The sequence below is a fragment of the Leucobacter sp. cx-42 genome, assembly GCF_014529985.1.
In the GTDB taxonomy this organism is placed as follows: domain Bacteria; phylum Actinomycetota; class Actinomycetes; order Actinomycetales; family Microbacteriaceae; genus Leucobacter.
Window position 1 is genome coordinate 1 of the sequence record NZ_JACVMU010000011.1, and the last position, 101,102, is coordinate 101,102.

Here is a 101,102-nt window from a genome sequence, read left to right on the forward strand (position 1 = left end):
CTGAATTATTCATCCAAAAAAGGAATCTCCAACACAAACCAAACAGTTCATGCCGGGGATAAAAAATTGGCATTTGACAATCAAGTGCACACTATTGAGTTCTCAAGGACCAGACACTCCCCGTACCAACCAAACCAATGGCCCTCCGAAAAGCAGTCCAACAACCAAAACCAAACGTTTCGGTTAACCGCAAGCGAATCAACCAGGCCAGCGATGCTGCCCGGCTGCGTTGCGGCGACAAGGGATTACATTACACCGATCCCCACCCAGACGCAAACCCAGACCAAAACACGGGCGTGTTTCGACACCACACGACCCGAAACCACACCCCGACCGCGAGCAACCCGCCACCGGGAACAGGGAAAACCCTTCACCCACCCCACAACACACCAGAAATCGAGCTGCGCACGCGTCATCCAACCCGTACAGAACACGCGGCCGCCATCACTTTCGAGGGACCGCCCGCACAGAGTCAAGGTCCACCAGGTCTACCTGCACCTCTTCACCCAGGTGATGCACAAGGACGTTGCCGGAATGGAGATCCACATATGTCAGCCGTGTCCGCTCGAGCGCGGCCCAGACGCCAAGCAGCTGGCGATCCACCGTCCGCTCAATCCCCTCCGAGCTGAGGTGCCCCTCGTCGAGGCACCGGCGCAACGGGTGCCCCGGCATCCCCTCGAGCAAGATCATCTGGTGCTCATCCATGCAGTGCGCTTCGCGATACACGAATGCACCATTCCATAGGTGATGTCCGCGAGCAGCCGCCTGATACTCACCCTGCGAGCCGTAGCACTTGAGAAACTTCGTCATCCCTGTCGGCGAGGTAGCTCTCACCGCACCGCGTGAAGCCCGCGGAGAATAGCGAATGAGCTCGAGCTGCTCGAAGCCGGCCATTCGCGGCATCTCCAGCTTGAAGATGGGACTGAGTGCTGGGATCCGCGAATCAAATGGAAACGGCCACACTGACCAATGCCGCCCCTCACCATCCGTGAAGTTGGTGCCAACGTTCAATGCAGGGTCGAATGACTCGACGGCAAGCTGCGTCACTCCGCGCGCGCTGCGGCACATGAACATCTGCAGGCCGTCGGCTTCCTGCGCGAGAGTGAAGCACGCACCAAAGTCAAGCCATAGAAACTTGATGGCAGCATGGCAGAGGTGAGAGAAACAAGAAAGCCCCAGTTCCGAAGAACTGGGGCTTCTATCCTGTGGCGGATGCGAGATTCGAACTCACGTAGCTTGCGCGGCTGATTTACAGTCAGCTCCCTTTGGCCGCTCGGGCAATCCGCCAGGGTGTGATCGCGCGAACGCGAACAAGCATTAACTTTAGCGGCTCTTTCCCGGAAATAGGAAATCGAGACACGGAATTCTTATCCTCGGCATGTCGCACGCTTCTGACGACCGCTGCATTTCTCACCCGCCGTGGCAGAATCGGCACATGACCAACTGCGATCACCAGCTTCCGCCTGGCCTTACGCTGCGCACCGCCCACGGCATCGGCGAACTCGCACCCGAAGAGCTCTACGGCATCCTGCAGCTGCGACAGCAGGTGTTTGTCCTCGAACAGGATTGCGTGTACCTCGACGCCGATGGCCGCGATCTCGAACCAGGCACCGTGCAAATCTGGGCGACCGCCGCTGACGGCACTGTCGCGGCTACCGTACGCGTACTCGACGACTCAGCGGACGAACCCGGACTCATCGCCATCGGCCGCGTCGCGACCGCACCGGCTTGGCGCGGCAAGGGCGTCGCTGCCGAGCTCATCACACACGCGCTCGAGCTCACGGCCGGTTCCCCCGCGATCCTGCACGCGCAGTCACACCTCACCCACTGGTACGGCCGGTTCGGGTTCGTCGCGTGCGGCGCCGAGTATCTCGAAGACGGGATTCCGCACACCCCGATGCGGCGCGAGCCAGCACCACTCGCGTAGCCGGGATGAGGCGGGGGCGGATCCGCGCCCTCGCACCCATCACACGACGAAGGCGACCCCGGGAGAAATCTCCCCGGGGCCGCCTTCGTTATGTCACTGCGACGTATCAGTCAGCTCCGCACGCAAGCTTGAGCTTGACGGTGGATCCGCCCTTCACGGCAGTACCACTCCCTGGATCTGCGCTTACGACCTTGTTCTTGTCTGGGTCTTCCTTTTTGCCAGTTTCACATTGGAAGTCGGCGTTCAGAGAGACCGCCGCGAGACGCTCTGCAGCAACCGAGCCGGTCACGCCGGTCAGCCCGTCCGGAACCTTGGTCATGTTGCCCGAGCTCTTGTACAGCGTGATGGTTGCGCCCATCCATGCTTCGCCGCCGGCACCAGGATCGGTGCGCGCAACGAGGCCGCGTGCGAGCTCAGAATCGGTATCGCCGCCGTCAGCAACGGTGAAGCCCTGCGCCTCGAGAATCTTGGTTGCCTCTTCGACCGACTTGCCGGTCACGTCGGGAACATTCACCGAGGTCTGGCGGATCGCGGATTCGCTCGGCTCGGGGAACGCTTCGCCGCCGTAGACACGGTCGGCAACCTCGAGAATGCGAGGCATGATCGAGTGACGCGAGTTGTTGTAGCCGTAAGGAATCAGGCTGACCTTGCCCTCAACGTTGCCGACCCACACTGCGGTCGAAACGCGGCTGCTTGCCGCGATGAGCCAGGTGTCAACGTAATCATCCGTCGAACCGGTCTTACCGAGGTGCGGGATGCCCATGTACGACTGTGCCGAACTTGCCAGACCGCCGTTGACGGTCGCTTCGAGCGCGTAGGCGACACCTGCAGCAACCTCTGGTGAGATCGCCTCGCGGCAGTTGCCACCGGTGAACTTCACCTCGTTGCCTTCGGGGTCAGTGATCTTCTCGATCGGGACCGCGTCACACACGGTGCCGTCACCGGCAAACGCAGCGTATGCGTTCGCCATCGTGACGGGCGCGACCTCATCGACACCAGCGAAGACGCCCGAGGGCACGCGGGTCAGGTTGGTCGTGCCGTAGTTTTCAAGGTCTTCGTTCGTCATCGGTGCCGCACGGTGCACGCCAAGCTTCTCAGCAAGGTCGAACGTGTCACAGAGGTCCATCTCCTGCTGCATCGAAATGAAGCCACCGTTGACAGACCACTGGGTCGCCGTCAGTACCTGCTGGCCACCGTTGTACCGGTTGTCATCATTCTGGAAGCTGAACGAGCCGTAGCCGTAGACACCGTCAGGCATACACTTCGCTCGGAACGAGCTGAACTCGACACTTCGAGCACTCACGTTCACACGGTCGCGCACCGAGTGACCGGTGCGGATCCACTCTGCGAGCGTAATCGGCTTGAAGGTAGAGCCCACCTGGAAGCCACCCGACCCGCCGTAGTCGTAGTCGGTGTTGTAGTTGATACTCGTGTAGCCGGGGTTCGAGTTCAGGACGTCTGGGTCCTCACTGAACGGACGGTTCTGCGTCATCGCGAGGACCTTGCCGGTCTTCACCTCAACGCTGACCGCGGTCGCACCGAGCGAGATGCCCTCTTCGGTCGAGGGCACGTTGTCGCGCACTGCCGAAGTCGCTGCAGCCTGCAGCTCAGGGTTCACCGTCGAGATGATCTGCCAGCCACCACGGTTGAAGTTGTAGTCGCGCTCCTGCTGGGTCGCACCGAAGCTCGGGTCGTTCTGGATGTAGCGCTGCACGTAGTTGCAGAAGCTGCCCATGCCCTTCGCTTCTGCCGCCGAGCAGCCAGCCACGCGAGGCGTGATGTGGGGCTCGACCGGAGTAGCGATTGCTTCCTCGTACTGCTTCTCGGAGATACGACCGTGCTTGTACATCGAGTGCAACATAAGGTCACGACGTTCCTTATTTGCCTCGATGTTGTCGGGGTCGTCGATCGCGAGAGCGTTCGGAGCGTTCACGATTGCCGCGAGGCTGGCTGCCTGGGGCAGCGTCAGGTCTTTGGCGGTCGTGTTGAAGTAGTAGTGCGCGGCCGACTCGATGCCGTACACGCGGTTACCGAACAGGGCAATGTTCAGGTAGCCGAGAAGGATCTGGTCCTTCGAGTTCTTCTTCTCAATGGAGATTGCGTAACGCATCTCCTTAAGCTTGCGCTCGACGGTCTGCTCCATCGCGTCTTCGTAGGCTGCCTCACGGTCTGCCTCGTCAGCGTGTGCCAGCGACTCCTGGATGAGCACGTTTCGCACGTACTGCATCGTCACGGTCGAAGCACCAGAGAAGCCTGAGCCAGCTGCGTTCTGCAGCACTGCACGGCTCGCAGCGAGTACGTCGACACCACCGTGGGTGTAGAAGCGCGGGTCCTCCTCAGAGACGACCGCGTCCTTCACGTACTGGCTGATCTGGTCCCACTCGACGACCTCGCGGTCTTGCGAGTAGAAGTCCGCGACCTTCTCGAGGCCACCCTCAACGTTCGGGTTCTTTGCGTAGATCGTCGACGGCTGTGGCAGCGTGCCGGGATCAATATGCTCGGGCAGGTTCTCGAACAGGCTGACTGCGGACGAGGCCGCAAAGCCGCTCACTGCCACAACTGGCGTCACTGCCGCTGCCACGAGTACACCAGCAACAACGCTCATTGCGATTGCGCCGAAAAGGCCGCTGATCTTGCGGCCGCCACTCGCGGATACGGTGCGCGCGCGAGAGCTCTTTGCGCGCGTCTTCGTAGGCCTTGGTTGAGTCATACCCTCCAGATTAGGCCACGGAGCTGACGATCACCTTCGGCAGACTGAGAATGTTCCCGAGCGTCGGAACCTTCTCAGGGTGCGCGAGGCGCCGATCCGCGCCCCGCACAGTGACAGCTAGTGCGCCGAAGGAGACGCGAGATCCGCGGGATCTGCCCCGCGATACAAGGCCTCGAAGGTATCGAGAGTGCGATCGATGTCGTGTGCCTTCACCGCTTCGAGGGATGCGAGCTGCATCTGTTCGTACTCCGCGGGTGATGCTGTGAATACCTGGGTGAGGTAGTCAGCAAGCTCACGATCGTTACCAGGTTGGAACAGGAATCCGTTCTTTCCCTCATCAACCAGGTGCGGAAGTGCCATCGCATCAGCCGCGAGAATCGGAAGGCCCGAAGCCATCGCTTCCATCGTCGCGATCGACTGCAGCTCAGCAATCGAGGCAATAGCGAAGACGCTCGCCTCGGTGAGATTACGGCGCAGCTCCTCATCAGAGACGCGGCCAGTGAAGTGGACGCGGTCCTGGAGGCCGAGATCCGCCACGAGCTTTTCAAGATTCTTGCGCTGATCGCCATCACCAACGACCGTGAAGGAGGCGTTCAGGCTCGCATCAAGGCGACCGAGCGCGCGAATGATGACGTCGATCTCCTTCTCCTGCGTCACGCGACCAACGAAGACGATCTTGTTCTCCGCGCGTGGAGCAACGACTGCCTCGTAGTCAGCGGCACGCAGGCCGCAGCTCACCGGCAGCACTCCGCGGCGCTCGGTGCTGCGCTCGAGGAAGTCAGCCGCGCGGCGGGTAGGCGTCGTGACCGCGCGCGCACGACGCAGCACCTTGTCAGCTGCGCGCCAGCCCCAACGCACGAATGAGCGCTTAGCGATGGGCGGCAGCAGCGTGAAGTCGAGGACGTTCTCCGGCATGACGTGGTTGGTCGCCACGATGGGGATGCCGCGCTTTTCAGCCTCGACCGACACTCCCTTGCCGATCACGATGTGCGACTGAATGTGGATGACATCGGGCTGCACCTCGTCGAGCACGACCTTTGCGTAGTGCCGCGCACGCCAGGGCAGCACGAACCACAGCCAGTCGTGCGGGTACCAGCGGTAGCTCGGGATGCGGTGCACCGTCATCGTCTCGCCCTCGATGACCTCGACGAACCGGCCCTTGCGCTTGTACGACGCCGACGGCGCCATCACGTGCAGCTCGTTGCCGCGACGGACAAGGCCAGCAGAAAGTCGCTCGGTGAACCGTGCCGCGCCGTTGACGTCGGGGGCGAACGTGTCGCAGGCCTGCAGGATTCGCAGCGGTCGCTGGTCCCCCGTTTCAGGCGCAATTCCGGCGTCGCTCGGTGTAATTCCCACGGTTCTCACTTTCAGTACATGAGCGGTTGCTCACGGTCTCACTACTTCAAGCTTACGAAGCTAGCAGGGATTTTCCCTACGCCGCTCGGCAACCTGCCTGCAAGATTGCTGCGATTCCTGCTGCGTGTGCTGTGCCCTGCCGGTCTCGCGCGTACGCTTCAGCCGCTTCGCCTGCGGCATCGAGCGTGCCGCGATCGATCGCAAGCCCGATGAGCACGTTGGCCAGCGCAGCTGCATCGCCGGACTCGGTGCCGTCGCCCGCTGCGCTGATTGCCGCGTCGCCGAACTCACGTGCGAGCACGGGGTCGCTCACGATGACGGGCCGCTTGCGCGCACACGCCTCGAGCGCGATCATCGGCTGGTTGTCGAAGCCGAGGGAGGTGAGCACGACCGCATCAGCGCGCGAAATGAGCTCACCGACTTCGTCGCTCGCGAGCCGGCCGTGATAGGTCACGCCCGCCTCGATCTCACCGTGGCCACCCGCGATATCGAGGTGGATCGCATTGCTTCCTGCGCCAGCGCTCTCGAGGCCGGCGCGGGCGAGGCGGATCGCCTCAAGCGCAACCTCAATACGCTTTTCAGGCGCGAAACGCCCAGCCCAGACGAGCCGCAGGTGCGGTTCGTCTGGCGCGTGTTCGTGGCCGGGGGCGCCTGCGGCAGGCTTCGGTTCATCGATGAGCGGCTGCACCACGTTTGAAAGCACGTGCACGTTTTCGACGCCAGCAATGCGGAGCGCGTCTGCCTGGTGACGAGACGGCGAGAGGACCGCGTCTGCCTCGGTCGCGAGGCGGTGGGTCATACTGCGCAGGGCATTGTTGATCGTCGTGCTCCCCCGGAACTTTTGCTTCCCGGGAAGACCGGTGAGCGTGCGGTGGAATGCCGTCACGACGGGTGCGACGGGCGCGAGCGCCTTTGGGGCATCCCAGAAGTAGGTGTGCACGGTGTGCAGGAGCGGCACCCCGAGCGCCTGCGCCGTCTCAAGCGCGGCAGCCGCAAGGGCAAACTCCGAGTGCACGATGATGCCGTCGACGTGCTGCTGCTTGCCGAGCTTGGTGAGGGCGCGCGTGAGGCGACCGCGGCTCGGGAGCATGGGCAGGTCGAGCCCGGGAAGCGTGAAGAGCACTTTCGGGTCGCGGGTCGCGAGATTCATCGGGCGATCTTCGCGGAATGTCTGCGTCGCGTCTGGCGCAACCACCGTCACCCGCCAACCGGCGTCTGCGAGCGCCCGAGCTTGCCGAACAAGCGCGATCTGCGCCCCACCGAGATAGCTCAGTGAGTAGTCGCACACGATCATGACGCTCGGCTGCGGGTGCTGTGAGATGCTCATGCCCTTCATCTTCCCACCGGTGTATGTGCGAAACGCCATACACTCTCACTAGGTTATTTTTCTCAAGGTGTAAAGACGTTGGTGTTATTTGTCCAATGAGGCCAATCTTAGGTACGTGCCCAAGATTCACTCCCAGGCTGCCGTCCAGATCGGCACCCGCATGCGCACCGCACGCCAAGCGTTCGGCATCTCACTGGAAGATCTTGGCGAGCTTGCGAACATCAACTGGACCACGATCGGCAAGATCGAACGCGGCGCCTCGAGCCCAACCGCGGAAACGCTTGTGCGTATCGCGTCAGCCCTCGAGGTTGACCCCGCGCTGTTCATCACCGGCGTGACGTCCGACATGTACGGCCCAACTTCACACCAGCTCACCGCACGCGACCTCATCGACGAGCGAGCTCGCAAGGCGAAGGAGAGCTAACCCACCGCGGCGCGACGCGTTCTCATCGTTCAGATCACGTCACGGCTTGCGCTGAACCGGGTCCTGCTACTGGGCGCGGATCGACGACAGCACCGTAAACGTCTTGTCTCGGTCGACCTGTCGCGTCGTTCCGATGTGGCGCTCCACGAGCGGCCGATACCGCATGTGCGAGTTGAACACGATGCGCAGCTCACCACCGGGCGCCAGCACGCGCGCGCACGACTTAATGAGGCGATGAGCCACTTCGGCGTGCACGATCGCCCCGGTGTGGAACGGCGGATTCAGCAGTACGAGATCCGCCCACCCGTCAGCGACCGCCTCCATGCCGTCAGCACGGTGCACGGTGATACGATCCGCCACCCCCGCGCGCTCGGCCGTGAGCCTGGTCGCGGCCACGGCAGCGTGCGACTGGTCGGTCGCGATGATCTCAGCCTCGGGGAACAACAACGCCGCAGACACCGCGAGCACGCCGTTGCCGCAGCCGAGGTCGACGATGCGACGGGGCGCGGATCGGTCACCCGCGCGGCCAGCATGCTCAGCGCGCAGGCCAGCGAGCATGAGCCGACTTCCGTGGTCGAAGGTTGGTCCGCCGAAGGTCGCGCCAAATGCCGCGAGCTCAAAGCTGAGTTCGCGGTCGCGTCCCCACTTCGGGAACGCGAGTGTGGCGCCGGCGGCCGACGCGAGCGGCTGCGTGGCGGTCAATACGCGCGCCTTGCGGACACCGCGGCCAGCCGAAACCTCGCCGAAATAGCGAGCAAGAATGTCATTCATCGACCGTGACATGTGCTTGTCACGGCCGCCAGCAAGGACGATCACGCCGGGATCGGCCGTCTTGGCGATCCACGCTGCGATTTCGTCGAGCGCATCGAGCGCGCGCGGAAGCTGCACCAACACCAGCCGCGCGCCTGTGAGCAACGCTGCGTCGAGGGGCAGTGAACGGTAGACGTCATCGGTGTCGAGACCGAGGCGCTCTGCGTTGCGCGCGAGCGCACGCTCGCCAAGTACCGGGTCTTGATGGGTGCGGATCCCCCGCTGCCCATACACCTGGGCCGCGCCGAGGGTGAGCGCACCGTGGCGGTCGCCGATCACGACGAGTTCGTCCGGGCTGAGCGCCGCGAAGTGCGGTGCCGCAGTTTCCAGCAGCAGCTGGTCTGCCGCGTCATACGCGAAGAGCTCGGGCGCGTCCACATCTGGATCGCGCCCGAGCATCGCAAAGCACTCGTCGAGCGTCATTCGCTCTTCCACACCACTCCTGGCTGCCAGACCATGACGTCGGCGTTGCGCTTCGTACGGGTACCACGCTTCAGCGTGACAGCTGCGCCGGCAGAGCCAGCGGCAAACACACGTCGCTCGGGACGCTGCAGGCGCTCTTGCGCGAGCGCACGCTCGAGTTCGCGCACCTGACCCTCGAGGTCACGCACACGGTCTTCCAAATGGAGGACGCGGCGAATACCCTCAAGGCTCAGTCCCTCAGCTGACAGACGAGCGATCGTCTGCAGCTGAGTGACATCGTGCAGCGAGTACCGCCGAGTGTTGCCCCGGGTGCGCTGCGGCACTACGAGCCCAATACGGTCGTACTGCCGCAGCGTCTGCGGGTGCATCTCGGCGAGTTCAGCCGCACCCGCGATGGGAAACATCGGGGTGAAACGATCAACCTGCGGATTTGCCATGGTTCGGCCCAACCTTAGCCGCGTGCCCGCGAGAAAAGATCTTCACGCGGATTATCATCTGGTTCAAGGTCACGGAAAGCGGCAAGCGCTTCCTTTGCTTCGTCACTCATGTGCGAAGGAACCACCACCTGGACCTCAGCGAGCAAGTCGCCAGTGCCCTTCGAGCTGCTCACGCCGCGGCCCTTCACGCGCAGCACTCGGCCACTCGGGGTGCCGGGCTGCACCTTCAGCTTCACGGACGAACCGCCAAGCGTCGGAACCTCGACGGTCGCGCCAAGCGCGGCCTCGGTAAAGGTGACGGGCAACTTGAGCTTCAGGTTCAGGCCATCACGCTCGAACACCGGGTGCGGGCGAACGCTTACCTTCAGGAGGAGGTCACCTGCGGGGCCACCGTTCGGGCTCTTCTGTCCTTTGCCAGCAGCTCGGATCTTCTGGCCGTCGCTCACACCAGCCGGGATTCGCATTTTCACGGGTCCGTTGGGTGTATCAAGCGTGACCGTCTTGCCCTGCGCTGCGGTTTCGAAATCGAGCGTCGTTGACGCGGTGATGTCAGAACCACGCTGCGGACCGCGCTGCGCGCCGCCGCCAAACATCCCGAAGATGTCCTCGAAGTTCTGGCCGCCGCCGAAGCCTGCGCTCCGACCGCCACCGCCACCAAACATGCCGCCGAAAACGTCTTCGAAGCCCTGACCGCCGTGGCCGCCCGACGTGAATCGTGCGCCGCCAGCGCCCATGGCGCGAACCTGGTCGTATTCCGCGCGCTGCTCAGCGTCAGAGAGCACCGAGTAAGCCTCGCTGATCTCTTTGAACTTCGCTTCTGCGGCAGCATCGCCCGGATTGGAGTCCGGGTGATACTTGCGCGCAAGCTTGCGGTAGACCTTCTTCAGCTCTGCGTCGCTGACATCCTTTGAGGTGCCAAGCGTCTTATAGAAGTCTTTATCTAACCAATCTTGACTAGCCATCAGCTCCCACCGCCACCGCTACCTTCGCGGGGCGCAGTTCGACGTCACCGATACGGTAGCCGCGCTCGATCACGTCAAGCACGGTCTCACCCTCGGCGCCGGGAACCGGCACCTGCGCGATTGCTTCATGAATCTGCGGATCAAAGGTTTCACCCTTTTCGCCGAAGCTGACCAGGCCAACGCGCTCAAGCGTCGAGCGGAGCTTCTGCGCGATTGCTGCGAACGCGCTGCCCTCGACGAGATCGCCGTGCTGCTCAGCACGATCGAGATCGTCGACCACCGAGATCAGCTGGCTCACGACAGCTGCGGTTGCGCGCTGCTTGTCGATCTCAACGTTTGCCTCGGTGCGCTTACGGTAGTTCGCGTACTCCGCGGTGAGACGGCGCAGGTCTTCAAGGTACGAAGCCTCTGCGTCGTCTGCAGCTTCCGCTGCGGGTGCTGACTCGTCGGCGCCCGCAGCTGCCTCGGTCTGCTCTGCGTTCAGGATGTCCTCAACGGTCAGATCGTCCCCCTGATGCGGCTGAGGGCCGGATGCATTCGCCTCCGGCCCCGCCGCCTGGGGAGCCTCACCGTTGTTGTGCTGCTCCTCATTCGTCATGGTTACTTCTGCTCCTCGTCGTCTTCAACGACCTCTGCGTCAACGACGTCCTCATCAGCGGGAGCGTCAGCCGCGTCAGCGGTCGGTGCTTCTGCCTGTGCTGCTGCGTAGATCGCTTCGCCGAGCTTCTGCTGGCTCTCGCCGAGCTTGTCGGCAGCGGTCTTCACTGCTGCGTCATCGTCGCCTGCGAGTGCCTGCTTGAGCGCATCGAGATCGCCCTGGACCTCAGTCTTGACGTCCTCAGGCAGCTTGTCCTCGTTTTCCGAGATGAGCTTCTCGACCGAGTATGCGAGCTGCTCAGCGTTGTTACGCTGCTCAGCTGCCTCGCGGCGCGCCTTGTCTTCTGCTGCGTGCTCTTCAGCCTCGCGGACCATGCGCTCGATGTCCTCCTTGGAGAGGGTCGAACCACCCGAAATGGTGATGGTCTGCTCGGTGCCGGTGCCCTTGTCCTTCGCCGACACCTGAACGATGCCGTTCGCGTCGATGTCGAAGGTGACCTCAATCTGAGGAACGCCGCGCGGTGCCGGTGCAATACCGGTCAGCTCGAACGTACCGAGGTTCTTGTTGTCGCGGGTGAACTCACGCTCGCCCTGGAACACCTGGATAGCAACCGAAGGCTGGTTGTCATCAGCAGTGGTGAAGGTCTCCGAACGCTTGGTCGGAATAGCGGTGTTGCGCTCGATGAGCTTCGTCATGATGCCGCCCTTGGTCTCGATACCGAGGCTCAGGGGGGTCACGTCGATGAGCAGAACGTCCTTACGCTCGCCCTTCAGAACGCCAGCCTGGAGAGCTGCGCCGATCGCGACAACCTCGTCAGGGTTGACACCCTTGTTGGGCTCCTTGCCACCGGTGAGCTTCTTTACGAGCTCGGTGACAGCCGGCATACGGGTCGAGCCACCAACGAGAACGATGTGGTCGATGTCGCTGACCTTCTCGCCTGCTTCCTTGATGACGTCCTCGAACGGCTTACGGGTGCGCTCGAGGAGGTCCTTGGTGAGCTCTTCGAACTTTGCACGGGTCAGCGTCTCGTCGAGGTTTGCCGGGCCGTTCTCGGTGAGCGAGAGGTATGGCAGCTGAATCTGGGTGCTCATCGAGTTCGAGAGCTCCTTCTTCGCCTGCTCAGCAGCTTCCTTCAGACGCTGGAGAGCGATCTTGTCGCCTGCAACGTCAACACCGGTCGACTGCTTGAACTGGGTGATGAGCCACTCAACAACGCGCTGATCCCAGTCGTCGCCACCGAGGCGGTTGTCGCCTGCGGTTGCACGAACCTGAATCGTCGAGAAGTCATCGTCCTTGCCTACCTCGAGGAGCGAAACGTCGAAGGTGCCGCCACCAAGGTCGAACACGAGGATGAGCTCGTCTTCCTTACCCTTGTCGAGACCGTAAGCGAGTGCCGCTGCGGTGGGCTCGTTGATGATACGGAGAACGTTGAGGCCAGCGATCTCGCCAGCTTCCTTCGTTGCCTGACGCTCAGCGTCGTTAAAGTATGCGGGGACGGTGATAACTGCGTCGGTGACCTTGTCACCGAGGTAGGTCTCAGCGTCGCGCTTCAGCTTCATGAGGGTACGAGCCGAGATCTCCTGAGCGGTGTAACGCTTGCCGTCGATCTCGTCGGTCTTCCAGTCGGTGCCCATGTGGCGCTTGACCGAAGCAAGGGTGCGGTCAACGTTCGTGACAGCCTGGCGCTTCGCGGTCTCGCCTACGAGAACCTCGCCGTCCTTCGTGAAAGCAACGATCGAAGGGGTCGTACGGAAACCCTCTGCGTTTGCGATGACCGTGGGCTCGCCACCCTCGAGAACCGAAACGACCGAGTTCGTGGTGCCGAGGTCAATACCTACTGCACGTGACATATGTGTTCTCCTTTACCTAACTGCTGGTCGGCCAACTGATCACACTGGGGATCGAACGACCGAATTCCTGTCGACTCAAAGCTGAGCCTGATGCACTCAAGTTTACTCAAGTCAAGTGTCAAGTCAAGCCCGTTTCGGCAAACTTGAGCCAAACACACTCAACTTTCAGGTAACGCACAAGTGAACCCCCGGGATGCAGTGTGATCCGCGCCCCGGCGAGCACTCAGAGACCAGGTACGCTCGCAGTTATGAGTGAAACGAATACGGTCGCTGAGGCCACAGTTCCCGCACGAACAGTGCGGTCGTGGGCTTTTTGGGACTGGGCGACGCAGCCGTTCAACTCGGTCATCCTGACCTTTGTATGGGTGTCGCTGTATCTCGTTTCTGACTCGTTCCTCGCGCCGGAAATTGCCGCCCAAAACGCGGATGGCAATCTCACGTGTTCGCAAACAGCGGATGCGGCGACCGCATACTGCACCGGCCTCTCTGACCTGTCGGCAACCTACGGCTGGATCACCTTCGCCGCAGGACTCGTCGTGCTCGTCATCGCCCCGGTACTTGGCCAGCAGGCAGACGCACGCGGCAACAAGAAGCGCTGGGTCGTTGGCTGCACCGCAGCGCTCGCGCTCATCCAGTTTGCGATGTTCTTCGTGCAGGCGGATCCGCGCTACTTCTGGTTCGGCGCAATTGCCGTGGCCGTCGGCTCGGTAGTCAATGAGATTGCAGGCGTGAGCTACAACGCCATGCTGTTTGACGTCTCGACCAAGAAGACGGTCGGCCGCGTGAGTGGGCTCGGCTGGGGCCTCGGGTACATCGGTGGCATCATTGCACTGCTCGTCGTGGTCATCATCACTGAGCTCGAGTGGTTCGGCATGGACACGTCGAACGGCATGGCCTACCGCCTCATCGCAGTGGGTGCTGCCGTGTGGACAGTGGTCTTCTCTATCCCCTTCTTCCTCTGGGTTCCCGAGGCTGCCGCACGCGACGAGCGTCCCCGCGTCGGATTCTTCAAGAGCTACGCGGTGCTTGCCCGCGATCTTCGTGGCCTGTTCCACAACAACCGCCAGACCTTCTGGTACCTCATCGCAAGCGCGATCTACCGCGATGGCCTCGCCGGCATCTTTGCATTCGGTGGCATTCTCGCGGCCGTATCCTTTGGCTTCTCTGCGACCGAGGTAATGATCTTCGGTGTTGCCCTGAACCTCGTCGCCGGCGTAGCAACGATCGCCGCTGGCCGACTCGACGACCGCTTTGGCCCGCGCGCAATCATCATCTGGTCGCTCGTGATCCTCATTGCGAGCGCGCTCTTCATCTTCATCTTCCGCGAAGAGGGGAAGTCAATTTTCTGGATCGGCGGCCTCGTGCTCTCCGCAGCGGTCGGCCCCGCCCAGGCAGCAAGTCGCTCGCTGCTCACGCACCTCACCCCAGGCCACATGCAGGGCGAGGTCTTTGGCCTGTACGCCATCACTGGGCGCGTGATGAGTTTCCTGTCGCCGTGGCTGTGGTCGTCGTTCATCCTGTGGTTTGGTGCGACGCACTACGGCATCCTCGGCATCACGATCGTGCTCGTTGTCGGACTCGTACTGATGGCCTGGCTCGTGAAGAAGCCCGCGCGGGTGTAAGTTCGCTGTTGTCTGCGAGCGAGAGGGTCTGGGGTTTCTGCTCCAGGCCCTCTTTGCTTGTGTTGGGCGCGCTCTTCGCTTCGGTAGTGGATCGAGCTTTCGGTAAGACTGATTTGGCTATTTTCGTCTTACCAAAGCTCGATTCCAGACGGAGGCGAACGGGTTCTCGCGCTGAGTCGGCACCGCGGGGCCGTTTGCCGCAAACTGCGCGCCAATGCGCCGCAAGATAGCCAGCTCAGTGCGCAGCCCAGCTCAGGGCAAGGGCGGCCGCAAGGTCGCCCGCGGCAGCATCATAGGTGGCTGCTTGCCGGGCGGGGCGGAGCGAAACGGGCTGCCGCGGTTGGTCATTCGACCAACCTTGCCCGCGGGCTGAGTGCTTGCGGCGCTTGACTGGCCGGGCGCCGGGGTGAGTTTTGCCTAGAACTAAGGATCGACCGTCGTCAGGATGTTTTCCACCAATTTCATGCTGACGACGGTCGATTTCCAGACGAGGAGAAAAGTGGCCAGCCGGCCAGAAACACCTACCCGACGACGGGCACGCCACCGGTGTCGAGGCTGCGCGCCTTATCGCGGCGCTCAACCGCAATGCTCACGAGCATGATGACCAGGCCGAGCGCGGCAAGCACTGCGCCAACCCAGCCAGGCGCAAGGTACCCGAGGCCGGCTGCGATGACGAGGCCGCCGAGCCAGGCGCCGAGGCTGTTGGCCATGTTTGAGGCAGCGTGGTTCATGGACGCACCGAGCAGATCCGCCCCATTTGCCACGCGAATCAAGCGAGCCTGCACAGCGGGTCCAAACATCATGGTCGACGCACTCACGAGGAAGGCAAAGATAAAGAGGCGGATCGGCGCCCCAGCGAACAGCGAGTACGCGATAAAGACCAGCACCGCGAGCACGAGGCCAAAGATGGCCGCGCGGTTGAGATGCCGGTCGGCGAGCACGCCACCGAGGAAGTTGCCGATCACCATGCCGACACCGAGGGTCGCGGTCACCCAGGGCACGATCTCGGGGCCGAGGCCGACCTCGCGGGTGGTGACGTCGGCAATATAGGAGTAAACGGCGAAGAATCCGCCGCTGCCGACCGCGAGCGTGCCGATCATGAGCCAGACGCGGTAGTTCCCGAGGGCGCGGATCTCGCTGCGCGCCGTCCGCTCAGGGTTGCCAGGCAACTTCTCAACGAAGAGGACCACGAGCAGCAGTGCGAGCGCGAAGAGCGCGGCGACGACGCCGTAGACCCAACGCCAGCCGAAGGCCTGGCCGAGCATGGTCGAGAAGGGCACTCCCACGACGTTGGCGGTCGTGAGGCCAATCATGGAGATCGCGATGCCCTTGCCCATGTTGCCGGGGCCGAGCGTCTTCGCCGACAGCAGCGCTGCGACACCGAGGTAGATGCCGTGCGGCAGTCCGGAGGCGAATCGGAACACCGACACGAGCTCGAACGACGGCATGAGCGCCGACGCGAGGTTCGCGGCGCCGAGTACGACGAGTGACCAGCGCGCGAGGCTGGTGAGCGACATCCGCACGCAGAGGATCGCGATGACCGGTGCACCGATCACGACGCCGAGTGCGTAGAGCGAGATGATTGTGCCCGCCTGCGCGATAACGCGCTGCGGGTCAGCTTCGTAGCCCGGCAGCATGTTGCTGGCGATGTCGGGCAGCACGCCCATCGTGGCGAACTCAGTGATGCCAATGGCAAATCCACCAAGCGTGAGCGCGAAGAGGGCGAGGATACGTTTCACCACACAATTATCCCCTGCGCGACCAGCAGCCCCTCACCGAAACCGGGTACCCTAAATGGGTGTCGCGCCCCGAACTTAGCTCTGAACAACTCTCGGTCTACGAGAAGATTGAGCACACCCGCGAACACATTTTCGTCACTGGCCGTGCGGGCACGGGTAAGTCGACGATCCTGAATCATCTCTCGTACAACACCTCGAAAATCATCGCGGTGTGCGCGCCGACCGGTGTCGCTGCGCTCAACGTCGGCGGGCAGACGATTCACTCGCTGTTGCGCCTGCCAACCGGAGTTATCGCGGATCACGAGCTCGATCAGCCGTCCGAGCTGAAGAAGATGCTCGCGTCGATCGACACCCTCGTCGTCGATGAGATCTCGATGGTCTCGGCGGATCTCATGGACGCGATCGACCGTGCCCTGCGCCTCGCGCGCGGCAAGAAGCACGATCCGTTCGGTGGGGCGCAGATCATCATGTTTGGTGACCCGTTCCAGCTGCCCCCGGTGCCGCCGCGGGATCCGCACGAGCGCGCATACTTTGACGACACCTACCGCTCGCTATGGTTCTTCGATGCCAAGGTGTGGGAGGCAGTCCCCCTCAGCGTGATCGAACTGAGCGAGGTGCATCGCCAGCGCGATGACTCGTTCAAGCGGATCCTCGGCGCCGTGCGCCACGGCATCGTCGACGAGAATCAGGCGAACGCACTGAACAAGGCTGGCGCACGCCCGGCACCGCGCGACGTCATCACGCTCGCGTCAACCAACGCGACCGTCAACCGCATCAATGCCGAACGTCTCGCAGAGATTCGCGGATCCGCCCTCCGTGCCGTGGCCGAAGTCACTGGCGAGTTCAAGGAGAACCTGTTTCCCGCCGATGAGGTGCTTGAGCTGAAGCCTGGCGCCCAGGTGATGTTCCTGCGCAACGACCCTGACGGCCGCTGGGTGAACGGCACGATCGGCACGGTTTCGCGCGTCGAGGGCACGGTCTGGGTCGAAACCGACGATGACGAGTACGAGGTGGAGCCGGCGGTGTGGGAGCGTTTTCGCTACCGCTACGACGCCGAGACGAAGAAGCTTGAGAAGGAAGTCGTCGCCGAGTTCGAGCAGTTCCCGCTGCGCTTGGCGTGGGCGGTGACGATCCACAAGTCGCAGGGTCACACCTACGATGCGGCGTGCGTTGACCTCGGCCCGCGTGCATTTACCGCCGGCCAGACCTACGTCGCGCTGAGTCGTGTGCGGTCGCTCGAGGGTCTGTATCTCGCGCGTGATCTGCGCCCGAGCGACGTGATTGTGGATCCGAACGTGGTCCGATTCATGCGTGAGCGCGGGGCAAGCGCGCCAGCAGCCTAGGCGCGCACGAGCACGCGCCCGTAGCTAGCGCGGCAGCGCGACGAACATCTCACGGTGCAGTGCACCGACGTGTTCGCGGGTGATCCGCACGGCTTCGATCGGATCGTTCGCACGCAGTGCCGCGACCAGCGCGCGGTGCTCGTCGCGGCCGTGCACGAGTTCTTCGAGCGGATACGGCACAAAGTACTTCAGCAGCGCCTCGTAGGTTGCGAGGTACGTCGGGATCGACGGCAGTTCACTGATCTCAGCGATGAGCGTGTGAAATCGCGTATCTGGGCCGTGATGTTCGAGCCAACTTGGGGCGTCCTGCGACTGCTGAATGAGCGCGTCGAGCGCATCGCACTGCGCCGGCGTTGCACGCAGCGCTGCCTCGTGAATGATGCCGCACTCCATGAGGCTGCGCTGATCGATGAGGTGGCGGATCGCCTGCGCGTCAGCGCGGTACGCGGTCACGGCAGAGTCGTTGAGTTCGGGCGGCGTATCGGCGACGAAGGTGCCGCCGCCGCGTCCGGGGCGACGCACGAGCACGCCGTCTTCGACGAGACTTTCGAGCCCGCGACGGGCGGTGATGGCGCTCACTTCGAGACCCTCAGCGATGTGCTCGAGCTTGGGCAGCTTGCTGCCTGGGGCAAGCAGACCGTGCTCGATGGGGAGCAGAATGCGTGCCCGCACGGTCTCGACGGCAGAGAGTCTGGTCATTGCCGCTGAGCCGGGAACGACGAAGAGCGCATCCACTTCTTCCGCGGTGCTCGCGGCCACAGCTGCGGCCGCCGCTGACGAAGAATTTTTGCTCATAGTTTGATCCTAGCGAGACTCGTGTCTATAGTGATCAAGTTGATCATGATCAAAATGATCATTTTGCTTGGACGTACGCACGTACGCTGGACAAGGAGGTCATTGTGACTACTCGCGGAATCAAAGTCGCCCTCGCGCAGCGCTCCCCCGAACCCATCGATGGCACCCTCGAGAGCTTTGCCGCCGACGTTGCAGCAACACTCACCGACCATCCCGGCACCGGCCTCATCGTGTACCCAGAGATGCACCTCTGCGGCACCGAGCACCTTCCCGAGGATGAGCGTCCAGCAGCGCTCGAAGCAGGCGCGGTCCGCCTTGACAGCGAATACGTCGCAGCCCTCGGCGCGATTGCCGCACGTCACAACGTCTGGCTCTGCCCAGGCAGCATCGGTGAAATCGGCACCGACGGCAAGTTCTACAACACCCAGCTGCTCTTCGCTCCCAACGGCGAACTCCAGGCGACCTACCGCAAGATGTTCCCGTGGCGCCCGTTCGAGCCGCACGTGCCAGGCACACACTTCACGGTGCACGACCTCGACAGTTTCACGGCAAGCGACGCGGCCAACGACGCAGCGGCATCGCAGCCGCACGGCGTTGTCGGCCTTTCCATTTGTTACGACGCATGGTTCCCCGAGCACAGCCGCCAGCTCGCCTGGCTCGGTGCCGAGCTCATCTTGAACATCGTGAAGACCACGAGTCCCGATCGCGAGCAGGAACTCATCCTCGCTCGCGCGAATGCGATCACCAATCAAAACGTCATGGCCAGCGTCAACTGCGCTGGTCCCGTCGGCCGCGGCCGCAGCATCGTCGTAGGCCCAGAAGGCTTCGTCATCGCTGAGGCAGGCATCGGTGAGGAAACCCTCACCTTCACGTTCACCCCCAACGACGTGACCGAGGTGCGCGAACGCGGCACCATGTTCAGCAACCGTGTGTGGAATCAGTTCACCCCAGACGACGCTCCGGTTCCCCTTCCTATGTACAACGGCCAGATCTCTCCGGCCGAGTGGGCACCGCCTACGCGACGCCCCTAACCGGGCGGTGTGCGACGGCCTCACCTGGAGCTCGCCGTCGTGCACCGTACCCTTGTCCCAGACACACGTAACGACAGAGGAGTCTCCGTGTCATCCAGCCCAGCACCATCCGCAACACTTACGCGCACACTGAAGCTGCCTTCGCTCGTGCTGTTTGGCCTTGCGTATCTCACCCCGCTCATCGTTCTCGGCATCTTCGGTGTCATCGCCGAGCAGACCGGTGGCGCGAGCGCGAGCGCGTACCTCATCGCACTCGTTGCGATGCTCTTCACTGCGAGTAGCTATGGCCGTATGGCGAAGGCCTACCCGGTTGCCGGATCCGCCTACACGTACGTGCGCCGCACGATCGATGGCCGCGTGGGATTCCTCGTGGGTTGGGCGATCATGCTCGACTACCTGTTCCTGCCGATGGTGATCTGGCTCATTGGCGGATCGTACCTGCAGGCGCAGTTCCCCGCGGTGCCGATGCCGGTCTGGATCCTGGGATTCATCGTCATCACGAGCGCACTGAACATCATTGGGATTCAGATCGCTGACAAGGCGAACCTCATTCTCATGTCGTTCCAGATTCTGGTCATCGCGTTCTTCGTTGCGCTTTCGATCGCGTCGGTCGTTCGCACCGACGGTGCTGGTGGTCTCTTCAGCAGCGGCCCGTTCATTGGTGACGGCGTTGGCTTCGTCGGGATCGCTGGCGGCGCGGCCGTTGCGGCGTACTCGTTCCTCGGCTTCGACGCAGTGACGACGCTCACGGAAGAGACCGTTGATCCGAAGCGCACAGTGCCCCGCGCTATCCTCCTGGTTGCGCTCATCGGCGGCGGCATCTTCGTGGTCGTGGCCTACGTCACGCAGCTCGTGCAGCCCGGCGGCACCTTCGAGTCCCCCGACACCGCGGCGTTCGATATCGCGACCAAGATCGGCGGCAATCTGTTTGGCGCGGTCTTCCTCGCAGCACTCGTCATTGCGCAGTTCACCTCGGGCCTCGCGGCTCAGGCATCTGGCAGCCGTCTGCTCTTCGCGATGGGTCGCGATGGCGTCCTGCCGAAGCGCTTCTTCGGCGCACTCAACTCGCGATTCCACACGCCGGTGCTCAGCATCCTCGCGATCGCGGTCGTTGGTCTCATCGCCATGTTCATGAACGTTGCGACGTCGACCTCGTTCATCAACTTCGGCGCATTCCTGGCGTTCATCATGGTGAACACGTCGGTCATCGTTTACTGGGCGAAGGAGCGCCGCGCTGGCCGCTCGCACAACCCGGTGCTGTACCTCGTGTTCCCCGTGATCGGCATTCTGGTGATCGCGTACCTGCTCGCGCAGCTCGATCTGCACGCGATCACGCTCGGTTCGATTTGGTTGCTCGTTGGTGTCGTTGTGCTGGCGATCACGACTCGCGGCTTCCGTGTTCAGCCGCCAGAGCTCGCGGTCGACTCGGCAGAGTAACCGGGAGCACCCAATCGAGGGGGCGGATCGGCGGCGCAGCCGCCCAGCCCTCACGGCAGTGGCCGGTCATGCACCTCGCGTGCGTGACCGGCCACTGCCGTTTCGTGTGCGGGCTGGCACCTGCTGGGCTTACTGGTCGGCTGCGATCCGCGCCCGTTCTGCGCGAAGTTCCACGCTCGTGAGGATGAGATCGACGCCGTGCGCAAAGAGCTGGTCGTTGCGCGCCTTACCGGTCGGGTGTTTGTCGATGAGGGCGTCGAGTGAGGGGTCGAGCTTGTTTCGCGCGAAGATGCTCTCTGGCGAGAGGGCGTCGAGGGCGGATCCAAACGCGAATGCGTCAAGCGTCTCGATGGTGACGAGCAGTTCGTCGTCTGGGACTCCCCCGAGGCGGAGTGCCGCGGCCATGTCGCCGTAGAGCTCGAGGGTGTCGGGTTCTTCGATGATGACGGTGAGCAGCAACTGGAGGGTGCGCGGATGGTCGGAGTACAGCCGCCAGAGCGTGTTGATGAGCACGCTCACCTGTTCTCGCCAGGGCAGGCCAGCGACTGACGGCGGCGCGTATTCGGCCGAGAGCGATTCGCGCATTGCGTGAATGATGCCGTCGCGGCCCTCGACGTGGTGGTACAGGGACGACGGGCTGACGCTCAGCTCACGCGCGAGCGTCACAATCTGGAGGTCGCGGCCGGACTCCACAATTTCGATCGCTTTGCGTGCGATCACGTCACGGCTCAAAAGTGCCACTTTTGGTCGCGCCATTGACCCTCCTTGGTCTTCATGGTCGCCGGTTTTGACAATGCGACCTCTTGCAGTGCATCATATTGCAGAAATCGAAATCAATTCGGTTAACGCTGTGAAATGCAATGACGCACTGAGAAAGGGCTCTCATCATGAGTTCGAACACACACGCAGTCCAGGGGTCCGATCCACGTCACCCACTGGGAATCAAGAACGGCGCAGCCACCTTCCTGCTCGGTCTTGCCGGTCTCATGATGGCGAACCTCGCGCCGCTCATCATCACCGCCCTCGAAGAACTCGGCCTCTCGAGCCTTGATGCCGGCGGAGTGCTCACCTGGGGTCTCCTTGCCTCAGCCGTCGTTGGCCTCGGCAGCTCGCGCCTCGCCGCTGGCGTTCACCGCCGTATGCTCGCGCTCGCTGGCCTCGCAGTCGGCACCGTTGGCTTCGGCTTCGCAGCATTCGCGTCGAACCAGTCGCTCGCGGTCACCGCATTCATCATCGGTGGCGCAGGTGTCGGCGCCGCGATCTCAACCTCGGGCGCTGCAATCGCTGCACTCCGCAACCCGAACCGCGTGAGCGCCATGAACGGCATCATCAACCGCGTGCTCGTGATGATCGTGCTCGCAATCATTCCGATCATGGGCATCAGCCAGATCAACGTCTTCGGTGCCCTCGCTGTACTCTCGCTGCTCGGCTTCGCGGTAGCCTCCTGGCTCCCCGATGCGCCTGAACACGCGGAGCCGGTCGACGTCACTCAGTCGCTCAAGATCGCAGAACCTCGTCGCATCACCTGGGCCGGCATCGCGATCCTCATCGTCTTCCCGCTCTGGGGCACCAGCGAGGACGCCATCTGGACCATGGCTGGCGTACTCGGTGACTCGGTTGGCCTCTCGCCCACCGCACTCGGTACCGCGCTCAGCGCAGCAGCTGGCGGCGGCCTCATCACCATGCTCATCGCCCTCATCGGCGGCAAGAAGATCGGCCGCGCGGTCCCCCTCGCGCTCGCGCTTGCTGTGGGTGGCGTGCTGAAGATCTGGGTGGGCTACACCGACGATCCCACGACCCTCGCGTGGCTCATCATTCTCATCAACACCGTCTACGCGTTCGCGTTCGCACTGTTCATCGCCACCGCGGCTGGCCTCGACGCGCGCGGCCGCTGGTCGGCTCCCATGTCGGGTGCGTACCTCGTCGGCTCGAGCTTCGCTCCGCTCATCGGTGCGTGGCTCATCGAGACCGTTGGCATTCAGACCTTCGCACTCATGATGGGCATCGTCAGCTTCGTGGTCATCATCCCGACCGTCGTCATCGCCCGCGTCTCGGTCGGCGCTGAGCGCGCCCTCGAGCGCGAGCATGCCGCCGCCACCCACGCCGCAGCAGCAGCAACCAACGCAGCAACCGCAGGAGCACACCATGCCTAACACCACCCTCTACCGCAATGCCACGGTCTTCACCGGACTGGCGGATCGCCCCCTCGCCGAAGCCTTCGCCGTCTCGGCAGGCCGCATCGTTGCAGCGGGCACGCTCGAAGCCGTGCGCTCGTCGTTCGGCCCGGGCGCAGTCCCCGCGGAAATCACCGAGGTCGATCTCGGCGGCAAGTTTGTCATGCCCGGCATGATTGAGGGTCACTCCCACCTGCGCATGCTCGGCGAAGCGCTCGACAAGGTGCAGCTGCGCGACTGTGAGACGCTCGCTGACATCCAGAACGCGCTCGCGGAGCGCCGCGCGGAGCAGCCCGATGCACCGCACGTGCTCGGCGTGAGCTGGCAGTTCGGCCCACTCGGCGGCGAACGCCCCACCGCAGCAATGATCGACGCGGTCGTCGCAGACGTCCCCGTGCTGCTCGACGCGAACGACTTGCACTCTGCGTGGGTGAACACCGCGGCGCTCAAGGCAATGGGCATCGATCGCGATACCCCGAACCCCGTCGGCGGCGAGATTGTGCGCGATGAACACGGTGACGCAACCGGCTTCCTGCTCGAGACCGCTGCGATGCAGTACGCCTGGGGCTACCTCGCACGCGTCACCTCGGAGGAAGACGAAGACCGCTACCTCGACAACGCCTTCAGCGTGTACCTCGAGACCGGCATCACCGGCGCGACCGATATGGCGTTTGATGAGGGCCTGATCCGCCCCCTCGTGCGCCGCCTGCGCCGCGACGGCAAGCTGCCCTTCCCCGTGACCGCGCACTGGTTGCTGCGCGCATCGGGTGATCCGGCTGAGGATCTTGCACAGGTCGCGACCGCGGCCCGGTTGCGCGATGAGATCCACGCGGAGTTCGGCGATGACTGGCTGCGCATCAACGGCGTGAAGTTCGTGCTCGACGGCGTGATCGATGCGTGCACCGCGGCGATGCGCGCGCCATACGCGAACGGCGAGAATGCAGCTCCGATCTGGAGCTACGAGGCCGCGCTGCCCGTCGCGCTCGCGGTCGATGCTGCCGGCCTGCAGTTCGCACTGCACGCAATCGGTGACGCTGCGAGTGAGATGGCTGCTGATTTGGTCGCGGAGTGCATCCGCGTCAACGGCCCCCGCGCCGATCGTCGTCCCCGCATCGAGCACCTCGAGTCGGTCGGCACCGACACGATCGCGCGCATGGCCGCCCTCGGCATCACCGCATCGATGCAGCCCGTGCACTGCGATCCCGCGATCATGGACAACTGGATCGAGATGCTCGGCGACGAGCGCGGCGAGCAGGGCTTCCCGTGGCATATCTTCCGCGAGCACGGCGTCACCCTCGCCCTCGGCACGGACGCGCCCACGGCGCCGCACCACGCGCTCGATAACCTGTTCATCGCGCTGACGACGCGATCCGCGCTCGATGCATCGCTGCCCGGCTACCACCCCGAGCGCGCGTTCACCCCGGGTGACGCACTGCAAGGACTCACGCACGGACCCGCGTACGCCGCGAGCCAGGACACCGATCACGGCACCATCGCCGCAGGTAAGCGCGCGAACATCGCCGTGCTCAGCGTGAACCCGTTTACCGACGACCCCGAGACGCTGCGCACCGCGCAGGTGCTGCTCACGCTCGTCGACGGTGAGGTCGCCTACCGCGCGTAGGTTGGCTCGTTGCCCGGTGGGCACGCGCACAGAGATGGGGCGCGGATCGGCTGATGCTGATCCGCGCCCCATCTTTTGTGCCCCCCCCATTTCGCCCCGGTATCGAAACTCGGCTTCGGTCGGACTGATCCACCGAAAGGGGGCTTACGGAAGCGACGAAATGCTACCGAGGCGGTGAGCCTGGGTGGTGAGCCTGGGTGGTGGGCCGCGGCGGCTGGGGCGAGGCGGTGTTCGGGGTGCGACTAGTGGAGGAGCGCCGGGATGCGGCCGTGGAGCGTTGCGAGGGGCGAGAAACGGCCCGGGCCGAGCAGGGCGAGCGCGACGAGCGCCGCAGCGATGATCGCGGGCAGCTCCCAGCCACCGCCGTCAGCGTAGAAGCCTGCGCCAGCGTGTGCGGTCACGATCGCGACGAGCAGTTCGAGCGCCGCAAGCATCGCGAGCGGGCGCACGAAAACGCCAAGTACGAGGAGGGCGCCGCCGACGAGTTCGAGCACGGCCACGATGATCGCGGCAACCTCCGGCATCGGCAACCCGAGCGAGCTGAAGAAGAGGCCCACCTGGTCAACGCCCATGCTGAAGAACTTCTGCCAGCCGTGCGCAAAGAGCGCCCCGCCGAGCGCAATGCGCAGCAAGAGCTTGGCGATATCGTCCGACATCACGGCACGGGCGGCGGTGGGGGCAGGCGTCTGGGTCATGAGGTCTCCTTCACTGTGAGCGCGGATGTCGCGCCCAAATCTAGTGTTGGCGTTCGCCTTGGCGGGCCGGTATCCCCCACCTGGCCGAATCGCGGAGCCAACCAGCTGAACCCTGCACACACCCAGCGATGTTCGGAGCCGCGCAACCTAGCATTGCCGTATGTCTGATCAGCCCACTGCCTCCAGCGTCACCGCTGCCATCGCCGTCGCCATCATTGACGACGAAGCGCTCGTCCGGCAGGGCCTCACGCTCATGCTCGAGGCGGCACCCGACCTCACCGTTGTCGGTTCGGGTGACGGCACGGAAGCCCTCGCCCTCGTGCGGGAGCGTTGCCCACAGGTGGTGCTGCTCGACATTCGCATGCCCCAGGTTGACGGGCTCACCGTCTTGCGGGAGTTGATGGCGCTGCCCGATCCGCCCCACGTCATCATGCTCACGACCTTCGACATGGACGACTACGTCCGCACCGCCCTCGACCTCGGCGCGGCCGGCTACCTCTTGAAGGACACCGATCCCGAACTACTGCCGCAGTATGTCCGGACCGCAGCCGGTGGCGGCGTCGTGCTCGCCCCGATTCCCGCGCAACGCATGCGCGAGGCGGTTCGCGAGGGCGGGACCGATCACGATGCAGTGGCGCGGATCGCCCAACTCACCGAACGTGAACGCGAAGTGCTCGTGCGGCTCGCACAGGGCGACTCAAACACTGAAATCTCGCGGCAGCTTCTGGTCAGCGTCGGCACGGTGAAGGACCACGTCTCAGCAATCCTCGCGAAGCTGTCAGTGTCTGGCCGAGTGCCCGCCGCGCTGCTTGCCGAGCGCGCAGGACTCCTCCGCACGGAGGTCACCCGATGAAGGCACTCGCTCCCGCGGCGCTCCCACGCTGGGCCGTCGAAGCGGTGCTGCTCGTGGCCGCTGCAGCAGAAGCCGCGATTACCCTCTTCGACTCAGGGCTCCTGAGTACCGTCTTCTCGTTCGTTGCCGCTGCCGGACTGCTGCTCAGGCGGCGAGCACCGTGGGCAGCTGTCGCGCTCGCGCTCCCCGGTCTCGTGTTCGGCTGCGCCTCAATCGCCGCCGTCATCGCGCTCTACTCGCTCGCGGTACAGCGGCCGCACCGCATGGTGCTCGGTGGTGCCATCACGACCATGTTCATCGCGCACGTCGCTGGCGCAGCCGGTGCAGAAATACCCCAGCATCCCGTGGGCATGCTCACCACCGCAGCGATGTTCGCCCTCGCGCCCGCGGCCGTCGGCGTGCTCGTTGCCACCCGCTGCCAGCTCGTCGACAGCCTCGCGGAACTCAGCGAAGTCCACACCGCCCAGCGTGAACGCGCTGCCGCCGAGGCGGTACGCCACGAGCGCGAACTCCTCGCCCGCGAAATGCACGACGTCGTCTCACACCAGGTCAGCCTCATGGCAGTCCAGGCAGGTGCGCTCCAGGTGCGCGCCCGCGACGAGGAGTCACGTGCGGGCGCTCGCACGATCCGCCAACTCTGCGTGACCACGCTCGAAGAGCTCAGGACGATGCTCACGGTGCTGCGGACCGGCGATCGATCCGCACCCCAAACTGCGCCGCAACCCTGCCTGTCAGATGTCACCGCGCTCACCGAGACCTCCGGACTCGAAGTGACGGTGGAGCTCGACCTGCCAGATTCCCTCAGCGCACCGGTGCAACGCGCGATCTATCGCACCATCCAAGAAGCGCTCACAAACGTTCGTAAGCACGCTCCCGGCACCACCGTCAGCGTGCGCGGCCACGTCACCGAGGGGATGCTTGAGGTGCGCGTGTGCAATTCCGCGCCGCAGATGCCTGGGCTCGGGCTGCCCGGCTCAGGCCTCGGACTCGTCGGCCTCAGTGAGCGCGCCCACATTCTTGGCGGATCAGTGGCCTCCGGCCACACCCCAGACGGCGGCTACGAAACCACCTTGAGCGTGCCAGTGGCCGTGCGCGGGCCTGGCGCGTGGATGAACGACGTCAAGATCGCAAGCGCCGCACCCACGAGGGTGTCGATCACACGCACCTCCGCCGTGAACTCCATGCCGGCGCCAGACGCAGCCGACGAGATGAACAGCACGAGCGGCGTGATGAACACGAGCGCAAACGCGTAGTTTCGCACGACGACGATCTCAATCGCGAACTGGAAGAACGCGATGATCGCCACGAACATCCACGGGTTTTCGCCGAGCGGGGCGATGAGCATAAACAGTCCGGCGCCGAGAATCGTGCCGAGCGAGCGATGCAGGCCGCGACCAAGCGAGTGCCTCCGCACCGTACTCAAACCAATCACCGCGACGCCAGACGAGACCGTCCAGTACGCGCGCGACGGCTCAATCCACAGCTCGCTCACGATCGTGCCAACAACGGCGACGATCGCCACGCGCAGCAACAGTTCCTGCTCACCGCGACCAAACCAGATCCGCGGAATAATCTCGCGGAACGGTCGTGCCGGACGCGCACGCTCTGCGCGACCCAACAGCGGCAGCAGCGCGATGAGGTACGCAAAGAGGATGCCAGCGGCAAGCGCCAGCAGGAACGAACCGAGCGACACCGAGCTCTTCGGGCCAGCGATCGTGCCGGCAAGCCCGTACATGAGCACGAAGAACACCGGGCCTGGCGGACCGAAGCGCAGACCATACGTGGCCGCGCTCGACACAATCGCGGCGACAACCAGGCCGATCGCGGCGGCCAGCGGCCAGTGTGCGAGCCACCCACCGAGGGCGGCGCAGCCAAACAGCATCGCGCCAACGAGCGGCAGCACACGCGCGCGCTCCGCAGCGGGAAGGCCAGCGAAGAACAGCGCGGTGAACGCGCCGGTACCGACCTGCAGGCCGATTCCAGGTTCGCCAAGCAGCGTGCCGATTGCGAGCGGAACGCCCATCGAGGCGGCCGCTCGCAATGCGATCCAGTGCCGAGGGCCGGGGCCAGCGGGCATGGCCCACAGGCTCCGGATAGCTTCGGAGAACGCTTGGCCTAGGCTTCCCTTGCGGCTCACGCGATCTCCTTCAGCCTGGCTCAGTTTGCCGCGCGGGCAGCCTTCTGCTTGCCCAGATCGATGAAGACCTGCGTGTTGAACGCGTACGCCTGGCGCACCTCGTCGCACATGCGCTTCTGCTCAGCCTCATCGAGGGTGTCACCCAGCGAATCGAGCACCGTGCGGTAGTTGGTCTTGAACTCAGCGAGATCGCCGAGCTCAGCAAAGTTGTAGAACGAGATGCCGCGGCCGTCATCGAAGCCGTGCTGCTTCGCGACGCGCTTCGCGATCATCTGGCCACCCGACAGATCACCGAGGTAACGCGTGTAGTGGTGCGCGATGATGCCAGCAGCCCAGCCCTCTTCAGCGATCTCGGTGATACGAGCCGCGTATGCAGCGGTCGCGGGCACTGCCGCGATCTGCTCACGCCAGTCAGCACCAACGAGGAACTCAAGGTCTTCCTCAAGAGCGGGAAGACGAACGAGCGCTGCGGGGTGCAGCAGCTCTGCGTCATCACGGGTAGCGAGCTGCGTCGCAGCTGCCTCGAGCGCTACGTACATGAAGTAGTGCTGGATGACGAGGTCAATGTAGTCCTGCTTCGTGGCGACACCGCGCATGATGTCTTCCATGAAGGTCGCACCCTCGCTGTCTGAGTGGTCGCCCCACGAGCTCTCGCGGATCACCTGCGAGAACGGCTTCGGGCCGGTGTGCTCAGCTGCTGCGGCGTGCGGGTTGCCGCCGTGTGCGTGCGGGTTCGCTGCGTGCGGGTTGCCGTGACCGTGGGGGCTTGCGCCGTGGCCGCCGTGGCCGTGGCCGCCGTGCTCGCCGTGCTCGCCGTGCGGGTTCGCATCGGCTGCGGGCTTGTGCTCTTCACGAGCGGGAACGCCGAGCGTCTTGCACGCTGCCTGGTACACGAGCACAACATCGCGGCGGATCTGCGGGCGCTCAGTCAGCGGAGCACTCGGCCATGCAACAGTGATTTCACGAGTGCCCTCGGGGCCCTCGGCACGCCAAATACCGGCATCCTGGTTCAGGTCTGCCATGACACTGGCAGTTGCATCGGGATAACCGTTCGCGCGTGCGATGAGCAGATTGTCATCGTTGTGGTCGTCATTCATGTGGGCGAGCACTGCGTCAATAACGGCGGCATCAAAGTTCTTCACCACACCATTCTATTAACGACTTGGTGAAAGAGGCCATTTTCACGGGTTACCACTGGTACCACAGAGTAGACTTTCCTCGACTTTGCCTCGCGCAACCAGTAAGCAGGATTGGCGGTTTTCGTGTTCGCAAGCTTTGCCCGACGCACTCGCGTCGCCACAGTGGGTGCTCTCGCTGTCGTCGCTCTCAGCCTCACCGCATGCAGCGGTGCTGGCCAGGCCGGCAACGATTCAAACTCCAGCACCGTAAGTGAAGGCCTCGCAGGGAGCTTCGAAAGCGCCGTGCAGAACGCACTCGAGAAGAGCGGATCGACGCAGGCCGTTGTCGGCGTCTGGACCTCGGAGGGCGAGTACGTCCAGGGCTTCGGCGAGGGCATCGACGCCGGCGCACAGTTCAATGCCGCACAGACCGCAACCCCGTTTGCGTGCGCGATTCTGCTCGAGAAGGTCGCGGCAGGCGAGCTGAAGCTCGACCAGCCGGTCTCTGACGTGCTCACGCGCCAGGCACACCTCGACGACATCACCTTCGAGCAGCTCTGCACCCAGCGTTCTGGCCTTGCGGACTACAAGAAGGGCTTCGAGCGCGCCAACCTGCAGACGCCCGAGCGTAACTTCGCTGAGCAGGAGCTGCTCGCGAACACGTTTGCACGTTCGCCGCTTTCGTGGCCCGGTCTCGACTTCCACGAGTCGGACGCCAACGCGCTCATCCTGCACCGCGCACTGCGTATCCAGGCAGCGGTTTCGCCGCAGAATCTGTACCAGGACAACCTCTTCGAGGCCACCGGAATGCGCTCGTCGTACATCCCTGAGTCGACCGAGACCAGCCTCGGCGAAGACAACCTCAGCCCCCTCGCGTACCCCACGAAGGACGGCAAGGCGGTCTGCGATGCTGAAGACATCTCGCTCTCCGGTGTCAGCACCACGATGATCTCCGGCCCCGGCTCTGCCGTCACCACGGTCACCGACATGAAGCGTTTCTACGACGCCTACTTCACCGGCACCTTCGGTGGTCCGAAGCAGGCAAGCCTCACCACGACCACCGAGTCGGCAGCGAACCCCGAGCGCGACAAGGACGGCAACCCGACCGGTGAGGTTGACGAAGATGGCCCCCAGTGGGGCTTCGGCGTTGAAAAGGTTGGCCCGCTGCTCGGCCACGCAGGCAAGCTTTCCGGCACCATCAGCGCCGCGTACCAGGATCCCGAGACGAAGTTCACCGTCGCAGTCGCACTGAACAACTCGACTGCAGGCGCAAGCTTCGCTCGCGCACTCGCGTTCGAACTCGCAGCAATCGCCGCTGAAAACGGCGCTGCACCCGAAATGGGCTGGACCGCTGAGGCACAGGCAAACGCCATCGCCGAGAAGGCAGTCTGCGCGTCATAATTACGACGTCAGAATGGGCGCCTGCGGGTTCCCATTCTGATACGCTCGTAGGGTTGCGGTAACGCAGCCTGGGATCGTCGTCTAATGGTAAGACATCAGCTTCCCAAGCTGAGAACGCGGGTTCGATTCCCGTCGGTCCCTCTGCTCAGGTGGTGGGTCCTCGCTTATGCGGGGCCCACCACCTTTTGTTTGTGTGTGCTCCGCGCCCGCACTCGCACTCGCGCCCGCTTTTCCCTCAATATGCTTTCTGCCGTAAATATGCAGAAATCGGCCTCAAACAACATATTGGCGGCCGATTACATATCTACGGCAAATCGTGGTCGTGATAGCGGTCGTGATAGCGGCACCGACGCCTGACCAAAACCCCTACAGCAGTCGCCGCGACAGTGCCCACGCAGTCAACTCATGCCGGTTCGACAGCTGCAGCTTGCGCAGCACATTGGAGACGTGGGTTTCCACCGTCTTCACCGACAGGAAGAGCTCAGCGGCCACCTCCTTGTACGCATAGCCACGGGCAATCATGCGCATGACTTCTTGCTCGCGGGCAGACAGCCGGTCGAGCTCATCGTCAGCCGCGGCAGTCTCGCCGCCACCAGCGCCAAAGGCGTCGAGCACGAACCCGGCCAGGCGTGGCGAGAAGACCGCGTCACCACCATGCACGCGCACCGCGGCCGCCGTAACTTCCGCACCCGATGACGTCTTGGTCAGGTACCCACGAGCACCGGCGCGGATCACGGTCACCACGTCATCAGCAGCATCCGAGACGCTGAGCGCGAGTGCACGAGCCGTGGCACCGGCCGGAGTGCCTGCGATCCGCTGGAGCACCTCAGCCCCGCCACCGCCAGCACCGCCGGGCAAGTGCACGTCAAGCAGCACCACGTCTGGCAGCGTCTCGGCGATCACGGAGACGGCCTCATCGACGGTCGCCGCCTCACCCACGACATCGAGTTCCGGGCCGAGCTCTGCGCGCAGTCCGGTGCGGAAGATCTGGTGGTCATCCACGATCACGACGCGGATTGGCGCACTCTGCACCTCAGTCATTCGGGGTTCCTTCCGGAGAGTCTGGGGCTGTGGCGGCAGGGGCCACCCGTGGGATGTTCAGTCGCACTGACGTGCCGCCGCTGGGGCCTGGGACGATCCGCGCCCCGCCACCGGCGCGCTCCATGCGACCGAGGATCGATTCGCGCACCCCCATACGGCCGTCTGGCAGATTGGAGAGGTCAAGACCGGGGCCGCGATCGGCGATATCGATGCGGATCGTGTCCGCGGTCGCTTCGAGGTACACCGTCACGTCACCGCCAGCGTGGCGTGCTGCGTTGAGCATCGCTTCGCGAGCCGCGGCGATGATCGGTTCGGGGGCAATGCCCGCGGATCCCACTTCGACCACCTCGAACCGCACCGCGTGCTCCGCTTCGAGTGCGGCGGCGTGGGCGCGCAGCTCCTCTCCGGCGAGCTCACGCTCGCGCGCGGCAGCACCGTCGCCAGCGCGGAACAGCCACTCACGGAGTTCGCGTTCTTGGCCGCGGGCGATCCGCGCGACTTCACTGCCGGGGGCGGATCGCTGCTGGATCAGTGCGAGCGTCTGCAGCACCGAGTCGTGCAGGTGGGCTGCGATTTCGGAGCGTTCCTCCTCGCGGGCACGGGCCGACCGCTCGGCAACGAGCTCACGGTTCATGCGGAGCAGCCACGGCGCAATTGCGAGCGCGACGCCAGCGAGCACCGCAAATGCGGCACCAATGACAGTGAGCGCGCTCGGCTCACGAGCGGTGACGAAGAACATGAGAACGCCCGCGGCAACGAGCGCCAGCGCGCCAAGCACGCGAGGCACCATGTTGCGCTCGGGGTTGCGACGATCGGCGAACTGCCACCAGGTCAGCCCGACGCCAACGAGCACTGCGAGCGCAGGCAGGATGAACGTCAGGTCAAAGCGCACGCCAGCGCGGTCAAGCACGAGTGCGATGCCGGCGATGAGGAATCCGGCGCCAAGGAGGAGCTCGGCGACCGGCCAGCGGGTGAAGCGTGCCGGGTGGGCTGCGGGATCTGCGGCTTCCGGGGTGTCTCGGGGTGGAGTGCTCGGCGCGGCGGGGTCGGGTGCACCTGGGCCGAGCGCAGTCGCGGCAGGCGCAGCCGGGGTGGCAGGTTCGTCAGCCTGATTGTCTGGGATCCCGGACGAGGCAGCTGGCGCGGCTGGCCTCGTCAGCGCCCGACGCAACGGCACGACAGCGTCCGTCTCTCCCGCAGGCGGCACCGTTACCCACAGCCAGACGTACAGCAGAGGCCCGGCGCCTGCGGCGAGCGCGAGGACGGCGAATGCGATCCGTACCCACGTCACCGGCACCGCGAGGTGCGCGGCGAGGCCCGCGCAGACGCCCGCGAGAATGCGGTCGTCTGTCGCGCGCACGAGCGGGGGTCGGTTCATGGTTCTATCAAAGCAGCCAACAGGGGCAATCTGCACCCTCAGGGGCAAGGATCAGGGGTCGCTCAGGGGAAACCCCGATGGCAAGCTTCGCCGCCGTCCAGCAAACTCGAAGTATGAACACCACACCCGAACCGACTCAGAACGGCAATGCCCCCTTCGGCACCCCGTTCTTCACGTGGCTGCGTGGACTCGGCATCACCCGCGGCAGCGATCGCTGGTTCGCCGGCGTTGCCGGTGGCCTTGCGGCGAAAGCAGGCATTGATCCGCTCATCGTGCGCGGCATCTTCATCGTTCTCGCGGTCCTCGGTGGCCCCGGCCTGCTGCTGTACCTCGCGGGCTGGCTCCTGCTGCCGGATACCAGCGGACGCATTCACCTGGAGGAACTGTTCCGGGGGCGAGCGTCGGCCGGGGTCACCACCGCCGCAATAATTATTGCGGTCGTTGTGGTGATTCCGGCGATCTTCGGAATTATTGCGCCCGGCGTTTCCAGCCCGCTCAGCGTCTGGAATTGGGGCTGGGGTTGGGGCACGTGGATGCTCCCGCACTGGCTGCAAGTACTCTTCTCCATCGGCCTGTGGCTCGCAATCGTGGGCGGTGCCGTGTGGTGGGTCAGCCGTGTCGCGCTGAAGCGCGGCCGTAAGCAGAATGCCGCGGGCACGAGTGATCCGGCGCCTGCCGCAGCTACTGACCCGGCTGCCGCTGCAGCCGCTACACCGGCCACAGCTGGCGCAGCACCTTCAACGGCTTCCTTCGCAGGACCGGCTGAGTCCACTACGACCGCGGGCGGATCCGCCCCCACGTCAGACGCCTCCGACTCGAGCGCGGGTACTCCCGAGCCCACCTGGGAGCAGCGACTCAACGGCTGGGAGAAGAACGTCTCAGACTGGGGCGACCGCACGAGCGAGAAGGCTTCGAAGTGGGGCGACGATGTCAGCCGCAAGGCTGATGCCTGGAGCGCGCAGTACGCCGCGCACCACGACGCTCGCAAGTTGGGTGCGGGTCATGTGATCATCACCCTCGCACTTGCGCTGCTCGCTGCTGGATCCTGCGCGATCTGGGCGCTCACGTTTGATGCCCGCCTGCCGTTCGCATCTGGTGTCCCTGCTTCGCTCATTGCGGGCATCACTGGCGCGCTTGTTGTGCTGGCGGTGTCACTGATTGTGGCCGGTATCCGCGGGCGAAGCACCGGCATTGTCGGCTTCCTCTCTACTGTCGGCGTCATTGCGCTCCTCATCACCGCAGTGTTCCCCTGGGGGTCCCGTTTCCAGCCGTTCGGCAACATGTATGTCCCGGCCGGACAGGCGCCCGGTGCCGTGGTCGTCGCGGGTGACATGGATCTCGATCTCACGAACCTGCAACCCAATGATGGCGATCTCACCGCATGGCTCGGGGCCGGTCGCGTGAATGTGTCTCTCCCGATCGAGACACCAGCGGTAATCACACTGCGTGTACTCGCTGGCAACATCGAAGAGCCCGGGGCCGCTGGCGCTCGCACCGCTGGCCCGCTGCTGAGTCGAACCATCGAAGTCAACGGCGCTGACCACTCAGGGCACGGCAGTGGGAGCGTTGCACACCGGAGCGCGGATCTCCCCCACATCACCGTCTACGTGCTGGCAGGAAACATCCGTGTTTTCCATCAAATAGCGAGCACTGACAGTTCCTCGACTAGCGGATCAAAGACGGACGATGCTGGAAAGTCTCAGGCCGAGCTAGCCGAGAAAGCTGAGCAGCAAGCCGCGGCCGAAGCGGAAGCAAAGGCCGCCCGTATCAGGGAGCAGCTTGACCATGTACAGTGGCAGCTCACCGAGCCAGGCCTCTCGGCCAAGGACCGTACCGACCTCGAAGCTCGCGAGACTGAACTCGAGAGCCAACTCGACCGCGCGAAGCAGGAGGTCAACCGATGAGCAGTTCAGAAGAGACTCGCCCTGAAACCGGAGCGGAGCCGTCAGTGCAACCTGCGACTACTCCACTATTTCCGACGACTCCGATCGAGGCGGCGCAGCCCGTTCCGCCGACGCAGCCCGTCCCGCCGCTGCAGTCAGCGCAGCCAGCGCAGGATGCCCATCGCACAGGGCCACGAACCGGTCCCATCATCTGGGGTGCCCTGATTCTCGCGTTCTGCGCCTACGTCGGCCAGAAGGCGTTTGGCACAGGTAGCCTCGACGCGATCACCTGGATCACCATCACCACGATTGGGCTTGGCACGCTACTCCTGCTTGTCGGCATCACCGTCGTGGTGCGAGGGCGTCGCACGTAGCGCCGGCCCAGTCTAGCCCGCTGTTGCCGTAGATCTGCTTTCCGCTCTAGATCTGGTGTTTGGACGCCCAAACAACATATTGACGGCCGATTGCATATCTACGGCAAATGCGGCAAGTGACAATCGCAATAGGCCACTAGCCCAGGGCAAAGCCGGGCGCATGCCCGGCTGCGGCAGCACCGTACAGCCCCACTACGTCGTGGAGGCTCAACACGGTGCTGCCGCGGCCTGCCACCGGCAGACCTTGGCCCGAGCGGATTCGCTTTCAGATCAACTGGCCTAAGTGTGCATCAGCGTTTGGTATGCAGCCCCGCCCGGATTGCCGTCATGATCATTTCTTGGGCTTCTGGCCAGTCATGCATGACCTGGGCATAGCCGAATCTCAGCACGGTGTATCCCAACGTCGCCAGTACTGCATCGTGAGTGTTGTCTTTGTTTCGCTGCACACCAACATGCGTGCCTCCGTCGATCTGCAGAATCAGACGCTCGCCCAAGAGAAAATCCACTCGTCGCCCTTCGATCCAGGTCTGAGTTCGGAGCCGAACCGGCAGCCACTTCAGTCTGAGCCGCACGTACGTTTCTAGTCCCGAGTCCGCGAAGCGGTCAGTGTCTCTGAGCACCCGTCTTGCTCGGCCACCAAGTGCGGTACTTTCCAGCTGACCTCTGGTCACGAGCTGTTTGTTCAATGCGGAGTCCCAAGTCGCAACCGCGTCCTCGTGAGGCTGGCACCGAGCAACATGTGACAGCACGTTAATGATCGAGTCTTCGAGCGCGTATGGCACCCGAGGTTCAACCGGTTTCCAGTAGTGGAGGCAGATTCCCTCTTCGCGCAGTTCACTCCCAGGCCTGGGCACAGCAAAGTGGCGCTGACCACTCTCACGAACCCACAGCCCCAGCCGCTCTGCTTGGGTGACGCAGCTCAGCGTGAGTCGCGCTTTGGCTGCGTGCACACGTGCTGGATCGGCGCTTGGCACGGCCACCCAACCACGACCAATTCGGAGCAGCGATCCACGTTTGACCGCCTGGTCGATGGCGTACTTACTCAGACCTGCCTCACGCAACGCGTTTGTGCGGATCACCCCATGTGCTTCTTCCAAGCGCTGCCGATACATTTACCCACAATTGCATCGCGTGAGTTCCACCGCCCGGCAAATACTGGAGATGTGGAAGACTCACCCGGGTCTTCGCGCAATGTGCCCTTGTGCACAACGCAAAGCAAGGCTCAGCACGTCGCCGTAGATCTGTAATCTGCCCAAAAACTGGTGTTTGGACGCCCAAACAACATATTGATGGCCGATCGCATATCTACGGCAAACGCAGCCGAAGCGCAGCCAGCCGCAGCCGCACCAACCTCTACCGGGGACGCAGCGCCGAGTGCTGCATGACCCAGTTGTGCATAGACACCGCGGCAGCCGCAGAAGCGTTGATCGACCGCGTCGACCCGTACTGCGTGATCTCAACCACGGCCTCAGCAGCCTCAATAGCCTCGGTGCTTAGCCCCGGACCTTCCTGGCCAAAGAGCATGACGCAGCGCTCGGGCCACTCAAAGGTTTCCAGGGGAACACAGCCAGGAACATTGTCGATCGCAATGATCGGAATGCCCTCCGCCTGTGCCCAAGCAACGAGATCCGCCACGGTTTCCCGATGCTCCACGTGCTGGTAGCGATCGGTCACCATTGCGCCACGCTTGTTCCAGCGGCGACGACCAACGATGTGCACGGTGTCGGCGGCGAACGCGTTCGCACTGCGCACGATCGAACCGATGTTCATGTCGTGCTGCCAGTTCTCGATCGCGACGTGGAATGGGTGGCGGTGCTCGTCGAGATCCGCCACGATGGCATCCATCGACCAGTACCGATACCGGTCAATCACATTGCGTGAATCACCGTTCTCGAGCAGCTCGGGATCGTAGTATTCCTCGGTCGGCCACTCCTCGCGGCCGCCAGGCCACGGCCCGACGCCGGGACGATCTTGGATGGGTGCGCTCTCTTCAGTCACACCCCTATTCTTCCAGGCTCGCGCGGGCGCATGCGCCGCGGGCCGGGCGCGGATCATTCCAAGCAGCTCCAAGCCGCGAACTAGCCGACCGCGCCACCGAAGATCAGGCGTGCAGCGATGACCAGCATCATGACGGCAACGATCCAGTCAAGCACCTGCCACGCACGCGGCGTCGCGAAGAAGCGCGTGAGCAGGCGTGCGCCGTACCCGAGCAGGAAGAACCAGCCGATGCTCGCGATCGCTCCGCCAGCAGCAAACCACCAGCGGCCGGGGTCGCCCTGTGCGTTACCGATCGACCCCATGAGCACCATGGTGTCGAGGTACACGTGCGGGTTGAGGTAGGTGATTGCGAGGCAGGCAAGGATCGTGCGCTTGAGCGACGACTCCCCCGCACCGTCAGCGACGAGCACAGACGGCTTCATCGCACGGCGCGCGGCAGAGAACGCATACCAGAGCAGGAAGAGCACGCCGCCCCACCGAATGATCTCAAGCGCGATGGGCGCTCGCTCCACGACGTAACCGATGCCAGCGACGCCAAGGGTCTCGAGCAGCGCGTCCGTCAGTCCGCAGATGAGGACGACTGGCAGCACGTGCTCTCGTCGGATGCCCTGACGCAGCACAAACGCGTTCTGCGCACCGATCGCAACGATCAGAGAGAGGCCACTGCCGACACCGACGAAGAATGGAACGATCACTCGATACAGCGTACGTGCTGCACGGCCGGCCTATTGCTCGGGCGGGTTGCATCTCTGCAACGGTTGCGGCGATCCCCCTCATCTCGCACCATACGATTGACCTAGCGGCATTCCCGGTCGCTACCGCAGAACGAGAGGATCCTCACCCGTGTTTGGCGTATTGCAGGGCTTCACCGTCATCCTCGTCATCATCGGTGCGGGGTATCTCACGGGTCGCCTCGGCATCGTCAAGGGCGAGCAGCGACGTGTCCTCAACAACGTCGCGTTTTACGTCGCGATGCCCGCGATGCTATTCGGCGTGCTGCTGCGCAGCGACCCGAAGGTGTTGATCTCGCCAGTCATGCTCGTCACGACGCTCTCGGCGATCGCGGTGGCGGTGCTGTTCATTGTGGCCTCGCGCCTGTGGTTCAAACGTGACTTTGCTGCGACGACGCTCGGCGCAACCGCTTCGGGGTACGTGAATTCGAACAACCTGGGCTTGCCGGTGGCCATGTACATTCTGGGAGATGCTGCGTACGTTGCGCCGCTGCTGCTCGTGCAGCTCATTGTGTTTGCCCCGGTAACGCTGTCCATTCTCGATTTCTCGCGATCCGGCGGATCCTCCTCAGTCTTCAGAACGGTCACCCAAGCACTCGGGCGCACACTCCGCAGCCCCATCATCATCGCAACGGCAGCTGGCTATCTCTGTGCGCTCTTCGCGGTGCCCGTGCCGCAGCTCATCGTCGAGCCGCTCGACATGCTCGGTGCGGCCTCGATTCCGATGGTGCTCCTGAGCTTTGGCATCTCGCTGCACGGCCAGCGCCCCCTCACAGCAGGCAGCGGCCGCGCAGCCTCACTCACTGCCTCGGGCCTCAAGGTCGTGGGCATGCCCCTCATCGCGTTTGGGCTGTCACTCGCGTTTGGGCTCGATCCGCACGCCACGTTCGTGGCTACGACGATCGCAGCCCTCCCGACAGCGCAGAACGTCTACACCTACGCCGTCACCTATCAGCGCGGTGAGGTGCTTGTGCGCGACACCGTGTTCCTCACCACGTTTGCCTCACTGCCGGTGCTGGCCGCGATCGCATTGCTGCTGGGATAGCGACGGGGCACCGTCACAAACTAACGCACAGAAAATTCGCTGGAATACTCGGGCCAGATCTGACGTTGCACCCTGCGTACATCACCGTATTTCAAGGAGTAAGCCTCAACATGAGCCCCCGCACCGCGCAGACCAGCGCTCCTATTCTTGAGTCACTCAGCAACCGCTGGAGCCCCCGCGCTTTCGACGCGAACCACGAGTTCCCCGAGGGCGCGCTGCGCGGCATCTTCGAGGCAGCTCGCTGGGCACCCAGCGCGAACAACGTTCAGCCTTGGCACTTCATCGTTGCACGCCGTGGCACCGAGGGCTTCGCACAGATCGCAGAGTCGCTCGTAGGTTTCAACCAGGCATGGGCTGGCTCAGCTTCGGCACTCCTCGTTGCAGTCGCAGAGACCGCTGACGAAGAGGGCAACGCGCGTCCCTGGGCACACTACGACCTCGGCCAGGCAATGGCGCATCTCTCTGTGCAGGCTCAGAGCGAGGGCATTTACGTGCACCAGATGGGTGGCTTCGACCCCGCAGCACTCAAGGCAGCGTTCAACCTCGGCGAGAACCAGGTTGCTGTGACCGTTTCGACCCTCGGCACCATCGCCGAGTCGGCGGATCACCTCCCCGAGATGCTCCAGGAGCGCGAGACCGCTCCCCGCGAGCGCCGTCCCCTCGAGGACATCGTCACCATCGCTGCGTAGTTTCCTGCGGTCGTAACGACACGTCACAGGGGCGCGGATCAGACAGTGGTTGTCCGATCCGCGCCCCTTGTGTGTCTGCGCTGGAGGCTTGGGATCCGAAGATGGCCTGGCAGGCAAGTCCTCTCGCCATTAGGATTTGGGGCACTTCCGGGAACCCAGCGCGGAAAGCTGGCGCTCGGGCTCGAAGACCCAGCGCCAAGGAGAACGCATATGACGAAAGAAGCAGGCTCTGCACTGCGAACAACGACGCTGGTACTGGTCGTAGCCCTGAACGTCGCCCTAGTTTCCTTCTTCGTGCTGTGGAGCATCGCTGACACCGCGAGCGTGAACGCAATGGAAGATTCAGTTGGATTCGACCCGTCCAAGCTGCTCCCAAATGCGACCCTGATGTGGATTGCCGCCCATTCTTCATTACTCATGCTGATCGCGGTGGACGTGTGTTTCGTCCTCGGCTGGCGGAGGCTGAGTAGCAAGCCTGCTCTGGACGCGTGACTGTAACTGAACGACACGACACAGGGGCGCGGATCAGACAGTGGTTGTCCGATCCGCGCCCCTGTGCGTCTGTGCTGATCGCGCGTGACGACCAGCACAGGAAGGCGGGTACTCGTTAGATGCGAGCGCCAGCGATGCGTGCGCCCTCGCCGAGCGACTCGAGCTTTGCCCAAGCGATCTGCGGGTGTACGCGGCCGCCGAGGCCACAGTCGGTTGCCGCAATGACGCGCTCGGGGCCGACAACCTTCGCGAAGCGCTCGATGCGCTGTGCGACGAGTTCAGGGTGCTCGATGAGGTTGGTCGAGTGGCCGATCACGCCGGGAACCAGGATGAGGTCCTCGGGGATGATGTTCTTGTTCTCTTCCCAAACCGCCCACTCGTGCTCGTGACGAGCGTTGGCAGCCTCGAACGAGATCTGTCCGACGTTCGCGCCCAGGATGGTCTTGAGAATGTGCTTGAGCTCGATATCGGTCGAGTGCGGGCCGTGCCACGAACCCCAGCAGAGGTGCAGACGGACGAGCTCCTTGGGGAGACCCTTGATTGCTTCGTTGATCGCATCGATGCGGATCTGAGTGAACGCAAGGTAGTCCTCGATAGAGGGCTCAGGGTTGATCTGGTCCCAGTTCTCAGCGAGCGAGGGATCATCAATCTGAACGATCAGACCTGCATCGGTGATTGCCTTGAACTCTTCACGCTGGACCTCGACCCATGCGTCGATGTGCTCCTGCTCGGTCTTGTAGTACTCGTTCTCGATACGAGCACCACAGCCGGGAGCGAGCGAGGTGATGAAGCCCTGCTCGCCGGGCTGCAGAGCAGCCTTGAGGTTGCGCACGTCGCTGGCAACAGCATCCTGTCCGATGAAGGTCAGCGGACCGGTGGTCGCGGGGAACTCGGTAGCGTTCTTACCGGTGCCGATGCCCGACTCGGGATCCTGGTACGCGTCAGCGAAGATGGTCCAGTCGCGGCGGTCAGGGAACGAGGTCAGCTTGACATCGCCGGGAGCCGAACGCTGCACGGGAGCGGTGAAGATGTTGCCACCGGTGAGCGAGAGGCCCGAGGTGCGCTGGAACGAGTACGCCCACCACGCACCGTAATCGACCGAGTTCGACATCGCCTTGCCGAATTCGCCATCACCCGGCTGGGTGATGCCGAGGTCACGCTGACGCTCAACAACGTCGCGCACAGCTTCGGTGACGAGCTCTTCGAACTCGGGAGTGGACTTGAGCGTGAAGCCGTCGTCCTCGAAGGTGCGGGCCTTGTTGGCGTCAATGAGCGCCTGCGTGCGGGGCAGGCTGCCGGCGGTGGTGGTCTCGATCTTCGTCATGTCTCGAACCTATCGACGCGCAGTACGTTGCCCAATTCTGGTGTCGTTGCGTGACGACTTGTTGCAGTTGGTTACGGGTGGCTTGCACGGCGTTGGTCTGGCTCAACCTCGCGAAAAGGGCAGTTTCTCCCGAGAATGGGCCTTTCATACGCAAGAAACCCCTCGTCTCGACAGAAAGTGTCGATCTCGAGGGGTTTGTTGCGCAGAAAAATTAGTCGAGCATGTCGCTGTGGTCGATCGTTGCCTCGACGGCATCTGCGATGACCTGCTGCTGCTCAGAGTTCACGACGTCCGGTGAACGGAGACCAAGCTCTTCAGCTGCACGAATGGTGTCGGGGCCGACGCACGCAAGAATCGTCGTTGCGGGACGCTCTGGGAACTGCTTCTCCACCTCAACAGCAATCTTGGGCGACGCCACGAGAATTGCATTGATGTGGCCCGACTCGACGTCTTCGCGAATCTGAATGCCCGCGGGCACACCGACGGTGCGGAACGCGAGCACCTGCGAGACGTCATGACCACGGCTAATGAGGCCTTCGGTCAGCACAGGACGTGCAACGTCAGAGCGGAGGGTGAGAACCTTGAGAACCTTGTCCTCGTCAATCTCTTTCCACTCCTTGAGCAGCTGGTGAGTCGTGTTATTGAACTCATCAGGCGTGAAATCTACGGGGTAACCTGCATCGCGGAACGCGACTGCGGTTGCCTCCCCCACGAGCGCCACCTTAGTGTTCTCGTGGATCACAGCACCGTGGTGCTTAAGTACGTCTGCAACGGTCGCGCTCGTTGCGGTCATCCAGTCAAAGTCGCCAGCTTCAAGTCGCTGGAGATTCTGGACGAGTGTCTCTTCCTCACTGGTGTGCGCAAAGTCCACAAGCGGTGAAATCACCGTCTGTGCTCCACGCTCGCGAAGTGCCTGCGAGACGAGTTCGCCCCACGTACCTCCACGGGGAACGAGCACACGAAGGCCGCTCAGCGGCTTCGTCTCATTCGACATAATCCCCACTTCAACACATCAACGGACTGAACCACTGTATATGAACCAGTCGCCCACAAACGACGGATCAACAATACTTCCCCGACCACGCTACCCGCGAATTCGTCTAAAAACGAATCGAGCACTTTGTGGCGGATCGACTAGCGCATCAGCGCTTACGTGTCAGCCCTGCTGCAACTGCCCAAACAACGGCGCCAACGGCGACTGCTGCGCCGGCCACGATTGCCATTGCCTCGACGGGCTTTTCTTCGCGCAATCGGGAGAAACGCACCTTGGTGCGATCCACCGCATCGTCGATGCGCTGCGCGTAGTTCAAACGATCAGTGAGGAGCGAGAGCGTGTCATACAGCTCTGCTCGTGCGGTCTGTGCCTCGGCGACTCCCGCTGCGCGTTCCTGCTGGTTCATCGCCAATTCCCCTGTTCACCAACCTGCGGCACGCGGTGCGCCGCGGCCTGCGGCTTTGCACTTGCGTTGATCTGTACTTCGCTGAGCGCCTCAAGATCGCCGTTCAGGCGACCGAGGGTCTCGTCTGGCACCGGGTTTCCTCGGCGGATCAGTGCCACACCACCGGCAATCGCACCGGCTGCGAGCAGCAGCAGTGCACCAGCAACGGTGAGCGCTGCGAGCCACCAGGGCCATACGAGTGCGAGCGCAGCGATGGCTGCGATCACAAGCGCTTCCAGCATGAAGAACAAGAAGAACAATGCGATAACGATCGCACCAGCGCCAATGCCAGCCTTCTTCGCCTTAGCGATGATCTCGACCTTGGCGTTGTTAATCTCAGCCTTCGCGAGTCGCACGATCTGGTACGGCAGGCGAGCAATCAGTTCGACGGTGCCGGGGCTACCGTCTTTGCGGGGGCTCATTACATTGCCTCCTGCTCAGCGGCAGGCTTGTCAGCGGGCGCTGCTGCAGCATCAGCAGCTGCAGCCTGTGACTGCGCCTTCGCAGGCGCCTGCGCGTCTGCGGGTGCCGTGGTCTTCGCGTCCGTGCCGCTCACCACAGCGGTGAACGCGCGCTTGCCAGCGTCGATGAGCGTGACCTTTACGCGGTCGATCTGTGCGCCGACTGCGCCGTTGACTGCGTCAACGGCGCTCTGCACAGGCGCGGATTCCCACACCTGCGTCGCCCCGCGCTTGATCTGCGCATACCGTTCACGTCCAGCTCGCGTACCCAGTACGTAGCCAACGGCCGCTCCCAATACGAAAGCAACTTTGCCCTTCATGTATGCGCCTCCCGATCGCGGGTGAATGTGTGCATCCGCAAGCCTACAACGGACTCACTGGTTCACCACTGGTGTCTTTTGTGAAGTTGAACGATTACTTACTTGCTGATGCCAACGAGACGACGACGCATGACCTGTGCCTGCACCCTGGCGTCTCCTACGGCGGAAGCCAGCTCGCCGCCGTGCAGCGCGGGGCCACAAGCGAGAACCGTGAGTTCCGTCTCTGCCAGTTCAGCGCGTGCGGCCTCAGCAGCGTCACGCAGCGTGTGGCTGGTGAAGGGTGCCGCTTCGATCCGCGCACGAATCTCTGCTGATGCTTCGAGTGCAACGCTCTGCAGTGCCTCACTCATGCGGGTCACTGCGGCCTCGCGCGTGAGCGCATCGGGGCCGGCCGCGAAGACTGCACCTGCGATTTCTGCGAGCCAGGTGCCATCGCCGAGCTTGCGGGTGCGGATCGACCAGGTCGTGCCTGCGCCGTCCTGTGCGAGTTCGAGCGAGTCGATGTCGCGACCGGGGGCAACAATGGTGACCTCGGCGTATGCACGGTGCTGCGCATCGTCCGCCACGACCGCGCTCAGCGCCTCAGCGAGTTCGCCCGCAGCTGCGAGCGCGTGATCGGCATCAACGATGACGGCATCGGCACGGTATTCGTGGCCTGATGCGTCGCGTCCGACCCACGCGTCACCGTCGCGACGCAGCGAGACGAGTGCTTCGGGAAGCAGCTCGGCGCCGTATGGCTCGAGGCGCTCGAGGAGTGCCGCACGCAGTTCGTCCCAGCCAGCGACGGCGCTCACGAGGGTGTCACGCTGCTCAGCTTCGGGGGCGGTCGCAAGCACGGCGCCGGTGAGCGAACCAACGCGGGTGAGTGCTTCGTTGAGTCCGGGGGCTGCGGTTGCAACCTCGACGTCGGATGAGGGACGACCGAAACGCTCCTGGATGAAGGGCTCGACGAGCAGCTCACGGGTCACCGCACCAACTCGCGTTTCAACGAGGTGGCTCAGCTGCGATTCCTTGCCAATGGTGAGGACGGGCTTCACCCGGTCGAGGTAGGCGCGAGCCGAGGCACGGCCGCCAATGAGCGCGGTGGTCTTCGTCGCCAGCGGTACTGCCGGGATACCAACGACCGATGGCCAGGGCTGCTCGCCCCATGCACCGGTGCGGCCGCGGAGTGCAATTGCCGCGGGCGCCGTGCGGATCGGGCGCGTGCGCGCCTCAGCCGGGCCACCCTCGCCGATGGGCGCAGAAACATGCTCAAGGAATTCGGTGAACTCGCCCTGTGCGTCGCGGATACCCGCCTGGCGGACGCCGTGCGCGTTGGGCTGCTCGCCTTCTGCTTCGGGCGCGATCCGCACGCGAATGCCGACCTGCGCGCATTCAAGCGCTGCTGCGAGCACCGTGGTGCTCGTGCCGGTGACGATTACTTCACGCATTGGGGGTGTCCTTCAGAGTTTCGGGGTTAGTGTCTTGGGGCGCCGCAGGCCCGGGTGCAGGCGCAGGCGTTGGGGCAACTCCGGGCGAGAGCGGCGCATCAACGGGCGCAGGCTCGTATGCTGACGCGGCGACCGGCACCTCGCGCACAACGAAGTCGATGCGTTCGCGGCCGTAGCCGTGTTTGTTGAAGCTCCGGACGACCAGCCACGCAAAGAGGCCGAGACCGGCGATCTCGCCGATGACAGCGCCAAGGCTGCCACCTTCGGCGACCTGTGCGGTCTCGCCGGTGGTTCCGCTGGCCATGAAGCCGAAGGCGACGAGATTGTTCACGACGTGGATCGCGATGGCGGCTTCGAGGCCGCCAGTGCGCCAGGCAAGCCAGGCAGCAACCAAGCCCATGAGGCCAACCGCGAGCATGCCCCAGATGTCGTAAATGTGCGCCATTGCGAACAGGACCGAAGGCACGAGGACTGCGAGCCACGGGGACTTCACCCAGGAGCCAAACACCTGCATGCCAACACCACGGAACACCACTTCTTCAGCTGTCGCCTGAATGGGCACCAGGAGCAGGATGAAGATGCCCGAGAGCAGCGCTGCGTTCAGGCTGAAGTCAGGGAGCAGGTCTTCGCCAGTTTCGACGAACGAACCCGGGTCAAGCGCGTACGTTGCCGCGATACCAACGATGTTCATCGTGGCAACACCGGCGATTGCGAACAGCGTGGTGCGACCGAGCAGGCCCCAGCGGATCCGTCCAGCAACCGACCAAACGCGGCCAGTCGGGCGAATGCCCATGCACAGCATTGCAAGGATGACAGCGGGCAGCATCGAAGAGATCGCAAGCAGGCTGTACAACACGCTCAGCGGGCGTTGGGTGTCGAGTACGACCTCACCACTCGCGGACTGCATGAGGAAGTCGGGGTCAAACGACATAAGCAGCGGCATGAGCGCGAAGCTGATGGCCACGCTGAAGGCAAGGTAGAAGACGCCAGCGAGCAGTACGAGGACGAGTGGCTTCCACCACTGGAACTTTGCGGCACCGCGATACAGACGGTGGTACTCAAGCGGCTCAGTCTCGACGAGACGTGGCACCGTCACCTGTGCGGGCTTCGCCCAGGCCCAGGCCTGCGGCACGGTCGAACCGGGCACGCCGGGTTCGCCAGGGGCGGGCTGTCCGGGCACGGACTGCCCGGGTGCAGGCTGCGGCTGTGCGGCCGGGTCGGGGTCGTTCTGAGGGGCTGAGGAGGTCATGCTTGGCCTTTCAATGCGCTCAGTGACCGCGGCAGGGATCTGAGCTGGAGTGGTGCGGAGCCCCGGGCCGAAGCCCGAAACGGGCGGGGCGGAGAACAACCTGAGTTGTGCCCCGCCCCGTTTCAGCGTTATGCGCCGCGAAGACGCTCTGCGAGGAAGCCGTAGAGCTCTGCGCGCGGCACGCGCGTCTGCTCCATGGTGTCGCGCTCGCGGATCGTCACTGCGTCGTCATCGAGCGAGTCGAAGTCGACGGTGACACAGAACGGGGTACCGATCTCGTCCTGGCGACGGTAGCGGCGGCCGATTGCGCCTGCATCGTCGAAGTCGATGTTCCAGTCCTGGCGCAGGTCTGCAGCGATCTCGCGCGCGAGCGGCGAAAGCTTTTCGTTGCGGCTGAGGGGAAGAACAGCAACCTTGATGGGCGCGAGACGCGGGTCGAGGCCAAGCACGGTGCGCTTGTCGGTGCCGCCCTTCGCGTTCGGCACCTCCTCTTCGCGGTACGCGTCAACGAGGAACGCCATGAGCGAGCGGGTGAGACCAGCCGCGGGCTCGATCACGTACGGGGTGTAGCGCTCGTCCTTGTTCTGGTCGAAGAAGCTGAGCTCCTTGCCCGAGTGCTTCGAGTGAGTCGACAGGTCGAAGTCGGTGCGGTTCGCGATGCCCTCGAGCTCGCCCCACTCGCTGCCCTGGAAGCCGAAGCGGTACTCGATGTCAGCGGTGCGCTTCGAGTAGTGCGACAGCTTTTCCTTGGGGTGATCGTAGAAGCGCAGGTTGTCTGCGTCGATGCCGAGATCGACGTACCAGTTCCAACGCTCGTTCATCCAGTATTCCTGCCACTCTTCGTCAGTGCCGGGCTCGACGAAGAATTCCATCTCCATCTGCTCGAACTCACGGGTGCGGAAGATGAAGTTACCTGGCGTGATCTCGTTGCGGAAGCTCTTACCGATCTGGCCGATGCCGAAGGGCGGCTTCATGCGCGCTGCCTGCAGCACGTTTGCGAAGTTCACGAAGATGCCCTGAGCGGTCTCGGGGCGGAGGTAGTGCATGCCAGCCTCGTCGTCGACGGGGCCGAGGTAGGTCTTGAGCAGACCCGAGAATGCGCGCGGCTCGGTCCACTGACCGCGGGTGCCACAGTTTGCACAGACGATGTCTGCCATGCCGTTTTCGGGTGCGCGACCCTTCTTCTCTTCGAATGCCTCGAGGAGGTGGTCTTCGCGCTGACGCTTGTGGCAGCTCAGGCACTCAACGAGGGGGTCACTGAAGACCTCGACGTGGCCCGATGCTTCCCAGACCTGCTTGGGAAGAATGATGCTCGAATCAATGCCGACGACGTCGTCGCGCTTCTGCACCATCGACTTCCACCACTGGCGCTTGATGTTTTCCTTCAGCGCGGTGCCGAGGGGGCCGTAGTCCCATGCAGAGCGCGAACCACCGTAGATTTCACCTGCCTGGAAGACGAAACCGCGGTGGCGGGCAAGTGCGATGACTTTGTCGAGACGGGACTGTTCAGCCATGTGAATATCACTCCAAGGGGCAAGCGGGGATCTTGGTCCAGCGTGCTGATGCACGCACACCCTCAAGCCTACTCTCTTGCCTCTGCGAGCGGGCCGGACTATGGAATTTGGGGCGGTTGTGTCTCGTTATGGCACGAGAATGACCTTGCCCGTCGTGCCGCGACCTGCGAGTGCGCGGTGTGCTTCAGCTGCATCGGCCAGGGCAAACCGTTCCCCGATGCGTACGCGTAGCGTGCCGGCAGCGACGGCCTCGAAGAGTTCGCGGTAGCGCCAGGCACGTTCTTCGGCTGTCAGCATGAAGTGCCCCAGCGTTGGCCGGCTGACGCGAAGTGAACCGCCAGCGTTCAACCGTTGCAGGTCGAACGGCGGGACCTGACCGCTCGCGCCGCCGAAGAGCACGAGGTCGCCGCGCACGCGCAGCGATGCGAGGGATCCGTCGAACGTGTCGAGGCCAACGCCGTCGTAGGCAACAGCAACGCCAACGCCGTTGGTGATCTCGCGCACGCGCTCAGCAAAGCCTTCGTACGGCAGCGCATGTTCAGCGCCAGCGTCCCGGCACAGTGCACGCTTCTCATCTGTCGAGGCGGTCACAATGACCCGGACGCCGTGGGCGACGAGGAGCTGGGTGAGCAGCTGGCCAACACCCCCGGCACCAGCGTGCACGAGCACCCACTCCCCCGGCTGCGGAGTAGCAACCGAGAACGCGAGATAGTGCGCGGTGCAGCCTTGCAGTGGCAGTGCGCCAGCAACGTCGAGCTCAATGCCCGCGGGCACGGTGACCGCCTGAGCTGCTTCGACAACAAACTGTTCAGCATAGGTGCCACGGGCTGCGGCCGTCGCGATGTGATCACCTGGCGCAAAGTCAGTAATGCCCTCACCAACCGCGAGCACCGTGCCGGCAGCCTCAGAGCCAGGAATGTACGGCAGCTCCATCGCGTAGACACCACCGCGCTGGTAGATCTCAATGAAGTTGACGCCAACCGCTGCCGTCTCCACAAGCAGCTCGCCTGGACCCGGGACGGGAGCTGGCGCTGCCTGCGCAACGAGCACCTCGGGACCACCGGTCTGTTCAACAACAATTGCCTGCATCATCTCACCCCTTGATTCGTCGTTTACTTACACCGTGACGAGGTTCTCGTACGGCTCGCCCGCGCGCAGATGCTCGACCTGGCGCAGGACAAGCGCGCGCATGCGCGGCAGCATCGAACTCGCGCCACCACCGACGTGCGGCACCACAATGGTGCCGGGCGTACGCCACAGCGGATGACCAGCCGGCAACGGCTCAGGGTCAGTCACATCAAGCGCCGCACGAATACGACCGGTCGACAGCTCAGCTACGAGCGCGTCGGTGTCGATGACCGCGCCGCGCGCGACGTTCACCACGAGCGCGCCATCGGGCAATGCGGCGAGCGCAGCAGCATCGAGGAGGTGCCTGGTCTGTTCGGTGAGCGGCGTGATGAGCACGACCACGTCGGCCAGCGCGAGCTGCGCGTGGAGCTCATCGAAGCCGTGAACGTGTACATCACTCCCAGCGAGGTTCTGCTCGGTACGAGCGGTGCGCGCAAGGCGCGCAATCTCCACTTCAAAGCCAGCGAGACGAGACTCGATCGCCTTACCGATGCCGCCGTACCCCACGATGAGCACGCGACGGTCAGCGAGGCTCGGCATGGGCGCGTATTCCCAGCGCTCTTCGTCGGCAGCACGAATGAAGTCGGGCAGACCACGCTGAGACGCGAGCATGAGCGCAACCGCGAGCTCGGCAGTCGAGGTGTCATGCACCCCTGACGCATTCGCAACGAGCTGGCCCGGCGTCAGGTGCTGGCCGACGCCTTCGTACCCGTTCATTTGGAGTTGCACGAGCCCGACCTCGCACCCCGCGAGGCGCTCGAGTCGACGGTTCGAGCCGCGGTACGGCGGCACGACGATGTCGATCTGGTCGCGCGGCGCTGGGCCGTCGCAGTCCCATGCGATCAGGTCGATGCCGGGTGTGCCCGCAAGGGCCTCGTGTAGCTCCCCGCTCGGCACGGAGACTGCGATGTTGCGCTCGTTCGTGTTCATGAAGTCATTCTCCTTGCACCCACCGACATTCGAAGTTTGGCCGCGGAAATCCGCGGAAGATCCGCCTAGGCGCCAGGCCCAAGTACGACGTTCTCTGGCGTCTCACCGGCCTGCAACGCCGCGATCTGACGGCGGATCAGCGCCGCCATCCGCGGCAGCAGCGCGTCTGAATCGGCGCCCGCGTGCGGGGTGATCAGCACGTTTGGGGCGCTCCACAGTGGGTGATCCGCGGGCAACGGCTCGGGGTCGGTGACGTCGAGGGCTGCCCGGATCCGCGCCCCTGACAGCTCCGCCACGAGCGCGTCAGTGTCGACCACGCCACCGCGCGCGATGTTCACGAGAAGGGAGTTGTCTGGCAGTGCGGCGAGCGCTGCGGCATCGATGAGGTGTTGAGTCTGTGCGGTGAGGGGCACCACGAGGATCACGACGTCACTCACGGCGAGCTGCGCGTGCAGATCGGCGAAGCCGAGCACTTCGACCTCTGTTCCTGCCAGGTTGCGCTCGGTGCGCGCGGATCGTGCCATGCGCGTGATCTCTGCCTCGAAGCCAGCCAGTCGCGCCTCGATGGCCTTGCCGACGCCGCCGTAACCGACGATGAGCACGCGCTTGGCGCACAGGCTCGGGAAGAATTCGGTTTCCCACGCGTGCCGATCCGCGGCCCGAATGTAGCGGGGAAGCCCGCGCTGCGCTGCGAGCGTGAGTGCGACCGCGAGTTCTGCAGTGGGTCCGTCGTGAACGCCAGATGCGTTCGCTAGCGGGATACCCTCGGGAAGATACTGTGGGACATCGTCGTAGCCAATCCACTGCCACTGCACGAGCCGAGGATTCACCTCAGCCAACCGCGCAAGCCCCTCGTGATAACCAAAGTTGCTCGCCACGACGAGATCGATGTGGGTTTCGGGCGCAGGCCCGGTGAGATCCCAATCTACGAACCGAACGTTGCGCGGATCGCCGATGGCCTCGCGCAGCCCCGGGTCCTGCGGCAGTGCAACAACAAGAGGTTCTGTCATGCCACCGAGTGTAGCGACGGGTGCGCAATGTCAGTGGTCCCGTCTACCATCGAATTACCCGGCGCACCGACCGCCAGCCAGCGAAAGACAATGAGGCCGCAATGACCGCAAGCACGAACCACGTGAGTTTCCAGTCCGTGAACTACGTCGACGAGCACGGTGTCGAAATCGCGGCATACTCCTGGCTGCCAGACAGCACCGTCAACGACGGTGAGCTGGTTGGCGCCGTGCAGATCGCGCACGGCATCGGCGAGCACGCGCGCCGCTACGACCACTTCGCGCGCCGCCTCGCCCTCGCAGGGTTCGCGGTCTACGCCGACGACCACCGCGGTCACGGTGAGACCGGGCGCAAGCAGCACGGTGGCGATCTCTCGTTCCTCGGCAAGCTCGGCCCCGGTGGCCTGCGCGCGACCGAAGCGGCGATCGTGCAGTTCACCGGTATTATTCGCGAGCAGCACCCGGGCCTCCCCGTCGTGATGTTCGGTCACTCGTGGGGCTCACTGATGACGCAGCGCATCTTGAACGAGCATCCGCGGCTGTGGGACGCGGTCGTGCTGAGCGGTTCTGCGCTGCGCAGCCTCCGGTACATGGAGTCGGGCGACCTCAACGCACGCTGGGCCGGAGAGGGTGCGAACGGCTTTGAGTGGCTCAGCCGTAACCCCGAGACCGCAGCGAAGTTCATCGCTGACGAGCTCTGCTTCTCAGCCGACATCATCAAACTGTTCGGCGTTGCTGACGGCCTGCGCCTCTTCGGCAAGCCGAGCCACGGCCTCGCTCCCGACGTTCCGCTGCTCCTCGTTGCTGGCGATGACGACCCGCTCAGCCGCGGTGACGGGCTGAGCCGCCTTGCAGACCTCTACCGCCAGCGTGGGGTGCGCGACGTGACGCTGCGAGAGTACCCGGGTGCGCGCCACGAAATCCTCAACGAAACCAACGCTGACGAGGTCGAGACCGAGGTCATTACCTGGATTCTCGAGCGCGTCGCCGAGTAGAAGGCGTACCCTGAAGTCATGAATGTACACGGCGAATACAAGGTCCCTGGCGGCAAGCTAGTCGTCGTCGATTTCACGATCGTCGACGAGAAGATCGCAGACTTCAGCCTGTCTGGCGACTTCTTCCTGGAGCCCGATGACGCGCTCCTCGATATCAACGCAGCGATCAACGGGCTCAGCCCGAACAGCACGATCGAGGCGTTCGGTGACGCGATTCGCGCGGCACTCCCCTCCGAGGTGCACCTGCTCGGGTTCACCCCCGACTCGGTTGGCGTCGCGATCCGCCGCGCCATCACCGGCGCAGCGCACTGGCGCGACTACGACTGGCAGATCATCCACGAGCGCGCAGTCGCGCCCGTACTCAACGCAGCCCTCGACGAGGTGCTCACCACCGCTGTCGGCGAAGGGCTTCGCGGCCCCACGCTCCGTATCTGGGAGTGGGACCGCCCCGCGGTCTTCATTGGCAGCTTCCAGTCGGTGCAGAACGAGGTCGACGAAGAACAGCTGAACGCCCGCGGCGCGCAGCTCGTTCGCCGCATCTCCGGCGGCGGCGCAATGTACATGGAGCCAGAGGCGTGCATCACGTACGCGCTGTACGTTCCCGGCGAGCTCGTGCGCGGCATGAGCTTCGCTGACTCGTACGCGTTCCTCGACGAGTGGGTACTCGAAGCGCTCCACTCGCTCGGCATCGATGCGGTGTACAAGCCGCTCAACGACATCACGAGCCCGCAGGGCAAGATCGGCGGCGCAGCGCAGAAGCGCATCGCTTCCGGCGCCGTCCTGCACCACGTGACGATGGCCTACGACATGGACCCGGTCGCGATGACCGAGGTGCTGCGCATCGGCCGCGAGAAGCTCTCCGACAAAGGCACCGCAAGCGCGCAGAAGCGAGTCGATCCGCTGCGCAGCCAGACCGGTCTCTCACGCGAAGAGATCGTCGAGCGACTGGTGGAGGTCTTCATTCGTCGTCACGGTGGCACGCAGAGCGAGGTCACCGAGGGCGAGTGGGACGCGGCAGAACAGCTCGTCGAGAAGAAGTTCTTGACCGAAGACTGGATCCGCCGGGTGCCCTAAGCCCGGCGACGTCGCCCGTCATCACCGCGTCCGCCCAGCCACTCGACCGTAACCTGGAACTGTGCCTCAGAACACCTCTCGAACACGCAAGCTGCTCACCCGCGGGATCCCCGTCATCGTCGTACTCGCCGCCGGCGCCTACGTCGCCACGTGCGCCCTCGCGCCGCTCGACACCCCCACGCTCAAGGTCTCAATGGACCTTGAGCAGGAGACCACCGTCGATCCGCAAACGGCGCAAGATCTCGTGAACAGCTACAGCGCACCGACCGCGGTGAGCTGGTCTGACGGCACCACCTGGGTCAACGATGACACCGTTCGTCCACTCGCGAGCGTGTCCAAGCTCGTCACCGTGCTCGTGAGCCTCGAGAAGCAGCCGCTCGCCAGCGGCGAAGACGGCCCGATCCACGTGTGGTCTGAGGCAGACGTGGCCCAGCAAGACATCTACCGTCTCGACGACGGCATCCTCTACGAGACCCCCATCGGCACCGAGGTCACCACCCGCCAGATGCTCGAGCTCTCGCTCATCATGTCAGCCAACGACTACGCCTACGCCTACGCGATGTCAGTGTTTGGCAGCCAGGATGCGTTCCTCGCAGCCGTCGATGAGTGGAAGACCACGCACGGCCTCGATTCACTCACGTTCGTCGAGCCGACCGGCATGGACGCACGCAATGCGGCAGCCCCCACCGACATCATGAAGATCGGCTGGCTGGCGGCAGCAAACCCGACCATCACCGAGATCACGAGCATGCCGACCGCGACCATGCCGTGGAGCGACAAGACCGTCGAATCCACAAACTGGCTGCTCGGCGACGTCGCAGGCACGTTCGGCCTCAAGACCGGCTTCATCGAAGAGGTCGGCTACAACTTCGTCGTCGGCCAGCACGTCGACGTGAACGGCCGACCGCTCACGCAGCTCACCGTCATGCTCGCCCGCGACAGCGAAGAAGAGCGCGCCGACCAGGCGACCGACCTTGCCGCCTCGTTGCAAGCGCTCCCCCAGCAGGTCGACCTCCTCACCGAGGGCACGAGCGTGGCCACGATGACCGGAGTCACCGGTGCATCAGCCTCCGTGAAGGTCGGCGGATCAGCGCAAGCCACCCTCGTGCCAGGCGAATCCGCGATCGTGACGGTCGACTGGCAGCAGCCAAAGGACGGCACCAAAGGCACCGTCGGCACCGCGACCGTCACGAGCCCCGAGGGCACCATCGAGGTACCGCTCGAGCTCACGAAGACGATTCCCGGTCCCGACCTGCTGTGGCGCCTCAGCCACCCCGGCGAGGTGATTGGCGCGTTCTTCGGCTAGGCAGCCACTCGACTAGGCAGCCTGCTCCGCGAGCACCTCGCCGAGCACCTGTGCCGCGCGCTCGTACGCCCCGGGGTTCGGCCCCGAGTAGTTGAGCCGCAGGTACTTGCCGGTCGGTTCCGCGGGGAACCAGTCGTTGCCAGGAGCGACGACGACACCGCGCTGCTCGCATTCGCGCACGACGGCTGCGAGATCCGCCTCATCAGGCAACCGCAACCACAGGTTCAGGCCGCCGCGCGGGATGTGCGCGAGGTGCGCGGTCGGCGCATACTGCCGGAGGGCATCGACGAGCAGGTTGCGGCGGGCGGCGAGTTGGCCGCGGAGTCCGCGGAGATGCGTGCGCCAGGCCGGCTGGGTGACGACGTCAAGGGCCGCAGCCTGCAGCACGCCGCTCACGTACATGGCTTGGGCTTGGGTGTCGGCGAGGATCCGCTCCCGTGCAGGCCCGCGTGCAACGACACCCGCAACGCGCAGCGCCGGCGAGACACTCTTCGTCAGTGACCGCAGGTAGATGACGTGGCCTGAATCGTCGAGGGCGGCGAGGGGCGTGATGTCTTCGTCGATGCTGAAGTCGTGCGCCCAGTCATCCTCAATGAGGAATGCGCCGCGCTCGCGCACGATATCGAGCACGCGCTCGGCGACCTCTGGCGACCAGTGCGCGCCGGTCGGATTCGCGAAGTGCGGCTGCGCGTAAAACGCACGCGCTCCGGTGCGAGCGAAGGCGCGATCGATCTCGTCGGGATCTGGTCCATCAGGTCCGCTCGGAATCGGCACCAGCTGCACGCCAACCTGCGCGGCCGCGAGGATCGCACCCCAGTAGCTCGGCGACTCAATGAGCATCGGCTCCCCCGCGCCCACCAGCGTGCGGAACAGCGTGCTCAGGCCAGCCTGACTGCCCGGCAGGATCACGACGTCGCTTGCCATCGGCGGCGTGGTTCCCCCTGGTGTATCCGCGGCGAGCTCAGCCGCGAACCACGACTGCAGATCAGGCAGGCCAGCCGCCGGCGCCCGCACGACCGCGAGCTCGCTGCGGGCCGCGCGCGCGAGCGCCGCGCGCACCTGGCGCTCGGGCAACAGATCCTTGTCGGGATACCCGGAATGCAGGCCGATGACATCGTTTGCTGTCGTCCGTAGCGCTGTGGACAGTTGCGGCAGGCGCTGCTGGGGAGCACCGAGCGCAGCCGTCTGCCACCCGAAGTCATGCGGTCGCGGGGCGCGGATCCCCCGCACGAACGTCCCAACGCCCGGTCGGGACTCAATCACCCCCTGGGCAACGAGCGTGCGCAATGCTTGCTGCACCGTGACCGGACTGACCTCATGCTCGGCGACGAGCGCGCGGGTCGAGGGCAGCTTCGCACCGGGCGCTGCGGCCGCGATCCACTCCCTGAGCACTGCCACAATTCGATCACTGCTACTGTAGGACATGAAGCTACATAGTACCGCTACTGTTCAAAATCAGCTACCGCTATCGCATCAGGGGCGCGGATCACACGCAGGCCTCTGGTGGGGTGTGCTCGGCGTCGCGGCGTTCTCCTTCACCGTGCCTCTCACCCGCATCGCGGTCGGCGACGGCAACATGTCGCCGCTCTTCGTCGGCTCTGGCCGTGCCGTCATCGCCGCCGTGCTCGCCGCCGCAGCGCTGTGGTTCACGCGCCAGAAGCTCCCCCGCGGCCGGCAGTGGATTCAGGTGGGTGTCGTCGCCGCCGGATCGGTCGTCGGGTTTCCGCTCCTCACCTCCTTCGCGCTTACGAAGTCGCCCGCGAGCCACGGTGCCGTCGTCATCGCGGTGCTGCCGATCGTCACGGCGGTCATCGCAGCACTCCGCACGGGTGAGCGTCCGAACCGCCGCTTCTGGTTGGCGTCGCTCGTCGGCGCGGCTGCCGCGGTCGGCTTCGCTGCGCTGCAGAGCGGCGGATTCGGCGCACTCTCCTGGCCCGACCTGCTGCTCTTCGCATCGGTGATCGTGTGCGGCATCGGCTACGCCGAGGGCGGCATCCTCTCGCGCTCGCTCGGCGCCTGGCAGACCATCTCGTGGGCACTCGTCGCGGCCGCACCGGTGTCAGTGTTGCTCACAGCCGTGGCGGTTGCGCAGCAGCCGCCGACGGGATCCGCCCCCGAGTGGGCGGCCTTTGCCTACCTCGCGTGCATCAGCATGTTCTTGGGATTCGTGGCCTGGTATCGCGGGCTCGCGATTGGCCCGATGGCGCAGGTAAGCCAGGTGCAACTCTCGCAGCCAGTCATGAGTATCTGCTGGGCCGCGCTACTACTCGGCGAACAGCTGGACTGGGTGACCGTCGGAGGCGGAGTCATCGTCGTTGCGTGCGCGCTCGTGGCGGTACGCTCGCGCACCCGTTGACGCGCCCGTTGTACCGGGAGGAAGATGGGAGACACAGGGTCAACTGTGCAGTCCATCTCGGTGAAGAGGTCATCATGAAGAAACTCCTGAACGCAGCCTTTATCTACATGCTGCTCGGCGTGCTGTCTGGCGTGTTTTACCGCGAATTCACGAAGCTCAACGACTTCCCCGAGGGGCAATTCACGCAGCTCGGCGTCGTGCACACGCACCTACTCACACTCGGCTTCATTGTGTTGCTCATCGTGCTCGTCATCGAGAAGGTGTTCACCATTTCGAAGAGCCCGAAGCTGTTCGCCTGGTTCTTCTGGCTGTACAACGTCGGCCTCATCATCACTGCCGGTGTACTGGTCTGGCACGGCTCCCTCACGGTGCTCGGCAAGGAGGGCAACGCGATGATCTCGGGTATTGCTGGCCTGGGTCATACGATCCTCGCGGCTGGCATGATCGTGTTCTTCATCGCGCTCCGCCGTGCGGTGCTGGCACAGCCCGCAACTGCGTCCAAGCACGTCGAAGCGTAACCGGCCGTGTCTGCTGCAGCTGAGTCGGTGCAGGGATCCGCGCCCACTGCCGACGCAGTGACGGCCCCCACGCGACGCGACTGGTTCGCCCTCGCCGTCCTATCGATCGGCCTCGGGCTCATCGTGCTCGACGGCACGATCGTTGGTGTCGCGCTGCCCGCGATCATCGGCGACCTGGGCCTCAACATCACCGATGCACAGTGGGTGAACAGCCTCTACGCCGTGTTGCTCGCGGCGCTGCTGCTGTCGACCGGCAATCTCGCGGATCGCTGGGGCCGCAAGCGGCTCTTCCTCGTTGGCCTGGTCGTGTTCGTCGGCGGCAGCCTGCTCGCCGCGCTCGCGTCATCAGCGGGCTTGCTCATTGGCGCCCGCGCCGTGCAAGCCGTCGGCGCAGCGTGCATCATGCCCTCGACGCTCTCAACGGTGAACGCGACGTTCCGCGGGAAGTATCGCGCGGCAGCATTCGGCGTCTGGGGTGCGGTCATCTCCGGCGCAGCCGCGGTTGGCCCGCTCGCGGGCGGCGCGCTCACGCAGTGGACCTCGTGGCACTGGATCTTCCTCGTCAATCTTCCCCTCGGTGCACTCGTCTTCATCGCCGCGCTCTTCACAGTGCCAGAAACCCGTGGCGTGCAGCATCGCCCCGGCATTGACGTCGATGGTGCCCTCCTCAGCGCAATTGGGTTTGGTGCGCTCGTCTTTGCCGTGATCGAGGGACCGAACCTCGGCTGGTGGGCGCCGAAGGCAGACCTCGCACTCTTCGGCTGGACCTGGTCGAAGGACGCCGCAATCTCGGCCGTCCCCGTGGCCTTCGCCATCGCGGCGGTCGCACTCGTACTGTTCGTGATCTGGGAACGGCACCGCGAGAAGGTGCAGCGCGCTGCGCTCCTCGACCTCGGACTCTTCTCGTACTCAACGTTCTCGTGGGGCAACCTTACGGCGGCCATGGTTGCCGTCGGTGAATTCGCGATCATCTTTGTGTTGCCGCTGTACCTCATCAATGCCCTCGGCCTCGATGTCATGGGTGCTGGCCTCATTCTCGCCGCGATGGCGGTTGGCGCCTTCCTGTCTGGTGCCTCAGCGCGCCACCTCGCCGCGAAGTTTGGCGCCCCCGGCACCGTGCTCATCGGCCTCGGGCTCGAAGTGCTCGGCGCGGTCGCGCTCGCGCTCATCATCGGGCCCGCGACCTCGGGCTGGCTCATTGCGATTCCGCTCACGGTCTACGGCCTGGGCCTCGGCCTCGCCTCCGCCCAGCTCACGGGCACCGTGCTGAAGGACATTCCGGTGGATGTTTCGGGGCAAGGATCCGCCACACAAAGCACCGTTCGCCAGGTCGGCTCTGCCCTCGGCACCGCATTCGCCGGCGCGGCCCTGTCGGTCTCGCTCGCCCTCACACTGCCAGCCGCTCTCGGTACGGCAGGCCTCACTGGTACGGGCGCGGATCAGATCGCCGAAGCCACCAGGCAGTCGGCCGGCACGACTATTGCGCAGCTCCGCGGGCAGGGCGTGCACAGCCCGCTCGGGGACCAGACAGCGACCGCCGTCGACGCCCTCACGACCGGTTTCGCGGATGCGACCCGGTGGGCCATTCTCATCGCTGCCGTGTTCCTCGCGCTCGGATTCGTCGGGGCTGCCAAGCTGCGGCGGGCGTCGGAGTAGAGCGGGCCGGCGGGCGGCCCTGGCTGGCCCCTCGCCCTGGCGGCCCCAGGCCCACAACCCCGCGAGATCAGGTGTTTCTCTCGAGATGGGGGCTTTCTTACGCATGAAGCGGGCCATCTCGAGAGAACGGGGTCATCTCGACGGCTTGACAGCAGCGCGCGCACCCGTGCTAACCTCATCGAACGTTCAAGAGTCGTGACCGTAGGTACCTGGCCGGTTACGCGACAACCCGAATCCATCGATTCCCGGGTGTCCCAGGGGAAGAACGGGCTTCGCGAAACATCGCGTAGCAAGTTTCGATGGGGCATCGCCCCGGAGAGGGGCATTTTTCATGTCCATTTCACGTCAGTCACTTGATTCCACGGGCACCACGTGGTGGGACGCGCTCGGCCTGCGCTTCGCCGGCTCTGACCTCACTACCGAACACGCGTTCGTCGCGACTCACGCCGCCGAGCGGGTGCTGCGCGACCATTCCCCGGTCGAGTTTTCTGGGGCGGATCAGCCAGCCCCATCACCGGGGCACAGCTCGCAGCGCTGATCACCCAGGCTGTCGCACAGGCCACGCGGGAGCGGGAGGCGGCCCGCGTGGCCGACGCGGATGCCCGTCGAGCACGAGGTTCGGCGAAGGTGGCGGAGGCGTTGGGGGCGCCCGGATCCGCCGCCCTGATTGCAACTGGTGACTGGGCCGGCTTCACGCGGGGTGAGGCAATCGCGTGGTCGTGGAGCCTGCTGCAGTACGAGCCGCGCGGCATCACGCACCCGGGTTCGCAGCTGCGCGCCGAGGAGATTCAGCGATTGCACACTGGTATTCCCGTGCAGTCGTTCGGCTACCCGAAACGTGCCCGCGAGCTCGCTGACCGCGGACTCACCGTGCGCGAATACCGCGCACATCGCGATGCCCTCGGCGCGAAAATTTACCCGCGCGACGCTCGGCTGTAGCCGCGAAGCGAGAGAAGATAGAGGCATGCATCCCACTCGCCGGCACGCACTCGTCGCCACGTCACTCGGCAACGTGACGATCGTCGCGACCGGCGATGCCCTCAGCGGCCTCTACTTCGACGAGCACACCCGGCGCCCGGACGCAGCAACGTTCGGGCCCCGGGTCGAGCTCGCGGACGACCCGACCATCGCGGCCGCGACTACGCAGCTGCGAGAGTACCTGGCCGGTGACCGCAAGGAGTTTTCGTTGTCGTTCACGCCAGAGGGCGACGACTTTCAGCGGTCGGTGTGGGAGCTGGTTGCGGGCATTCCGTTCGGCGAGACGCTCACCTACGGCGCGATTGCTGCGACGCTTGGCAACCCCGGCCTAGCGCAGCGGGTCGGGCAGGCGGTTGGCGCGAACCCGCTGTGCGTGTTCATTCCGTGCCACCGGGTGGTCGGGTCGACCGGCAAGCTGACCGGTTATGCGGGTGGCATCGAGCGCAAGCACGCGCTGCTCACGCTCGAGGAGCCCGCGCCGGAGGTCGAGGGGCGGCTGTTTTAGCGGCTGCCCTGGGTGTCCGGGACCGGGACCGCGACCCACGCCCCTCGTTGGCCGCCCTGTGGAGGAGTTTTGCCCGCGCCCGTAGGCGCGCCTGATATTCATTGGGGCGGCCATGGCGCGAGCCATGGCCGGGCGTCATTCCTCGTCAATGAGCCTCCAGATGAGGGGTACTGGCAGGTCGGCGAGGCATCTTGGGAGTGTCAGCCGGGCGCATCCCGCCTCAACCCCGCGAAACGGACACTTTCTGCCGAAAAGCTGCCTTTCATACGCAAGAAACGGGCGATCTCGAGAGAAACACCCTGTTTCGCGGGGTTAGCGCGAAAAGGCGCGGGGTTGGCCCGAGCCCAGGGGCCGTGCCCGCCCGCGCTACCCCGCGAGCAGCGCTTCGCGCAGCGCGCTCTGCACCGCGGTGAAGTCTGCCGCGAGCAGCAGTTCGAGTGCGCGAGCGGTCGACTCCGAGCGGGCAAGCGCGTATTCGCCGCGATCGCTCGCCGAGCGGGCGGTCCAGATGCTGAGGTTCACGGCCAGGCGGCCGATCGATGAGGCAAACAGCACGTCAACCTCGGTCTCGGTGAAGGGCTCGGCGGCACCAGCGCGCGCACCGGCATCCTCACCAGCACCAGCACCCTCGGCGCCCTCACCCAACGCCCAGACGCTCCCCCAGCCGGAGGCGACGTCGATGAACGCGGCAACCGGGTCGGCCGCGCGGCGGCACGCATAGCCAGCGGTGATTGCGAGGTCTGCGATCCGCGGGCCAAACACCATGTCGCCAAAGTCGAGTACGCCGCTGACGACGCCGCGATCCGCGTCAATCAACAGGTTGGAGTCATGCATGTCGTGGTGCACGACCGCGCGCGGAAGCTCGTCGATCACGGGGGCCACGCGAGCCGCATAGAGCTCCCGCGCGCGTGTGAGCAACGCTGAAATGTGGGTATCGGTCACCGAAGCCATTGAGGTATCGAGCGAATCAAGCGTGCGCACGAGCTCCCACGGATGCGAGACGGCTGCTGGCGGCTGGGGCCACTCCGCAAGTGCGAGCGCCGCCCTGGCGCCGGTCGCGCCCACGACTCGCAAGAGCTCAGGAGTCAGCGGAACCGCCTCGAGCGGAACACCACTCAGCCACTCGCCAACGTGGGCGATGACCGATCCGGCCGGGCTGTCGGCGACCGCGGTGTTCTCCCCCGCGAGCGACGGAATCGTGCGACCGGCGGGGATGCCGAGATCCTGGAGGTGGTCCATCGCAGAGATCCGCCATTGCGCGAGCGCATGGTCATCTTCCGTGAAGTGGATCGCCTTGAAGGCGACGTCGCGGCCGTCCGCGAGTGCGACCCGGTATACGGCCGAGAGCTCGCTTGGAAGCGGTTGCATGCCGAGCGATCCGACACCGTAGTGGCTCACCAAGATCGCGTCGACCTCAGCGGGGGTCAGCGCGAGCGAGTTGGGGGCGATTGTGTCGACGGCCATGCGGAGTCCTTACTTCGTTGTGGAGACGAAAGGATCGTACCGCGAAATTGGTCATCAATCCAAGAGGCGCTTACTCTCGAGCAATCCGAGCAGGTATCGCTCGTTGAAATCAATGTGTTCGAGAATCGCACGCTGCGCCTCGATCACGTCGCGCGCCATGAGCGCGGCATGAATCGTGCGATGATCGGCAATGATTTGCTCGGGCGTGAGCCCATCAATGCGCTCTCCGCGGCGGATCACCGCAAGCACCATCTCCATCTCCGGACTCATCTGCGCGTAAAACCCGTCGAGCCGCGCGCTTCCCACGAGCCCGACCACCGCTCCGTGGAACGAGAGGTCAGCGTTCACGATCTCGCGCGAATCCTCGCCATGCACCGCATCATGCAAACGCTCGTAGGCGGCCTGCAGCCGGGCGCGATCCTCGTCAGACGCAAGCGGCGCATTGCGCGCACCCTGCAGTTCAAAGGTGCGGCGCACGCGATACATGTCAATCACATCGTCGGCGCCAAGTGCGCGCACGGTCGCCCCGCGGTTCCGCGCGTGCACCACGAGCCCCTGGGACGCGAGCAGCAGGAGCGCTTCGCGCACGGTTCGGCGCGAGACACCCTTGGTGTCCGCTAGCGAGACCTCGCGCAGCGGACTCCCCGGCACGAGATTCCCCTCGTAGATCGCCTCACGAATCTCCCATGCGAGCCGCTCGGCAGCCGACTGGCCGGCGCCGTTCTGGTCATCTTGCATCGATCCGCTCCCTGCTTCGAGCGCCGATATTCACCGGCATTGCTCACCACCCTAACCTTGCGAAGCCGAATTTCGTATGACAAACTCGAAATATTGGTCATCAATCTACGAGGGAGTACGACCAAATGAATGAGTCTCCAGTGCACGCAGGCGTCCACATGGCTAACGGTTTCGATCCTGCGAGCGGAGTTGAACTCGACCCGGCAGCCGCCGCGCTGCTCGAGCGCCGCGACCGGGTCCTTGGCCCGTCATATCGACTCTTCTACCGCGAACCCGTCGCGATCGACAGCGCCGAGGGCGTCTGGCTGCGCGGAACCGACGGCCGCACCTACCTCGACGCCTACAACAACGTCCCCGCGATCGGCCACAGCCACCCGGCCGTCACCGCGGCCGTCACCGCGCAGCTGTCGAAGCTCAACACCCATACCCGCTACCTCACTGAGCCGATCATTGACTACTCCGAGCGTCTGCTCGCGAAGTTCCCAGCCGAACTCGACCGCGTCACCTTCGCCTGCACCGGCAGTGAGGCGATCGACCTCGCCGTCCGCACCGCGCGCGCGGCCACGGGCAAGCAGGGCATCATCATCACCGAGCACGCCTATCACGGCACGACCGTTGCGGCGGCCGGCCTCTCCCCCTCGCTCGGCCCGAACAATCCGCTCGGCGAACACGTGGTCACGATCCCGTCGATCGATACGGCGCGCACCCCGGCTGCGGAGGTCGGGCCGCGGTTGCTGGCATCGGTGGAGTCGGCGATCCGCGCACTGAATGAGGGCGGATCGGGCGTCGCCGCGATCATCCTCGATTCGATCTTCTCGAGTGACGGGGTGCAGACGGATCCCGCTGGCTTCCTCGCGCCGGTCGTCGAGGCTGTGCACAACGCTGGCGGCCTCTACATCGCCGACGAAGTGCAGCCCGGCTTCGGCCGCACGGGCGAATGGTGGGGCTTCCAGCGGCACGGGATCACCCCCGACCTCGTCGTGCTCGGCAAGCCGATGGGGAATGGCATCCCGATTTCGGCGGTCGTTGGCACCTCGGCAGCGCAGGAAAAGTTCGGCTCGCTCGTGCGGTACTTCAACACGTTCGGCGGCAACCCTGTGAGCATCGCTGCAGCGACAGCCGTGCTCGACGTCATCGAACAGGACGATCTCGTGACCCACTCGGCAACCGTCGGTGCACAGTTGCTCACAGGGCTGCGTGAGATTGGCGCATCGCATGAGCGAGTGATCGACGTGCGCGGGGCTGGCCTCTTCCTCGCCATGGAGTTTGGCGCCGCAGATTCCGCGCGCACCCCAGACGCGGATCTCGCAGCTCGCGTCGTCAACGGCATGCGGGAGGAGGGCATCCTCATCAGCGCTTCCGGACCCGCCGCGAACGCGCTCAAGATCCGCCCGCCGCTCCCGTTCACTGCCGCGAACGCGGATCAGCTACTTGAGACGCTTGAGCGCGTGATTGGGCGGTCCGTGTAGCTTCTCCACTGAAATTGGGGGGGCACTCTTCGTCACAGTCCGAACAGTCTGCACAGATACACTTCCCCAGCTGTGCAGATGCACGTACCCTGGGAGCATGACCACCCAGCAGCTCACCATCAACCCTGAAGAAGTTCACGCACTCAACCAGGCACCCGCATCGCAGCCAGCTTGGCTAGATGAGGTCATCGCTTACGTCCAGCGCGCAGCGGCAGAAGGAGAGCAGGTCACGCTCACCGCTAGGCCCCGCCTGCTCACCCCCGCTCAAGTAGCGGAGCGAACGGGCATGTCCCGCTCTACGATCTCTCGAAAGATCGCCGCCGGTGACATTCGCGCGATTAAAGTCGGCAACCGAAATCGAATTCCTTATGACGAGTACCTTCAATTCTGGAAGATGACGATGGTCGACATCGTCGATCTCACCGCGCAAGACATCCAAGCCGACTTGTTCGGCGATGACTAACGAAACACGGAGCAACTCATGCAGCACAGCTCGAAACACGTTATCCGCATTCGCCCAGTCCTCGCGGCTGGCAGCCTGCTCGCTGCTGCCCTGCTCATGACGGGCTGCGCAAGCGACGGCGGATCCAGAGCAGCCGATCCCGGCGCCAGCGCCGAGGTCTCGTCTGAGTCCCAGACCCTCGAGTTCGCCGGCCAGAACCTCACCATCGACGCCGGAACCTCCGACATCATCCTCACCTCCGGCGGTGCAGCCGGTGCCATCGCGGTCGAGACCAAGGTTGCGGGCGAAAGCAACGGATCCGCGCCCGAAGTCAGCACGTCACTCGACGGCGACGTGCTGAGCCTCGCGGTCGATTGCACCGGGTTCTCGCTCGGCTGCAAGGGTAGCTTTACTGTCACCGTCCCCGAAGACGTCGCGGTCGTCGCCCAGAACAAGAACAGCGACATCACGGTGATCAATTTCGCGGCCGACCTGACGGTGAGCGCAGTCAACGGCGAAGCGTCCCTCTCACAGGTGCGCGGATCGACCCTCACCCTGACCGGCAAAGACATGGAAGTGGAGGCCATCGGTCTCGCCGCTCAGACCGTGACCGCCGACACCCGAAACGGTGACATCGACCTCACCTTCGCCGAGGCGCCCGCGAACGTGACCGTGACCGGCCACGACGGCGACGTGCGCATCGCGCTTCCGGGCGGCGACTACCGCGTGAACACCACCGCGAAGAAGGGCGATGCCGAGGTCACCGTCCCGCAGGCAGACTCGAGCCCTCACGTCATCTCGGTGACTACTCGCAACGGTGATGTTGAGGTTGTTCCGGCGGCGTAAGGCGCCGGCCGCGCTGAGCCGCGAGTATGCGAAAGCGGCGAGTGCCTGCGTGTGCAGATGCCCGCCGCTTTGTGCATTCGCTGGTCTACTTCGTCAGCGCCGCCGCTTCAGCCGCGTCGAGTTCAAGCCGCGAAGCAGTCTGCCCGCCTTCCAACGGCCCGGCGGAAAGCGCTGCCGCAAGAAGGTCAATTTGCTCCTCATTCGCGTCCGCCGGGAACATCCACGAGAGGTCATTCTCCTCGGTCGTGATGCTGAGCGTCGGGCGAGAGGTTTTCTGACCCAGTCCACGCGGACGAACATATCGAACGTCATTCAGAGAGAAGCTCCCCTCAAGTTCTCCTTCGCGAAGGAACGTTCGAGGAGATGCTTTGAGCACACGGTCACTCGTTACAGCAACAAGGGTGCTCGATGCCACCTTGTCGAGTACTGCCGCAGCCTTGCCCGGCAACAGCGCATCCCAGGAAGCGTCGACTCGCTTCTCAAGCACTCCCGGGATGAGAGACTTTCCAGCCGATTCGTACGGGAACGCGATGCACTGCAGCGTCTCGTCATCTTCAATGAACCAGCGCAGCACCTTGAGGTACGGCTCAAGCGCCAGTTCCTCGGGGCCACAAACTGTTTCAGGGGCCTCAAGGTTTTGAGCGGCTGGAAGTAACATGTTTGCGAGCGGCTCGATAGCTTCAAGCAGCTGAGCACATGTCAACTGCGTAGCTTTGGAGTCCTTGCGCTTCTTGAACAGTGGCATCGTAAGCCGGCCCGGGAGCTCCGCAATTACCCGCAGCTCGCGAACGAGTGACTTTACAAGCAGGGTCACTTCATCCCGCGAAGCCTGGATCTCGACAGGCACGTCTCTCGTAAGAAGCTCAAACAGCTGCGTTTCGTTCTTGTCTTCTGCACCTTTAATCCGCGCGCGCATTGCCTTCACAGACTGATACTCGGCATAGGCCTTCAAAGAGGTAAGTAACGCGTGAGCGTCAAAGACCATAGCTTCAGCGTTGGTCTCAAGGTACTGTCGGCGCTCACGCACCGCGAGCGCTCCGAGCTCTTCGACGTGCCCTTTCACGTTGCGCTGGTAAAGGTTCATCTGCTTTCGCAGATCCTTATCGCTCGATTCGATCGATCCCCAGAGAGTATCCGGAACCGCTTCAAGCTCACGCACGCTGGCGGTATTTTTTGCAATCATCCCGGTTACAGCTTCAAGCTCGGCCCATTGCTCATTCCGGATCGCTTTCATGGCCTGCCTAGTGACGGCAATGTTGGTTTTAACGAGACCGGAAATCTCACCAAGCTGCATTTGCATCGCGAGCATCGCGACTGCCGGGCCGATTGCTGCGACAGCTGCAGCGGTAGACAAACCCGCCGGCACGAATCGTGCCTGAGCAATAATCTGACCGTCTTTGAAGATCGCGCCTATCTTTGCGCCGTCCTTCACCGCCATTTGAGCGCCATTATTCAGGAGCGCCATTGTCTCGCTGCTTGCCCGGAACAGCCCTTGTGCCGCTACCGAGGTTTCTGCAACATTTCCAACAACAGTTCCAATGTTTCCAATGGAACCCAGTGCGGTGTTCAACTCAGTTCTGTCAAACGAAGGAATCAGGGCCATGTCGAGAAGCTCCATACCGACTGGCACTTCGCCGAACACAACGGCAATTCCAGGGCTGACCTCAACTAGCGTCGTCGAAACCGTCTCCAGGAGAGAAGCATCGTCGCTCACGACAATCTCGCCGTTGCCCTGCGTTGCAGATTCGTCCTCATTAACGCCATGCGGATCCACAGGAATCTCCTCCATGCTTGGTTAGCCCCTTCCCGGTGGCTGACTCGCTATAGCCCCGTTCTCAGCACAAGTATGACAGGCACGTGCGACTTTCTTAGGCCAACCGAAACCGCCCTCGTCCCTTCGCCTCGCGCGACTCAGCTTCTCAAGGTGAGAACCAACGAAGTTGCGCCGGATCCCACTCGCCCTTCGCACCACCGCGAGCTATCGGATCGATGAAACTAGCGACACCAGACAGCACTTCCGCAAACTGTTCAGGCAAGTCAGCCTCGCGCCCGATGCGGCGACGCCAGGCCTTCCATTTCGGTTGAGCGCGACGGGGCATGCCTTCCAACGTTGGCAGCAAAGCACTCACCTTCGTTCCGCGATGCTCTGCCACCACGATGACAGCTGCCCGAATCTGCTCAGCAGAAAATGCGTGGCTTCGCATGAGCAAATACACATCCGCGAAGTCTCGCCACCTCGTATTACCCGCGCCTCGGTGCATTGCGGTGACAACCTTTTCCGCGATAACCATTACCAGCGGATAACCTTTAAGTCTCACCGCAGGCAAGCCCAGATCGATGAGCCGAGGGAGGTCGATGTCCCGCGGCGCGGGCCAAATCGGATCCCCAAAGCTCACATCAATGCCGATTGTCAGGCGCGATTTCCCCACAAAGCCAACCATTTTCACGCGCACGCCAGAGTAGTCTTCTGCGTCCCCGTCACGAATCGTGACCGCGGCGAGAGAAGCCGAGTCGAAACGTACACCGTCCTCCACCGTCAGATCTGCAATAGCTCTCACCCGCTCAAGGACTGCGCGCTCATCATTCGACACCCCGCTCGCCCTGACGTCTATGTCTTTAGTAGGACGACGGGCGGCGAAGGCGGCCAACAAAACTCCGCCCTTCAGCACGAAGTCATCCCGATACTCAGACAAAGCAAGACGTGCCAGAAACGCTTCAAGCACATAGAGCGTCTGCAGTTCCTGCACGTCGGCGTTCTGAGCACGCGCCAGTGCTCGAATAGCTAATGTGGCCCGGTCAGAATCGTATTCTGTCTGTGGATCAGAAGTCACAACAGGATCTCCAAAGCGGCTAGGAGCGCCGGCTTCGCGAGTGGAAAATCACCTGCCATGGTGAGCAGCTCCCAGGGGCTGCTTTCTGATCGAGCGAGCCATCTCTTGAGTGCCTGAATCGCCAGGTCATCGCCCCACACGTGACGGAGCCGGAACAGGTCAATGAGGGTTCGTTCCGGCGAGTATATTCCGATGCTTCGAGCGCCCGGCAGTTCATGCTGAGACTGACCGATACTGAAGGTTTTGCCGTCGAAAACATGCCATTCGATCGGTGCAGTTTCCGTCACTACCGGCTTTGCCCCGCGTGGAATCGCAAGGTGAGTACGGCCAGGAATTTCATCAGTGAGGTCATGAATCGAAGCAGCGCTGAGTAGGCACAGCGTCGCTTCGGGCCGCCTCGCTGCGGCCGCGATCCAGGCCGCCGTCGTGTCATCCGCGAACCCCGCCTGCATGAACTGGCCGGGAGCAATGCGCTCGTACTCACCCGTTGCAAGCCGGCGCTCGAGCTGGCGTCGTGAAAGACCTAACCGTTCAAGGTCCCTCGAAGCAATGAGTTCCGGCAGCAAGACGGTTCCTAACTGAGTGAAAAAATTTAGCTACACCTCAACGGTACCTGTAGCTATTTTTTTACACAACGGGCCTGCCAGCCAAATGGAAAGCCAAGCGCTACCCCCGCGCCCACTCCGCATCATCGCCGAGTGAGATCTCACTCGCCATGTCATCGAGGAACCGCGTCACAACCTGACGCTCCTCCGAAGTCAGCCGCGCCGCAGCGAAAAAGCGTCGCGCGTGCTGGCGCCCGACCGACTGCATCGCGGCTTCGCGCGTCTCGGGCGTAATAGAAATCGTCAAAGCTCGACGATCAGACGGGTGCGGAGCACGCGTAATATGCCCCGCCCGCTCAAGCCGGTCGAGCAGCTTCGTCGTCGACGCGCTCGAAATGTTCAGGTGCGCCGCGATGCCACTCGGTGTCGCAAGCTCACCCTGGTTGCCAGCAACAATGAGGTAGTGCAGCGCCTGCATATCGGTGCGGCCGAGCTGCATGTACTTCATCGAGGCCTCAGAGACCTGCTGTTCAGCGTCGCGCAGACGCCCGAGTGCCCCCATGAGCTCACTGATTTCAGCGATTTCAGCGGGCTGGAGCGCCGAGCGATCAATGAGCTCAGAGCGCGGATCACTCTTGTCCAAGTGATACAGGCTCGCCGGAGCCGCTTCACGGGGCTTCTCGGCTGCGGTCATGCTTCTCATTCTACTTCGGACAGGTAACTAACTTTGCATATTGCTAGCTTGGCTAATAATATGCTTAGGTTAATACAGGTTGGTGTTTCACACTAGAGACACTGCAGGCACACCAGATGCGCGCAACCCACCAGCGGCCAACGCACGAGCGGCGCCAAACCATCCACCCGATCTCTGAATGGAAGCTCTCATGACTCGCACACCAAAATGGCTACGCGTGTTCTTGCCGGCGGTGTTGATCATCGTCTGGTTCGCCGCGGCTGGCGTCGGCGGCCCGTACTTCGGCAAAGTCAGTGAAGTCTCGTCGAACGACCAGACCACCTTCCTGCCAGAGTCGGCCGACGCGACCCAGGTGCAGAAGCTGCTCGGTGAGTTCACCGACTCCGACGCGATTCCCGCAATCGCTGTCGTCGTAGGTGATCAGAAATTGACCACTGCCCAGGTTGAGCAGATCAGCGCTGCCGTGGCGGATCTCACCTCACTCCCCGGAATCGGTGACAAAGTATCGCCAGCACTGCCGTCCGAAGACGGCATGGCCATCCAGGCATTCGTCCCAATCCAGTCAGACGCTGAGCTCAGTGACACGGTCGCTGCGGCGAGCGCAGAGCTCAAGGCGAACGTCCCCGACGGCACCACCGTCTACATCACCGGCCCCGCTGGCCTGAGCGCGGATCTCTCCGCCGCCTTCGCTGGCATCGATGGTCTCCTCCTCGGCGTCGCACTCGGTGCGGTGTTCATCATCCTCATCCTGGTGTACCGATCCTTCCTCCTCCCGATCGCTGTCCTCTCGACGAGCCTCTTCGCGCTCTGCGCAGCGTTGCTCACCGTCTGGTGGCTCGCGAAGTGGGAGATCCTCATGCTCAGCGGCCAGACCCAGGGCATCCTCTTCATCCTCGTCATCGGTGCGGCCACTGACTACTCTCTGTTGCTCGTCGCCCGCTATCGCGAGGAGCTGCGCATCAATGAAGACAAGTGGACCGCGACGCTCAAGGCCGTCAAGGGATCGGTCGAGCCGATCCTCGCATCCGGCGGAACCGTCATCGCCGGCCTCCTCACCCTGCTCCTCAGCGATCTAAAGTCGAACAGCGGCCTCGGCCCCGTCGCCGCAATCGGCATCGTCTTCGCGATGCTCTCGGCGCTCACGCTCCTCCCCGCGCTCCTCTTCTCGTTCGGTCGCGCGGTCTTCTGGCCGCGTCGCCCGCGTTTCGAGCCCGAGGTGGTTGCCGCCGAGAACGGCATGCCTGCGAAGAGCGTCTGGACCAAGGTCGCCCGCTTCGTGCAGAAGCGCCCCCGCACGATCTGGATCGCCACGACCGTCGTCCTTCTCATCGGCTGCCTCGGAATCACGCAACTCAAGGCAGATGGCGTCCCCGCTTCTGACCTCGTGATTGGCACCTCGGAGGCTCGCGACGGCCAGGTCGCACTCGGCAAGCATTTCCCCGGCGGATCAGGCAGCCCCGTCCAGGTCCTCACCGACGAGTCCGAACTCGACACCGTCGCTGACGTCCTGCTCAGCAACAACGGGATCGCGGGCGTGAGCGTGACCTCGGCAGATTCGCCGACCGGATCCGCCCCCATTACTGCCGATGGCATCACCGCGTACGGACCTCCCGGTACGCCCGCGCCCGCCCCGACCGTGGTCGACGGCCAGGTGCTCGTGCAGGGCACGCTCACCGCGGCGGCCGACTCTGACGAGGCAGCTGACACCGTGCGCGAGCTGCGCGCAGAGTTCGCGGACGTCTCCCCCAGCACCCTCGTCGGCGGCGTCACCGCGACCGCGATCGACACGAACGACGCATCGATTCACGACCGCACGCTGATCATCCCGATCATCTTGCTCGTGATCCTGCTGATCCTCATGCTGTTGCTGCGCTCGATCCTTGCGCCCGTGCTCCTCATCATCACAACCGTCATCTCGTTCGGTACCGCGATGGGTGTTTCGGCGCTCGTGTTCAATGGCATCTTCGATTTCCCTGGCGCGGATCCGGCCGTACCGCTCTTCGGCTTCGTCTTCCTCGTTGCCCTCGGAATCGACTACAACATCTTCCTCATGACCCGCGTGCGCGAGGAATCGATCAAGCACGGCACCCGTGAAGGCGTGCTGCGCGGACTCACCATCACCGGCGGAGTCATCACCTCAGCCGGCATCGTGCTCGCGGCAACGTTCGCGGCGCTCTCGGTGATCCCGATTCTGTTCCTGCTGCAGCTCGCATTCATCGTCGCCTTCGGCGTTCTGCTCGACACCTTCGTGGTGCGCACGCTGCTGGTGCCCGCGCTGACGTACGACATCGGCCAGAAGGTCTGGTGGCCTTCGAAGCTGGGGCGCGGATCGGAGAAGCCTCTCGGGGCTGAGGTCGAGGCTCCTGCTCCGGCTCCTGTGGAGCTCTAAACAGCTCAGCGCCTTAAAGCTAGGGGTGTTGGTCTGAGCCCATTTCAGGCCAACACCCCTGCGCTCCAGCCCTACGCGAGTGGCAATTTGCTCAGGATCAACGGGCGTTACGCATCGTCCTTTTTCAACAGGCAGATTCGAGTGCCCTCTTGGTTCAAGGTTTCTATGCGTCGACTACAAATCATCGAGGGTCAAAATCTTTCCAACCCCAGCGGGTCGCGAGACTTCCAGTATCCGTTTCGCATTCTCCACATCCGCGGTAAACAACACAACTGCCAGAGATCTCTTTGCTCTTGAAACGCAAACATAGAACAGCCGCCGCGTACGATCAATGACGCTTTCAGCTCCTTCAGCCTGATTCTTGAGATCCGTGGCTGACAGTTCACGAAGACCGAAGTACTTCTCGTAAGAGTAGAGGTTGTGCCGGCCCTCTTCATCGTCCATAACAACGATGACTTTTTCGAATTCCGAACCTTTTGTACCGTGCTGAGTCGAGTAAGGAGAGTTTTGCTCGACATAGTTGCGGTAGTTTCGGATCTCACTAATCCTGCAGGCCACCATGTCGCTGAGTATCGACGAGGTAGATCCAGATATCACGACATCACTATGGTCACCGTCTGGGTCAAGAAAAACAGAGAGGCGAGGGTCCGGGTCAATCAATCCTTCTGATATCGCCAAGTTCAACGCCGCACCAATTGACCCAGGAGCATCTTCCATTGCGATTCGGCGTAGTTCCCGGGCAGCATCCAAGCCTTTCCCTAGTGCTAATTTCACCGAAGAAGAGGGCTGTTCAGCCGTCAGTAGTACACCATATTTGCGGATAGCTTCAATGGCTGCGCTTTCACTTCCCACGCCAGCGTCGATCACCGGGAAGATCACCTGGTCAAAAGCTCGGAGTGGCCATGCGTTCCCTTCGAGAAAGTCATCTCCAAGCGACGACTTATTGTCCTTAAAGGCGGAATACAAATCTCCGAATCCAAGCCGTCGTGCAGCCATGCGGTGAGCGATTGTCAGAATCTTCGTCTCATCGCCGACTTTGCTCTCCGTCCAGCACCCACCAGCACTATTCTCGTCAAGCCACTCACGCGCGTGATCGAGATTCTTTGTTCGGTCCCCATCTGCAGGAAGCACGAAGAAAAACACTTCTCCCGGCTCATGATCCGCTACCGGGCGGCCCTGGGTTTGCACTAGTGAATCGCCGCCTGCGCGGACAGCATTCACAGTTTCCAACACTTGGTCCGAGCTACGAAAGTTCTCTGGCTTGGGCACTTGAATCCACCCTGCCTCCAGTTGAATCGTCCCCGCTCCTCGCTGGTAGATCTGCTGCATTGGGTCACCAAAAAATCCAAGACAAACTGCTCCATTTGCGGTCAAGTGAATCTGTTTTAAACACTCCACTACATTGGGGAATGTATCTTGACTCTCATCTACAAAGATAAATGGATATTTCCTTGATGCAATCTTGGCTAGAAGAGGCCGCGTCATGATGAGTTCAGGTACAAGTGTCAGCACGTCCTCGTGCCCAAGAACACCCTTACCGTAATCACTGCCAGTACCGTAAACAAATCTTGTTACTGCGCCAAGGCTTGCCCGCTGCGATTGGTATTTCAAGAGTTCGGCAGCGTCCCTCTCCTTCGTTTTTGCTTGTACTCGCACACTGTAATTCGCAATCTTACGTTTTAGCTCGTTTTCCTTTTTTTCGAGATGCGCGGTGACCCATTGCTTGATATCAGCTTGAAATGGCTTGATCAAACCCCAGAGAAAACTATGGATCGTAGAGACTAGTACCAACGGATCCTTGCTGACGTCGACGTGGATCTCGTGCGCCGCGACTTCCGTATAGGTAATGCAGGCTACCTGTTGGGTTCGTGCTCTAAGTTCTGCACCGTACTCATATGTCACATGAGCGAGCGCTTTTACCAACGACGTTGTTTTGCCTGAGCCCGCACCAGCTACGACGACAAACACCGGCCGCGCTTCCTGGCCCAACACCGCTCGAATAGCCTTGTCAGCTTTAGTATCCGGTTTATCTACTCGGGATGTCATATGTCAGACCCCAGATACTGTCGACGGTGAAACCAAATCCGTCGTCGGGTCGAGCCGACGCTGGAGCCAGCACAGCCCTTCGACTATGTAAGTTGGCGATGTCCAGTCGTCATCGCTTCTTGCGATGAGTTCGAGCGCAAACCTTGTTTTGTCAAAAGCCTTCGAGTTCACCTTCTTGAAGATCCTCTCGTGCATCATACTGAGGCTCAACTCTTCGGCTTTACGGATCGAAAGACCTAGATCCTTCTGTTCAACATGCTGCGACCATTCAAGGTTTTGTAAAGCGAAAGCTTCCTCGAGCGTGCGGCCTGCGCGCTGCTCATCGGTTCCTCCCCACGAGGATGGCTGGCGGGTTTGATAGGCCACCCTTACGCAATCACTATCCAGCGCTTTCGCAGATTCTTCAAGATCCAGAAGGTTCGCAACGAGTTCAATCCTTGGCAGCCATTGCAGTAGCGTCTGGTTGCTCGTCACTGCACCTTCAAGAGTCGTGACGCACGCGGTACCGGGCTTTTGACATGCCGGATCCATATCTGAATCATCAACGCTCTCCTCTGTCCCGGCTTTAGCACCGCTCGGCGCGCCAGGAGCGACACTGTCGACATCGGTAATCACCAAAGTCGGCATCTCAAGGAATCCAACAAGCTTTTCAAACTTATGCGCAAACGCCCCGCCAACTTCAAGAATGGTCAGGTGGCATTGCCGTAGCGCTGGCACGTCCTTATCGATAATCAGCGGAAGAATCAGCCTTTCGACGTTACCTTCGACTAGCACGACACCATCAGAAAAGAAGAGATCACAGTGGGTCAGCTTCAAGTACCGTTGCAGGAACTCTCGCGTAGTCTTCTCTTCATTGTCATAGAACGTCGACAGGTCTTTTACCTCGGTAGTGAGCGCAGACGCCCCTTTGGATTTGCGAGAGAAGTATCGAATGGGTTTGAAACCGCTCTCGTAGAGGACGTGAGATGAATGCGTTGTGATGACCAGTTGGGAGTGAAAGGCTGGGTGGTCGCTTTTGACGAGATCAAAAATCTGATTTACAAACACCTGTTGTAGCTGAGCATGCAAGTGCGCCTCAGGTTCTTCGATCATGATCAAATGCAGCGGAGGCCGTTGACCTTCACTATCAAGCCACCGTTGGTGAAAATCGAGGATCTCAACAACCATGTAAATGAGATTTTTGAAACCAAGTCCGTTGTACTGATCAGGCAGCGTCATACCCGACAGCCCCGATGGAGATCCGTCAGCGGCTGGCAAAGCATAATGAACTTGAGCATTTGCACTAAGAATGCTTTGCGCATTGAGCGTCGCTTTGACGATCATGTCCGGATTAGCGATACCCGGATAGCCTAGCTTTTTGAGGCTCTCAAGAGTTGGCTTGAAGACGTCGGCAAAATGGGCATTGAGCGACTGCTCAGAGTCGGCAATTGCATTCACTGTAGTCAGGTCAATCTCGTGTTTCTCGAGATTACGCTCGTAGAAGCGACTAAGCCGGGTAGACAAGTCCTCATGACGGCTGGACCCACTCGAATCAGATAAATGACGTTGGGCATCAAGAAAATCAACGCGCATTAGCGAACGAATGAGGTCTTCGCCTTCTTTCGCCGATTCGATGCGGAACGGTTGATGGTCCTTTGCCGGCTCTCCATCAAGATCACCCTTTTCAGCGTCAAGAACCGAGTACGAAACTTCATACTCCTGCGACAGCGTTCGTTGGAGGTAATCAGTCAGATCTCTTGGCCACATTGATTTGCTGTTATCGCCACCGCCGCCACAAGATTGCGCTCGTGCCTCGAGGTAGTTCGAAATCAACCGTGATGAGTCTCGTGGCTGGTACGCCAGTCGAATTCCCACCGGCTTCCCACTCCAATCTAGGCTAGGTAGGATTCCCAGCACCCGATGAAGATTTAGATCATCAACCTCGAACCAAAGGTCAAGCACGATATTGGGCAGCTCGTCGGCATAAGCGGTGGTTGCATGATCAATGGTGTTTAGCGCGGTCCAGCAATCCGCACTGAAATCAAATATCCGAAACCGATGCTGGCCGGGATTCAAGAACAAACGGAATACTTGGGTCGCCGAGGTTTTTCCGCTGTTGTTTGCTCCAACAAAAATGGACTCTGCTTCTTCCAGGTCTACTCGGACGTTCTTTAGGCGTCGAAAGTTCTCGACTCTAAAAGCCTTCAAGTACAAACTCAACCTCGACTTCATGTGTCACCCTGTGGACCAGGGGAGCGGATTTGTCTGGCGCATTTCCTCAACGGGCATCAGCACCCTTCATGCCCATTATCTCTTACTGCTCTCCCCAGCATTTTGCTTGCAGCGGTACACGCAAAGGATCGCGTATACCCGCTGTCTTACGACTGGCTTACCCCCCCAGATCTTCCGTATTTATAGGGCGTGTGCTAACTCTCAAACGCACAACCAAGGGGCGCGAGCCTCTCACCATCCCCAGATTTGGAGAAAGAAAAGCGCCCCTGCCCCGCGAATATTCGCAGATCAGGGGCGCGCAGTCAGCCGTGGTGACTGACGACTCAGAGGCAGACTAGAAGTCCCAGTCCTCGTCCTCGGTAGCAACTGCCTTACCGATGACGTACGACGAACCCGAGCCCGAGAAGAAGTCGTGGTTCTCGTCAGCGTTGGGCGACAGCGACGACAGGATGGCCGGGTTCACGTCGGTCATCTCCTTCGGGAACATCGGCTCGTAGCCGAGGTTCATGAGCGCCTTGTTCGCGTTGTAGTGGAGGAACTTCTTGACGTCTTCGGTCAGGCCGACACCGTCGTAGAGGTCCTGCGTGTAGAGCACCTCGTTCTCGTAGAGATCGTAGAGGAGCGAGAAGGTGTAGTTCTTCAGCTCTTCCTGGCGCTCAGGGGTCTCATTCGCGAGCGACACCTGGTACTTGTAACCGATGTAGTAGCCGTGAACAGCCTCGTCGCGGATGATAAGGCGAATGAGGTCTGCAGTGTTGGTGAGCTTTGCGCGGCTCGACCAGTAGATCGGGAGGTAGAAGCCCGAGTAGAAGAGGAACGACTCGAGGAGCGTCGAAGCGACCTTGCGCTTCAGGGGGTCATCACCCTCGTAGTAGTCGACAATGATCTGAGCCTTCTTCTGCAGGTAAGGATTCTCCTCAGACCAGCGGAAGACATCGTCAATCTCCTGCGTCGAGCACAGCGTCGAGAAGATCGACGAGTAGCTCTTTGCGTGCACCGACTCCATGAACGCGATGTTCGTGTAGACAGCCTCCTCGTGAGGAGTAACCGCGTCGGGAATCAGCGAGATCGCACCAACAGTGCCCTGCACGGTGTCAAGCAGCGTCAGGCCGGCGAAGACACGCTCGGTGAGGCGCTTCTCTTCGTCGGTGAAGGTTGCCCACGCCTGAACGTCGTTCGACAGCGGCACCTTCTCGGGCAGCCAGAAGTTGTTGACCAGACGGTTCCAGACCTCAAGGTCCTTTTCGTCCTCAATGCGGTTCCAGTTGATCGCCTGGACTGCATGACCCAGCTTGAAGTTCATCGGCTCCCTCTGCTTCTCTGACGCACGACGCACCCCAGAAAAGCGCCCTTTCGAGAGAAAGAACGGAGGGTGACGTCGCAAAAACATCGGGCACGCGCGCGCGAGGCGCGGATGCGTGCACTGTCTACTGATCTTACTCGGCAGAGGACCGCGACGCCATACGCCGCGCACACCATTCAAGTTCAATATGTTGTGTCTCAGGCGACGACTGACCACTACATGATGTGGATCGCCACACAACACTCCGCGGCTGGGCCTGGGGCGGATCCGCGCACAAAAATGCCGGGACCCACTGCGTGAACAGCGGTTCCCGGCACATTGCCGAGCGAAGGCGCGAATTAGAACTCAGCGAGGCTCGTGAGGTTGTTCTTCTCGGCCGCGTCGGCCTGAGTACGGAGGTAGTTCGGGAAGGAGCGCACGACGCGCAACCAAGCCCGGTCTGGTTCGTCGCCGACGTAGGCACGGGTGCCAGCGTCGACCCACTCCACCAGGGTCTCCTTGTCGGCTTCGCTCACGACGCCCGTCTCAGGGTTTCGCAGCTGGTACCGAGTGATCGTCTGTTCGGTCTTCCGGGCTCCGCCGTATCGCACCGCAGTGATCTCAAACATCATTTCGAGAGTGTTCCTCTTGTCTTCCTAGAACTCTGATGACACCGGGAACTGGTGAGGGCCGAACGTTGCAGCGTTCGGCCCTCAAGTTATTTACAGCATGCAGCTGACGCACTCAGTCATGTCAGTGCCCTCGAGGGCGAGCTGACGCAGACGGATGTAGTAGATCGTCTTGATGCCCTTACGCCATGCGTAGATCTGTGCCTTGTTGATGTCGCGCGTGGTCGCGGTGTCCTTGAAGAACAGCGTGAGCGACAGGCCCTGGTCGACGTGCTGCGTTGCCGCTGCGTAGGTGTCGATGATCTTCTCGGGGCCGATCTCGTAGGCGTCCTCGTAGTAAGCAAGGTTCTCGTTCGTCATGAACGGAGCCGGGTAGTACACGCGACCCAGCTTGCCTTCCTTACGAATCTCAACCTTCGACGCGATCGGGTGGATCGACGAGGTCGAGTTGTTGATGTACGAGATCGAACCGGTCGGCGGGACAGCCTGCAGGTTCTGGTTGTAGATGCCGTGCTCCATGACGCTTGCCTTGAGCGCGAGCCAGTCTTCCTGGGTCGGGATCGCAATGCCGGCGTTAGCGAACAGCTCGACGACGCGGTCAGTCTCGGGAACCCAAGCCTGCTCGGTGTACTTGTCGAAGAATTCACCCGACGCGTACTTCGAGTCCTCGAAGCCACCGAAGACCTGCTTGCGCTCAATCGCGATCTTGTTCGATGCGGTGAGTGCGTGGAACAGCACAGTGTAGAAGTAGATGTTCGTGAAGTCGATGCCCTCGGGCGAACCGTAGTGCACGTGCTCACGTGCGAGGTAGCCGTGCAGGTTCATCTGGCCGAGGCCGATTGCGTGCGACTTCGCGTTGCCGTCTTCGATCGAGCGAACCGACGAGATCGAGCTCATGTCACTCACTGCGGTGAGCGAGCGGATCGCGAGATCAACGGTCGAGCCGAGATCGCCGCCGTCCATCGCCGTAGCGATGTTCATCGAGCCGAGGTTGCACGAGATGTCCTTGCCGATCTCGTTGTAGCTCAGGTCTTCGTTGTAGGTCGTCGGGGTGTTGACCTGCAGAATCTCCGAGCAGAGGTTCGACATGTTGATGCGGCCCTTGATGGGGTTCTCGCGGTTCACGGTGTCTTCGAAGACGATGTACGGGTAGCCGGACTCGAACTGCAGCTCAGCAACGGTCTGGAAGAAGACGCGTGCGCTGATCTTGGTCTTCGAGATACGGCCATCGTTGACCATCTCGTAGTACTTCTCAGTCACGGAGATGTCACCGAAGGGAACACCGTAGACCTTCTCGACGTCGTACGGCGAGAAGAGGTACATGTCTTCGTTGCGCTTTGCGAGCTCGAAGGTGATGTCGGGAACGACAACGCCGAGCGACAGCGTCTTGATACGAATCTTCTCGTCAGCGTTCTCACGCTTGGTGTCGAGGAACTTCATGATGTCGGGGTGGTGTGCCGAGAGGTACACCGCGCCAGCACCCTGACGCGCACCGAGCTGGTTTGCGTAGCTGAAGCTGTCTTCGAGGAGCTTCATGACGGGGATGATGCCCGACGACTGGTTTTCGATCTTCTTGATCGGAGCGCCAGCCTCACGGATGTTCGAGAGCGAGAGCGCAACGCCACCGCCGCGCTTCGAGAGCTGCAGCGACGAGTTGATGCCGCGCGAGATCGACTCCATGTTGTCTTCAACGCGGAGGAGGAAGCACGAGACAAGCTCGCCGCGCTGTGCCTTGCCGAGGTTGAGGAAGGTCGGGGTCGCGGGCTGGAAACGGCCGGCGATCATCTCGCGCATGTAACCGCGAGCGAGCTCTTCGTCACCCTGTGCGAGGCCGAGCGACACCATCACCACGCGGTCCTCGAAGCGCTCGAGGTAACGCTTGCCATCGAAGGTCTTGAGCGCGTACGCGGTGAAGAACTTGTAGGCGCCAAGGAATGCCGGGAAGCGGAACTTCAGGGCGTACGCCTCGTCGGTGAGCTGCTCAACGAACTTGGGCGAGTACTGATCGAGAAGTGCCTTCTCGTAGTAGTCGTTGTCGATGAGGTAGCGCATGCGCTCTTCGAAATTATGGAAGAACACCATGTTCTGGTTGACGTGCTGCAGGAAGTACTGACGCGCAGCTTCACGGTCTTTATCGAACTGAATCTTGCCGTCTGCGTCATACAGGTTCAGCATCGCGTTCAGCGAGTGGTAATCCATCTCGCTGATCTTGGACGACTCGTGATTGGTCGCGACGTCAGTTGCCACTTTCCACATCCATCTGCGCGGGAGCGCTGTCAAAATTCTTGCGGTAATTCAAAACTTCAGGGCGGCGCAGCGTGCGCCGATACTTTTCTGGGGTTCCCCGAGCGCCATTGCGCGGGGAACCCCAGAGTCAGTATGTGAACTCGCGGTGCCCTCTGCCGTAGAACGCCCCGTGAGCCACGGGCTTAGGCCAGGCGGCTTGCCAGCTCAGCGATCTTGTCAGGGCGGAAGCCCGACCAGTGACCTTCGTCAGTGACGACGACGGGAGCCTGCAGGTAGCCGAGCTCCTTGACGGTCTGCAGCGCGGTTTCATCTTCCGAAAGATCGAGTACGTCGTACTCAATACCCTTGCTGTCGAGCGCCCGGTAGGTCGCGGTGCACTGCACGCACGAGGGCTTGGTGTAGACCGTAATAGCCATGAACTTCCCTTCTCGCAAAAACTTCGGTGACCTCGGTGAGGCACAACATCTAGTGAACCACATGACTGCCAACCACAACATGATGTAGTTACAAGGATGTAGTTATCCACCGATTTTCCACCGGTGAAACTTTCAAACTGGGGAGAACGTTCGGCATAGTTTCGCCCCTAATTCGGAGTTATCCACAGGCAGATCACCTCACCGCACATTTCCCCAGACACCCACTTCCGGCGTGTCGCCTCTAGCGGCAAAAATGGCTCTTGACACTAGAGGGCAATCGGCCATAGGAGCTCCTCACCGTCGGCTTGGAACCACCTCAGAACGAGCATTGCGTCACCTGCGGAAGCAATGTCAGGATCACCCACCCCGCGCACGGTCACGCGCAGCCGGTCACCGGGTTCGAGGGAGCGCGGCAGCGAGAGCCCGAGCATGCCGCCGCCAGCGAGCGCGAAGCGCACGAGGCGCAGGCGCTCGTCGCTCCGGTTCTCGATCTCGATCGTGTGCGCGCTGCGGCAGACGATACGCACCGGCACCCGCCGGGCAACGGCCTCACGGCCTCGCCCGCGGACGCGCTGGTGCGCGGGCACACGCGAAGCTGCGCGTGTGCACTGGTGTGCGGAGAGGTGGCGCGTGGCGAGGCGGATCGGGTTCATGTCAGTAGCGTAGGTGGGACCACTGACATTTCAGGGTGGGGCTGATCCGCGCCCCCGACATGTGGGAATTACACGTGATGGTACGGGCGATTGCCCGCGATCTCCTGGGCACGGTAGAGCTGCTCGGCGAGAATCAAGCGCACGAGCTGGTGCGGGAAGACGAGCGCAGAGAGGCTCCAGACGAAGTCGGCGCGCTGGCGCACGGAGTCGTCGACGCCATAGGCTCCGCCGATGACGATCACGATCGAGCGACCGGCGTCGAACGCGCCCTGCAGCGTGCGCGCGAGCTTCGGCGAATCAACGTTCTTGCCGCGCTCATCGAGGAGCACGAGGAACGCGTCGCGGTCGACCTTGGCGAGGATGCGCTCAGACTCCTCAGCGCGGGCGTGCTCGCCCTCGCGCGACGAGTGCGGCAGCAGCTGCCACGAGACGTCGAAGGGCTTACGCAGCCGCTTCTCGTAGCGCGCAATGCCGTCGCTGACCCAGCTCTCGTGCATTTTGCCAACGGCCAAGACTTTTACGCTCACACGACAAGATTACCGCTGCTGTTCATAGAGCTCGGCGTAGTGACCGCCGCGGGCGAGCAGCTCATCGTGGGTACCAGACTCGACGATGCGGCCGGCAGACACCACGTAGATGCGGTCAGCGCCGACGATCGTCGAGAGGCGGTGCGCGATCGCAATCGTCGTGCGCCCGGTGCGGGCAGAGTCGAGCGCACGCTGCACGACGCGCTCGTTGACGGTGTCGAGGGCGCTCGTAGCCTCGTCGAGCACGAGTACTCGCGGGTCTTTGAGGAGCACACGGGCAATCGCGATGCGCTGCTTCTCGCCGCCAGAGAGCCGGTAGCCGCGCTCGCCAACGATCGTCTCGTAGCCGTCGGCAAAGCCGGTGATGGTGTCGTGAATGTTCGCCATGCGGGCCACACGCTCAAGCTCGGCGTCGCTCGCGTCTGGCTTCGCGTACCGCAGGTTGTCTGCGATTGAGGCGTGGAAGAGATAGGGCTCCTGCGTCACGACGCCGACCCGGTCGACGAGTGCCTCGTGCCGCAGCTCGCGCACGTCGTCACCCGCGTACTTCACTGCCCCGTCGGTCGCGTCGTACAGCCGCGGAATGAGCGACCCAATCGTCGTCTTCCCCGAGCCAGACGGGCCGACGAACGCCACGAACTCCCCCGACCCGACCTGGAACGATACGTCGTCAAGCGTCGGCCGCTCATCTGGCGCCGCATCGTCGTACCGGAAGGTGACGTTCGCGAACTCCACGCAGCCAGCGCGACCGGCCGCGTCAGAGGGCTCGCGCGCTTCGTCGGTATCGCGGATCGCGGGATCCAAGTCGAGGTACTCAAAGATGCGCGCGAACAACGCCTTCGAGGTCTGCAGGTCGAGTGCCACCCGCATGAGGTTGGTGAGGGGGAAGAGGAGTCGCGCCTGCACCGTGGTGAACGCGACGATCGTACCTGCGGTGATGTCGATGGCCCCGTCGCCGCCGCGCGCCAAGATCAACCCGGCGAAGAGGTACACAATCGCCGGCACCGCAGACATGAAGATGTTCACGAGCGCGAAGAACACCTGGCCACTCATCGTCTGCTTCACCTGCAGCGCGATCTGGTTACTGTTCTCTGCCGCGTAGCGCTCGCTCTCCATGCCCTCACGGGCGTAGGTCTTCGCGAGCAGCACGCCAGACACCGACAGCGTCTCTTGCGTAATCGCCGTCATCTCAGACAGCGACTCCTGCGTGCGACCAGCGATGCGTGCTCGCACCTGACCAACGCGACGCTGCGCGATGACGAGCACGGGCATGATGATGACCGCGATGAGCGTGAGCTGCCAGCTGAGCAGCAGCATCGCGACGAAGGCAGCGATGACGGTCACAGTGTTGCCGATGACGCTCGAGACCGTGTTCGACAGTACGCCAGCGACGCCGCCGACGTCGTTCTGAATGCGCGACTGAATCACGCCCGTCTTCGTACGTGTAAAGAACGCGAGCTCCATCGACTGCAGGTGCGTGAACAGCCGCTCACGCAGGTCACCCATGACTCGATTGCCCACGCGCGCGGTCATGTATGTCTGCAGCACCCCGATGCCAGCCGAGACGATGAAGAGTGTGACCATGATGATGAGCAGGCGCGTGAGCTCAGGCATGTTCGGCCCACCGCCATCGAGCGGGAAGAGCCCGACGTCGAAGACCTGTTGTGTGAGCAACGGTGGCAAGACGCCGAGACCTGCGGCCAGGATGACGAGCACAACGATGATGATGAGCGGGCCACGGTAGGGGCGGAAGAGCTCTGCGATCCGCGCACCCAGGCGATCGATCTTCGGCGCCTCACGGTTGCGCTCACGCTGTGCCGCGGCATCAGCTGACGCCACGCGACCCCCACCTCGGGCACCGCGTGCTGCTGGACCACCGTGCATACTCATATGTTTGGAGCGTACTCCGCGCCACCGACATTCGGGAGAGGAATTCGCGGCAAGCGTGCACGCGCCCTCGAAGCCTGCGGCGAGCGCGCATGTCGCTGCGTGACGCTGAGGGTTCCGTTCAGGGGCGCGGATCACAATACTTATACAGAAGCAGCAGCGAGAGGACTCCCCATGTCAGCACAGGATCAGCACGCATTCGCCGCCGAGCACGCCGCTTGGCACGACAAGGTTGAGGCCGGCCGCGCGAGCGCGCACGGCCCGCTGAGCATGACTGCGCTGCACTGGCTGACTGCTGAGCCTTCGGCGCTCGCTGGGTTGCCCGGCACCTGGAGCGCACCGACCGCGAACACCGTGACGGTCGAGTTCACGGCTGCCGACAACGTTGCTCACAATGGCGAACCGGTGGTTGGTGAGATCACGTTCGGACCCTTCGAGGAGCAGGGCGCAGAGTTGCTCACATGGGGCGACGTAAATATTTTGGTGGCCGAGCGCAGTGGGCGGATCTCGGTGCGTCCGCAGGATCCGGCATCAGCGATCCGCGCCGCATATGAGGGAACTGCGACGTTTGCCGCCGATCCTGCGTGGCGGGTGACCGCGCGCCTTGAGCCGCTCCCCCGCGAGCGCGTCGAGGTGAACTGCGCGGTTCCCGGCGCGAAGCAGTACTTCAATTCCCCGGGTCAGGCGGTCTTTGAGGTCGACGGCGAGCGCCACGCGCTCACGCTGTTCGGTACGCCTGGCGATCTGCGCGTCCACTTCACTGACGCGACCCGTGGTGACGAGACCTTTGAGTTTGTGCGGTTCCTCGCGGTTGAGGAGCAGGCGGACGGCTCGCTCGTGCTCGACTTCAACCGCGCGACGAACCCGCCGTTTGCGTACAACCCGAACACGACCTGCCCCTTCACGCCGCCGGAGAACGACCTCTCGATTCCCGTGCGCGCGGGCGAGCGTCTGCCATCGGCTGCATAGCCGTTTGATAGCGCCAGAGTAGGCCACAGAATAGACATCACTTCAGGCAATAAGTAACCGTACGAAATCTAATGGGGCATTTGGCCGCATCTCTGGGTAGGCTCATCCGCACAGACTCAGTGATTGGAGAGCCCCATGCGTTCCCTCCCCTCGATTTCGCGCGACCGACACCGCGGTCGTGGCCGCGCCCTTCGCGGAGCAGCGGTTGCTGGCACGATTGTTGCCGCCCTCGCGCTGACCGCATGTGGCAGCACCGGAGGCAGCGACGACGCTGCACCGGCTGACAGTGGCAAGACGCTTGACAGTGTGACCGTCGGCTTCCCTGGCTCGCTGTCGAACCTGTCGATCACGCAGGAAGCCGGCATCCTCAACTACAACCTCAACGCGACCGTGCAGGAGGGTCTCGTCGGCATCTCGACCTCGGGCGAGATCGTGCCCGCGCTCGCATCTGAGTGGACGACGCCAGACGACACCACCTACGTGTTCACCCTGCGTCCCGACGCGAAGTTTGCGAACGGTGACCCCGTCACCCCCGCTGACGTGGTCTTCAGCCTGAACAATGCGGCGGATCCTGCAGCATCGCCCGGCACCAACTACTACCTGGCCTCCCTCGCTTCGGCAGAGGTCACCGGCGACAACGAAGTCACCATCAAGACGAAGGCGCCAGAGGCGGCGTTCCTCGCGAACCTCTCCAGTGCTGGTGCGCTCGTCGTCACGCAGGAGAAGTTCGCGCAGGAGCACGGCAACAAGCTCGGCACGAGCACCTCGCTGCTGCTCGGCACCGGACCGTACCAGGTCACCGAGTTCTCCCCCGATTCGCACGCCCTCCTCACCCCCAACGAGAACTGGGCTGGTGAGCCGGTGAAGGCGAAGGAGATCCGCGTCGATTTCATCTCTGACGAGAACACTCGCCTGCTCGCAGCGCAGAAGGGCGACCTCGACATCGCACTCAACGTGCCCCTGACTCAGGTGGCACAGTGGGAGAAGATCGACGGCGGCCGAGTTGAGGCACTCAACGACTTCTCGTACGTCGGCCTGCAGTTCGATCAGAGTGTTGCGCCGTTCGATGATCCGAACGTGCGCGCGGCAATCGCCAGTGCGGCAGACCGTGACGCGATCGTCGAGAAGCTGCTGCGCGGCTACGGCGAACCCGCAAACACCATCATGTCGCCAGAGACCCTCAGCCAGGCGTACTCGCCTGAGGAGGCACGCGAGATCCTGAGCAAGGTCAAGGCGAACAGCTTCGACCTCAAGCAGGCAGCAGAGTTCCTCAAGGAGTCGTCGGTTCCTGAGGGCTTCACGACCGAGCTCACCTACCCGAACACGGGCCAGCAGCTCGGCACCGCGGCGCAGTCGCTCGCTGAGAACCTCAAGACCATCGGCATCACCGTGAAGGTGCGCGAGGTACCCATCGAAGAGTGGCTCGCAACCGTCGGTGACGGCGAGCACGGCCTCGGCTTCATGTGGTACCTGCCGACGACCGGCAACCCCGCTGAGATCAACAGCTATCTGCTCGGCACTGACAACCCCAACCACTTCGAAAGCGATGAAGCGGTAAAGCTCATCGCCGAGGCATCAGCTGAGACCGATCCGAAGAAGCAGATCGACCTGCTCGTGCAGCTCGAGGAGCTCAACGCAGCAGAGACCGCAACCTCGCCGCTGTGGTGGGGCCAGAGCCTCACCTACTTCTCGGGCAACGTCGGCCTGACCGACTTCTCGCCGTACTCCTTCATCGGACCGTGGGGCGCAGAGCTCTACGCGGCTGAATGAACCGGCTCGCTCGCACGATCGCGATCCGCCTCCTCGGCGTGATCGTGATCCTGCTGCTGATCTCGTTCCTGACGTATTCGCTGGTCTACCTTGCGCCGGGCGACATCGTCAAGAACCTGCTCGGCAACCGACCTGCTTCGGCTGAGGCCGTTGCTGCGATCCGCGCCCAATATCACCTCGATGAGCCGTTCCTCGTGCGGTACTTCGATTGGCTCTGGGCCGCTCTGCAGGGCGACTTCGGTGAGTCGATCCGCATGCAGCAGCCGGTGACGACCGTCATCGGTGAGCGGATCGGCAGCACGGTCGCACTCGTACTCCTGGCGTTCTTGGTCGCGGTCGTCACCGCGATCCCGCTCGGCATCATCGCAGCTGCCCGCGAGGGCAAGGCGACCGACCGCCTGACCAGCGCACTCGCGCTGCTCGGGCTGTCGGCGCCGTCATTCGCGCTCGCGATTCTGCTGCTGTACCTGTTCTCGATGCTCATCCCGCTGTTCCCCGCGTACGGCGGCGGCAAGGGAGCACTCGACGTCCTGTGGCATCTCACCCTGCCCGCGATCGTGCTCGCCTCCGGCATCGGCGCGATCCTCATGCGCATGACCCGCGCCGCGGTACTGCGCGAACTCGGCAGCGACTCGGTCACGTTCGCGCGGTCGCGCGGCCTGTCCGAGCGCGAGGTGCGCACGATCGCGCTCCGCTCGGCTGCGATCCCCATCATCACGGGTGCCGGCCTGATCCTCACGTTCATTGTCGGCGGCACGATCATCGTCGAGACCGTGTTCTCGCTGCCCGGCATCGGCTCGCTGCTGCAGGAGTCGGTCCTCTTCAAGGACTTGCCCGTCGTGCAGGCGGTCACGCTACTCATCGCGGCGACCATCGCGATCATCACCATCATCGTGGACCTCAGCTACCTGCTGCTTGATCCGCGCGTACGTGGACGGGAGCTCAGCGCATGATCCGCCCCACTACCTCGCTCTCCCCAGCGCAGCTGCCGAAGACCGGCCGTGGCCTCGGCCGCAGGCGCGGCAACACCGTCGTGATTGTCTCGCTCGTGTTCCTCGCGATCGTGGCCGTGCTCGCGATCGTCTCCCCGTTCTTGCAAGAGGCGGCGACGAAGCAGAGCATCCTCGATTCGCTCCTGCCCATGGGCTTCGACGGCCACCCGCTCGGCACTGACGAGCTCGGCCGCGACATCCTCATGCTCACACTCGCTGGCACCGGCTCGGCCGTCGCCGGCCCGCTCGTGATCGCGGCAGGCTCCATGGTCCTCGCGATCATCTTCGGCACGCTCGCCGGCTACCTCGGCGGCTTCACCGACACCGTGATTGGGCGGATCGTCGACATCCTCCTGTCGCTCCCCGTCATGCTCGTGGCCATCGTCGTCGCGGGTATCTTCGGCGCGGGCTACTGGGTCACCGTCGGCATGCTCATCGTGCTCTTCGCACCGTCGGACATCCGCATCGTGCGCGCGGGCGTCATCGAGCAGGCACCCCGACCCTATGTCGAGGCTGGCCAAATGCTCGCGCTCTCCCCCGCGCGCATTATGTACGTCCACATCGTTCCCAACGTGTGGCCGCTCATCGTGACGAACTTCATGCTCAACCTCGGCATCGCGCTCGTGACGCTGTCGTCGCTGTCGTTCCTCGGTATCGGCGTCGCGCCAGGTACCCCCGACTGGGGTCGCCAGATCGCTGACGGCCGCACGCTCATGCTCGACAACCCCGCAATGCTCCTGTTGCCCGCCCTCCTCATCATCGCGGTGACGATGGCGGTCAACCTGCTCGGCGATCACCTCGGCGAGCGCCTCCGCGCGAAGGGAATCCAATGACCCCCGCAGTTTCAGCGCAGGGCGCCCAGGTGGCCCGCGGCGTCGTCGTACGCGGCCTCGCGGTCGACGGCCCCGCCGGCCCGATCGTGCAGCCGCTCGACCTCGAGATCACCCCGGGCACGACGCTTGCAATCATCGGTGAATCAGGCTCCGGCAAGACCATGACCGCACGCGCAATCACCGGCCTGCTGCCCCGCGGCACCTCGGCCGAGGGTGAGATGCGGATCGACGACGCCCCTTTCAACCTCGCCAGCACGTCAGAATCCGACTGGGCAGAGGTACGCGGGCGCCGCGCGGTGCTGCTGTTGCAAGACCCGTTCACGAGCCTGAGTCCGGTCATTCGCTGCGGTGAGCAGATTGCTGCGACGATCCGCGCCCGTGCTCGCCACGAAGGATCACCGCTCAGCAAGACCGATCTCGCGGCCGAGGTCACCAGGCGTCTCGCCGAGGTGCACCTGCCGGCCGAGATCGCGAAGCGATACCCAAGCGAACTGTCGGGCGGCATGCGGCAGCGCGTCGCGATCGCGGCGGCACTTGCGGCAGAGCCGCGCCTGCTCATCGCAGACGAGCCGACGACCGCGCTCGACGCGAGCAACCAGGGCGAGGTGCTTGACCTGCTGCGCGAGCTGCAGCGCACGCACGACATGTGCGTGCTGCTCATCAGCCACGACCTCGGCATCGTGTCGGGTCGCGCAGAAGAGCTCATCGTCATGCGCGGCGGCGAGGTCGTCGAGCGCGGACGCACTGAGGCAGTGTTGTCCGATCCGCGGCACACGTACACCCGAGCGCTGCTCGCGGCGAACCCTTCGGTCACCGACGCCGGCGATGGGCGCGGATCCGTCAGCCCCACCGCACCCGCCGTCCTCAGCGCGCACGGCGTCACGAAGCGCTTTGGCGCGCGTACGGTCTTGGCAGACGCGGCGGTCGACGTCGCCGCTGGTGAGATCGTTGCGCTCGTGGGCGAGTCAGGCTCTGGCAAGTCAACGTTCGCACGGTGCATCGCTGGTCTCGATGTGCCCGATGCTGGCACGGTCACGCTCGGCGGCGAGCAGCTGCCCGCCGGTCGCCGCGGCCGCAAGCCCGGTCAGATGCAGATCGTGTTCCAAGATCCGTACTCGACCCTCAACCCGGCCTTCACCATCGGCCGCTCCCTCACCGAGGCGCTTGCCGCGGTTGGCCGCCCCGCGTCTGATCTCGAGGAGCTCATGCGGCTCGTTGAACTCGATCCGTCGTTCGCGTCGCGCCGGCCGTCGCAGCTGTCTGGCGGTCAGCGCCAGCGCGTGGCAATCGCGCGTGCGCTCGCGCCGAACCCTGAGCTGCTTATCTGTGACGAGAGCGTTTCGGCGCTCGATGTCTCGGTGCAGGCCCAGATCCTAGAGTTGCTCACACGCCTGCGAGATTCGTTTGGCCTGGCAATTCTGTTCATTACTCACGATCTCGGGGTGGTTGCCCGGGTCGCTGCGCGTACAGTGGTGCTCCAAGCCGGGCACATTGTGGAATCTGGAACCACCGAACAGGTACTCCGGGCTCCGACGCACCCATACACACAGATGCTTGTTGCCGCGGCCGAGCGCGAAAGCGTTGCCCCAGCCGCCAACACCGATTCACAGGAGAACTAGGGAATGTCTGCAGCAGACCTCATCACCGCCATCGTTGACGGTGCACACGCCCCGGCCGGCCTCACAGGAGACCGCCTCGCACTGTGGACGATCGAACGCGATCACTGGTCGCCTCGCACGATCACCGTGACCGACGCGACTGGTACCGTGCTCGCGACCGCGCTCACCGCTGGCCGCCCCCACACCGCGTACCGCAAGGTTGTTGACCTTGTCGTCGCTGAGGGCGCTGGCGCCAACGCAGAGGCAGCAGCCATTGCCGCACTCGAGGCCGCCCGCGACGACCGCCTCGCGAACGACGACGGCTCGCAGCCCGCACCGATCGTGATCCGCTTCGAGGAGCATCCCACGCAGGCGGCGCTCACCGCGGCCGTCCGATCCGCGCTCACAGCGGTTGGTTTTGCACAGGACGCAGATCCGCTTCCCTCGGTGCCCAGCACCCGCCCCGAAGACGCCGCGTTCACGCGCAGCTGGTCGCTGTGGCTCGGCGCGGCACCGACCCGCGCCGTGCCGTACTACGGCCAGACCACCGACGTCACCTGTGGCGCAGTCACCTCGCTCATGATGTTTGAGGAGAACAACCTCGGCCAGTTCGGCACCGATGGCACCGAGAATCACACGGTCGAGCTCGACTTCTGGCGCCGCGCAACGAACATGCCCGCGTGCGAGCCGATCGGCCTCGCGGTCACGACCGCTGAGGAACTACTTGCGCGCACCGGCGACGCGGATCGCAAGCCCCGCGTCATCCTCAGCGCCGAGGGCCCCGTGCTGCTCGAGTGGTACACCGACTTCTACGAGCGAAAGCTCCGCGTGCAGCTGCAGGAGGAGTCGCGGCGCACGGCAGAGTCACTCGGACTCCCGGTGGAGCGCCGGTGGGCGTCGACCGAGGAGATCCGCGACCTGGTGGCGGAGGGCAACGACGTCTTCCTGCTCATCGCGCTCGAGCCCCTCATCAAGGACCCCGCGGCGCACTGGGTGCTCGCGCACGACGTCATCGGCGACAGCATCATCATCTCCGACCCCTGGGTCGAGCAGGAGCACGGCGAGAGCTGGGTTGACACGAGCGCGCTGCCCATCCCCCTCGCCGGCATCGACCTCATCACCCGCTGGGGTGAGCCGGAGTACCGCGGCATCATCGTCGTCCCGCGCTAACCGGTCCAGACACCACAACGGCCGCAAACTCAGGTTTCCCTGGAGTCCGCGGCCGTTGTCGTCAGTTCGTTAGCGTGCTGCGCCGGAAAGCGATCCGGTGCTCGGCGCAGCCGGGTCGTACGCGAGGCAGTAGATCTCGCGGTCGTTCAGCGCGGTCCAGCTCCCCTCAGTGGGCGTGATCGGCCACCACTCGAGCTCGGTCTCGTCGTACGAGATGCCGATGAACTTCTCGAACTGCGCAACGCAGGTTTCCGCTGCGGCATCTGCCACAGCGGTTTCGCCTGGCCACGCACCGCCGTCCATGTTGAAGGCGTAGTACACCTCGTTGTCATGCAACTCGGCACAGGGCACGACGGGAACCTCGCTTGCATCACCGTCTGGAACGTCGATGGTGCAATCACCCACGCGGATCTGGAACACACTGTCCTGGCCAGCCTCAGTCACCTCGCGGGTTTCCGAGTCGCGGGCCGCGGGCGTACCCGAGCAGCCGGCGAGCGCACCGGTGAGTGCGAGCGCACCAATGAGAACAGCAGCAGAGGAAGTACCGCGCAGGCGCATAGAAAGTCCTTTCACAGAACAACAAGTCAGATACCTGAGAATAGGGAATCAATAACCAGTGCCCAGGCATAGAAAGTCTATGTACTTCCTCGGTTGCTTCCAACCTCGGTGCCACGCAAACAAAACTTCCTGTGCGTGACCAACAGTGTTGCTCTCAACCCTCGGTATGTAACCTCGGAACACCACGGAGTTACGCCTCACACGTTGCCTAGTACACAGTGCGAGGGGCGCGGACTCGCGTGGCAGATCCGCCCCCGACGCACACCGGACTCACGACGTACGTCGCCCAACCAGCGATCCGGCAAACGACTGGTTAGCGTCCCTCGATGAGCATCTCGGCGAAGCCAGCGGCCTTCAGCTGCAGGTCGTCAATTCGGCGCACGCGCGCTGCGTGCACGTCGTACCCTTCATACGCGGGCGGCGGATCATTGCGCACATTCCTCGAGCACTCGAAGTCACGGCACACGAGGACGCCGACGGTTGCGCCGCGGCGACCCGCGGCTCCAGTTCGCTTCGCGCTCCAGAACACGACGTCGTTCGGCAGCCGCACGTCACGGCACCAGTTGCACATCGCGCGCGACCGCGGTGACGCCTCAGCCTGCTGCAGCGTCACGCCAACGGGGTCACCGTCAAGCCGCGGAAGCACCACATACGCACGCCGCGCAAACTTCGGGTCGCGCCAGCCAAGGAAATCGAGCCGATCCCAGCCGTCGGCTGGCAGCTCAAGAATGGAGTCGGGGATCGTCATCTCTTTCGCCTCGCGCTTTGACGCGTTGATGAAAGAGGAACGAATGAACGTTTCGGTCAGTTGTTGCATGGAAGTTCCTTGCGAGAGAGTCTGTCTCCGGGCCACAATCGCGACGTCAGCCGCGACCCAGAGTCTGGGTACACCAAGCCCACCACCTCGGCCCGGGAGCACCTCCCACTGACTTCGGCGGCGGATCAGCCCAGCTAGTCACCGTCGGCGAGTGCCTCGCCGACGACCTCCTGACGCTGCGCGTACAGCTCTCGATAGTTCACGCCGCTACTGTACCCGGGAGGGCTGAGCGCGCGCACAGGCGGGCTAACCCCGCGAAACGTGCCCGTTCACACAAAAGGCCCCTTTCATACGCATGAAAGGGGCCTTTTCGCAGGGAACTGTCGATCTCGCGGGGTTAGCGGGCCCGGGAGGAAGAAACCAGCGTCGCCTCGAGGTCGATCTCGACGTGTTCGACGTCACGGGCACCGCGCGCACGGCGCACAGCCTCAGCAACCACGAGCACGATGAGGTTCGGTGCGAGGGCGATGAGACCGGAGTCCCAGCTGCCGATGGGGATCTCAGCAAAGGTAATGATCGCGACAGTGAGCGAACCGGCAATGATGCTCAGACCGATCGGCCATGCGCCGACGCGCACGCGGTCTGCGAGCGCGATGCAGATCGCGGGGGCGAACTGTGTGGTGCAACCGTAGGTGAGGAGCAGCAGCGCGCCAATGTCCGAGCGAACGAGGCCGAACGCGAGCGCGAGACCGATCGCTGCGATGATGACAATGTAGTTCAGAGTCATCTGGTGCTTGGGCTTCACGGTACCGACCACGTTGCGGGTGACCAGGGTCGAGATACCCATGACGATGCCCGACGCGGGAACCATCGCAGCAGACGCACCCGCGATGGCGACCACACCGACCAGCCAGTCAGGCAAGATCTGGCCCGACATGGTGAGCAGCACGGCGTTACCGGTCGTATCTTCGGGGAGTACGAGCACGGCTGCGAGGCCAACGGTGATCGGCAAGAACAGCACGAGCTGGTAGATCGGGAGCCACTTCGCGTTGCTGCGGAGCACCTCGCCGCTCTTTGCAGCGAGAACCGGCGGCCAGAGGTGCGGGAGGGTGTTGAAGCTCGAACCGATGACGGTAACGAGGGTCGCGGTGATGAAGAAGACGGGGTCGTAGCCGTCAACGTTCATGGTGAGCAGAACCGGTGCTTCGCGAGCGATGTCGCCGAAGATCTCCGGGATGCCATTGAACGAGATGATGAGGCCAGCAGCGATGACCGCCATTGCGACGATCATCATGATGTCCTTGAAGATCGCGACGCGAGCGATGCCCTTCAGGCCAGACCACGCAACGAAGATTGCCACGAGGATACTCGCGATCACCATGCTGAGACCGCGTGCACTCTCGCTGCCGGTTGCGAGCTCAACGATCATGCCGAGGCCGGTGATCTGGAGCTGCAGGTACGGGATAAGTGCGAGTGCACCGATGAGCGCAACGACGCGGCCGAGCCAGCGGCTGTTGAAGCGATCCTCGAAGAAGTCACCCATAGTGAGGTAGCCACGGCGCTGACCGAACTCGCGGATGCGCGGTGCAACAAAGTACAGACCAAGCCACGAGATCGTGAGGTATGCGACCGCGAAGGTCGCGCTCACGCCGCCACCGAATGCGATGCCGGCGAGGCCAAGGAAGCTGAAGGTCGTGAGCGATTCGCCAGCCTGCAAGAACCAAGAGGTCCACTTCGGGTTGTTGCGCTCGCCAACGGTCCAGTTGCTCATGTTCGACTGGCGCTTGCGGCTCGCAAGACCGAGGGCACCAATGAGGATGATGCCGGCGACAATCATGATTGAAACGGTCATCGTGCGTTCTCCTCTGCCTGAGCTGCTTCAGCTTCCTCTGCTTCGATCCGCGCCATGCGAATGAGCTCGATCTGGCGGGTCTCGAAGCGCTCAGCCTCGCGCTGATCCGCCTCCCTGCCGCCAGCGCGGAGGTACATGACGTCAACAATCTGCAGTGACACGACCGAAAGAATCACCATGAGCGCGGCCCAGACGAGGACAGCGGGAAGACCGAACCAGAGGGTCGGTTCCTGCGCGAATGGCAGGAACGGGATCACGAAGAATCCGAGGGCGGGGACGCACACGATGGCGAGCCTTCCCGGCGTGAACAGGCGGGGTTTCATGTTGTTGCTCCTTTGCAATGCGGTGACACGTGTCAGACGAGAGGGGGAAGCTCGTTCGCGAAGCGTGTCACCGATTCGTAGACGCGAGCCAGGCTGAGCAGGCGACGATCGCTGCCCGATGCCGAAATCATTTGCAGGCCGACGGGCAGACCGCCAGCGGTAAAGCCGGCCGGAACCGACAGCGCAGGAACGCCGAGCATCGTAATCTCGGTCGCCGCGCGCATCCAGTCGAGGTAATGCGCCTGCGCCTCACCAGCGACCTCGTGCGGGTAGTCCCACTCCACCGGGAACGGCGCCACCGTGACCGCGGGGGCCAGCAGCACGTCGTACTCACCGAAGAACCGAGCACCCTCACGCATGAGCGTGGTCTGCTGCTCCTGGGCGCGCATGATCTGGCGGCCAGTCAGCGGACGACCGAGCTCAATGTTCCAGCGCATGCGGTCGTTGAAGTCCTCAGGGAAGACGTCGAGCTCAGCGCCCCACTCCGCCTCGAACTCGGCAGCGCGCAGGGTGACGAACGACTCCGCTGCGCCAGCGAGGTTCGGCGATGCTTCGACAATCGTCGCACCGAGCTCCGCGAAGACCTGCACCGCACGTTCCAGCACGGCGATGACCTCGGCCTCAACCGGGATCGATCCGCCGAGCGTCGGAGCCCACGCGACGCGCACGCCACGGAGGGGCGCGTCGGCCGATCCGCCAAGCGCGCCAGGGACGTTCGCCGCGAATGCTGCGCTCGGCACTGGAGTGCGCGGATCCGCCTGCCCAATCACATCAAGCAACAGCGCGACGTCATCGACCGTGCGTCCCATGGGGCCCGCGGTGGTGAGCGGCGTGAGGACGTTGGCGGCCTCAGCGAGCGGGACCAGGCCCGGCGTCGGGCGCAGACCAACGATGTTGCAGAACGAGGCAGGGTTGCGGAGCGATCCGCCCATGTCACTGCCGTCTGCGAGCGCGACCTGGCGGCCAGCGAGCGCGGCTGCCGCGCCACCGCTGCTGCCACCCGCCGAGCGGCCAAGCGCGTACGGATTGCGGGTCGCGCCAAACACGCGATTCACCGAGTGCGAACCTGCCGCATACTCGGGAACGTTCGTCTTCCCGAGCACAACCGCGCCTGCCTCGCGCATCCGGCGCACATGCAGCGCATCGCGCTCGGGGACATGATCTGCGTGGCGGATCGACCCATAGGTCGTGCGCAGGCCAGCCGTATCGTGGGTGTCCTTGATACCGACGGGAAGACCAAACAGTGCCGCATCAGCGGTCGGCCCCGTCGCGTCGAGCTCGTCTGCACGGCGCAGTGCACCCTCAGCATCGACGGTCACCATCGCGTTGATCGCGCTACCGCGCTCGATCTGGGCGAGGTGCGCCTCAACAACCTCGCGGACACTTACATTGCGCGAGGCAAGCTGCTCGCGCAGGGCGGTCGCGCTGAGCTGAGTTACATCGCTCATGGCATACCTCCATCATCATTGACTTACCGTAACGGTCAGTAAGTCAATCATGATTTTAGGTATTAGCCACATTAAATGGCAATGCTTTTACTTTTTGGTCAGTGTTTTCGTGAGGATGCGTCCACTTCGCTTCGCAACCAGGGTCGTGAGAGAGGGATGAATCGCTCGGACGTAGCGAGTCCATTCTCCGCCAAGCAGTTGCCGGACGTGCGGCAGGTCCCGCGCATTAAAGTGCGCAATGAGGGCCTGCGAGCCGAGCAGCTGGGCCACATAACGACTCTCGGGAACGGCCGCGAGCATCTCACCCAGGAGATCGATGTGCTCCGGGGCGCAACTGATGCGCACGCAGGTCTCGACGTCGTAGCCGAGACTCAACGGGTCAACAATCACGCGAGTGGCAAGCGCGCCCCGCTCCTGCAGATCTGCGAGCCGCTTACGTGCTGTCGGCTCAGTCACACCTGCCACCTGCGCAAGCTCTGCGACGCCTGTGCGGCCATCCTGTTCCAGCGCAGCAATGATTGCGCTGTCAGGGCCGTCGAGCTCCTCCACGGCGCCCGTGGATTCCTCAACGTGATGCACTTGCAGCACCTCATCCAGCTGATGCGCCTCGGCCCCCGTGAGGATTGGGGGTCGCCAATCAGCGTTGGTCTTGAAGTAGCGAAGCACCGGTGTCGCCGACACCTCGAGCACGCCATCGTAGCTCGGGATGACCTCAAGCGTCATCGTGCTGAGATCAAAGGCCTGCTCGTGTACCTCAATGAGCAGACTCGACGGATTGGCGAGAACGATGGCGTAGACAACGCCAGGATGCTGTGAGAGCTCGGCAGCGAGCTCCGCAGTACGGGAGGGTCGGCAGGTGATCTCAATGACGCACGTGGGGCCCAGGTTGTGGAGACCAATGACTTCGACGACGCCAGACTCGAGCAGCTCCTTGCCGCGGCGCGAGACGGTTCGCAGGGGCTCATCGAGCACACGGGCGATCGTGCTCCACGAGGCGCGGCCGTCAGCCTGCAGCGCCGCGACGATGCGGCGGTCGAGGTCTGGGAGAGCTTCTGTCACGCTCGGACTCCTTCGGTCAGTACCTCTTGAATCGTATCGGGGTTTGGGTGGAGACGCCGGTGCTCGGGTCTGCTCCCGCCCCGATTTTGGGTATAAAAAAAAGGGGGTCCGCCCCCTAGCCCCTCCCCCTACAACAGGAAAAGAAACCAGGGAACGAACCCCCAATAAAACAGTGAAAGGGAAACCCCGCCCCAGCACTCATTGCTGAAACAGTGTTCCCCTACCCACCAAAAGGTGTCCGGCGGTGACCTACTCTCCCACACCCTCCCGAGTGCAGTACCATCGGCGCTGTCAGTCTTAGCTTCCGGGTTCGGAATGTAACCGGGCGTTTCCCTGACGCTATAACCACCGTAACTCTATAAAAATATCAACCACACCACACTACCAACCCCACCCTGTCACAGGCGAATCGATAATACTTACCGGCGTGGCTTCTCGTACATCAAGAACCACAAAGTGAACGCGAACATTTCGTTTAGATCTTCTGAAACCCATGCCCCTCAACTGAATGAGGGAGAATATCAAGTCATCGGCTTATTAGTACCAGTCAGCTCCACACGTTACCGCGCTTCCACATCTGGCCTATCAACCCAGTCATCTACTGGGAGCCTCACAGACCGAAGTCTACGGAGATCTCATCTTGAGGCCGGCTTCCCGCTTAGATGCTTTCAGCGGTTATCCATCCCGAACGTAGCAAACCAGCCATGCCCTTGGCAGAACAACTGGCACACCAGAGGTCCGTCCAACCCGGTCCTCTCGTACTAGGGTCAGATCCTCTCAAATCTCCAACGCGCGCAGAGGATAGGGACCGAACTGTCTCACGACGTTCTAAACCCAGCTCGCGTACCGCTTTAATGGGCGAACAGCCCAACCCTTGGGACCGACTCCAGCCCCAGGATGCGACGAGCCGACATCGAGGTGCCAAACCATGCCGTCGATATGGACTCTTGGGCAAGATCAGCCTGTTATCCCCGAGGTACCTTTTATCCGTTGAGCGACAGCGCTTCCACAAGCCACTGCCGGATCACTAGTCCCGACTTTCGTCCCTGCTCGACCTGTCAGTCTCGCAGTCAAGCTCCCTTGTGCACTTACACTCGCCACCTGATTACCAACCAGGTTGAGGGAACCTTTGGGCGCCTCCGTTACTCTTTAGGAGGCAACCGCCCCAGTTAAACTACCCACCAGGCACTGTCCCAGAACCCGATCAGGGTCCGTAGTTAGATATCCAATATGACCAGAGTGGTATTTCAACAACGACTCCACCAACACTAGCGTGCCAGCTTCACAGTCTCCCACCTATCCTACACAAGCCACACCGAACACCAATACCAAGCTGTAGTAAAGGTCACGGGGTCTTTCCGTCCTTCTGCGCGTAACGAGCATCTTTACTCGTACTGCAATTTCGCCGAGTTTACGGTGGAGACAGCTGGGGAATCGTTACGCCATTCGTGCAGGTCGGAACTTACCCGACAAGGAATTTCGCTACCTTAGGATGGTTATAGTTACCACCGCCGTTTACTGGGGCTTAAATTCAAAGCTTCGAACCCGAAAGTCCTAACCTCTCCTCTTAACCTTCCAGCACCGGGCAGGCGTCAGTCCGTATACATCCACTTGCGTGTTAGCACGGACCTGTGTTTTTAGTAAACAGTCGTTCCCCACTGGTCTCTGCGGCCACCACACCCTTTCGGAGTAAATCCTAATAAGCGGATGGCCCCCCTTCTCCCGAAGTTACGGGGGCATTTTGCCGAGTTCCTTCACCATAATTATCTCGATCTCCTGAGTATTCTCTACCTGACCACCTGTGTCGGTTTGGGGTACGGGCAACCAGCAACCTCACGTCGATGCTTTTCTCGGCAGCATAGGATCACCTGCTTCCCCAAACGGGTCCGCATCGTGTCTCACCCAAAGCCGGAAACTATTCATAACCGACGAGCTACACACTTACACCGGGACAACCATCGCCCGGCACAGGCTACCTTCCTGCGTCACACCTCACGCTCACCACCCCAGTCCGGGTTCGCAGCCGCCACCAAACATCACCCGAAGGATCCGCCCAGCTTAGGATTGCTTAGCACTACTAGTTAGGTCTTTGACGGTTACCAGCCGGTACGGGAATATCAACCCGTTGTCCATCGACTACGCCTGTCGGCCTCGCCTTAGGTCCCGACTTACCCAGGGAAGATTAGCTTGACCCTGGAACCCTTGGTCTTCCGGAGGACGGGTTTCTCACCCGTCTTTCGCTACTCATGCCTGCATTCTCACTCGTGTAGCATCCACGACTGGATCACTCCGCCGCTTCACTCGCCACACGACGCTCTCCTACCCATCCATACGGCTGGACCACGAAGGCCTACCTGTAAATATGAATGCCACAACTTCGGTGGTGTGCTTGAGCCCCGTTAAATTGTCGGCGCGGAATCACTTGACCAGTGAGCTATTACGCACTCTTTCAAGGGTGGCTGCTTCTAAGCCAACCTCCTGGTTGTCACAGCAACTCCACATCCTTTTCCACTTAGCACACGCTTTGGGACCTTAGTTGGTGGTCTGGGTTGTTTCCCTCTCGACTATGAAGATTATCCCCCACAGTCTCACTGCTGCGCTCTCACTTACCGGCATTCGGAGTTTAGCTGACGTCAGTAACCTTGTAGGGCCCATCGGCCATCCAGTAGCTCTACCTCCGGCAAGAAACACGCAACGCTGCACCTAAATGCATTTCGGAGAGAACCAGCTATCACGAAGTTTGATTGGCCTTTCACCCCTATCCACAGCTCATCCCCTCAGTTTTCAACCTAAGTGGGTTCGGTCCTCCACGCGCTCTTACACGCGCTTCAACCTGGCCATGGATAGATCACTTCGCTTCGGGTCTAGGACATGCGACTACGATCGCCCTATTCAGACTCGCTTTCGCTACGACTACCCCTCACGGGTTAACCTCGCCACATATCGCTAACTCGCAGGCTCATTCTTCAAAAGGCACGCCGTCACCCCAACAAGGAGGCTCCGACGGATTGTAAGCAAACGGTTTCAGGTACTATTTCACTCCCCTCCCGGGGTACTTTTCACCTTTCCCTCACGGTACTAGTCCGCTATCGGTCATCTGGGAGTATTTAGGCTTATCAGGTGGTCCTGACAGATTCACACGGGATTTCTCGGGCCCCGTGCTACTTGGGATACACACCACGCGGTAAAACCATTTCGAATACGGGGCTCTCACCCACTACGGCCCGCCCTTCCAAGCGGTTCTTCTATAGCTTCACTCTCACGTCGGAAACTCAGCAGCGTTCCCAGGCATGTCCCACAACCCCGCGCATGCAACCCCTGCCAGGTATCACACATACACGGTTTAGCCTCATCCGGGTTCGCTCGCCACTACTACCGGAATCACTATTGTTTTCTCTTCCTGTGGGTACTGAGATGTTTCACTTCCCCACGTTCCCTCTACCCGCCCTATATATTCAGGCGGGAGTCACCAGGTACGACAAGCGCCCTGGCGGGGTTTCCCCATTCGGAAATCCTCGAATCACAGCCCGTTTATCGGCTCCCCGAGGCTTATCGCAGATTACTACGTCCTTCTTCGGCTCCAGATGCCAAGGCATCCACCGTTTGCTCTTTAAGACTTGAAATTACATGAATATCAGAAACCCACACCCATTCACCCTGAAAGACTGGGAAGCCCTCCAAAGCTATAAGCGAGTATGGGACCAAAAATTAAATCAGTATCACCACACACAACACATGCGTGTGGCAGATGCTCGCGTCCACTGTGTAGTTCTCAACGTACGACCAGTCCAAACACTACGAACAACACGTTCCGCAGCACTTGGCCAGAAAGGACCACCACCAAAC

General features: G+C 63.0%; 87 protein-coding genes, 2 tRNA genes, 2 rRNA genes, 1 pseudogene and 1 riboswitch. Of the genes and pseudogenes, 36 read left to right on the plus strand and 56 right to left on the minus strand.

All coding sequences use genetic code 11. The features are described 5' to 3' along the window. Positions 1-444: 444 nt before the first annotated feature. A complete protein-coding gene (locus ICM05_RS10655) occupies positions 445-1,068 on the minus strand; it encodes a hypothetical protein (protein WP_188024598.1) in 624 nt (207 codons plus the stop codon). Positions 1,069-1,206: 138 nt separating this feature from the next. Then, positions 1,207-1,287 (minus strand) — tRNA-Tyr (locus tag ICM05_RS10660). A 148-nt stretch (positions 1,288-1,435) separates the two neighbouring features. On the opposite strand from ICM05_RS10660, the gene ICM05_RS10665 reads away from it, so the two are divergent. Further along, the gene (locus ICM05_RS10665) at positions 1,436-1,927 is read left to right on the plus strand and encodes a GNAT family N-acetyltransferase (RefSeq protein WP_188024600.1); all 492 of its coding nucleotides are present in this window, start codon (positions 1,436-1,438) and stop codon (positions 1,925-1,927) included. Between the two features lie 106 nt (positions 1,928-2,033). On the opposite strand, the gene ICM05_RS10670 is transcribed toward ICM05_RS10665, so the two are convergent. The 3 genes from ICM05_RS10670 to ICM05_RS10680 form a co-directional block, all read right to left on the minus strand. Beyond that, complete coding sequence (locus tag ICM05_RS10670) at positions 2,034-4,637, minus strand: transglycosylase domain-containing protein (protein WP_188024602.1); 2,604 nt, start codon at positions 4,635-4,637, stop codon at positions 2,034-2,036. A 117-nt stretch (positions 4,638-4,754) separates the two neighbouring features. Then, positions 4,755-5,993, minus strand: coding sequence for a glycosyltransferase (locus ICM05_RS10675; protein ID WP_188024604.1), 1,239 nt, complete (start codon positions 5,991-5,993; stop codon positions 4,755-4,757). Positions 5,994-6,069: 76 nt separating this feature from the next. Next, positions 6,070-7,359 (minus strand): glycosyltransferase family 4 protein, encoded by a 1,290-nt coding sequence (locus tag ICM05_RS10680; protein WP_188024605.1) that lies wholly within the window; start codon positions 7,357-7,359, stop codon positions 6,070-6,072. 76 nt (positions 7,360-7,435) lie between these two features. Here ICM05_RS10680 and ICM05_RS10685 point away from each other — a divergent pair, with 76 nt between their 5' ends. Continuing rightward, positions 7,436-7,744 (plus strand): helix-turn-helix transcriptional regulator, encoded by a 309-nt coding sequence (locus tag ICM05_RS10685; protein WP_188024606.1) that lies wholly within the window; start codon positions 7,436-7,438, stop codon positions 7,742-7,744. A 66-nt stretch (positions 7,745-7,810) separates the two neighbouring features. Here the strand turns inward: ICM05_RS10685 and ICM05_RS10690 are convergent, their stop codons facing one another. The 5 genes from ICM05_RS10690 to dnaK are packed head-to-tail and all read right to left on the minus strand — an operon-like array spanning position 7,811 to position 12,824. After that, the gene (locus tag ICM05_RS10690; protein WP_353055888.1) at positions 7,811-8,989 is read right to left on the minus strand and encodes a methyltransferase; all 1,179 of its coding nucleotides are present in this window, start codon (positions 8,987-8,989) and stop codon (positions 7,811-7,813) included. After that, on the minus strand, positions 8,974-9,414 hold the full coding sequence (locus ICM05_RS10695; RefSeq protein WP_188024607.1) for a heat shock protein transcriptional repressor HspR: 441 nt from the start codon (positions 9,412-9,414) through the stop codon (positions 8,974-8,976). The genes ICM05_RS10690 and ICM05_RS10695 overlap by 16 nt, the downstream gene beginning before the upstream one ends. A gap of 14 nt (positions 9,415-9,428) precedes the next feature. Continuing rightward, positions 9,429-10,376, minus strand: a complete 948-nt coding sequence (locus ICM05_RS10700; RefSeq protein WP_188024608.1) for a DnaJ C-terminal domain-containing protein — start codon at positions 10,374-10,376, stop codon at positions 9,429-9,431. Beyond that, positions 10,369-10,974 (minus strand): nucleotide exchange factor GrpE, encoded by a 606-nt coding sequence (locus ICM05_RS10705; protein ID WP_188024609.1) that lies wholly within the window; start codon positions 10,972-10,974, stop codon positions 10,369-10,371. Before ICM05_RS10705 ends, ICM05_RS10700 begins: the two co-directional genes overlap by 8 nt. A gap of 2 nt (positions 10,975-10,976) precedes the next feature. After that, a complete protein-coding gene (gene dnaK / locus ICM05_RS10710) occupies positions 10,977-12,824 on the minus strand; it encodes a molecular chaperone DnaK (protein WP_188024610.1) in 1,848 nt (615 codons plus the stop codon). 248 nt (positions 12,825-13,072) lie between these two features. Between dnaK and ICM05_RS10715 the strand changes: the two genes are divergently transcribed. Then, positions 13,073-14,446: an MFS transporter gene (locus tag ICM05_RS10715; protein WP_188024612.1), complete on the plus strand. Its 1,374-nt coding sequence runs from the start codon at positions 13,073-13,075 to the stop codon at positions 14,444-14,446. 521 nt (positions 14,447-14,967) lie between these two features. Here the strand turns inward: ICM05_RS10715 and ICM05_RS10720 are convergent. Further along, positions 14,968-16,188, minus strand: a complete 1,221-nt coding sequence (locus tag ICM05_RS10720) for an MFS transporter (protein WP_353055889.1) — start codon at positions 16,186-16,188, stop codon at positions 14,968-14,970. A gap of 56 nt (positions 16,189-16,244) precedes the next feature. Between ICM05_RS10720 and ICM05_RS10725 the strand changes: the two genes are divergently transcribed. Next, the gene (locus ICM05_RS10725; protein ID WP_188024613.1) at positions 16,245-17,528 is read left to right on the plus strand and encodes a DEAD/DEAH box helicase; all 1,284 of its coding nucleotides are present in this window, start codon (positions 16,245-16,247) and stop codon (positions 17,526-17,528) included. A 24-nt stretch (positions 17,529-17,552) separates the two neighbouring features. Here ICM05_RS10725 and ICM05_RS10730 read toward each other — a convergent pair whose 3' ends face one another. After that, positions 17,553-18,323, minus strand: coding sequence for a FadR/GntR family transcriptional regulator (locus tag ICM05_RS10730; protein WP_188024614.1), 771 nt, complete (start codon positions 18,321-18,323; stop codon positions 17,553-17,555). Between the two features lie 104 nt (positions 18,324-18,427). Here ICM05_RS10730 and ICM05_RS10735 point away from each other — a divergent pair, with 104 nt between their 5' ends. Both ICM05_RS10735 and ICM05_RS10740 read left to right on the plus strand, forming a co-directional pair. Further along, on the plus strand, positions 18,428-19,354 hold the full coding sequence (locus ICM05_RS10735; RefSeq protein ID WP_188024615.1) for a carbon-nitrogen hydrolase family protein: 927 nt from the start codon (positions 18,428-18,430) through the stop codon (positions 19,352-19,354). A gap of 87 nt (positions 19,355-19,441) precedes the next feature. Beyond that, positions 19,442-20,791 carry an APC family permease gene (locus ICM05_RS10740; RefSeq protein WP_188024616.1) on the plus strand — a complete coding sequence of 450 codons (1,350 nt, stop codon included), beginning with the start codon at positions 19,442-19,444 and terminating at the stop codon, positions 20,789-20,791. Between the two features lie 129 nt (positions 20,792-20,920). On the opposite strand, the gene ICM05_RS10745 is transcribed toward ICM05_RS10740, so the two are convergent. Further along, positions 20,921-21,547, minus strand: coding sequence for a TetR/AcrR family transcriptional regulator (locus tag ICM05_RS10745; protein WP_188024617.1), 627 nt, complete (start codon positions 21,545-21,547; stop codon positions 20,921-20,923). Positions 21,548-21,678: 131 nt separating this feature from the next. On the opposite strand from ICM05_RS10745, the gene ICM05_RS10750 reads away from it, so the two are divergent. Together ICM05_RS10750 and ICM05_RS10755 are read left to right on the plus strand one after the other, a co-directional pair. Then, positions 21,679-22,944: an MFS transporter gene (locus ICM05_RS10750; RefSeq protein ID WP_188024619.1), complete on the plus strand. Its 1,266-nt coding sequence runs from the start codon at positions 21,679-21,681 to the stop codon at positions 22,942-22,944. After that, a complete protein-coding gene (locus ICM05_RS10755) occupies positions 22,937-24,586 on the plus strand; it encodes an amidohydrolase (protein WP_188024621.1) in 1,650 nt (549 codons plus the stop codon). The genes ICM05_RS10750 and ICM05_RS10755 overlap by 8 nt, the downstream gene beginning before the upstream one ends. A 242-nt stretch (positions 24,587-24,828) precedes the next feature. On the opposite strand, the gene ICM05_RS10760 is transcribed toward ICM05_RS10755, so the two are convergent. Further along, entirely contained in the window at positions 24,829-25,281 is a 453-nt protein-coding gene (locus tag ICM05_RS10760) for a DoxX family protein (protein WP_251364637.1), read from the minus strand. A 160-nt stretch (positions 25,282-25,441) separates the two neighbouring features. Between ICM05_RS10760 and ICM05_RS10765 the strand changes: the two genes are divergently transcribed. Continuing rightward, complete coding sequence (locus ICM05_RS10765; protein ID WP_188024623.1) at positions 25,442-26,134, plus strand: response regulator transcription factor; 693 nt, start codon at positions 25,442-25,444, stop codon at positions 26,132-26,134. A gap of 368 nt (positions 26,135-26,502) precedes the next feature. Continuing rightward, positions 26,503-27,159, plus strand: a pseudogene (locus ICM05_RS13005) (sensor histidine kinase); the annotation flags it as partial. A 32-nt stretch (positions 27,160-27,191) separates the two neighbouring features. Here the strand turns inward: ICM05_RS13005 and ICM05_RS10770 are convergent. Continuing rightward, entirely contained in the window at positions 27,192-28,271 is a 1,080-nt protein-coding gene (locus tag ICM05_RS10770) for an FUSC family protein (protein WP_353055890.1), read from the minus strand. A gap of 20 nt (positions 28,272-28,291) precedes the next feature. Then, positions 28,292-29,413, minus strand: a complete 1,122-nt coding sequence (locus ICM05_RS10775; protein ID WP_353055891.1) for a biliverdin-producing heme oxygenase — start codon at positions 29,411-29,413, stop codon at positions 28,292-28,294. A gap of 120 nt (positions 29,414-29,533) precedes the next feature. Between ICM05_RS10775 and ICM05_RS10780 the strand changes: the two genes are divergently transcribed. Beyond that, complete coding sequence (locus ICM05_RS10780; RefSeq protein WP_188024625.1) at positions 29,534-30,790, plus strand: serine hydrolase domain-containing protein; 1,257 nt, start codon at positions 29,534-29,536, stop codon at positions 30,788-30,790. Between the two features lie 70 nt (positions 30,791-30,860). Continuing rightward, a tRNA-Gly gene (locus ICM05_RS10785) sits at positions 30,861-30,931 on the plus strand. A 225-nt stretch (positions 30,932-31,156) separates the two neighbouring features. On the opposite strand, the gene ICM05_RS10790 is transcribed toward ICM05_RS10785, so the two are convergent. Next, positions 31,157-31,831: a response regulator transcription factor gene (locus tag ICM05_RS10790; protein WP_188024627.1), complete on the minus strand. Its 675-nt coding sequence runs from the start codon at positions 31,829-31,831 to the stop codon at positions 31,157-31,159. After that, positions 31,824-33,209 carry an ATP-binding protein gene (locus ICM05_RS10795; RefSeq protein WP_188024629.1) on the minus strand — a complete coding sequence of 462 codons (1,386 nt, stop codon included), beginning with the start codon at positions 33,207-33,209 and terminating at the stop codon, positions 31,824-31,826. Before ICM05_RS10795 ends, ICM05_RS10790 begins: the two co-directional genes overlap by 8 nt. Before the next feature lie 113 nt (positions 33,210-33,322). Between ICM05_RS10795 and ICM05_RS10800 the strand changes: the two genes are divergently transcribed. Further along, positions 33,323-35,113 (plus strand): PspC domain-containing protein, encoded by a 1,791-nt coding sequence (locus tag ICM05_RS10800; protein ID WP_188024631.1) that lies wholly within the window; start codon positions 33,323-33,325, stop codon positions 35,111-35,113. After that, entirely contained in the window at positions 35,110-35,466 is a 357-nt protein-coding gene (locus tag ICM05_RS10805; protein WP_188024632.1) for a hypothetical protein, read from the plus strand. Before ICM05_RS10800 ends, ICM05_RS10805 begins: the two co-directional genes overlap by 4 nt. 290 nt (positions 35,467-35,756) lie before the next feature. Here ICM05_RS10805 and ICM05_RS10810 read toward each other — a convergent pair whose 3' ends face one another. From ICM05_RS10810 to ICM05_RS10820, 3 genes are all read right to left on the minus strand, one after another. Further along, positions 35,757-36,578, minus strand: a complete 822-nt coding sequence (locus ICM05_RS10810) for a DUF559 domain-containing protein (RefSeq protein ID WP_188024634.1) — start codon at positions 36,576-36,578, stop codon at positions 35,757-35,759. Positions 36,579-36,819: 241 nt separating this feature from the next. Beyond that, a complete protein-coding gene (locus ICM05_RS10815) occupies positions 36,820-37,521 on the minus strand; it encodes an RNA methyltransferase (RefSeq protein ID WP_188024635.1) in 702 nt (233 codons plus the stop codon). Positions 37,522-37,544: 23 nt separating this feature from the next. Further along, positions 37,545-38,159 (minus strand): LysE/ArgO family amino acid transporter, encoded by a 615-nt coding sequence (locus tag ICM05_RS10820; RefSeq protein ID WP_188024637.1) that lies wholly within the window; start codon positions 38,157-38,159, stop codon positions 37,545-37,547. Between the two features lie 148 nt (positions 38,160-38,307). On the opposite strand from ICM05_RS10820, the gene ICM05_RS10825 reads away from it, so the two are divergent. The 3 genes from ICM05_RS10825 (at position 38,308) to ICM05_RS10835 (ending at position 40,421) form a co-directional block, all read left to right on the plus strand. After that, the gene (locus ICM05_RS10825) at positions 38,308-39,240 is read left to right on the plus strand and encodes an AEC family transporter (RefSeq protein ID WP_188024638.1); all 933 of its coding nucleotides are present in this window, start codon (positions 38,308-38,310) and stop codon (positions 39,238-39,240) included. Between the two features lie 110 nt (positions 39,241-39,350). Continuing rightward, on the plus strand, positions 39,351-39,929 hold the full coding sequence (locus tag ICM05_RS10830) for a nitroreductase family protein (protein ID WP_188024640.1): 579 nt from the start codon (positions 39,351-39,353) through the stop codon (positions 39,927-39,929). Between the two features lie 210 nt (positions 39,930-40,139). Further along, positions 40,140-40,421, plus strand: coding sequence for a cell surface protein (locus tag ICM05_RS10835; protein WP_188024641.1), 282 nt, complete (start codon positions 40,140-40,142; stop codon positions 40,419-40,421). A gap of 115 nt (positions 40,422-40,536) precedes the next feature. Here the strand turns inward: ICM05_RS10835 and ICM05_RS10840 are convergent, their stop codons facing one another. The 11 genes from ICM05_RS10840 to ICM05_RS10890 all read right to left on the minus strand — a co-directional run bounded on the left by ICM05_RS10840 (position 40,537) and on the right by ICM05_RS10890 (position 51,226). Then, complete coding sequence (locus ICM05_RS10840; protein WP_188024643.1) at positions 40,537-41,745, minus strand: cobalamin-independent methionine synthase II family protein; 1,209 nt, start codon at positions 41,743-41,745, stop codon at positions 40,537-40,539. 211 nt (positions 41,746-41,956) lie between these two features. Beyond that, positions 41,957-42,739 carry a uroporphyrinogen-III synthase gene (locus ICM05_RS10845; protein ID WP_188024644.1) on the minus strand — a complete coding sequence of 261 codons (783 nt, stop codon included), beginning with the start codon at positions 42,737-42,739 and terminating at the stop codon, positions 41,957-41,959. Between the two features lie 148 nt (positions 42,740-42,887). Further along, entirely contained in the window at positions 42,888-43,145 is a 258-nt protein-coding gene (locus tag ICM05_RS10850) for a DUF3618 domain-containing protein (protein ID WP_188024645.1), read from the minus strand. Further along, the gene (locus ICM05_RS10855) at positions 43,142-43,606 is read right to left on the minus strand and encodes a phage holin family protein (RefSeq protein WP_188024646.1); all 465 of its coding nucleotides are present in this window, start codon (positions 43,604-43,606) and stop codon (positions 43,142-43,144) included. The genes ICM05_RS10850 and ICM05_RS10855 overlap by 4 nt, the downstream gene beginning before the upstream one ends. After that, complete coding sequence (locus ICM05_RS10860; protein ID WP_188024647.1) at positions 43,606-43,965, minus strand: YtxH domain-containing protein; 360 nt, start codon at positions 43,963-43,965, stop codon at positions 43,606-43,608. Before ICM05_RS10860 ends, ICM05_RS10855 begins: the two co-directional genes overlap by 1 nt. A 98-nt stretch (positions 43,966-44,063) precedes the next feature. Then, complete coding sequence (locus ICM05_RS10865; protein WP_188024648.1) at positions 44,064-45,395, minus strand: hypothetical protein; 1,332 nt, start codon at positions 45,393-45,395, stop codon at positions 44,064-44,066. Then, on the minus strand, positions 45,388-46,644 hold the full coding sequence (locus ICM05_RS10870) for a type II CAAX prenyl endopeptidase Rce1 family protein (protein WP_188024649.1): 1,257 nt from the start codon (positions 46,642-46,644) through the stop codon (positions 45,388-45,390). The genes ICM05_RS10865 and ICM05_RS10870 overlap by 8 nt, the downstream gene beginning before the upstream one ends. A gap of 128 nt (positions 46,645-46,772) precedes the next feature. Then, positions 46,773-48,158, minus strand: coding sequence for a glycine--tRNA ligase (locus ICM05_RS10875; protein ID WP_188024650.1), 1,386 nt, complete (start codon positions 48,156-48,158; stop codon positions 46,773-46,775). 126 nt (positions 48,159-48,284) lie between these two features. Next, entirely contained in the window at positions 48,285-49,250 is a 966-nt protein-coding gene (locus ICM05_RS10880) for a quinone oxidoreductase (RefSeq protein WP_188024651.1), read from the minus strand. A gap of 24 nt (positions 49,251-49,274) precedes the next feature. Beyond that, entirely contained in the window at positions 49,275-50,216 is a 942-nt protein-coding gene (locus tag ICM05_RS10885) for a 2-hydroxyacid dehydrogenase (protein WP_188024652.1), read from the minus strand. A 65-nt stretch (positions 50,217-50,281) separates the two neighbouring features. Beyond that, complete coding sequence (locus tag ICM05_RS10890; protein ID WP_188024653.1) at positions 50,282-51,226, minus strand: 2-hydroxyacid dehydrogenase; 945 nt, start codon at positions 51,224-51,226, stop codon at positions 50,282-50,284. A 101-nt stretch (positions 51,227-51,327) separates the two neighbouring features. Between ICM05_RS10890 and ICM05_RS10895 the strand changes: the two genes are divergently transcribed. From ICM05_RS10895 to ICM05_RS10905, 3 genes are all read left to right on the plus strand, one after another. Further along, positions 51,328-52,218: an alpha/beta fold hydrolase gene (locus ICM05_RS10895; RefSeq protein ID WP_188024654.1), complete on the plus strand. Its 891-nt coding sequence runs from the start codon at positions 51,328-51,330 to the stop codon at positions 52,216-52,218. An 18-nt stretch (positions 52,219-52,236) separates the two neighbouring features. Beyond that, complete coding sequence (locus ICM05_RS10900; protein WP_188024655.1) at positions 52,237-53,292, plus strand: biotin/lipoate A/B protein ligase family protein; 1,056 nt, start codon at positions 52,237-52,239, stop codon at positions 53,290-53,292. A gap of 61 nt (positions 53,293-53,353) precedes the next feature. Beyond that, positions 53,354-54,598: a D-alanyl-D-alanine carboxypeptidase gene (locus ICM05_RS10905; protein ID WP_188024656.1), complete on the plus strand. Its 1,245-nt coding sequence runs from the start codon at positions 53,354-53,356 to the stop codon at positions 54,596-54,598. Positions 54,599-54,610: 12 nt separating this feature from the next. Here the strand turns inward: ICM05_RS10905 and ICM05_RS10910 are convergent, their stop codons facing one another. Then, entirely contained in the window at positions 54,611-56,023 is a 1,413-nt protein-coding gene (locus ICM05_RS10910) for a PLP-dependent aminotransferase family protein (protein WP_188024657.1), read from the minus strand. On the opposite strand from ICM05_RS10910, the gene ICM05_RS10915 reads away from it, so the two are divergent. The 6 genes from ICM05_RS10915 to ICM05_RS10940 all read left to right on the plus strand — a co-directional run bounded on the left by ICM05_RS10915 (position 56,022) and on the right by ICM05_RS10940 (position 60,611). Next, complete coding sequence (locus ICM05_RS10915; RefSeq protein ID WP_188024658.1) at positions 56,022-56,954, plus strand: DMT family transporter; 933 nt, start codon at positions 56,022-56,024, stop codon at positions 56,952-56,954. The two genes, ICM05_RS10910 and ICM05_RS10915, sit on opposite strands and share 2 nt — an antisense overlap. 74 nt (positions 56,955-57,028) lie before the next feature. Further along, a complete protein-coding gene (locus ICM05_RS10920) occupies positions 57,029-57,472 on the plus strand; it encodes a DUF2871 domain-containing protein (protein WP_188024659.1) in 444 nt (147 codons plus the stop codon). 6 nt (positions 57,473-57,478) lie between these two features. Next, positions 57,479-59,128 carry a DHA2 family efflux MFS transporter permease subunit gene (locus tag ICM05_RS10925; protein ID WP_353055893.1) on the plus strand — a complete coding sequence of 550 codons (1,650 nt, stop codon included), beginning with the start codon at positions 57,479-57,481 and terminating at the stop codon, positions 59,126-59,128. Positions 59,129-59,312: 184 nt separating this feature from the next. Further along, positions 59,313-59,430: riboswitch (SAM riboswitch) on the plus strand. Between the two features lie 29 nt (positions 59,431-59,459). Further along, a complete protein-coding gene (locus ICM05_RS10930; protein WP_188024660.1) occupies positions 59,460-59,666 on the plus strand; it encodes a hypothetical protein in 207 nt (68 codons plus the stop codon). 47 nt (positions 59,667-59,713) lie between these two features. Next, positions 59,714-60,067: a hypothetical protein gene (locus ICM05_RS10935; RefSeq protein WP_188024661.1), complete on the plus strand. Its 354-nt coding sequence runs from the start codon at positions 59,714-59,716 to the stop codon at positions 60,065-60,067. A gap of 25 nt (positions 60,068-60,092) precedes the next feature. Further along, on the plus strand, positions 60,093-60,611 hold the full coding sequence (locus ICM05_RS10940; protein WP_188024662.1) for a methylated-DNA--[protein]-cysteine S-methyltransferase: 519 nt from the start codon (positions 60,093-60,095) through the stop codon (positions 60,609-60,611). A 366-nt stretch (positions 60,612-60,977) separates the two neighbouring features. On the opposite strand, the gene ICM05_RS10945 is transcribed toward ICM05_RS10940, so the two are convergent. Together ICM05_RS10945 and ICM05_RS10950 are read right to left on the minus strand one after the other, a co-directional pair. After that, a complete protein-coding gene (locus tag ICM05_RS10945) occupies positions 60,978-62,075 on the minus strand; it encodes a phosphotransferase (RefSeq protein ID WP_188024663.1) in 1,098 nt (365 codons plus the stop codon). 54 nt (positions 62,076-62,129) lie between these two features. Then, the gene (locus ICM05_RS10950; RefSeq protein WP_188024664.1) at positions 62,130-62,813 is read right to left on the minus strand and encodes a GntR family transcriptional regulator; all 684 of its coding nucleotides are present in this window, start codon (positions 62,811-62,813) and stop codon (positions 62,130-62,132) included. A gap of 125 nt (positions 62,814-62,938) precedes the next feature. Here ICM05_RS10950 and ICM05_RS10955 point away from each other — a divergent pair, with 125 nt between their 5' ends. The 3 genes from ICM05_RS10955 to ICM05_RS10965 all read left to right on the plus strand — a co-directional run bounded on the left by ICM05_RS10955 (position 62,939) and on the right by ICM05_RS10965 (position 65,570). Beyond that, entirely contained in the window at positions 62,939-64,282 is a 1,344-nt protein-coding gene (locus ICM05_RS10955) for an aspartate aminotransferase family protein (RefSeq protein WP_188024665.1), read from the plus strand. A 97-nt stretch (positions 64,283-64,379) separates the two neighbouring features. Further along, the gene (locus tag ICM05_RS10960) at positions 64,380-64,745 is read left to right on the plus strand and encodes an excisionase family DNA-binding protein (protein ID WP_188024666.1); all 366 of its coding nucleotides are present in this window, start codon (positions 64,380-64,382) and stop codon (positions 64,743-64,745) included. An 18-nt stretch (positions 64,746-64,763) separates the two neighbouring features. Beyond that, positions 64,764-65,570, plus strand: coding sequence for a DUF4097 family beta strand repeat-containing protein (locus ICM05_RS10965; protein ID WP_188024667.1), 807 nt, complete (start codon positions 64,764-64,766; stop codon positions 65,568-65,570). A gap of 85 nt (positions 65,571-65,655) precedes the next feature. Here the strand turns inward: ICM05_RS10965 and ICM05_RS10970 are convergent, their stop codons facing one another. From ICM05_RS10970 to ICM05_RS10985, 4 genes are all read right to left on the minus strand, one after another. Continuing rightward, on the minus strand, positions 65,656-67,359 hold the full coding sequence (locus tag ICM05_RS10970; protein ID WP_188024668.1) for a hypothetical protein: 1,704 nt from the start codon (positions 67,357-67,359) through the stop codon (positions 65,656-65,658). Between the two features lie 130 nt (positions 67,360-67,489). Next, complete coding sequence (locus ICM05_RS10975) at positions 67,490-68,401, minus strand: nucleotidyl transferase AbiEii/AbiGii toxin family protein (RefSeq protein ID WP_188024669.1); 912 nt, start codon at positions 68,399-68,401, stop codon at positions 67,490-67,492. Further along, a complete protein-coding gene (locus ICM05_RS10980; protein WP_188024670.1) occupies positions 68,398-68,967 on the minus strand; it encodes a type IV toxin-antitoxin system AbiEi family antitoxin domain-containing protein in 570 nt (189 codons plus the stop codon). Before ICM05_RS10980 ends, ICM05_RS10975 begins: the two co-directional genes overlap by 4 nt. A gap of 100 nt (positions 68,968-69,067) precedes the next feature. Further along, positions 69,068-69,640, minus strand: a complete 573-nt coding sequence (locus tag ICM05_RS10985) for a MarR family winged helix-turn-helix transcriptional regulator (protein WP_188024671.1) — start codon at positions 69,638-69,640, stop codon at positions 69,068-69,070. A gap of 190 nt (positions 69,641-69,830) precedes the next feature. On the opposite strand from ICM05_RS10985, the gene ICM05_RS10990 reads away from it, so the two are divergent. Then, positions 69,831-72,029 carry an efflux RND transporter permease subunit gene (locus tag ICM05_RS10990; protein ID WP_188024672.1) on the plus strand — a complete coding sequence of 733 codons (2,199 nt, stop codon included), beginning with the start codon at positions 69,831-69,833 and terminating at the stop codon, positions 72,027-72,029. 174 nt (positions 72,030-72,203) lie between these two features. On the opposite strand, the gene ICM05_RS10995 is transcribed toward ICM05_RS10990, so the two are convergent. The 9 genes from ICM05_RS10995 to ICM05_RS11035 all read right to left on the minus strand — a co-directional run bounded on the left by ICM05_RS10995 (position 72,204) and on the right by ICM05_RS11035 (position 83,924). After that, positions 72,204-74,075, minus strand: a complete 1,872-nt coding sequence (locus ICM05_RS10995) for a UvrD-helicase domain-containing protein (protein ID WP_188024673.1) — start codon at positions 74,073-74,075, stop codon at positions 72,204-72,206. 3 nt (positions 74,076-74,078) lie between these two features. Then, positions 74,079-76,286: an ATP-dependent endonuclease gene (locus ICM05_RS11000; RefSeq protein ID WP_188024674.1), complete on the minus strand. Its 2,208-nt coding sequence runs from the start codon at positions 76,284-76,286 to the stop codon at positions 74,079-74,081. A gap of 334 nt (positions 76,287-76,620) precedes the next feature. Beyond that, the gene (gene nrdF / locus ICM05_RS11005) at positions 76,621-77,676 is read right to left on the minus strand and encodes a class 1b ribonucleoside-diphosphate reductase subunit beta (protein WP_370566782.1); all 1,056 of its coding nucleotides are present in this window, start codon (positions 77,674-77,676) and stop codon (positions 76,621-76,623) included. A 251-nt stretch (positions 77,677-77,927) separates the two neighbouring features. Next, positions 77,928-78,200 (minus strand): DUF3892 domain-containing protein, encoded by a 273-nt coding sequence (locus ICM05_RS11010; protein WP_188024676.1) that lies wholly within the window; start codon positions 78,198-78,200, stop codon positions 77,928-77,930. Between the two features lie 90 nt (positions 78,201-78,290). Then, positions 78,291-80,396: a class 1b ribonucleoside-diphosphate reductase subunit alpha gene (gene nrdE / locus ICM05_RS11015; RefSeq protein WP_215401774.1), complete on the minus strand. Its 2,106-nt coding sequence runs from the start codon at positions 80,394-80,396 to the stop codon at positions 78,291-78,293. A gap of 230 nt (positions 80,397-80,626) precedes the next feature. Further along, positions 80,627-80,860: a glutaredoxin-like protein NrdH gene (gene nrdH, locus ICM05_RS11020; protein ID WP_188024678.1), complete on the minus strand. Its 234-nt coding sequence runs from the start codon at positions 80,858-80,860 to the stop codon at positions 80,627-80,629. Between the two features lie 266 nt (positions 80,861-81,126). Next, entirely contained in the window at positions 81,127-81,513 is a 387-nt protein-coding gene (locus tag ICM05_RS11025) for a hypothetical protein (protein ID WP_188024679.1), read from the minus strand. Between the two features lie 68 nt (positions 81,514-81,581). After that, on the minus strand, positions 81,582-82,040 hold the full coding sequence (gene rlmH, locus ICM05_RS11030; protein WP_188024680.1) for a 23S rRNA (pseudouridine(1915)-N(3))-methyltransferase RlmH: 459 nt from the start codon (positions 82,038-82,040) through the stop codon (positions 81,582-81,584). A 9-nt stretch (positions 82,041-82,049) separates the two neighbouring features. Beyond that, a complete protein-coding gene (locus tag ICM05_RS11035) occupies positions 82,050-83,924 on the minus strand; it encodes an ABC transporter ATP-binding protein (protein ID WP_188024699.1) in 1,875 nt (624 codons plus the stop codon). Between the two features lie 177 nt (positions 83,925-84,101). Between ICM05_RS11035 and ICM05_RS11040 the strand changes: the two genes are divergently transcribed. The 6 genes from ICM05_RS11040 to ICM05_RS11065 all read left to right on the plus strand — a co-directional run bounded on the left by ICM05_RS11040 (position 84,102) and on the right by ICM05_RS11065 (position 91,259). Next, positions 84,102-84,896 carry a DUF1684 domain-containing protein gene (locus tag ICM05_RS11040; RefSeq protein ID WP_188024681.1) on the plus strand — a complete coding sequence of 265 codons (795 nt, stop codon included), beginning with the start codon at positions 84,102-84,104 and terminating at the stop codon, positions 84,894-84,896. A 135-nt stretch (positions 84,897-85,031) separates the two neighbouring features. Continuing rightward, a complete protein-coding gene (locus tag ICM05_RS11045; protein WP_188024682.1) occupies positions 85,032-86,666 on the plus strand; it encodes an ABC transporter substrate-binding protein in 1,635 nt (544 codons plus the stop codon). Beyond that, positions 86,663-87,619: an ABC transporter permease gene (locus ICM05_RS11050; protein ID WP_188024683.1), complete on the plus strand. Its 957-nt coding sequence runs from the start codon at positions 86,663-86,665 to the stop codon at positions 87,617-87,619. The genes ICM05_RS11045 and ICM05_RS11050 overlap by 4 nt, the downstream gene beginning before the upstream one ends. Beyond that, on the plus strand, positions 87,616-88,491 hold the full coding sequence (locus tag ICM05_RS11055; protein WP_188024684.1) for an ABC transporter permease: 876 nt from the start codon (positions 87,616-87,618) through the stop codon (positions 88,489-88,491). The genes ICM05_RS11050 and ICM05_RS11055 overlap by 4 nt, the downstream gene beginning before the upstream one ends. Next, complete coding sequence (locus ICM05_RS11060) at positions 88,488-90,110, plus strand: ABC transporter ATP-binding protein (RefSeq protein ID WP_188024685.1); 1,623 nt, start codon at positions 88,488-88,490, stop codon at positions 90,108-90,110. Before ICM05_RS11055 ends, ICM05_RS11060 begins: the two co-directional genes overlap by 4 nt. A gap of 3 nt (positions 90,111-90,113) precedes the next feature. Then, entirely contained in the window at positions 90,114-91,259 is a 1,146-nt protein-coding gene (locus tag ICM05_RS11065) for a peptidase C39 family protein (protein WP_188024686.1), read from the plus strand. Positions 91,260-91,328: 69 nt separating this feature from the next. Here the strand turns inward: ICM05_RS11065 and ICM05_RS11070 are convergent, their stop codons facing one another. The 8 genes from ICM05_RS11070 to ICM05_RS11105 form a co-directional block, all read right to left on the minus strand. After that, positions 91,329-91,817, minus strand: coding sequence for a septum formation family protein (locus ICM05_RS11070; protein WP_188024687.1), 489 nt, complete (start codon positions 91,815-91,817; stop codon positions 91,329-91,331). A gap of 313 nt (positions 91,818-92,130) precedes the next feature. Next, positions 92,131-92,634 (minus strand): FBP domain-containing protein, encoded by a 504-nt coding sequence (locus ICM05_RS11075; RefSeq protein WP_188024688.1) that lies wholly within the window; start codon positions 92,632-92,634, stop codon positions 92,131-92,133. 337 nt (positions 92,635-92,971) lie between these two features. Next, entirely contained in the window at positions 92,972-94,426 is a 1,455-nt protein-coding gene (locus tag ICM05_RS11080; RefSeq protein WP_188024689.1) for a sodium:solute symporter, read from the minus strand. Further along, on the minus strand, positions 94,423-94,749 hold the full coding sequence (locus ICM05_RS11085; protein WP_188024690.1) for a hypothetical protein: 327 nt from the start codon (positions 94,747-94,749) through the stop codon (positions 94,423-94,425). The genes ICM05_RS11080 and ICM05_RS11085 overlap by 4 nt, the downstream gene beginning before the upstream one ends. Before the next feature lie 32 nt (positions 94,750-94,781). Next, the gene (locus tag ICM05_RS11090) at positions 94,782-96,197 is read right to left on the minus strand and encodes an amidase (RefSeq protein ID WP_188024691.1); all 1,416 of its coding nucleotides are present in this window, start codon (positions 96,195-96,197) and stop codon (positions 94,782-94,784) included. An 87-nt stretch (positions 96,198-96,284) separates the two neighbouring features. Beyond that, positions 96,285-97,256 (minus strand): Lrp/AsnC family transcriptional regulator, encoded by a 972-nt coding sequence (locus ICM05_RS11095; RefSeq protein ID WP_188024692.1) that lies wholly within the window; start codon positions 97,254-97,256, stop codon positions 96,285-96,287. Positions 97,257-97,492: 236 nt separating this feature from the next. Beyond that, positions 97,493-97,609 (minus strand): 5S ribosomal RNA (rrf, locus tag ICM05_RS11100). A 164-nt stretch (positions 97,610-97,773) separates the two neighbouring features. Next, positions 97,774-100,879 (minus strand): 23S ribosomal RNA (locus tag ICM05_RS11105). Positions 100,880-101,102: the final 223 nt, after the last annotated feature.

Coding starts and splice junctions, on each gene's coding strand:
- ICM05_RS11040 (WP_188024681.1), top strand. CDS start 84,102: ATGTCAGCACAGGATCAGCACGCATTCGCCGCCGAGCACGCCGCTTGG.
- ICM05_RS10995 (WP_188024673.1), bottom strand. CDS start 74,075: ATGACATCCCGAGTAGATAAACCGGATACTAAAGCTGACAAGGCTATT.
- ICM05_RS10870 (WP_188024649.1), bottom strand. CDS start 46,644: ATGACCTCCTCAGCCCCTCAGAACGACCCCGACCCGGCCGCACAGCCG.
- ICM05_RS10940 (WP_188024662.1), top strand. CDS start 60,093: ATGCATCCCACTCGCCGGCACGCACTCGTCGCCACGTCACTCGGCAAC.
- ICM05_RS10700 (WP_188024608.1), bottom strand. CDS start 10,376: ATGGCTAGTCAAGATTGGTTAGATAAAGACTTCTATAAGACGCTTGGC.
- ICM05_RS10950 (WP_188024664.1), bottom strand. CDS start 62,813: ATGCAAGATGACCAGAACGGCGCCGGCCAGTCGGCTGCCGAGCGGCTC.
- ICM05_RS10855 (WP_188024646.1), bottom strand. CDS start 43,606: ATGAGCCCCCGCAAAGACGGTAGCCCCGGCACCGTCGAACTGATTGCT.
- ICM05_RS11070 (WP_188024687.1), bottom strand. CDS start 91,817: ATGCGCCTGCGCGGTACTTCCTCTGCTGCTGTTCTCATTGGTGCGCTC.
- ICM05_RS10835 (WP_188024641.1), top strand. CDS start 40,140: ATGACGAAAGAAGCAGGCTCTGCACTGCGAACAACGACGCTGGTACTG.
- ICM05_RS10955 (WP_188024665.1), top strand. CDS start 62,939: ATGAATGAGTCTCCAGTGCACGCAGGCGTCCACATGGCTAACGGTTTC.
- ICM05_RS10945 (WP_188024663.1), bottom strand. CDS start 62,075: ATGGCCGTCGACACAATCGCCCCCAACTCGCTCGCGCTGACCCCCGCT.
- ICM05_RS11010 (WP_188024676.1), bottom strand. CDS start 78,200: ATGATGTTTGAGATCACTGCGGTGCGATACGGCGGAGCCCGGAAGACC.
- ICM05_RS10910 (WP_188024657.1), bottom strand. CDS start 56,023: ATGTCCTACAGTAGCAGTGATCGAATTGTGGCAGTGCTCAGGGAGTGG.
- ICM05_RS10715 (WP_188024612.1), top strand. CDS start 13,073: ATGAGTGAAACGAATACGGTCGCTGAGGCCACAGTTCCCGCACGAACA.
- ICM05_RS10850 (WP_188024645.1), bottom strand. CDS start 43,145: ATGAACCAGCAGGAACGCGCAGCGGGAGTCGCCGAGGCACAGACCGCA.
- ICM05_RS10920 (WP_188024659.1), top strand. CDS start 57,029: ATGAAGAAACTCCTGAACGCAGCCTTTATCTACATGCTGCTCGGCGTG.
- ICM05_RS11025 (WP_188024679.1), bottom strand. CDS start 81,513: ATGAACCCGATCCGCCTCGCCACGCGCCACCTCTCCGCACACCAGTGC.
- ICM05_RS10845 (WP_188024644.1), bottom strand. CDS start 42,739: ATGTCGAATGAGACGAAGCCGCTGAGCGGCCTTCGTGTGCTCGTTCCC.
- ICM05_RS10900 (WP_188024655.1), top strand. CDS start 52,237: ATGAATGTACACGGCGAATACAAGGTCCCTGGCGGCAAGCTAGTCGTC.
- ICM05_RS11085 (WP_188024690.1), bottom strand. CDS start 94,749: ATGAAACCCCGCCTGTTCACGCCGGGAAGGCTCGCCATCGTGTGCGTC.
- ICM05_RS10810 (WP_188024634.1), bottom strand. CDS start 36,578: ATGTATCGGCAGCGCTTGGAAGAAGCACATGGGGTGATCCGCACAAAC.
- ICM05_RS11035 (WP_188024699.1), bottom strand. CDS start 83,924: ATGCACGGTGGTCCAGCAGCACGCGGTGCCCGAGGTGGGGGTCGCGTG.
- ICM05_RS10915 (WP_188024658.1), top strand. CDS start 56,022: ATGAAGCTACATAGTACCGCTACTGTTCAAAATCAGCTACCGCTATCG.
- ICM05_RS10875 (WP_188024650.1), bottom strand. CDS start 48,158: ATGGCTGAACAGTCCCGTCTCGACAAAGTCATCGCACTTGCCCGCCAC.
- ICM05_RS11090 (WP_188024691.1), bottom strand. CDS start 96,197: ATGAGCGATGTAACTCAGCTCAGCGCGACCGCCCTGCGCGAGCAGCTT.
- ICM05_RS10795 (WP_188024629.1), bottom strand. CDS start 33,209: ATGAACCGACCCCCGCTCGTGCGCGCGACAGACGACCGCATTCTCGCG.
- ICM05_RS10880 (WP_188024651.1), bottom strand. CDS start 49,250: ATGATGCAGGCAATTGTTGTTGAACAGACCGGTGGTCCCGAGGTGCTC.
- ICM05_RS11050 (WP_188024683.1), top strand. CDS start 86,663: ATGAACCGGCTCGCTCGCACGATCGCGATCCGCCTCCTCGGCGTGATC.
- ICM05_RS11080 (WP_188024689.1), bottom strand. CDS start 94,426: ATGACCGTTTCAATCATGATTGTCGCCGGCATCATCCTCATTGGTGCC.
- ICM05_RS10805 (WP_188024632.1), top strand. CDS start 35,110: ATGAGCAGTTCAGAAGAGACTCGCCCTGAAACCGGAGCGGAGCCGTCA.
- ICM05_RS10960 (WP_188024666.1), top strand. CDS start 64,380: ATGACCACCCAGCAGCTCACCATCAACCCTGAAGAAGTTCACGCACTC.
- ICM05_RS10680 (WP_188024605.1), bottom strand. CDS start 7,359: ATGGCGTTTCGCACATACACCGGTGGGAAGATGAAGGGCATGAGCATC.
- ICM05_RS10990 (WP_188024672.1), top strand. CDS start 69,831: ATGACTCGCACACCAAAATGGCTACGCGTGTTCTTGCCGGCGGTGTTG.
- ICM05_RS10765 (WP_188024623.1), top strand. CDS start 25,442: ATGTCTGATCAGCCCACTGCCTCCAGCGTCACCGCTGCCATCGCCGTC.
- ICM05_RS11075 (WP_188024688.1), bottom strand. CDS start 92,634: ATGCAACAACTGACCGAAACGTTCATTCGTTCCTCTTTCATCAACGCG.
- ICM05_RS10890 (WP_188024653.1), bottom strand. CDS start 51,226: ATGACAGAACCTCTTGTTGTTGCACTGCCGCAGGACCCGGGGCTGCGC.
- ICM05_RS11065 (WP_188024686.1), top strand. CDS start 90,114: ATGTCTGCAGCAGACCTCATCACCGCCATCGTTGACGGTGCACACGCC.
- ICM05_RS10930 (WP_188024660.1), top strand. CDS start 59,460: ATGTCCATTTCACGTCAGTCACTTGATTCCACGGGCACCACGTGGTGG.
- ICM05_RS10830 (WP_188024640.1), top strand. CDS start 39,351: ATGAGCCCCCGCACCGCGCAGACCAGCGCTCCTATTCTTGAGTCACTC.
- ICM05_RS10970 (WP_188024668.1), bottom strand. CDS start 67,359: ATGGAGGAGATTCCTGTGGATCCGCATGGCGTTAATGAGGACGAATCT.
- nrdE (WP_215401774.1), bottom strand. CDS start 80,396: ATGGATTACCACTCGCTGAACGCGATGCTGAACCTGTATGACGCAGAC.
- ICM05_RS10755 (WP_188024621.1), top strand. CDS start 22,937: ATGCCTAACACCACCCTCTACCGCAATGCCACGGTCTTCACCGGACTG.
- dnaK (WP_188024610.1), bottom strand. CDS start 12,824: ATGTCACGTGCAGTAGGTATTGACCTCGGCACCACGAACTCGGTCGTT.
- ICM05_RS10965 (WP_188024667.1), top strand. CDS start 64,764: ATGCAGCACAGCTCGAAACACGTTATCCGCATTCGCCCAGTCCTCGCG.
- ICM05_RS10840 (WP_188024643.1), bottom strand. CDS start 41,745: ATGACGAAGATCGAGACCACCACCGCCGGCAGCCTGCCCCGCACGCAG.
- ICM05_RS10695 (WP_188024607.1), bottom strand. CDS start 9,414: ATGGCAAATCCGCAGGTTGATCGTTTCACCCCGATGTTTCCCATCGCG.
- ICM05_RS11055 (WP_188024684.1), top strand. CDS start 87,616: ATGATCCGCCCCACTACCTCGCTCTCCCCAGCGCAGCTGCCGAAGACC.
- ICM05_RS10730 (WP_188024614.1), bottom strand. CDS start 18,323: ATGAGCAAAAATTCTTCGTCAGCGGCGGCCGCAGCTGTGGCCGCGAGC.
- ICM05_RS10815 (WP_188024635.1), bottom strand. CDS start 37,521: ATGATCCGCGCCCGGCCCGCGGCGCATGCGCCCGCGCGAGCCTGGAAG.
- ICM05_RS10670 (WP_188024602.1), bottom strand. CDS start 4,637: ATGACTCAACCAAGGCCTACGAAGACGCGCGCAAAGAGCTCTCGCGCG.
- ICM05_RS10705 (WP_188024609.1), bottom strand. CDS start 10,974: ATGACGAATGAGGAGCAGCACAACAACGGTGAGGCTCCCCAGGCGGCG.
- nrdH (WP_188024678.1), bottom strand. CDS start 80,860: ATGGCTATTACGGTCTACACCAAGCCCTCGTGCGTGCAGTGCACCGCG.
- ICM05_RS10885 (WP_188024652.1), bottom strand. CDS start 50,216: ATGAACACGAACGAGCGCAACATCGCAGTCTCCGTGCCGAGCGGGGAG.
- ICM05_RS10860 (WP_188024647.1), bottom strand. CDS start 43,965: ATGAAGGGCAAAGTTGCTTTCGTATTGGGAGCGGCCGTTGGCTACGTA.
- ICM05_RS11045 (WP_188024682.1), top strand. CDS start 85,032: ATGCGTTCCCTCCCCTCGATTTCGCGCGACCGACACCGCGGTCGTGGC.
- ICM05_RS10655 (WP_188024598.1), bottom strand. CDS start 1,068: ATGTGCCGCAGCGCGCGCGGAGTGACGCAGCTTGCCGTCGAGTCATTC.
- ICM05_RS10750 (WP_188024619.1), top strand. CDS start 21,679: ATGAGTTCGAACACACACGCAGTCCAGGGGTCCGATCCACGTCACCCA.
- ICM05_RS10745 (WP_188024617.1), bottom strand. CDS start 21,547: ATGGCGCGACCAAAAGTGGCACTTTTGAGCCGTGACGTGATCGCACGC.
- ICM05_RS11000 (WP_188024674.1), bottom strand. CDS start 76,286: ATGAAGTCGAGGTTGAGTTTGTACTTGAAGGCTTTTAGAGTCGAGAAC.
- ICM05_RS10895 (WP_188024654.1), top strand. CDS start 51,328: ATGACCGCAAGCACGAACCACGTGAGTTTCCAGTCCGTGAACTACGTC.
- ICM05_RS10760 (WP_251364637.1), bottom strand. CDS start 25,281: ATGACCCAGACGCCTGCCCCCACCGCCGCCCGTGCCGTGATGTCGGAC.
- ICM05_RS10800 (WP_188024631.1), top strand. CDS start 33,323: ATGAACACCACACCCGAACCGACTCAGAACGGCAATGCCCCCTTCGGC.
- ICM05_RS10865 (WP_188024648.1), bottom strand. CDS start 45,395: ATGCGTGAAGTAATCGTCACCGGCACGAGCACCACGGTGCTCGCAGCA.
- ICM05_RS11060 (WP_188024685.1), top strand. CDS start 88,488: ATGACCCCCGCAGTTTCAGCGCAGGGCGCCCAGGTGGCCCGCGGCGTC.
- nrdF (WP_370566782.1), bottom strand. CDS start 77,676: ATGTTTTTGCGACGTCACCCTCCGTTCTTTCTCTCGAAAGGGCGCTTT.
- ICM05_RS10665 (WP_188024600.1), top strand. CDS start 1,436: ATGACCAACTGCGATCACCAGCTTCCGCCTGGCCTTACGCTGCGCACC.
- ICM05_RS10985 (WP_188024671.1), bottom strand. CDS start 69,640: ATGACCGCAGCCGAGAAGCCCCGTGAAGCGGCTCCGGCGAGCCTGTAT.
- ICM05_RS10790 (WP_188024627.1), bottom strand. CDS start 31,831: ATGACTGAGGTGCAGAGTGCGCCAATCCGCGTCGTGATCGTGGATGAC.